Here is a 114460-nt window from a genome sequence, read left to right on the forward strand (position 1 = left end):
CAGCCCTGTCGACGGAGCCGGAAACTTACAGACGAGACGAAGCCTAGCAGCGCCGCTCGTCGGAACGAAGCCTTGGGTTCACGGAGAGCAATCCGCCCTGCCCTTGGCCACTCGCACCCGAACGCTGCCGCGTCCACCGCAAGCCCAGCTCGCGAACGTGACGACCACAAGATCGCCCCTCAAGAATGAGCCGGGATGGCCGACACATACGCCAATTCCGAATTTCGGTAAAGCGGAATATTTTTGCGCGAGCGGATTGACAGGGGGCGACACAGGGCTGGAGCGTTGCGAGACAGACCGTCGGTTCGACAGGCGAGAGTTGGCTAAAGGAACGGAAAAGCCCACCAATTTAACCTACCCGCTCGAACGACAAATCTGGCTTTCCATCGAAGCGCACCAGAACAGCTTGCGTCGCTGCCTCTCCACAAACCCATGAGTCTTGTAGCCGGCGGCTTACCGCGGGACTGATCCCAACGTCGCGACGATTCCGATCCCATTTCGATAGACAAGCTCGGCGCCTTTCCAGCCGGTAACGGCGAGCGGACCAATGGCCGCGACGAGCGCCAATGCGATCACCAGATGCGCTTTCTTGCCTTGAGCTGTCCTTCCGGCCTCCCACACTGCGATGAACCACCAGATCACGGCAGTCGCGATCGCCCATCGCCGGTGGTCGGTCATGAAGATCGTTTGAGACGCGTCATGAGCAACAGTGAAGAAGGCGTTGATTCCTGCAATGACGGTCAGGATCGACAGCGCAGCTCCTGTCCAGAGGTTTATCCGAGCCGCGACGACCACAACGCCTGCCCAGCTGCGTCCGCGCGCAATTTGACCGAGCCCATACAGTGCCGTCGCCACGACGTACAAGGCGATCGTGAAGTGCACAAAAACCGGATGCCAATTCGGAATGATCTCGGGCATCGCAATACTCCTATTTTCGCCTCTCGGCGCTGTCGGCTTGCGGCGTCTTCGCCTCCGCCGGCAAATTTTCGAGCGCCCTCACGAAAAACAAGAACATCTTCGAAGCGAGACTCGCGAGCTTGTTCGCGTGCAGACGGGCAATAGCTGACTGGAAACCAAGTCCCTGTATGATGCAGAAGTAGAGAATTGCCGCGTTGGAGACATTTGTGGTCTTCGGAAGTTGACCAAGCCGAACCGCCTCCTTGAGCAGATCGGTCACGTGCCGCTCGTATAGGATATGAAGCCGTTGAAACTGCTCGTTGAGCATTGGGTAGCGGTGCCGAAGATCGTCCGACATCACGACCTTTGCGAGCGCGGGAAACTTCTCAATCAGCCCGACGTGGCCGACAAGAATACTTTCCAGACGAGCGAGCGGCGGCTCGTCCCTGTGTTCGAGGAGAGCGCGGGTCCAAACACCCTCCAGGCTTCCCTGGAGCCACGCCAGCACCTCGGTCCAGAGCACCTCTTTGGTGGGGAAGTGTCGAAAGACCGCCCCTTGGGATCGACCGATCGTATCCGCAATTAGCTGCGTACTGACCGAGTCGGCGCCTCGTTCATGGACCAATCGCAAGACCGTCTGCACGATCTGCTCCTTGCGCTCATCGGCCTGCAATCGTTCGCGACTGAGAGACGAAGTTACTTCGACGGGCATCGCTGGCGTCCTTGATTAGATAGCGTGTACTTGCTATCTATGGGTCCTAGAACTTGCTGTCAACTCCGGAAGACCGACAGGAGGACGTGTTGGACCTCAAGCTGTTTCGTGTAATTGCGCCTCTGGCGACGTGCCAGGCGGCGCTCCTGACGAATAACATCATCGTCATCGGCCTTAACGGATTGGTGGGCTATGCCGTACTCGGCAGCGACAAGTCGCTGGCGACCCTTCCCGTCGCGACCTACATCGCCGGCACCGCGGCTGCGACCTTCCCTGCTTCGCTCTGGATGAGACGATTTGGACGCCGGCACGGATTCCTGGTTGGGACGATCATCGGGCTATTCGGTGCACTCGTCTGCGCGACCGCGCTGTTCATGAACAGTTTTGCAGTGCTGTGCTTTGGGACGCTGCTGATTGGAACCTATAATGCGTTCGGCCAATATTATCGGTTTGCCGCCGCGGAGATGAGCGGCCCCGAGCGCGCCGGAGGCGCCATTTCGCTCGTCCTTACTGGCGGGATCGTGGGGGCAATCGCGGGTCCCGAAATAGCGAAACTGACCAAAGATGTCTTTGCGGTCCAGTTCGCAGGGACATACTTGTTTCTCGCCTGCCTGGCGCTTGTCGCTTTGATGGTTCAGGCTCGTCTGAATTTTACTGCCATCCCACGATGAGTCGGAGCAAACCGAAAGCCGCCCGATTTCGCAGATCGCGCGCCAGCCGGGGTTCATCATGGCCGTTCTCAGCAGTGCCTTCGGAAATGCCGGCATGAATATGCTGATGACATCGGCTCCAATCGCGATGATCTCGCATCATCACACATATGCCGACGCTGCGTTCGTGATCCAATGGCATGCCTTGGGAATGTTCGCCCCATCCTTGGCGACGGGGTCATTGATCAAGCGCGCAGGCCCGACCACGATCATCCGGCTCGGCGCACTTTTGATGCTCGCTTGCGCTGCCGCGGCCGCACTTCTTGGAACTGGCGTGAGTGCATTCTGGGTTTCGATGGTGCTGCTGGGGGTTGGTTGGAATTTTCTCTATGTCGGCGGAAGCACGCTTCTGACCGGAAACTATCACGTTTCAGAGCGCGCCAAGGCTCAAGCGCTGCACGATCAAACAGTATTCCTATCAACCGCCATCAGCGCGCTTCTATCCGGTTGGCTGCTCCAGCAGGCGGGCTGGCAATTCTTGCTCGGCGTGACAGCGGCTTTGGCAGCGACCGTCTTGCTTGCGAGCATCTGGTTGGCAGAATCCGAGACCAAGGTGCCGCAGTTCGCCAAGGCATCTGAATAAGGCATATCCTCTTCACAATCCGGAGCCTGATGGCCTGCACAAGGGTCGAATGATATGGGCGCGCACAGCAAACAGTCGCTGCTGTAGATACCCGACGCCGGGGTGCCACCGAAGTGCCGCCTACCGCGCGGCCCACATCACAGCGCCTCGACAGAAGTTGAAGGCGAGGCGCCCATAGAGAAAACCGCTTCCCGGCTCTGACGCAGCGAGGCGGTACGAATTGCCGAGAGCACGGAGAATTTCGATCATCTCCATCAATTCATGATGCGTCAGCGTCAAATGAAGACTGGCATGCGACAGGAGCAGGGCTTGAATGCCAATGTTGATCATGACGGACCTGCTCCTGCGCACGGCAGCGGCATAATTTGCGCGAGATAAGCGCTTCTCCATTGATACGGCGTATCGCCGACAAAGCGCTTGAACACCGTGGTGAAATGCGCCTGGGTCTGGAAACCCACGGTCAGGGCGATGTCCACGAGCGCAATTTCGGCCTGCTTGAGCAGCTCCTGGGCGCGCTCGATGCGGCGCCTCAGCAGATATTCATGAGGTCGCACGCCGACGGCCGCACGGAACTGCCCGGCGAAATGCATCCTGCTCAGGCCGGCGACGGCGGCCATGTCCTGAAGCGTTATCTTTGCAGTCAGATTCTTGTCGACATATTGCAGGACGCGCCTGAGACGCCAATTCTGCAGCGACCGTACGGTCCTTCCAGCATCCCCCTCGCGAATGGCGTCGGCCTGATCGAGCTCGGCCCGTGCGCTGGGAGCCTGCCGACTGAACGTCCGGGTGAGGATCGCAAGCCGCAGGGCGTCGGCCATGATGGCGGAATGGGTATCGTGCGTGGCCTCGGTCGCCGCGAGCGCATCGGACAGGCGCCGCATCACCGGATCAGCGGCTTCTCCTCCTGCGAAGGCCCGTTCGCTCTCGGCAGGCGGCGGTGCAAGGAGTTTTGCGGAGAGCCTGAAGCGGGGCCCGCGAGCGGCAGAACGTCCGGCGTCCGCCGCATGCTCGACCGCCAGGGCCATGTCCAGATGGACGAAAGACAGCATTGTTCCGCCTTCGTCGAACCGGTCAGGGAGTTTCGATAGCCCGAGCCGATCGCGATCGATTGCCGAGATATCGATCGCGCGAACGTCATGATCCTTGATCGCCTGTGAGCGTGACATCTGCAGCGACATCGTCGAATCTCCTTGTCCCGTTTTCGATCCGGCCTGGCCTGACCGGCTTGCCCGAATGCCATGGGAGCAGAGTAATTCGGCGGTGTGCGCGATCCATTCTACCCGCGGGTGCGGCTATAGGTTCTCGGGTTGACCGCGTCATACCTAGGTATGATCACGACCTGTTCGTCGGGTGAGCGCACCGATGCGACGTCTCAGCGGGATCGCGGCTGCGGGCACAACTTGCGGCGCGACGCCTGCGGTAAGTTGACGCGCTTTCTGCGCACCATCCGCCGGCGGGACCACGCGAGCTCCCTGGTTTTTCCGGGGAATGCCGCTTGCCGGCGGTTTCACCGCATCGAGCGCGCGACAGGTCTTCCACGAGAGCACGAAAATCGCGCGGGTGGATGTTGTGAACGCGATCAAATCGCGGCATCAACGCGCTGATAGCTGATGTGAGAAGAACGACTGCAAGTGACGATGACGCGTCATGATCTGACCACGGGCTCATCCAAGAGCCGCACCGGCTTGCGGTCCTTGTCCGCCGTCCTCGCCTTTGCGGTTTTCCTGGTTGACGTCCTGACGCCGCTCGAGGGCGCCGTGGCGGTTCTCTATATCGTGGCGATCCTGCTCGCGGCGAAGACCAACCGGCGCGACGACACCATCGTTGCCGCGGCCGGCTGCGTCGTCCTGACGATAACAGCCTATCTCCTGTCGCACGATCTGCGGACCATCGCCTCACCCGCCCTTCGTGTGCTGGTGAGCCTCGCGGCAATCGGGATCACGACCTTGCTGGCGCTGCAAAATCACGCGGCAACGAAGCGCCTCGCCGCGCAGGCCCGCCTGCTCAACCTCTCGCACGACATGATCTTCGTCAGAGACCGCGGCGGCGTGATCACCTTCTGGAACAAGACGGCCGAGCAGGTCTACGGGTGGTCTGCCGACGAGGCGGTCGGGCAGCTCGCCGACGCGCTCCTGCAAACCAGATATCCCGACCGGCGCGAGGTCATCGAAGCGGGCCTGGTGGGCACCGGTCGATGGGAAGGCCGCGTGCAGCAACGAACGAAAGACGGCGCGGCGCTCACCGTCGATGCCCGATGGGCCTTGCAGCACGACCGTCTTGGCAAGCCGGTCGGAGTCCTTGAAACGCACACCGACGTCACCGACCGCGTGGCCGCACACAACGCGCTGGTGCGAAGCGAACAGCGATACCGCCGGATGTTCGACGCAAGCCGGATCGGCGTCGTCGAAGAGGATTGGAGCGAACTCCGAACCGCACTGCAATCGCTGGATACCGCGGGAGCCAGCCTGCGCGACCATCTGGCGCGGCATCCCGGTTTCGTCCGGCATGCCCGCCGGCTCGCTGCAATCACCGACGTCAATCCGGCCCTGCAAAAGATGGCAGGCGCAAACGGCGCCTCGACTTTTATCGAGAATGTGGACCTGCTTCTCGGCGAGAACGACCGCAGCTTCCTCGGCGCGTTGATCGCGTTCGCGGAAGGCGAGCCGTTCTACGAAGGCGAAACCGAGCTCGTCAGGCTCGACGGACGCAAGGTTCCGGTGCTGTTCACGATCACCTTCCCCTCCGGGCCTGACGGCGACCGCAACGTGCTCGCCTTCGTCGTCGACATCACCGAGCGCAAGCAGGCGCAGGATGCGTTGCTCGCGGCGCAGGCGGAGCTCGCCCATGCCGCGCGCGTTGCCACCCTCGGCGAGCTCAGCGCCTCCATCGCCCACGAGGTCAATCAGCCGCTGGCGGCGATCGTCACCAGCGGCGAGGCCGGCTTGCGATGGCTGCGGCGCGACGTGCCCGATCTGAAGGAGGTCGCGGCCACGATCGTTCACGTCGTCGCGCAGGGCCGCCGTGCCGGCGAGGTCGTGGCCCGCATCCGCACCTTCCTGAAGAAGGCGCCTGCCCAGCAGGACAGTCTCGATATCGCCGAGATCATCCAGGAAGCGGCCCTTCTGGTCGCGCGGGAGCTCGCGAATGACGACGTCGTCCTGACTGTCGAGACGACGCCTGGCCTGAAGCCAATTCGCGGCGACCGGATCCAGCTTCAGCAGGTGCTGGTCAACCTGCTGGTCAATGCCGCCCAGGCCATGTCGGACCAGCGCGGTTCCCGTACCGTCATGCTGCGCGCCAGCGCCGTCGACGGCGAGAGACTCGCCATCACGGTGCAGGACAGCGGCCCCGGCATCCGGCCGGACGACATGCCACGCCTGTTTGATCCGTTCTTCACGACGAAGCGCGCCGGAATGGGCATGGGACTTGCGATCTGCCGAACGACGGTGGAAGCTCACGGCGGCGAGTTGTCGGTCGAGAGCACCCCCGGCGCGGGAGCGACATTCCGCCTGTCACTGCCATACAGCCAAGAACACATCAGACCATGACACGACCAGACCACGCGCAATCGCCCGCCCAATCGCTCAACTCGGTCGTTATCATCGTTGATGACGACGCAGGGATCCGCGCCTCGCTCGACAGCCTGTTCCGATCGGTCGGCCTCGATACGCGCCTGTACGGCTCGCCGTCCGAACTGCTTGGAGGCTCGCTGCCCGACGGCCCCGGCTGCATCGTGCTGGACGTCCGCCTTCCCGGCGTGAGCGGGCTCGACCTGCAGGGCCAGCTCGTCCGGCAGGGCATCAGCTATCCGATCATCTTCATGACGGGCCATGGGGACATTCCGATGTCCGTGCGTGCCATGAAGGCCGGCGCGGTCGATTTCCTCTCCAAGCCTTTTCGCGACCAGGACATGCTCGATGCCGTGACCGCGGCGCTCGAACGCGATGCGCAGCACCGGGCCGAAGCCGCGACCAAGGAGGACATCCGCGCCCAATACGAGACCCTGACGGCGCGCGAGCGCGAGGTGATGGGCCATGTCACCGCCGGCCTGATGAACAAACAGGTCGCCGCCCTGATCGGCCTCAGCGAGATCACGGTCAAGATCCACCGCGGGAACGTCATGCGCAAGATGGGGGTCCGGTCGTTCGCCGACCTCGTTCGCAAGGCCGAGGCGCTCGGAGTTTCCCAGACCCGCAGGACTTCGGACCAAACCTGAGTATAATTCCGGCGGGACTGCCCCAGGTGCATAAAGCGCCATCGGCCGCGCCGAGGGAGATGCTCTTCCTTGCGGAACACCGCGGCCAGGATTAGGCGCCCCCATGGCCAAAAGCTTGGTGATTGCGATCGTAGACGACGACGAAGGCGTTCGGGCATCGCTGGCGAGCCTCGTGCGTTCGGTCGGCTACGAGGCCCAGGCCTACGAATCCGGCGTGGACTTCCTGCGGCAGGCGCAGGGAGACGATCCGGCATGCATGATCGCCGACGTCCAGATGCCGGTCATCACAGGCGATGAGCTGCAGGCCCAGCTGGTTGCCGCCGGCCGCCATTTTCCAATCATCTTCATGACGGCGTTTCCGAGTGAAACCGTGCGTCAGCGCGTCATGGCCGCAGGCGCGCATTGCTATCTTGGCAAGCCTTCCAGCGGTGACGAGATCATCCGCTGCCTCGAAGACGCGCTGGCAGGCAACGGGCCGCAATAGTCCGGCCCGCGGCTGGCGCGGACGAGCGCCGTTTTCCCTCAACCCGACGTGCAATCCGGCAACGAGGTTGGTGAACCGGAAATACCGGCGAGCCCCTCGCACCTCATATTCGCGCGCGTATCACGACATTGGCGGGGCTGGCTGTTCTGCCGAGGGAAATGGGGATCTCGCGCGATGCAAATCAATGCCGATGCTGCCGCCGCGGCGCGCCCATTGGTCTTCGCCGGGTTTCCGGCGAGCTCCTGGGCCTTTGCGCTGCGGGTGTGGCTCGCAATGCTTCTCGCCCTCTATGTGAGCTTCTGGCTCGAGCTTGAATCGCCCTCGTCGTCAGCCCTCACGGTGGCAATCCTGGCACTGCCCACGCGCGGTCAGGGCATGGAAAAGGCCGGCTACCGATTGCTTGCAACCGCCGTCGGCGTGGCGGCATCGATCGCGATCGCCGGCATGTTTTCCCAAACCGACGGTCTCCTGCTCGCGGTGCTCGGCATTTGGATCGGCCTTTGCGTCTACGCCGTCGGGATGCTCGACGGCAATCGCGCTTATGCAGCGTCTCTCTGCTGCACCACGGTCGCGCTGATTGCCATTCAGCAGATCGACAGCCCGCTGCAAGTATTCCCGACCGGCGTCGCGCGGGGCGCGGCCATCAGCGTCGGGGTCCTCGCGGTGGCGCTCGTAAATGAAGTTCTGGCCGCGCCGAACTATCATCCGGCCCTGGCAAGCCGCATCGAGGCGCTGCACCGGCGGGTCACGGATCTCGCGCAAAATGCCGAGCGCGGCCAAGCGCCATCCGCACCCGTTGCGGCGGACCTGTTGCATGATATCGCAGCGCTGCGCCCGGACATCGCGAGCCTAGCGGCGGAATCGAGCGTGGGCCCGACAAGAGCCGCGGCCGCGCGTTCCGCGCTGGTCGATCTCGTCAGCGCGTTCTCTCTCGGCCGCATGCTGGCAGCGCTCTCCGCCACGTCCGCTCCGGCGCAGAATGGTGACGATCCGGACCAGGATGCGGCCGGGCTGATCGCGATTTCCCGATCCTGGCTGCGGATCGAAATCAGCCGCAAGTACGCGCAAGTGCGCAGCAGCCTCGATGCGCTGCGTGCAGGGACGCGTCCCTATCGTGCATGGCACGCACCGCTCTATCGTTCGCGCCGCATTGCGGCCGAAGCCGGCGCACGGGCTGCGATCGCGTTCACGCTGATCGCAATCTTCTTCGTGCTGGCGGGCTGGCCGACAACAGAGCTCTGCCTTTCACTCGTCGCCGTGATCATAGGCCTCGGCTCAACCTCGCCCGCGCCACGCAGCTTCACGCTGGTGGCGGTGATGGCGATGCCGATCGCCTGCGTGCTGGCCTGCATCTTGAAGTATCTCGTCTTCAATGGGGTGTCCGAGTTTCAGCTGCTGGCGATCGGTCTTGCGCCTGTCGTCATCGGCCTCGCGCTGCTGGTCTCGCTGCCGAGCCCGATGCTGTCTTCCCTCGGCCGTCTCGTCCTGGTGTTCACGCTCGCGGTGCTCGCACCGACAAATCCGCAGAGCTACGACCCCGAGGTGTTTCTGCTGACGAGCTTCTTTGCCTGCCTTTCGTCCGTCCTCGTCTTTGCCGCGCAGTTGCTGCTGCCTCCCTTGTCATGCGGCCGGCGCATTCGGCTGCTGTTGGAAGAGGTCCGGCGCGAGCTGAGCCGCCGCGACAGCGGGCCAGCCCGGCATCTCGCGCCGGAGGAAGCCGCCTTTCGCGACGCGGCGCGGATTGAACAGATGGTGACCGCAAACGGCCCCTCCGCAATCAATGATCAGATCGCCGGCACGGCCATGCATTTTTTCGACAAGGCCGACGCCCTGCGACGTTGCCGTGCCGAACTGGACTGGGTCGGCCAGGGCCCGCTCGCCGGAGCGGCGCAGGCCGCGCGAGAGGCCCTCGTCCGGCGGGACGGCGGTGCGATCCTCGCTTCGGCCGGGGCGCTGCACCAGGCGGGAGCGCCAAGCAACCTGCCCACCAGTGCAGCCATCGCCGCGCTGATTGCGGCAAGTGCGGCGTTCATGCCGCCACAATCTCCGACCGGCTCCAGCCGAGGGACATCACCATGATGAACACCTATCGGGAACTCGTCATCGGTGGCGTGCTGATTGCCCCCATCGTCTCCTATGCGGCAACAGCGATGCTCGCGTTCCTGATGCTGCGCCCGCTGCTGCGCTTCGTCGGCTTCACGAGATTCTTCAGCAACCCTTCGCTGGCCGAACTCAGCCTCTACGTGGCGATGTTCGGCATGCTCGCACTGTTCTTCTAGGGAGAAAAGCCATGGAAGCCACCCTGCCCCGCAACGCCGCCCCGCTTCATGGCGAGCCAACGACCGACGCGCCGGTGGATGCCGCAGACACCGTGGACGGTTCGAACATGCCGGAGACCGTAGCGCGCGACACCGGCGATCACGCCGCGGCCGGCGTCAAACCTCCGGAACAGGCGGCTCCCTCCGCGAAGGTGCTGCGCGAGGGCGCCCGCCGCTTCATCCACGGCGCGGGCAAACATCTTGCGACCCTCGGCATTGCACTGGTCGCCGTCTTGATATCGCTCGCGACCTGGCAGCATTACGTCACCGCGCCCTGGACCCGGAACGGCAGCGTGCGTGTCCAGGTCGCCAACGTCGCGCCGCAGGTTTCGGGCGAGATCGTGGAACTGCGGGTGACCGACAATCAGTTCGTCCATAAGGGCGACGTGCTCTACGTCATCGACCCCTTCGACTTCGAGGTGGCCGCCCATGTCGGCAAGGCCGTCCTCGACCAGCGTGCGGCGGATCTCGAAGTGAAGCAGGCCCAGTTCAACCGGCGTCAGCGCTTGTCCAACCTCGCAACGACGCCGGAGGAACAGCAGATCTTCGCCGGCAATGCCTTGCAAGCGAAGGCTGCGTATGAGGCGGCGGCGCATCAGCTTGCTCAGGCCGAATTGAACCTGAAACGAACCAACGTGACGAGTCCGGTCGACGGCTACGTCACCAACCTCCTGCTGCGCGTCGGCGATTATGCTACCACCGGCGCCAGCAACGTCTCCATCATCGATGCCAACAGTTTCTGGATCGACGGCTATTTCGAAGAGACCAAGATGGCGGGCGTGTGCGTGGGCGATCGCGCAGAGGCACAGCTCGTCGGCTACTCCAAGCCGCTTCAGGGACATGTGAAAACCGTGACCCGCGGCGTCAGCGTGTCGAACGCCGCATCCGGCACCCAAGGCTTGCCCAACGTCGATCCCATCTACACCTGGGTTCGGCTTGCGCAGCGCGTGCCGGTTCGCGTCGCCATCGACACGGTGCCTCCGGGGGTGCCGCTGGTCTCCGGCATGACGGCGACGGTGACGATCCGGCAGCCCTCAAGCGAAACCCAAAGCCGGTTTGAGCGATTCCGCACGAACTTCGTGAATCCCGTCGCCGATCTGTTCGGCGCGGGACGTCCGCCTCGCGCGAACTGCCTTCAGGCCACATCCCAGCAGCCCCCCGAGGTGGAAGCGGTTCCGTATTCGCGCGAACCCGCCATTCCGCCAGCGGCTGCCATCGCACCGGGCCTCACACCCGGCCTCGACGCCTCGCCACGCCTGCCCTGAATCAGACGAAGACGGCCGGCCGGACATGACAGTACCGCATGCACCCTCGTTCGGTGTGTTCTCTCCACACATGCACTTGATCCCTTTGATTCCAATTGAATTTTTCGCGACACGCGGTCGCACCCGCTCGCACTTGCAAAATCTAATACCGCTTCAGCTTCCTTAACGAGCCTTCCGACGTGGTCGCACCTATCGTTCGAACATGGACCAATTGCATTCTGCTGCCGTCCCGACGGCAGCCGAATCCAGGAAATGGGGACGAACGATGCTTACTGATATGCAAGCGGCCGGCGCCCGGGTGACGTATCAACCCAGCCGCCGCGAATCGGCTTCCCCGCAAGAGTCTCGCGCATTTCCCCTCGAACGAAGGTGGCGCCAGCCCGGCCAACATGGCGGCACCGCGTCCGACGACATCACGATCTCGCGCTGGACCTCGACCCAAACAGGCATAAGGCACGAAGAAGCCGCGACGCCTTGCGACCGATACTTCCTGGCCATCGCCTTGAAAACAACACGGGTCAAACTGACCAGAACCCGCCACACCGTCTTCGACGGCGTCATGCCGGCAGGCACGCTGTATATCGGCGCACCGTCGCAGCGGCTCAGTGCGCAGTTCTACGCGCCGTGCGATTTCCTGCACTTCCACGTCTCTGCCGGCAGTTATTTTCCGCCTCTACGGCCTGGAGCAGGCCCCGCCGCGCCGGAAGGCCTCAACGACCTCGTCCTGCTCCGCGACCCGTTTGCCGAGCAGCTTGCGAAAGCACTGACCGAACGCGGCCATTCTGCCGACCGGGAATTCGCACGCTGCATTGGCCGGACGCTGGCAATGCACATTGCCCGGCGCGAGCTCCCTCACGCGAAAGTCAATGCGTTGCCGAAATGGCGGCTGCGGCGCGTCGAGGAGTATGTCGGGACGAACTTCGACCACGGCATCACCCTGTCCGACCTTGCCAGGGTGGCGGGACTGTCGCGGATGCACTTCGCGGCCCAGTTTCGTGCCGCGACGGGATACCGACCGCGGGAATACCTGCTGCATCAGCGCATCGAGCGTGCGAAATCACTGCTGTCGAATTCCGACACGGTCCTCGCCGAGGTGGCGCTGACCGTCGGCTTCTGCACCCAGGCGCATTTCTCGACCGTCTTCAAGCGGATCACAGGTGAAACCCCCGCGCGCTGGCGATGCGCCAGCCGGAACGCGTCGGCTTCGTCCAGGCTCGGCGATCCCGCTGCGACACGCATGACGGTGTCCCACGCGCTGCCCGCGGAAATCACGTGAATCATGCGAAATGAGAAATAACAGGGGTTCGTGAAATACTTTGGCCGCGCGATCGGCGATGCTGTGTGTGTTAGGTGACTGAGACCCCCAAGTCACGGCTCGAGCCTCTTTCTCCTCCCTGGGCATACGAGCATTTTGGGGCCGTCCTCCCCCAAGGATGGCCCCTTTTTTTCCACCGCGCAGCGCGATTGTCTCTTCGGAATTTATCGCGCTTGGGCGCTCAGGTGACGCGCAATCCAGGCGCGGACACCGTGAAGGCTCCTGAAATCGTCCAGCGAACGAGTCGGAAGCTCGGGCTCGATCTCGGCAACCATCCTGCTGAGCGCATATCCCGGCCCCAGCTCGAGAAACTCCGTCGCGCCCGCTTCGACACAGGCTTGCAGGCAATCTGCCCATTGCACGGTTTGCGAAATCTGCGCGGCAAGCTTGTCGAGACCGTTGTTGGCCGACACAACCGGAGTGGCATCTATTCCACTCAGAATGCGCGCACCGCTCCCCGGCGGGAACACCGCCGGTACCAGGCGCAGAGTCTCGCGAAATACGGCGGACGCCGCGGCGAGGCGTTTGGTGTGGGAGGCCACCTCAACCGGCAACGCGACGATCCTTGCGCCGCGCATCGCCCGCGCGTCTGCGGCAATTCCGCTCAGCGCCTCCCGGCCGCCGCCGATGACAAAGGCATCGCCGGGATTGACGATGGCGATCGCTGCACCGTGGCGCTCGCAAAGGCGACCGATCTCGTCTCGCGAAAGACCACGGACGAAGATCAGACCGTCGCCGGCGCGCGTGGCCGCATCCATGGCCTCTGCGCGGCGCGCCACGAGATCGAGCGTGGCAGTCGCATCGAACAGTCCGCCGACACCCCAGGCCGCGACTTCGCCGACACTATAGCCGGCAATGATGACGCCATGCGGCATGACATCTGCGAGCGCACGCGCCGCAGCGAGCGGCTGCAAGGTACAGAGAATCTGGCCGGCACGGTTGCGGTGCAGGGCCTCATCAGGTTCGCTCCGGACGAATTCGCGCGGATCCCTGCCACCCAGCAATGCAGCCCCATGCGCAAACAGCTGCGCGGCGTCCGGCGCGTCGCCCGTGAGGGCGAACATGTCCCGATGCTGGCCGCCTTGGCCCGAGCAGAGGATCGCAAGCGTCATCGCCGCGGCCTAATGGGGAAAGAGCAGCGCGATCGCAATCGCCAGGGTCACGACGCTGAATCCAGTGCTGGCGATGACCATCGACCCTGCCCTTGCGGAATCCAGCCGGTAGTTGACCGCGAACAAAATTCCGAAGAAGCCCGACGGCGTCGCGGCGAGCAGAATAGCCGTTTTCGCCGCGTCCTTCGTCATCGGAATGAGGCAAATGACCGCAACTGCCAGCAGCGGGCGCACGATGTCCGAAGCCACCGTTGCAGCGACGACCTTCCAGTCCAGCCGAAACGACTGCGCCGACAGAATGGCTCCGGTGAGGAACAGGGCGACGCCGGCAGCCGAACTTCCAATCAGCGCGAGGCTTGCACGGGCCAACGCGTCGAGGCTCACATCCGATAACGAGAACAGGATGCCAAGCGCGGGCGCGAGCACCACCGGCTTGGTGATCGCACGCCGAATTGCCGTCAGGACCTGCCGTGCCGCCATTTGCTCGCCGCGAGCCTTGGCGGCGCCCATTTCCGCCATGATCAGGGTCAGCGGACTGATGAGGATCGAGCCCGCCGCCAATGCGACGGCAACCGGCACAGTGCCGGCCGGCCCCACGACTGAGGTCATGATCGGAAGGCCCACGCCGGCGAGATTCGGAAAACCAATCGTCAACGCCTGTAACGATGCTTCCGACCGGGAAACCTTGGAGACCCCACGCGCGGTAAAATACCAGGCGAGATAGACCAGCAGCATCGTCACGCCGAGCACCAGGAAGAGCGGAACCTGCTCGATCATCTCACGGCGTGACGCCGAGGCTGTCGCCGCGAACAGAGAGGCCGGCAGCGCAAAATCCATCACGAGTGCGTTGAGGGCGTCGACGTGAAGATTGTCGACGATATGGAATTTTCCGGCGGCGTATCCCAGCAACAGAACGAAGAAGACCGGCACCAGCGCCATCAGGATCGCGTTGGACATCATGAAATCGGCCTTTCATGGGCGTCGACGAAGAGCGTCATTGCAAGCAGGTCGGCCGATCCACCCGGGCTGAGGCGACGGGCGACGAAGCTTTCGTGGATCGACTGCGCCCGCGCACGCCAGCCGGACACGCCGACGCCGCCTGAAGCGATGAAGCGACGCGCCGCGTCATGTGCAAAGCGAAGGCCGTCAAGCCCACCGCGATGCAGGAGGTTGGTGTCTTCGACGAATGCGATCAGCGCAAAGCACGCCTCGACCCGGGCGGCTTCCGTATCTTCCAGCGCAATCGGCGTCGCTTCGCGCAAGGCCGGCAAGCCGATCCGGTAGACGCTGGGAAATCCGTTTGCGGCCTCCATCCGTGCACCACCCGCACGAAAGCGGCGGCGGGCTGCGCTGCCATGGCTGTGCAGCAGCACCGGACCATCGAATATGCTGTCGCCCCACAGGCGCGCCACGACAGCGCCAAGCGGAAGTCCGGGATCGACCAACCCGCCGGCTCTCGCGCCGGCCGCCGCGCACAGCAGGCCGAGCCCGAAGATCGCGCCACGGTGCGTGTTGACCCCCGCGGTCGCCGCCAGCATGGCGCGCTCCGCTTCAAGGCCGATGATGCGCAGCCGCCCCATGCCGCAGCCAAGCGCGCCCGCATCGGCCAGGCGTTGCAGGTAGGGCGTGATGGCCGCAGCACTGCGACGAAACGTGCCCGCATCCATGTCGTCGTGGCTGCCGTTGTCGACATGGCTCACCAGCCCCGGCTTCGGCCAGGTTTCGAGCTCCTGGACGAGGCAATCGGCGGCGACGGCGCCGATGGCGGAGACATCGGGCGCTATCTGCGGTCGGCGCAGAACCGGCCGTTCCAGGCCTCTTGCGGCCGTGGTGATCATGATCCCATCGCTCCCGACATGAATTGATGCCTGCCGAGCAGGACCACGCGCGCGAGGCTCTTGACCAGAAGCTCGCTGGTGCCGCTGTGGAATTCGCGCCAGTTGACCGCAGCGCCGTCGGCGCCCATCAACTCGCCATCGAGCCGCATCGGCGCATCAGTCTCGATCGCAGCGACGTCGGCGACGAAGCGATCGATGTCGGTTTCGCGGTGAAACTCGAACAGGACATCGAGATCGGAACGGTCGGTCACGTAGTCGAGCCCGGTCAGCGACTGCCAGGCCAGGCTGCCGAACACGCGCACCTCCACCGCATGGCGAAGCGCCAGCCCGTCGAGCCGGTCGAGCGTCGGCCACCAGTTGCGCGGCGCGTAGGCCCGCGCCTGCCGCAGCGACGGCGGCCTCGCAACCGAGGCGACGTGGTCGATATCGACCACGAGAGAGACCCGTTTCTTGCCGGCAGAGGGCGGCAAGGGCAGGCCCAGCGCGAGGCCGGTTGCCTCGCATGGCAGAGCGCGTCGCCTGATCGTCGGCCATCGCATTTTTGGCCAGCGCGCGAGAAGGGAATCGGCTGCGAGATCGTCGCGCGCGTCCAGCATCGCGCGCCAGCCTTCGGGGCTGACGAAGACCAGGTCGTGACGACCCGGGGGACGCTCACCGTGCTTGCAGGGCGAGGTCATGAACGCGCTCCGCGATCTCCGTGGCCTTCAGCCGGCCGCCACGCTCCTTGCCGAGCGCATCCCGCCGATCCTGCACGGCCGGCATGCCGGCCAGCAGCGCCTCCAACTGGTCGGCGAGCGACGAGGTATCGCTCCACGTCATATGAACGGCGCCCATCTGTGCGAGATTGGACAGGCCCGGCGCGAACACCGGCGTCGACTTCGCCTTTTCTTGCAGGGCTTCCATCGACAGCTTGGTGACCTTCGCCATCGACGGCAGGTCCATCACCGCGGGATCGGCCCCGGGCAATCCGACCAGCACGCGCGTCGCAAGGCCCGTCGCGAGCAAGGCGCCAGCAGCCGAGTGACCGTAGAGAAGGCCGATAGTCGGGCGGCCATTCATATCCGCATGGATCAGCACTTTCGCCAGATGCGCGAGGAACTCGTTCAGCCCGAGCAGCTCGTCGCGCTTGCTCATGCGCTGGCTGTCGCTGTCGACGAGCACCAGGATCGGCCCGGAGTCCCGGTCGATCGACTCCAGGACGTGGCCCGATAGCCTGATCGCTTCGTCGACGCCTAGCGCCGTCCGGTCCGCAACACCAAGCACGAGCATCCGGCCGCCGGATCGCAGCGTCGCCGAGCCGAGGATGACGCCCTTGTCGTTCCTCACCTCATAGCCGTCGGGAAAGAGCGAAGCGATGATATCATCGAGCGTCACGGCTGGTCCTCCCGATCCGGTTGGCAAGAGCAATGAACTGATCGGCCGGCAGCTCTGGAACGGCCTCGGCATGCGCGATGCCTTCCGCCGTCCAGATGTCCACGGCATCGCCGCAGTCACCGAAGCTACGCAGCCGGTCGGCAAGCCGCCGCTGCTCGGTCCTCAGTCTGTCGAGACCGAAAGGTCCGACCAGGCCGAGCAGCTCCAGCGCGGCCTCGCGAAAATCCTGCACATTGTCGTCGGCGAAGACATCGGCGGCACCGAGCAGACGGCGATGCTTGCCTCCCATGGTCCGCCAGACCAAGGCGCGATCGCGGGAATCGAACTCCTCGACGCCGCGATTGGTCTCGATCACTTCGGGGCCCGACACTGCGATACGCCCCGGCTCCGAGACGGCGAGAGCGGAGCAACAGCCTGCGATCAGGCCGCCGCCGCCATAGCATCCGGACCTGCCGCCGATCAGGCCGATGACCTTCACGCCTGCGCTGCGGGCTTCCATCAAGGCGCGCATGATCTCGGCGATGGCCAGCTCGCCAGCATTCGCCTCCTGCAAGCGGACGCCGCCGGTATCGAACAGGATCAGGACGGGGATCGAGCCGATCTGACGCGCGGCGCGGAGGAGCCCCGTCAGCTTGGCGCCGTGCACCTCGCCAAACGCGCCACCCATGAAGCGGCCTTCCTGCGCAGCGACGAACACCGGCGAGCCATCAAGCCGTCCGTGACCGACGATGATGCCGTCGTCGAACTGCTCGGGAAGGTCGAATATCTTCAGATGCGGGCTGACTTCGCGCTGCTCCGGCCCAATGAACTCGACGAAGCTGCCGGCGTCGAGCAGCAGCTCCAGTCGCGTGCGGGCCGATGCCTCGTAGAAGCTGGTGCTGCGGGCCCGTTCGGCCGGGCTGATGTCCTTGAGCGGAGCGGTCATTGGCCGGCCTCCGCGATCAATCGCACCGCCTGCGCGAGCCGAAGCGACACCGTATCGGGACGCGCACCACCGTCATTGATTGAGAACTTCAGCCCGCCCGGCGAATAGCGCTCGACGAAATCGCCGATCACGGCGCTCCAGACAGCTCCGAAGCCTATGGCCGCGGTCTTGATGTCCACGACGCATTCCGCATCCGGCAAGCCCCGCTCGACCAGCACTTCCAGATTTCCGGAAGCGACCACGCCGACAATCGCGCGTTGCCGAGTGCCGCCGGCTCGCGCGCGAACCTGGTGTTGAAAGTTGAGATCTTCCATGGTCCGTCCCTCACCAATTCCTGAATTTTGAGGGCGGCGCGTAGAGTCCGCCCGACCAGCGCACGAGATCCTTGATCGAGCGCGCCGCCAGCAGGCTGCGATCCGCATCGAGCGGATTGATACCGAGATCTTCCGGCCTGCGGATCACGCCGCGCTCGCGCAGGCGCGAGACCATGCCGTGGTCCCGCCGTCGGCCGACGTCGGTGTAGCCGGCAACGCCACGAATGGCCTGTTCACGCTCCTGCGCGGTGCGGCACAGCAAGAGGTTTGCCACGCCCTCTTCGGTGATGATGTGCGTGACGTCGTCGCCGTAGATCATGACCGGCGCGAGATCGAGCTTCAGCTTTTCGGCGAGCTCGATCGCATCGAGCTTCTCGACGAACAGCGGCACGTTCTTGTCGCCGAACGTCTCGCCGATCTGCACGACCAGCTTGCGGCCGCGGCGCATCAGTGCCGAACCGTCGGGATCGGCCTCTGCTCCGGCCTTCAGCCAGGGCTCGCTCGGATGGCGTCGCCCGCGGGCATCCGCCCCCATGTTCGGGGCGCCGCCGAAGCCTGCAATGCGCGAGGTGGTTACGGTCGACGAGTTCCCTTGCAGATCGATTTGCAGCGTGGAGCCGATGAACATGTCGCAGGCATAGAGCCCGGCGGTCTGGCAGAAGGCGCGGTTGGAGCGCAACGAGCCGTCCGAACCGGTGAAGTAGACGTCGGATCTGGCCCGGATGTAGTCGTCCATGCCGACCTCCGACCCGAACGAGTGGATCTGCCGCACCCAGCCGGACTCGATCGCCGGAATGAGCGCGGGATGGGGATTCAGCGCGAAATGGGACGCGATCGTGCCCTTCAGCCCCAGCCTCTCGCCGAACGTCGGCAGCAGGAGCTCGATCGCGGCTGTGCTGAAGCCGATGCCGTGATTGAGCCGCTGTACGCCATAGGGCGCATAGACACCTTTGATCGCGAGCATCGCTGTCAGAATCTGGCCTTCCGTGATCGCCGCCGGATCGCGCGTGAACAGCGGCTCGACGAAGAACGGCTTGTCGGCCTTGACGATGAAATGGACACGGTCCGCCGGGATATCGACCCGCGGAACGGTGTCGACGATTTCGTTGACCTGTGCGATCACGACGCCGTCCTTGAACGCGGTCGCCTCGACCACGGTCGGGGTGTCCTCGGTATTCGGGCCGGTGTAGAGATTTCCCTCGCGGTCGGCGCTGACGGCGGCGATCAGCGCGACGTGCGGCGTAAGGTCGATGAAGTAGCGGGCGAACAATTCGAGATAGGTATGAACCGCGCCCAGCTCGATCTTGCCGCCGAACAGCATGCGCGCGATGCGCGCCGATTGCGGTCCTGAATAAGCATAGTCGAGCCGCTTTGCGACCCCGCGGTCGAATAGGTCCAGATGCTCGGGCAGAACCACACCCGACTGCACCATGTGCAGATCGTTGACCTTGGACAGATCGACCGCCAGCAGCGCGCGGCTCAAGAGATCCGCCTGCTTCTGGTTATCGCCCTCCAGGCAAACCCGGTCTCCCGATCGGACCACGGCCTCCAGCAGGCGCGTGACGTCGTGCGCTTCAACGACCTTGCCGCGGGCAAGGCCGGCTCCTGCCGCAATGCGCGCATCGCGCGCGGCTCGATGGTTCTGCCAGCTCGTCACGACCTCAGCTCCTTTGCGGCGTTGGCTCCGCTCCAGAGCGATCCCGGATTGGCACGGTCGGGATGGAGCTCGAGCATCGCCTCGTAAAGCTCGCGCGGCGATGTCGTCGCCTTATCGAGGCGGTTGAAATCGAGCAGGTATTGACGGGTCTCAGCGATGTTGCGCGGATCGTCGTCGTTGTCCGGCTTCTTGTGTCCGGCCACCACGAAGCGCGGCTTCAAGGCATCGAGCCGGCCGAGCGCGGCGATCCATTCCAGCCGGCTCTGCGTATCGGTTTCGACCAGATAGGGATGAATGCCGTTGTACACGGTGTCGCCGGCGACAATCAGGTCGAGAGAGGGGACATGAAGAGCAGTTGAGCGGGCCGTATCGGTTCGTCCCATGTCGACGACGACGAGCTTGTGTCCCTCGAGCGTAAGCTCGCCTTCGAGGGGCGTAGCCGCGGCCAGACGCTCTGCGATCTCGCCCGGAAAGCGCTTGCGCCAGAAGCCATCGAGCGCTTCAGGTGCAAGCTGCGCCTTCATCTCCTCGACGACCTCGGGAACTGCAACGGCCTTCGCATGCGGAAAGCGATCGAGCAGCGGCGCCAGGCCGAAGAAGTGATCTCCGTGCCCGTGCGTGACATAGATCGTGGTCAGATTTCGCTCGCACGAAACGACCCAGTCCAGCAACGTCTTCGACTGCCCGGCGGTGAGGAACGTGTCGACGAGAACCGCATCCCGCTCACCGTAGATCAGCGTCGACGAATTCGCGACCCACATCAAATCCGGATTGCCGGACGGCAAGTCGCGGCTGAGTCCGGCCCGCTTCACCGTCGTCACCTTCCAGTTCAGAGCGGAGCTGGTCGTCTCGATCATTTTCATGGGAATTCTCCGGATGGAATATTCGGGGCGGCGGGAGTGCTGTCACTCCCGCCGTCCTTCCTTCTGCCGGTCGTGCGTCGGGACCAGCAAAAGCACGGTCAGCGCGTGACCGGCGACTGAATGCTGCGCGCGGCGCGGGCGATGACCGCCGCCACTTCCTTCGGACGGGACTCGTAGACCGAGTGGCTCGCGCCGGGGATCACAGTGGTCTGGCTCTTGGCGCGCTCATAGTACCAGCGCTCCAGATCCGGACTGATGATCTGGTCGTTGCCGGCGACGATGCCCCAGCTCGGCTTGGTCTTCCACGCCGCTGCCGTCAGCGGCGTGCTGAAGACCTGTGTCGCGGCCGGGACCTGCGAGCGCGCGACGAACTCAGCCCGCTCGCGCGGCAGATCCGGCGCGAACAGTTTCGGGAATTGCACGGGATCGAGATAGGTGAATTTGTCGGGGGTCATCTTGATGACGCCTTCGGTCTTCCCGAGCACGCTCGGCGTCTTCTTGCCCAGCGCCGATTCGTCCTCGCCGACGTCGGGCGCATGTGCGGCGACGTAGACAAGACCGACGACGTTGGGATGTACGCCGGCCTCGGTGATGATCGAGCCACCGTAGCTGTGACCGACGAGAAGCGTCGGGCCATCCTGCAGATCGAGAATACGTTTGGCCGCAGTGACGTCGTCGGCGAACGAGGTCTCGGGCTCCTGCACCATGGTGACGCGGAAGCCTTCCTTGGTCAGGATCTCGTAGACCGGCTTCCAGCCGGACCCATCCACCCAGGCGCCGTGCACCAGGACGATGTTCTTCAGGGGCTCCGCGCGCGCAGGGGCGACGGCCGAGAACAAGGAGAGAGCGGCGGCAAAGGCGAGGCTGGCGCTGATGTGTTTCATGTCGGGATCACTCCGGGTTGGAATGACGCGATACTAATTTCAAGGCTTGCTTGCGTATTTCCGCAAACAACTATCCTTGCCACTTCGCACGCCTGGACACGCGAGCTGCGACGATCGCTGCTCGAACATCCTCCGGACGTAGCCCCGTTGAGCGAGGCATTTTTGGGGGCTCACGTTATGTACGCTGACATTCATGACATGACCTCTCGCAAGCGTGAACGGCCGGCGTTCGTACACGAAAGACGATCGATGCGCGCCCTGTCATTCAAGGCAACGTTCCTGACGTCACTCGAAATCCAAGCATAGGATCGAACAATGACATCCATCGCAAAGTGCAGCTTGGCCCTCTTCGCCCTGCTGTACGCAACAATGCCGGCTCGTGCCGGAACCTGCACGGATGACATCGCGCAAACCCAGGCCCAGCTCGATCTGGCCATAGAAAGAGACGCTGGCTCCCACGGCTGGAAGCCGGAGAGCCTCAGCGCGCTGCGCGGCCATCAACCCACGCCCCGCTCGCTCGCGGAAGCAGCTGGTGGCAATGGCATCGATTTCACCGAGGCGCTCGACTCGCTCGATCGCGCGCGCACCGCCAATCGCGGCGGCGACCTCGCCGCGTGCAGTCGGGAGATCGCACACGCCCGGGCCATCCTGAGATAGCGAAGGCTATCTCAGGCCAACGGCGAGGCGATGCGTCGAACGTGGTCGCGCAAGACAGAATGCGATGCACGACGCACCGGATTCGCCTCGTCGTCGTGCAGCCGGGCAGCAGGGCGTGCGTTCTGGAAATACCCGCGCCGGCGCAGCTTCCTATTGTTCGATCGCAGTCGGCCGGAGCTTTCATCCATGCGACAACAATATTCAACATACAACGGTGTGATGCTTGCGACCGCCATGCTGTGGCTGGTCCCGGCTGCGGCCATCGCTCAAACAACGGCGCCGGGAATGCAGCCTCCCGCCGGCATGCTTGCGACGTCGCCGCTCAACCCGCAATCCACGCGGCCAGTGGGCATTCCGTTGGGATCGACCGAAATCGTAACGCCCGGCATCTCGCCGATCAACCCTGCGCAAAGCACGAGCGCCTGCGCCGGGTCCGCCAACGCCGCATCGACCGGAGCATTGTTCGACGGCGGCGGGTTGTCCGGCACCTCATCGACCACTTGTGCCGGCAGCACCGCAGCGGTCCCGTCCCTGCCCTCGACATCGACGGTCGGCCGCGTCGGAATTCCGCTGGGCGCCACTGAAATCGGAGGCGCCGGAATCAGTCCGTCCGTGCCGGTGGCTGGCCCGACGCCCTTGAACGGCACAACGTCCTTGAACGGCACGACATCGATCGACGGCTCCGGCAATCCCTGAGATCAAGAAGGACCATCACCGTGAAACGGAACCTCACCATTGCGCTCCTCACTCTCGCTGCGATCATGCTCGGCGCGGGCTTCTGGTTCTTCGGCACCGACCGATCGCCGGCCGTGGCAGCCGCACCCGTGCCCGCTGCGGTGCCGGTGGTCGCCGCCACGGTCACGGGCAAGGACGTTCCGATCTATCTGCACGGCATCGGCACGGTGATCGCTTACAACACCGACATCGTGCGCAGCCAGATTCAAGGACAGATCGTCAAGATCGCCTTCACCGAGGGACAGGCCGTCAAGGCCGGCGACTTGCTCGCCCAGATCGATCCACGTCCTTACGAGGCCCAGATCGAGCAGTTGACGGCCAATCGCGACAGGGACCAAGCACAGCTCGCGAATGCCGAAGCCAATCTCTCCCGCTACAATCAACTCGGCGACAAGGGCTATGCGACCCCCCAACTGATCGAGACGCAGACGGCGCAGGTGGCGCAGCTCAAGGCCGCCGTGAAGGCGGACCAGGCCCAGATCGACGAGGCCAACGTCCAGCTGAGCTATACGCGCCTCTCGTCGGCCGTTCCCGGCATCACCGGCGTTCGCCAGATCGATGTCGGCAATGTCATTCATCCGACCGACGCCAATGGCCTCGTCGTCGTCACCCAGATCGAGCCGATCTCGCTGCTGTTCACCTTGCCGCAGGCAGACCTGCCGATGATCCAGGAGCACGCCGCAAAGGGCGCCCTGAAGGTCATCGCCTACAGCCAGGACAACAAGACAAAGCTCGACGAAGGCACGCTGCTGCTAGTCAACAACGAGATCGCGGGAACGACCGGCACCGTCCAGCTCAAGGCGGTGTTTCCGAACCATGAGCACCGGCTATGGCCGGGCCAGTTGGTGAATGCGCGCCTGCTGCTCGAGATTCAGAAGGATGCGCTCACTGTCGCCGGCTCGGCCGTGCAGCAGGGGCCGAACGGCAGCTATGTCTATGTCGTATCCGCTGACCAAACGGTTACCTTGCGTCCCGTTCACGTCGCCCAGATCACCGATGGCCAGGCCCTGATCGACCAGGGCCTGAAATCCGGTGACGTTGTCGTCGTCGACGGCCAGTATCGACTGACGGAAGGCAGCCGCGTTCTCGAGCTGCACGGCAAGGCCGCGCGCGAAGCCGACCTGCAGAGCGCCGTGCAGGATGCGATCCCATGAACATTTCCGCGACCTTCATCCTGCGGCCGATCGCAACCGCGCTGCTGATGGCGGGCCTGCTGCTGTGCGGCCTTGCGGCTTATCCCCTGTTGCCGGTCGGCGCGCTGCCGAACGTCAACTACCCGACCATCCAGATCTCGGCGCAACTGCCCGGCGCCGACCCGGGCACGATCGCCTCGTCGCTGGCCACTCCGCTCGAGCAGCAGCTCAGCCAGATTCCCGGTATCACTCAGCTCACCTCGTCCAGTGCGCTCGGCGTGGCCCAGCTCACGGTGCAATTCGAGCTGTCGCGCACGGTGGACAGCGCAGCGGTGGACGTGCTGGCCGCGATCAATGCCGCGAGCCCGTTCTTGCCGCCGAATATCCCCTACCCGCCGACGATCCGGAAGGTGAACCCGGCGGAGACGCCGATCATGCTGATCGCGCTGACGTCGGACTCGCTGCCGCTGACCACGGTCGATGCCTATGCGGAGAACATCCTGCTGCCGAAGATCTCGCAGGTGCCGGGCGTGGGCCTCGTCGGCATCGGCGGCCAGCAGAAACCCGCAATCCGCGTTCGCGTCAATCCGCAGGCGCTTGCCGCGCGCGGCATCGGCCTCGAAGACGTTCGCAACGTGATCGCCGGCGCCAATGTCGACCTGCCCAAGGGCACGCTCAACAGCCCGCGCGTTACCTATACACTGAACACCAACGATCAGTTGCTCAAGCCCGCCGCCTATGAAGACCTCATCATCGCCTATCGCAACGGCTCACCGGTGCGGATACGCGACATCGGTACGGCGGTCGACGGGCCCGAGAACGACCTCCTGGCCGGCTGGTACGGCAACGATCGCGCCATCATCCTGGCGGTGCAGCGCGTTCCCGGCGCCAACGTGATCCAAACCGTCGACCGCATCAAGAAGCTGCTGCCGCAACTGCAGGCCTCCGTTCCGCCCGCGATCAAGGTGACGATTGCCGCCGACCGGACCGCCACCATTCGCGCCGCCGTCTCCGACGTTCAATTCACGCTGATGCTGACGGTCGCACTCGTGGTGATGGTCATATTCCTGTTTCTGCGGAATTTCTGGGCCACGATCATCCCGGCGATCACGGTTCCCCTGTCGCTGGTCGGCACGTTCGCGGTGCTTTACGTGCTCGGCTACAGCCTGGACAACCTCTCGCTGATGGCACTGTCGATCGCGGTGGGCTTCGTGGTCGACGATGCCGTCGTCGTCATCGAGAACATCGTGCGCCATCTCGAGCAGGGTATGACGCCGATGGAGGCCGCGCTCAAAGGTTCCAGCGAAATCGGCTTCACGATCGTCTCCATCACCCTGTCGCTGATCGCGGTGTTCATCCCGCTGTTCCTGATGGGCGGCTATGTCGGCAAGCTGTTCCAGGAATTCGCGATCACGATTACCGCCGCGCTGCTGCTGTCGCTCCTCATCTCGCTGACGCTGACGCCAATGATGTGCGCGCGCCTGCTGAAGGACGACTCGCGGGCGAAGCACGGCCGGCTTTACCTCGCCTTCGAACGCGGCTTCGATGCCCTGCTCGCACTGTATGCGAGAGGCCTGCGAATCGTGTTGCGCCATCGCTTCGTGACGCTGCTGGTGATGCTCTCGACCATCGCGCTGACCGGCTACCTCTACGTCATCATACCGAAGGGTTTCTTCCCGCAGCAGGACACCGGGCAGATCGTCGGCATCACCGAAGCCGCACAGGACATCTCCTTCCCCGCGATGTCCGAGCGCCAGCAGGCGGTCGTCGATATCCTCTCGAAGGATCCAGCGGTCCAGTCGGTGGCGAGTTATATCGGCCCGGGCGGCCCGACCGCGACGCTCAACCAGGGACGCATCTTCATCGTCCTGAAGCCGAAGCCCGAGCGCAAGGCCAGCGCCGATCAGATCATCGAGCGGCTAGGGCCTCGGCTTGCCCATATTCAGGGCATCAGGCTTTACATGCAGGCCGCGCAGGACATCACCATCGGCGCACGGCTGTCGAAGACTCAGTATCAGTACACGCTGACGGACGCCGATTCCAACGAGCTCACCAACTGGTCGGCGATCTTTCTGGAGAAGCTCCGCGCGCTCGACCTCATCACCGACGTCGCGAGCGACCAGGCCAATGCCGGCCCGAGGCTGGAGGTCACCGTCAATCGCGAGGTCGCATCGAGCTTCGGCATCCTGCCCACGACGATCGACAACACGCTCGATGACGCATTCGGCCAGCGCATCGTCTCCACGATGTTCACCTCGCTGAACCAGTACCATGTCGTGATGGAGGTCGACCCACGTTTTCAGTACGGCCCCGAAGCGCTCAAGGACATCTACCTGAACTCGGCCACCGGCCAGCAGGTCCCCCTGAGCACGCTGGTTCACAGCGAAATCAAGCCCGCGCCGATCCTGATCAACCACCAGAGCCTGTTCCCCTCGGTGACAATCTCCTTCAACCTGAAGCCCGGCGTCGCACTGGGCGACGCGGTGGCGGCGATCCAGAACATCGAGAAGAGCACCGGCAAGCCCGCCTCGCTAACAGCTTCGTTCCAGGGCAATGCGCAGGCATTCCAGTCCTCCCTGTCGGGCACGCCGCTATTGATCGGCGCGGCGCTGATCGTGATCTACATTATCCTCGGTGTGCTCTATGAGAGCCTGATCCACCCCATTACGATCCTGTCGACGCTGCCGTCGGCGGGCATCGGCGCGCTGCTCTTGCTGCTGGCGGTCCACGTGGATCTCAGCGTCATCGCCATCATCGGCATCATCCTGCTGATCGGCATCGTCAAGAAGAACGGCATCATGCTGGTCGATTTCGCCCTCGAGGTGGAGCGCCAGCACGGGCTCAGCCCGGAAGAGGCGATCTACCAGGCCTGCACGCTGCGCTTCCGCCCCATCCTGATGACGACGATGGCGGCGCTGCTGGGCGGCGTACCGCTGATGATCGGCTCCGGCACCGGCGCCGAGCTGCGTCAGCCGCTCGGCTACACTATCGTCGGCGGTCTGATGTTATCGCAGATCCTGACGCTCTACACGACGCCCGTCGTCTATCTCTATCTGGACCGGCTCAGCAATTGGCTCACCGGACGCAAGCCGCGGTCGGCCGAGACATCCACTCCAGCCACGCGCGAAGCGGATACTGGATTGCGCCATGAATCCGCTTGAGTAGTTAACTGGCGGCATGATGCCAGCTCGACCACAGCTTCGTGCGTTTTGACAAAGCGCCGACGAAAAGGCAAAAGACCGGCCTCCGGCGGGGCGGTAAACCTTTTGCATGACGCTCGAATGCCTGGATGGCTCCGACCCCGTACAGCCTCGTCGATGGTGGCGCCGTTTGCTGCCGATCCACACAATACAGGATCGGATTCTGCTGTGGGCTTGGGGTAGCCTTGTTTTGACCTTGCTGTCCTTCGCCTGCTCGCTGCTCGGAGACAATTTCGCGGCGATTGCCTTCGCCGCTTTTCTGGCCGCTTCGCTGACGCTCGTCGGCGCGGTCATGGACATCACCGCGCAGAAGAAGGCCCATGCCGAGCTGGAGCGGAGCGAGCAGCGTTACCGCCATTTGTTCAGCCGGATGCCGATCGCGCTTCGGCAGCTCGACACCAGCAGGCTGATGGCGCTGTTCCGAAAGTTGCGCGCCGAGGGCGTTACCGATCTGGGCCTCTATCTCGATAGCCATCCCGATTTCCTCCGGACCTGCATGGACGCACTCTCGATTCAGGAGGCCAACGAACGGGCCATCCAGAGTTTCGGGGAAGGCTATGTCGGACGTTCCATGGCCGAGACCTGGAAGCAACGTCCAGATACGTTCCGCCGGGCTATCGAGTCCCGCTTCCGCGGAGAAACGAATTTCGAGGAAGAGACCCAGATGGTCACGTGGGACGGCCGCATCGTCGACGTTCTCTTTACGACGGCTCGCGTCGGCCCCATTGACAATCTCGAAGCAAGCCTGGTCGTTACCATCGACATTTCCGAACGCATTCGCGCCCAGCAGAAGCTCCAGCAGGTACAGGCCGAGTTCGCGCATGCCGCGCGCGTCTCGATGCTCGGCGAGCTCACCGCGTCGATCGCGCACGAGGTCAATCAGCCGCTGGCCGCCATCGCCACCAACGGCGCCGCCGGCCTACGGTGGCTGAACAGGCCCACGCCCGATATCCTCGAGATCCGCAAGACCATCGAGAACATCGTCGTGGATACCCAGCGCGCCGCGAACATCGTGGCGCGCGTTCACGGGATGGCCTCCCGGAAAGCCCCCGAGCAGGCATTGCTGTCCTTTGACGAGATCATCCGCGAAGCACTTCTTTTCCTTCAACACGAGATGGAATCCCGCAGCGTGACGATCCTGCACCGGCCCGATCCGGGCGCGCCGCTGGTTCTCGGAGATCGCACCCAACTCCAGCAGGTGATCGTCAATCTCGCTATCAACGCGGCGCAGGCAATAACGCAGGCCGGATATGACGATCGCAAGATCGTCATCAGCACGGTCACACAGGACGCCGCAACATTGTGCTGCTCGGTGGAGGACAACGGTCCCGGCATCGCCGCCCAGCATGCAAATCGTCTGTTTGACAGCTTCTTCACGACCAAGGACAGCGGCATGGGCATGGGATTGCCGATCTGCCGGTCAATCGTCGAAGCGCATGGCGGCCGGATCGGCGCTGAAAGCAATGGTACGAGTGGCGCCCGGTTCTGGTTTACGCTGCCCATCGCCATCCCCGTCGATCCGCCGCGCTGCGACCTTCACGCGGATATGTGACTCCGGCGGTGCCGCTATTCCCCTGCCGCGGCCGCACGCACCAGGCGGATCGGGACGCCCTTGTATGATGGCGTGAAGCTCAGGGGATCACGGGCATAGAGCGGCACCAGCGGATTGGTCTCCGGATAGTACGCCGCGCAACAGCCGGTCGGAAAGGCATAGGCTACCACGCGGAAGTTACGCACGATCCGCTCGGCGCCATCGGTCGAGGCGGTTATCAGGTCGACGCGGTCGCCGTCGGCAAGCCCGCGCTTGCTCATCTCGTATTCGTTGAGGAAGACCACGTCGCGCTGGCCGAACACGCCGCGATAGCGGTCGGACATCGAGTAGAGCGTCGTGTTGTACTGATCGTGGCTGCGTATGGTGGTGAGCCACAGGAAATCGGGATCGCTCTGCGGCGGGTCCTCGCCGCAACCCGGGAAGACCAAAAAGTTCGCCTTGCCCGACGGCGTCGCCCAGATGCGCTCGCGTGCCGTCGAGGTAAGATGGAAGCCGCCGGGGACGCGGATGCGGGCGTTGTAGCCCTGGAAGATCGGGAACACCGCCTCGATCGCATCGCGAATCCGGTCGTAATCAGCGACGAAGCCGTCCCAGTCGACCACCGTGCGCTCGCCCAGCGTCGCCTTGGCGACGCCGGCGACGATCGCGATCTCGCTGAGGAGATGCTCCGATGCCGGTTTGTTGCGGCCGGCGGACGCATGCACCATCGACATCGAATCCTCCACCGTGACCGACTGTGGCCCCGATTGCTGCACATCGATCTCGGTGCGCCCGAGGCACGGCAGGATCAGGGCGGCGTGGCCGTGGATCAGGTGACTGCGGTTGAGCTTGGTTGAGACGTGGACGGTCAGATCGAGCTTGCCAAGCGCAGCCCGCGTCGCCTGCCAGTCCGGAATGGCCGCGGCGAAATTGCCGCCCATCGCGAAAAAGGCCTTCACCTCGCCGCGGATCATGGCCTCCAACGCGGTCACCACGTTGTGTCCCGGCGCGGCCGGAGGCTTAAAGCCGAAGCGTTGCTCCAGGCGCTCGAGGAAGTCCGCCTTGGGAACTTCCGTGATTCCCACGGTCCGATCGCCCTGCACGTTGGAATGACCGCGAACCGGGCATACGCCGGCGCCATCGCGCCCGACATTGCCGCGCAACAGCGCGAGGTTGGCGATCTGCTGGACGTTGTTCGCACCGCGCCAGTGCTGGGTGATGCCCATTCCGTACACGAGGATGGCGCGCTCGGCCTTCATATAGGCGCCGGCCGCATATTCCATGTCCTCGCGCGTCAGGCCGGACTGACGTTCGATGTCCGGCCATTGCGTGCGCTTGAGATCATCGATCAGCGCTTCGATGCCGATGGTGTGGCCGCGAATGAAATCCCAGTCCAGGATCTCCGGCTGCTCGGCGGCACGAGCGGCCTCGTCGGCTTCCACCAGAATCTTCATGATCCCCTTGAGGACGGCGACGTCGCCGCCGACCCGCACCTGGAACAGTCTTGAGCTGATCGCCGTCGACGACAGCGTGATCATCTCGACCGGGCTCTGCGGCGCCTGGAAGCGCTCCAGCGCCCGCTCACGGAACGGGTTGAACGAGATGATGGACGCGCCGCGGCGTGCCGCATTGCGCAGGCTGGTCATCATCCGCGGGCTGTTGGTGCCCGGATTCTGGCCGAAGATGAAGATGCAATCGGTCTTGTCGAAATCCTCCAGCAGCACGGTGCCCTTGCCGACGCCCAGCGAGTACGGCAGGCCGACGCTGGTCGCCTCGTGGCACATGTTCGAGCAGTCGGGAAAGTTGTTGGTGCCGTATTCGCGCACGAAGAGCTGATAGAGGAAGGCGGCTTCGTTCGAAGTCCGCCCGGACGTGTAGAACTCCGCCATGTTCGGATCCGGCAAGGCCTTGAGCTCGCGACCGATCATGTCGAATGCATCGCTCCACGCCATCGGGAGATAGCGGTCGGATGCGGCGTCGTAGGCCACCGGATGAGTGAGCCGCCCGACCATTTCGAGATCGTAATCGTTCCAGCCCGCGAGCTCCGTGACGGTATGCTCGGCGAAGAATTCCGGCGTGCAGCGCTTCGATGTTGTCTCCCAGGCGATCGCCTTGCCGCCGTTCTCGCAAAATTCGAATGACGAGGTATGCTTCGGATCGGGCCAGGCACAGCCGGGGCAATCGAAACCCTCCGGTTGATTCATCCGGCTGAGCGTCGCTGCACCTTTCAGCGGCGCCCGCTGCACCAGAAGCGCCTCGCTGAGCGCCTTGAGTGCGCCCCAGCCGCCGGCGGGCTCGCGATAGGGACGAACCGATTTCGTGGTCATCTCGATATCTCTCGATATGGCAATTCTCCGGTTCAGTTAAGGATCGCGCAGGCAGAGCCGTCTTTTCAGAACGAAGCCGAATTTCGCAATTGCACACGTTCGATCCCGGGCGGCGGGCCGAAGCAGCCATGCATTCCGGCAAAAACAGCGCCGTTCGCGGAAGCAGAAGCGGCAAGCGGAAACTAGGTTTGTCGGCCGGAGCCCCGTCGCTACGGGAGGGCTTTCGACAGTTTTCAGGAGCGACCCAAGATGTTTTCACGACGTGATTTGCTGGCCATGTCCGCGGCAGGCGCCGCCATGGTCGGTTCCAGTGCGCAGGCCGCAACCTTCGGCAATCCGGACGAGCCGCCGCAAGGCGCCGTCAACGCCAAGAGCCCCGGAAGCCTGACTGATCCCGGTCCGCAGAATCCCGAACTGGGCAAGCAATTCCCCTCCGCACAAAGCCCGCCGGCGACCGACGTCGGTGGCTTGCCGATGGATTGGGCCTCGTTCAACAATGCGCCGAGGCGCATCCAGAATGGCGGCTGGGCACGGCAAGTCACCGTCGAGGACTTCGCCATCTCGAAGGAAATCTCCGGCGTCAATATGCGGCTGTCCGCCGGCGGCATCCGCGAGCTGCATTGGCATCAGGCGGCCGAATGGGCGATCATGACCTACGGCAGCTGCCGCATCACCGTGCTCGACACGCAGGGGCGCCCCTATGTCGGCGACCTCAAGGCCGGCGACCTCTGGTATTTCCCACCGGGCGCACCGCACTCGCTGCAAGGCCTGGGGCCTGATGGTTGCGAATTCGTGATCTGTTTCGACGACGGCCACGCCAATGAGTTCAACACGCTGCTGGTGACGGACTGGCTCGCCCATACGCCGCCCGAGATACTCGGGAAGAATTTCGGCGTCCCCGCCGACGCTTTCGCGAAGATCCCGCTGCACAATCGCTGGATCTTCCAGGGCACGCTGCCCAGCGATCTCGCCGCCGATCGTGCCGCAGTCGCCAAGCATGCCGAAGCACCGCCCTATCCGTTCATCCATTCGCTCGGCAGTTCGGCGCCGGTAAAGGAGAGCTCCGCCGGCAGCATCCGCGTCGCCGACAGCAGCAACTTCAAGGTGGCCACCACCGTCGCCGCGGCGCTGGTGACGATGCCGCCGGGAGCGGTCCGGGAGATGCACTGGCATCCGAACGCCGACGAGTGGCAGTACTACATCAAAGGCAAGGCGCGGATGACGGTGTTCGACACCGGCCCCAACGCGCTGACGACGGATTTCTCGGCCGGCGACATCGGCTATGTCCGGCGCAATCTCGGCCATTATGTCGAGAATGTCGGCGACACCGAATTGCAGTTCGTCGGCGTGTTCCGTGCGCCCCGCTACGAGGAGGTGTCGCTCTCCAACTGGCTGACACACACGCCGGCCACGCTGGTAGCCCAGCATTTCAACATCGACGAGAAGCTGATCGCCCAATGGCCGGACAGTAGCCCCGGTGTCATGCCCAAATCCTGAAGCAAAGCCACATAGGGACAAGAACGAGGAAGGCGCCGAAACCGGCGCCTTTCTTTTTGTTCGCCTTTCGAGCCGTGCAGCGGTCAGTAGTGATCGGCCGCTGGGGCCGCCTTGCCGCGGAAAACGCGATAACCGACGGCGACATAGAGCAGCATCAGCGGGAATACGACCAGGCCGGCGCCCCAGAACATGAAGGCGAGACTTGCATGAGGCGCCGCGGCCTCGTCGATCGTGATGACGAACGGGATCATGTAGGGCCAGAACGACAGAGCGAGCGTGGCGAAAGCCGCCACGAAGATCAGCGCGACCATATGGAACGGCCAATAATCGTCATGGACCAGGATGCTCTTGGCCAGCATCGCGGCCGCACCGGCGCCGATCGCGGGAAACACGAGCAGATAGGGCCGGTCGGTCCAGCGCTGCAGAATCGGAAGATGTTCGGCAAGCGCATATGCAAAGACGACGACCAGGAACACCAGGACGCCGGTCGCCAGCGGCGGGATCTGGCTCCGCGCGGCATCCCGAACGGGACCATCACTCTTCCTCACCAGCCAGCAGGCCCCGAGCAGCGAATAGCCGAAGCAGAGTCCAATCCCGCACAGGGCGGAAAAGGCGGTCAGCCAGCCGAGCGTTCCACCGGTATAATCGCCGTTGGAGAACTGAAGTCCTTCGACGAGAGCGCCGACCATCGCGCCCTGCATGAAGCTGGCGGCGAACGAACCCGCGACGAAACCGACGTCCCAGACCCAGCGCGAACGGAGGGCTTTGCCGCGAAACTCGAAGGCCACGCCGCGCAGGATCAATCCAAGCAGCATCACGACGACAGGGATATAGAGGGCCGACATCACCATGGCGTAGACCACGGGGAACGAGCCCCACATGATCACGCCCGTGACGATCAGCCAGGTCTCATTGCCGTCCCAGACCGGAGCGACCGTGCTCAGCATGGCATGCCGCTTCGCCTCGCTGCCGGCCACACCGAACAGCATGCCGACGCCGAGATCGAACCCGTCGAGGAGGAGATAGATCAGAATGCTGATGGCAAGAAGGGCAACCCAGTACATCACCATGGTTACTCTCCTGCCTCGAGATAGCTGCGGGCGGTCGGCACCTGATCGGCGAGCGACATCGGCCGATTGGGCACGGGAGCGTGGAGCGGCTTGCCGCCGAGTCCCGCCGGGCCGGCACGCAGCAGCCGATAGATGTAATACGTCCCGAACGAAAAGATGAAGGCGTAGACCGCGACGAACAGGATCAGGGAAGCCAACGCAGCCGACGCGGTCAGGAACGGCGTCACGGCGTCCGCAGTGCGGAGCACGCCGTAGATGGTCCATGGCTGGCGCCCCACTTCCGCGGTGTACCAGCCGGTGAGAATTGCGATCCACGGCAGCGGGAAGCTGAGGAAGATGCCCCACAGCAGCGGGCGGCTCCGATCGAGCCGATGCTTGAGGCCGAGCCAAGTCCCAAGCCAAGCCAGCCCCAGCATCACGAAACCGCAGCCGACCATGACGCGGAAGGCGAAGAAGGGTATCGTCACCGGCGGCCGGTCCTGCGGCGCAAAGCTGGTCAGGCCGACCTCTTTCGATGTCAGGCTCATGCTGCCGATGATACTGCCGAGCACGGGAATCGATATCGCGTATTTGTTCGATTCGGTGCTCGAATCGGGAATTGCGATCAGCACCTCCGAGGCCGGCTGCTCGTCATGCCAGCGTGCCTCGATCGCGGCGAACTTGGCCGGCTGGTAGTCGTGGACGTAATCACCGACGAGATGCCCGATGAAGAGCTGGACCGGCAGCAGCACTGCCGCGAGCGCGAGGCCCATCCGCAGCATCACATGTGCCTCGGCGCGATAGGTCCGCCGCAGCAGATACCACGCGCCGGTCGCCGCCACGCAGAACGCGCCGGTCAGATAGGACGCCAGCAGCATGTGCGGAAACCGGACCCAGACCACGCGATTGAAGATGATTTGCGCCCAGTCATCAGGCACAAACTGGCCGTTCTGCAGGACGTAGCCGGTCGGCACCTGCATCCAGCTGTTGTTGACCATGATCCAGAACGCCGACAGCGTGGTTCCGAGCGCAACCATCGCGGTCGAGAACAGGTAGAACCACGGCGACACCCGGGGCCGGCCGAAGATGAGGATGCCGAAGAAGCCCGCCTCCAGCATGAAGGCGGTGAATGTTTCGTAGGACAGAAGCGGGCCCTGGATCGGACCCGACATCTTCGAGAGCACGCTCCAGTTCGTTCCGAACTGAAACGCCATCACCACGCCCGATACGACGCCCATGCCGAATGCCACGCCGAAGATCTTCAGCCAGAACGCGAACAGGGTCCGGTAGACGGGCTTGCCACTGTACTGGTGCATCGCTTCGAGCACGGTGAGCCAGGCCGCAAGCCCGATCGTGAATGCCGGGAAGATGATGTGGAACGAGATGGTGAAGGCGAATTGCAGCCGCGACAGGAGGAGTGCCGTCGGATCCATCGGAGAGCCTCCCGTTCGCTCACGCCCGCTTCGCGGTCGCCCGCGCGCGAGCGGCCGATTGCGGAATGTTGTCGACCTTGAGCACCGCGGCCGCACCCCGGAGCTTATCCGCGGGACGGCGCATGCGCTTCCGCGAACGAACGTCCTCTTTCCGAATGGCATGGCGAGCGCCTCTACCTGCAACAAGCGAGCGCGACGTCAGTGCGAATGGCTTCGCCGGCGGCAGAGCCAGAGAACGTATATCGACGATGCAATCGGCAGAGCGAGGCTCCAGGTTCCCAACCATTTCGTCACGCAACCGCCGACGGCGGCCCCTAGCAGGAACGCCAAACAGAGCGTGAGCATGGTTCCGGCGCCGCGCGCCGCATCGCGATCAGGCGCCGCAACGAACTGATCCATGGCCCGGAGCATGTTGCCGGTGACCGTGACCGAGAGATATTTCCAGTGACCGACCTGTCTGAAGCTTGCCGACTGCAGCGCGACGCCAAAGGAGATGACGAGGATCGTGATCTCATCCGAAACGCGATGAAGCAACAGCATCGTCGCGGCGAGACAGACGATCTCTCCGATGAGGCAACATAACGCCGCCCGGGTGCGAACCGCCACCAACGCTCCCAGGACAAAGGCCACGAGTGGAAGAAGATGGTGAAGCGCGCGCTGCCATTGCCCTGATAGCGCGTAGACTCCGAGGAAGACGACATTGCCGGTTTGCGAGCTCGCGAAGACGCCGAGTGACAGCCAGGTAAACGCGTCGAGGAAACCGCCCGACATGCTCAGCACAGAGGCAACCAGCAGCGATCGTTCCGGGGCACATGCTTCGACGCTTGTCCCGGCCAGGGGCTCCAGTGCTGCAGTTTGCATGGCCATATTCGCGGGTCCGCCGAAGTCAGCAGCCGGCGCGCGGGGCGGCCTCGTCAGGCAGCAGAACACGGCGCGGATGCGTGAACACGCCGTATCCGTCATCGCGGGCGACGGCGAGTAGCGTGATTCCCGCCTCGTTCGCGGTCTGGATCGCGAGCGCGGTCGGCGCGGAAACGGCCACAACGACCGGCGCGCCGATCATCGCGGCCTTCTGCACCATCTCCACCGAAACCCGGCTCGTCAGCAGCACGGCGCTGTCGCAGGCTGACTTGCCGTCGCGGACGATGGCGCCGGCAAGCTTGTCGAGCGCATTGTGCCGGCCGACATCCTCCCTGATCAGAGCAATGCCGGTGCGAGGGCGCCACAAGGCTGCCGCGTGAACGGACCGCGTATGTTGGTTCAATATCTGGAGGGGAGACAGCGCATGCATGGCGTTCAGCAGGTCCCGCGCATGAAAGGCAATGCCACGCCCTTCAACGCGTGACGGCGCGCGACGCGCCTGTTCAAGGCTTTCGATGCCGCATAATCCGCATCCGACCGGACCGCTGATGGCGCGGCGGCGTGCGGCCAGGGTCGTCGCGCGGTCGCCGTCAAGCCACATCCGCACCTCCATGCCGAGTTCGTTCGAGATCAGCTCGATGCTCCTGATCTCGCTTGCGCGGTCGATGATCGCCTCGGTCAGGCTGAAGCCGAGACCAAAATCCTCCAGATCGGCCGGCGTTCCCATCATCACGGCATGGGTCGATCCGTTGTAAGTGAGCGCAATGGCGCTCTCCTCGGCAACCAGCCGCGACGTCGATGTCGTGCGGCCACCGCGCCAGGCGATCTCCCGGTGCCGCGTGAATGTCGAACCTGTCATCATGGCTCAGACCGTCGCCGGCTCGGCCGAATGCCGCGAGGCCCGGCTTCTGAGCGCGAGCCCGAATGCAGTAAAGCCCCAACCCTGGAAGACCAGATCCACGACCAGCATCGCACCGAGCAGCCACAGGCCGACGGCAGGCAAGACCGCAATCAGCATCGCGCCGACGCAGAACGTCACAACGCCGGCCGCCACGATCCAGCGCCAGCCCGCGGCCGGCCGCAGATGGAAACCCGTCCAGATCCGTGTCGCACCGGCAACGACCAGGAGAGCACACACCACGAGCGACAGCGTGAACGAAGCCAGCAGCGGATCGTAGAGGACGACGGCTCCGGCAGCGGCATAGACGATCCCGGCGAACAGCCAGAACAGGAAGCCGCGCAGGCCGTGCACCGAAAAAGCATGCACGATCTGGAAGATCCCGGCGACTGCCATGCTGACGCCGATGACGAGCACGGAGGCGAGGCTCGCCGCCATCAGATTGACCGATGCAATGCCGCCGAGGATCAGTTCACCGACCCCCAGCGCAACGAACCAGCCCCATTTTCCGCTGATCGCGTGAACGGCCCTTCCGAGCGACGCCTTCGAGTTCGACATATCCGTCATGGCTTGACCCTTGTACGTATGACCGGCGTGCCGGTCGTGGACGTGGTCAAGCCTATAGAGATCCGCGTCCAGTCATCTTTCGAGGATGCAGCGCCGTTGTTTCATCCGCACGATGCGGAGCGCTGCTGCGGGATTCACGACCGACGGGTACGTGGCGTGCGCGTGGTCGACCAATGCGAAGACGATCAGCCAGCAATACGCGGACGCGAGGATCTCCGTCGCTTCCGCGTCGTCGCAGCGCGCGGCACGCTCGCTTTGCGGCCGCATCCCATGCCAGGTGCTTACGAGTTCGGGCCGCCCCGGCCGGTCTCGTACAAGAACCAGATCCGCCGTTCCGTCTCGTCGATCCAGTTTTCCAGCAGGCTTGCGGTCGCGACATCGCCGTATTCGTCGCAGAGCTCGTGGACCCGGCGCATTTCCCGCGTCAGCTGCTGATTGTCGCCGCGCAACTCGGCCAGCATGTCCTGCGGGTCGACATAATCGGCGTCGTTGTCGAGAATGCGCTGCTCGCGCGCGATCTGGCCGATCGAGCGCAACGTCGTTCCGCCGATCTTGCGCGCCCGCTCGGCAATGTCGTCGGTCATGGCAAAGATCTGCTCGGCCTGCTCGTCGAGCATGAGGTGGTAGTCGCGAAAGTGCCTACCCGACACGTGCCAGTGGAAGTTCTTGGTCTTCAGGTACAGCGCGAAGACATCAGCCAGCAGCGCTCTCAGCGCGGCTGGAACGTCCCGGTTCGCATTGGCCCCGAGATCCGTCGGGCTTTGGAGATCTGCTTTGGTCATTGTCGTCATCCTTGCTGGAGGTTTAGAAATTTGAGGTGCGGATTTCGCCGGCACGCGAAGCACTCATTCCGCCGGCGTCGTCCTGTTCCGCAGTCGAAAGGGTGCGATCGTCCCGAACACGCGGTCGCGGCGAACCAAAGCGTGGAACAGCGCCGCCGCCAGATGCAGCAGCACGAGGGCAAAGAACGCGAAGCCCAGGTAAAAATGAGCATTCCATAGCAATGTGTGCACGCGGTCGCTCTGCGGCAGCAACGCCGGAATTCGAATCCCGCCATACAGGACGACTGGATAAGCCGCAGCCCAAAGCATGCCGAGACCCAGCAACGGCATGACGATCATGAAGCCATAGAGGAGCCGATGCGACAATCTTGCTCCCAGCTTGATCGCCGGCGGAAGATCTGCCGGCAACGGCGGCGCGCCGTAATGGAGCCGCAGCGCCAGCCTGATCACAACGAGGACCAGAAGCGTGACGCCGAGCGTCTTGTGGATCAGGATGAGCGGCAAGTACTTCGGCGCCACGGTGGACACCATGCCGACGCCGATGAAGAACATGGCAACGATACAGGCTGCCATCAGCCAGTGCAGCAGCCGCTGGATCAGGGCGAAACGATGCGGAGCGTTGCTCATGGCCTCGCCGACTCGGTTCGCGGATAGTCGCCGGCTTCGGCCGCACGCAAATCGTAGGACTTGCGGTAGACCGACGAGCGCGCGGCCGGGAAAGGATCGTCCGACAGCCGGATTCCCCGCGGCAGCACGGTCGGATCGAAGTTGATGTCGCGGCAGGGTCCATCCCGCTCGGGTTCGATCCGCTGCACGGCAAGCGTTCCGAGCTGCACCGTACGGCGCCCCTCGGGCCAGGGCCTGCTCGGGTCCGCGATCGGATCGCCGGGATCTGCGACCGTCGTAACCATGGTCCAGCGCTGCGGGCCGGCGGTCCTGATTCGCTCCACTATCTCTTGCTCGAGAAAATCCGGACCGCGCTTTTCCAGCTCGGCTTGCGAAACCGGAACGGGCTGCACAGTGGGCAGCAGCGACCATCGCACCGCGTGCTCCCCGCCCTTCGCGTTCGTGAAGATGAAACTGTTGAGCCCGTGGTAAGGCTCCTCCGCATAGCTGGTGGTCCAGGGCGCCGTCTTCGCCCAGGTCGCGAAGGCGGCAAATTCCGGATTTGCGTGGATGAAAATCTTCATCGCCTCCGGCTCCTTCTCCGCGGATGCGATCAGCAGGTCGTGAAACGCCTGCGGCGTGGACACTGCAAAGAACGGCGGGTTGATCAGGGCCATCCGCCACTCTTCGCCATCCGCTGCGGCGATCTGCAATCCCAAACCGCGCACACGGACAGTTGCATCCACGGCGTTCGGATCCGCAGTGCCGAGATTGAAGCGACCCACCGCCGGATACGTGCCGCGTTCGAAGACCTTGGCCCGCGAAAGTTCTACGCCGTTTCCGTTGGCCTCGAAGATGCCGGTGAAGCAGATCCCCTTCGCATGATTTCGCCGGTGCCCGAGCGGTGCGCCGCTCGGAGGCGTCAGCGCCGCAATCATCTGCTCCGGCGTCAGGCGCCCGGGCGAGAGCCAGCCCGCAGTGTACGCGAACGCCGCAGCCCCGCCTCCGAGGATGGCCGCTATCAACACGAGCGGTCCGAGTCCCGAACGCGGCAGTTTGCCTGATTGATTCATCGCTTCTCCTCGTAACGAGCGAGCTGACACAGACGCGTCACACGGCCCGTTCTGTCGAGCGGCTCTTGTAGCCGGCGGCCACAGCCGCGATCTTCTGAAAGCCAACGCCAATTTCGCGAAGGCACGTTCGAGCCTGCCGGGTCCGCGGGAGACCCGTCCTCATCCGCTTTCGGGCTTTCTCGAAATATTTCGTGCGATCTGGAAATCAGCCGCCGGGCTCGAAAGACCCGTCTTGCGCCCGGCTGTATTTCAGGAACTCTTCGCACAAGGGCGGCGATCAATCGCCAAACGACGAACGTGTCGCGATGGCGCTGGTGTCTTTGCGGAAGGTGGAATGCGATTGGGATTCGAATGGGCAAAGTGATCATCGTCACAGGAGCTGCGAACAGCATCGGACGAAGCACCTGCAGGAAATTGGCACAGGCCGGCCACACGGTCTACGTTTCAATGCCGGAAGTGGATGAGCACGGCGGCGCGGATGGCGGAGCCGAGGACGGCAAGCGTGGCGCGGACCTCCGAACCATCGCGTTCGACGTCTCCTCGGAAGCCTCCGTCAACTCGGCTATCGACGCCATCGTCGCTGAGAACAACCGCCTCGACGTGATCGTGCACAATGCCCGCCAGGTCCTCTACGGGCCGGCGGAGGCCTTTACACCGGCCCAGCTTGCCGAACTCTACGACACCAACGTGCTGAGTGCGCAACGGCTCAATCGGGCCGCGTTGCCACAGTTGCGCAAGCAGGGCCATGGCCTGCTGATATGGGTCTCGTCGAGCAGCGCGCGAGGCGGCTCGGTTCCTTTCCTGGGCGCCTATGCTTCCTCAAAGGCTGCCCTGGATGCGCTAGCGCTCGGCTATGCCGGCGAGCTCGCGCGTTGGGGTGTCGAGACAACCATCGTCGTTCCCAGCGCGCTCGGGCCCGGCCACTACATTCGCTCCGGCCGGCCGCTGGACACCGTTCGGGCAGAGGAATACGCGGATGGTCCGACGGCCGATTTGAGCGAGATCGCGCTGTCGGCACTTGGGCAGCTTCCGGCGAAGGATCGAACTCCGCAAGACGTCGCGACCGCCATAGCCGATATCGTCGATATGCCATTCGGACAGCGTCCGCTACGCGTTCATTTCGGTCCGGACGACGACGGGGCTGCAGCCGTCGACACCGTCGCCGACAGCGTCCGCGCGGAACTGCTCCGCCGGATCGGACTGGAAGACATTCTCAAGCCGACATTGATCGGATAAGGCGCGCATCGTGGCGCCGCACATCCAAGCCTCAGACGAAAGTGATAGAGCCCGATGCTTTACCCCGAAACTACCGGATGTTACCGTTTAAGGGCCACTGCGTTCACACGTCTTGGTGTGCTTCCAAGTCATAGAACGTGACGAGTCGTGCGCCGGGTTGATATCCGAAAATGGTCCCCCGCTGGCAAAGCAACGACATGATGGCCCAAGCCGGCCGCTCCGCTCAAGACGAGTCCGCCCATGAGATCTTTCTCTTCGGGCCGTTTCGCCTCGACCTCTCGCAGCGGCGGATTGAACGAAACGGGAGCCCGCTCCGATTATCGGATCGTGCGTTCAACATCCTGCTCGCGCTGGTCCGGCAGGCCGGCAACGTCGTCAGCAAGACGGATCTGATAGCCACGACATGGCCGGGCGCCAACGTCGAGGAAAACAGCCTGCGTGTCCATATCGCCGCACTCCGCAAAGCACTCGGAGACGGCGATGCCGGCGCCAGATATCTGAGCACGGTCTCCGGCCAGGGCTACTGCTTCGTCGCCGCGGTCTCACGCCCCAAACAGAGGCAAGCTGCGTCGACCAATCCGACTTATGTCCACAATTTGCCGGCGCATCCCCGGCAGATGGTGGGGCGTGAGCATACCATTCAGGACATCTCGGAAAGTCTGAGAGCCCACCGCTTCGTCACGGTTGTCGGCCCCGGCGGCATCGGCAAGACCACGGTCGTCATTTCCGCGGGCCACGCCCTGCTCGCGGAATTCGCCGGACATGTCCACTTCATCGGTCTCGGCGAAACCGGCAACGCCGCTCCGGTGCCGGCGATCGTCGCATCGTCACTTGGACTGCCGGCGCGATCGAATGATCCGGCGAGCAGCCTGGCGGCATTCCTGCGCGACAGGCGCATGCTGCTCATTCTGGACTGCTGCGAGCATGTCATCGAAGCAACGGCGGCGCTGGCCGAGCGGCTCTACCAGGCCGCCCCGGAGCTGCACATCCTGACCACGAGCCGGGAGTTGCTGCGCGTCGAAGGCGAGTTCACATACCGTCTCCCGCCGCTCCCGAGCCCGCCGGAGAAGGCCGTTCTGACGGCCGCGAACGCCCTCGCTTACCCATCCGTGAAACTCTTCGTGGAGCGTGCGACTGCAGGAGGCGGCGAGTTCACGCTGACGGATGCGAACGCCCCGGACGTCGGCAACCTCTGCCGTCGGCTCGACGGCATCCCGCTTGCCATCGAACTCACCGCCGGCCATGTGGGCGCATACGGCGCGAGGGCGATGGTCCAGCTCCTCGATCAGCACCTCAATTTGCTGTGGGAGGGGCGACGCACGGCACTGCCCCGACACCGGACGCTGCGCGCAACCATCGAATGGAGCTACAATCTTCTATCCGAACCGGAGCGCGTGATTCTCGGCCGGCTGTCGGTGTTCGTCGGCGGCATGACCCTGGACGCCGCCCGATCGATTGCCGCGGCCACGGAGGACGACGACACGATCCTGGCGATCATCGACGGCCTCGTTGCCAAGTCGATGCTTACACTGAACACCGGCTCGCAACCAACCCGCTACCGCCTTGCCGACTCGACCCGGGCGTACGCGCAAGAGAAACTTGTCGCCAGCGGGGACGCTGGCGCGATCTCGCGACGTCACGCCTGCTACTTTCGCGGTCTCCTTGAAAGGATCGGGAGCGAAGCGAACCGAGACCTTTCGGCGGTTGCCGAGGAGCTCGGTAACGTCCGCGCCGCGCTGACGTGGTGCTTCTCCGATCAGGGAGACCGCAAAATCGGCGTGGCGCTCGCTGCGGCATCGATTCCGCTGTTTTTCAAGCTGTCGCTCCTGGCGGAATGCGAACTCTGGGTCACTCGCGCCATCGAAGCACTGGATGAAACCAATGGAAGCATCAGGCAGGGTCTCGTCCTTCACACTGCGCTGGGCGCCGCCCGCATGCTCACGGGACGGCTCGACGGAGTGGGCGTTAATCATCTCAACCGGGCGCTTGAACTGACCGAGAAGATCGGCGACGTGCAAGGGCAGATCCGTTTGATCGACCAGTTGCACCTGCTGCAATTGTTCGTCGGCAGATATGATGAGGTACTGGCCACCGCCAAACGCGGCGAAGCCGTTGCGCTGACCAGCAACGATCCCATTGCCGTCGCGCGCATGCGCGTGTTGCTCAGCATCTCCTACCAATATCTCGGCAGGTTCGTTGAGTCCCGCTCATACATCGAAGCGGCGTTGCGTCATCCGGGCATGGATGGGGACATCCTTAGCGGCCTCACCCTCGAATACCCTAAACGCGCTCAAATCACCCTTGCGCGCGTCCTCTGGCTTCAGGGATATCCGGATCAAGCAGCGCAAATGGTGCGCCGGGCGATCTCCGACGTGATCGCGACGAACCATCCGATCATGTTCTGCCGAGCGTTAGCATGGGCATTCGACGTCTTCTTCTGGAATGGCGATCTGGCGGATTGCGAAGAACACATCGACAGGCTCGTCGTGGAGGCTCGAAGGCACAACCTCGCCATTCTCCAGATGGTCGGCGAGGCGATGAAGGGGATTACGCTGCTGGCCCGAAGCGAGACCGGCATCGGGCTCGCTATGCTGAAAGGCTCGATCGACAAGCTACAGAGCCAGAGCTTCGGTGCGGTCGCAGGGTTGCGCATGTCCCTCGCCGATGCCTTGTCGGCTACAGGTCACGGTGACGAAGCCCTCGACACCATTGATCAGGCGATTGTCCAGGCCCGGCACTGCAACTTCATGATGGAGATGCCCGACATGCTGCGCGCAAGGGCTGAAGCGCTGATGCACAAGAGCAATCCGGATCTTTCGCAGGCGGAGATGAGCTTCGTGCAGGCGCTCGACCTCGCTCGTCATCAAGGAGCGCTGGGCTATGAGCTTCGCGCGGCGATCGGGTTTGCGAGACTATGGCAGCGAGGCGGTCGCTGCCAGGAGGCGCACGATATGCTTGCGTCCGTCTATCTGCGATTTACCGAGGGCTTCGATACGCGCAGCCTCAAGATGGCGAGAGCGTTGCTTGCCGAGCTGAATCCGGCGCGCCCGTACGCGTCTGCGGCCAAATGACCCTCTCCTGATCCATAAGCGCCCTTTGCCCCGACCGATGCGGTGCTCGCCGAGGCTGCACCGGCATCCGATTGGTTGAATCGGATGCCGCTCCCGGGGCATCTAGGACCTACGATCCGAGCTTCGCCAGCATTGCACGCGCGTCGCGGAGGTCCGCCGTCTCGAAACCTTCAGTGAACTTGCCGTATGCGGACGCGAGAACACGGCGTGCATCGGCCGGATGCCCCTCGCTCACTTTCAATCGTGCCACACTGATCGCCGTTCTCAGCTCCCAAGCCAAGGCGCCCTGGCTCCGCGCCACCTCGAATGCCCTGTCGAAGGCCTGCGCGGCGGCGATCGCCGAGCGGTGCTCGCCGGGAAGCAGCAGCAATTCGCCCTTGATGCGCCAGAGTTCGGCGACGTACCACCCCTCGTCCCTGGCCTCGCATCGCGCGAGCGCCTCGTCGGCGGTCGCAAGGCCTTGCGATACCTCGCCGGCGTCGCCGAGACATACCGCGAGTTCACCGAGGGGAAGCAGAAAGCGCGGCAGGTGGCGCGCCTCGCCCGCGAGCTCAAACGTCTTGCGCAGCAGGGGCAATCCGGTCGCGAGGTCACCCCGGCGCGAGATCAGCATTCCTCTGAAGGCGCGCGCCCACAGATTCCACAGGCGGATCGGATGTCGCTCGGTGTGTTCGAGCAGCATCGTACAATAGCGCTCGGCGGCGTCGAGATCGCCGGCCAGGAACGCAATCGGGCAGGCACCCTGGCCGAGGACGCTGCAAAACGTGAGTGCGTGACCACTGGTCCGGCCTTCCTCGACGTTGTGCTCGACGACGCTCAAGGCCTGATCCGCGAGGCCGAGCAACCACAGGATCCGCGCCTGGAAATAGCGCGTCGAGACCCGCAGGTCGAACCGGAAACGAATGACCTGCGGCTTTGCCGCAAGTTCCGAGAGCCGCGACAGGGTTCGGCCGATATGATGATAGGCGAGCCGCTGGTCGCCGCGATAATGCAGCGTGGTTGCGAGAAGGCGGTCGGCCATCATGCGATCGACGGGATTGCCGGAATCGGCCACGACCTCCGCGAAGCGATTGGCAAATTCAAGCGCCTTGTGGAATTCGCCGTTATTGAACTGATCGATGCAGAGCCCCCACAGCGCGCGCAGCAGGTAATCCCTGTCACCGAGCTGCTCGGCGAGCTGTAGGGTCGCAGCCCAGGCGGGACCGGCCTCCCGGGCCCTGCCAACACCGTACATCAGTGACCAGCCGCGCGCGGCCGACAGCTGCATCCGAAGTCGCGGCGCGTTTGCAGCCGACGGATCGAGGCGCGCCAAAGCGAGTTCGGTCCGCTCGCGGCATTCGGCGAGCAGCGACAATTGCACCCAGAGCGGGACCGCGGCCGCCGTCAGGGCGGCCCCGACTTGCGAGTCCCCGCCGGGGGAGAAGGCCCAATCGAGACTCGTTCGCACGTTGTCGATGTGTCGGCCATAGAGGGTGAGCCACTCCGCCTGCGGCCTCACTTCGCTGTCGGCTTCGGCGCTGGCAAAGAATCCGCAGTAGTATTTCGCCTGGCGGTAGGCTGCGCCGGGATGTTCTCCGCCGGCACGCAGCTTCTCCAATGCATAGGCACGCGTCGTATCCAGCAGACGATAATGCGGGCTGTCGCCGCAAATATCCGCGAGAACGAGCGACTTTGCCACCAGCCTGGCAAGCTGGCCGGTCACATCGCCGATGTTCTCGCCAGCAACAGCAATCACTGCATCGAGCTGGAACTCGCCGGCGAATATGCCGAGCTGCCGGAGCAGCCACGCCTCGTCGTCCGGCAAGAGGTCGTAGCTCCAGTCGAGCGTTGCGCGTAACGTTTGCTGCCGCGGCAACGCCGTGCGCCGGCCGGTCGTCAGGAATTTGAACCTGTCATCGAGAAGTGACGCGATCTTCGGCGGGCTAAGCATGACTGCGCGCGCCGCCGCAAACTCGATCGCCAGCGGAATGCCGTCGAGCCGGCGGCAGATGGATGCGATGGCGCCGATGTTCTCCTCGTCGGGTACAAAACTCGAACCCAGCGCCTTCGCTCTGCTCGTGAACAATTCCACTGCGCTATACGCAGAAGCGTCAGTGGGCTCGTGCCAGGTTTCAGGCGGTACGCCCAGAGGAGGTACGCGGTAGACATGTTCCCCCTCGATACGCAGCGCCTCCCGGCTTGTCGCAACAATGACCGTCCCCGCACAGTGGCTGACAACCAACTCGGCCACCTGCGCCACGGCGTCGATGACATGTTCGCAATTGTCGAGAATGAGCAGCAATGGCCGAGAGCCGATCGCGCGCGCGATGGCATCAGGTGAGATCTCCTCGCCCTCGAGCTTGGTGCCGAGGACACTGGCGATGACCGAGCAGACGAGCTTCGGATCGGACAGTGGGGCCAGCTCGACCAGCAACCGGTCAGCCACAAAGCCGGGCGGCGGCGTTCTGGCGACCTCTAGCGCGAGCGACGTCTTTCCGATGCCGCCAGGCCCGACCAGGCTCACGATGCGATAGGCCGACAGAAGCCGCCACAAATGTGCGATCGCAGCCGTTCGGCCGATGAGATTGAATGATGCGCTGGGAATGTTGATCGACGGCAGCAGGCCGGTTGCGGCAGATTGTAGCGGGGTGTCCGTATGCTGAACCCGCCATGCTCCCAGCAAACGATAACCGCGGCCAACGCTGGTTGACAACATGTCGCGGTCGGAACCGAGCGCCTTTCGGATCGCAGCGATATGCACGCGAAGTGCACTCTCCTCGACAAAGACGCCCCGCCAGACCCGCTCCTTCAGGTCGTCCCTGGTGACGAGCTGGCCCTGCGCCTGAACCAATTCCGCAAGAATCTCAAAGGCACGCCCCCCCAACGGAACGAGTTCGCCGTTCGAGCGCAATTCGCGTCTGGCAAGATCGATTTCCCATTCCGCGCAAATGTAGACGGGACGCTGGCCCGGCTCAGCCATCATTGGGACAGCCCCAAGCGGTTTCGTCATTTTCAGTCCAGCTTAGCACCAACCCTGTCGAAAGACACAGGTAGCCGGGCGGCGCGGCCGCCGGCCCCTGTCTCGCAATGCGCGCCGTTCAGCAGCCGCGGCAGATCGATCCTTCCAGCATCTTCTCAAGCCGGGCATCTTCCTTGTCGATGGTCTGGTCTGTGCCAAGCAACGGCCCCTTCATTGCGTGACCACCGCCGTCGGACGACGAAAGCGCAGTGCCCAGCGAGTTCGTGCCCGGCGCGGCGGCGCTCGTCCCGAGCGCACCGCCGCTCTCCATCGACATATGCGATCCCATGCCGCCGCGGGCGGACGCGGTGCCCGAAAGCGCAACGCAGGCGAGGACGCAAACAACAGCAAATAATTTCATTGCTCACACTCCAGGTATTCAAACTATCCGCCTCCCAGAAACGGACACCGGACGCGTTTGACTACGCACAAACGCGCGAGAATCCTGACAAGCGTGACAGACTCTTCCCGCAGGAGTGATGCAGATCCACCGGGACTTTCCGCTCCGACGACCTAGATCATTTTCATCAAAAAAACTTCGGAAACGCCACCAGCCGAGCAGCGATCATCGCCAAGCGACTCTCCGCACGGAGCAAACAATGGAGAATCGCTATGAGTGTATTCAAGATTCTAATCGCAGCGGCGCTACTCTCAACGGCAACGATATCGTCGGCGTCCGCAGCCTGGTCTTTCGCTGATCAGGAGCCGGCAGCCTTTGCATCGATGTACCCCGATCGCGACGTGCTGAATGGCGGCGCACTGACGCCCGCCGGGCGAATGGGTCTCGAACGGCCGGGCGGTGCCGCGCCCGTCTTCGGCATAGGCCAATTTCGCGACCACAACTGGCATCGATGACGAGATACCACAATCCAGTATTCTGCTTCCTGCAGGTGCGGATGATGCTGCCCGTAATCCGGGAGTGCGACCGCGCCATGCGGCGCACCCTGCCGGCTTCGCGGCAGGGCCGATTGCATCGATTCGGATAGCCGACCCAAAAACTGCGAAACTTAACAGTTCTTCAGCATCCGCAACCGGGCGCGCAGCGCCGTCCGCGCTATAGTCGCTACGCCGACTGCTGCACGCGCTCGTCCGCCGCCTCGAGCGGGCGCGGCCGAGCCACGCCTCGTCAGGGTTGGCATGTGCAAAGACCGGCAGCGCCATGGAGGCATCGCTTGATCGCAGGCAGGACTGGTTATTCGATTTCGGGCAACGCGTGGCGCCTGGGAAAGCTCTTCATCTCCTGCGCTGCGCTTGCAGTCGGCAGCGCTTCCGCGGAGCCACGATATGATCCCGGCGCAAGCGACACCGAGATCCGGATCGGCAACATCATGCCCTACAGTGGCCCGGCATCTGCTTACGGCATCATCGGCAGGACGATGAGCGCGTATTTCCGCATGGTCAACGACAATGGCGGGATCAACGGCCGGAAGATCAATTTCATTTCATACGACGACGCCTACAGTCCATCCAAAGCGGTCGAGCAAGCGCGACGGCTCGTCGAGGACGACGAGGTGCTTGCGATCTTCGCTCCGTTCGGCACGGTCAGCAACGCAGCGATCCAGAAATACATGAATAGCCGGCATGTGCCGCAATTGTTCGTTATCACCGGAGCATCGCGCTGGGCGGATCCCGAGCACTTTCCGTGGACCATCGGCTGGCAACCGAGCTACCGAACCGAAGCACGCATCTATGCGGACTACATTCTGCGGCACCATCCGGGGGCAAGGATCGGTATCCTGTACCAGAACGACGACTTTGGACGCGACTATCTGCTCGGCCTGAAGGACGTGCTGCAGGACCAGTACGCGCAAATGGTGATTGCCAGCCAATCATATGAGGTCAGCACCCCGACGATCGACTCCGAGGTCGCCGCGATCAAGGCCGCTGCGCCCGACATATTCATCGACATCGCAACACCCAAATTCGCCGCGCAGGCGATCAGGACGCTCGCCGAACTGGACTGGCATCCCATCCACATCGTGACGAACGTCTCGGTCTCGGTCGGCGCGGTGCTGAAGCCCGCCGGACTGGACAATGCGAAAGGAATTCTCAGCGCGGGGTATCAGATGGACGTGACTGATCCGCAGTGGGACAGCCATCCGGGCATGCAGCATTTTCGCGCGTTCATGGCGAAATACTATCCGGAGGCAGATCGATCGGAGAGCGGGCCGCTGGTGGCCTTCAACATGTCGAGTGCACTCGTGGAGGTGATCAGGCGTTGCGGCGACGATCTCACGCACGAAAGGATCATGCGCGTGGCCACCGATCTCGATCTCGACCTCGAAGCCTACATTCCCGGTGTTCGCATAAAGACATCACCGAGGGACTTTCGTCCGATCGAGCAGCTCCGGATGATGCGCTTCACCGGCGAAAGATGGGAATGGTTTGGCCCACTGCTGGATGGACGCACTGACCAGGCGACGTCCTCACCAAACTAGCGCGCGAACCTCCTGTCGGATGAGCCGTCGATGTATGAATTCAACGCACCGCGACGGCTTCGTGCAAAGAGGAAAATGTTCGTTCGATCGACACTGCGGATCCGGCGCACGCATGCACATGTCTCAGGTGCGGGCCGAGGCGTTCTTGGCGTCGCTTTCTCAAGGAGATGTTCGATGACGACACTGAAGTTCTTGTCGGCCGGATTCGTTGTCGCGGCCATGATCGCCTCCCCCGCGATGGCCCGCGAAGGCAACGCGAAGCGTACCAATGTCGAGGCTTATGCGTCGGCTCAGCGCGTGCCGGCCTCCGCCAAGCGCGGCTGCGCCCGTGCTCCCGACGTCGGTGCGTACGCGACCGCCCCCTGGCGCCGGCCGCCCTGCGAGCCCACCTCGGGCTATTGAGTTCGCGAACCGGAGCAAGTCCGGTTGACGCCGACCGGAAGTTGATCGCCTCAACGTTCCGGATTTTGACCTCTCGGCGGAAGGAAGGACGGCGGCTCACGACCAGGCCGCCGTTCTTGCGACTGGTGCACGTCGCCTGGAAGCATTTGGGCTCCGGAGTTCTTGCGCTGACGATTCTCGGCGATGCCGAGTAAATGATGCTTCCTTTGATGGCATCAGGTTCCCTCCGAGGGACCCTTTCCATTCTGACACGCGCCCGAACGTCGTCACGAATTCGTGTATCGATCACCAACGTGTCGGGTGTCAGCATTGATAATGAACGAAGCCCCGGCGACTGAGCGGGCCTTCTTGACACGCTGACGATCTCCCCTGTAGGAGACCCAACCGCATTGACGCTTTCAAATCCATGCCAGGGATCGGTGACCTCAAGGGGCGGGCTCGTGATTTCCCCCGGATCACGGCGGCGGAATTGAATCACGGGCCCCCTTATGTCGGTTGATCGCACCTACTCTTTCGGACAATGGCATATCGATTGCCAACGAAGAGAGTTGAGGCACAACGACGTCACGGTGCCGATCGGAAGCCGTGCGTTCGAGGTTCTCGAGAAGCTGGTCGGCTCCGCGGGTCTCCTGGTCACCAAAGATGATTTGATCGGAAGCGTCTGGTCGGGCCTGACCGTCGAAGACAACACGCTTCAGGTCCATATCTCGGCCGTCCGCAAGGCACTCGGCGAGGATCGCAATCTCCTCAAGACCGTTTCGGGCCGCGGCTATACGCTCGCCGGGAGTTGGCGAAGCGGGCATCTGGAGCACCCTGCGGCCGCGCCGGTAACGATTGCGGCCGACGCACCCTTTACCAACAACCTGCCGAGCATCCGCGCGCCTCTCATCGGCCGCGAGGATTGCATGAGCCAATTGGTCGATGTGCTTTCGGCCTATCGGGCCGTGACCCTGGTCGGACCCGGCGGCATCGGAAAGACGAAGCTGGCTATCGAGTTGGCGCGCAGCGTCGCACCCGCATTCAACGATTCCGTGGCGCTGGTCGAACTCGCGACCCTGCAGGATGCGGCACTTGCGGCATCCGCATGCGCCCGTGCACTCAAGCTCGCCTCGAACGACAAGGAAGTCTCGGCCGCGAGCATTGCGCAGGCCATCGGAACCCGCCGTCTGCTTCTTGTCCTGGACAATTGCGAGCATGTGATCGAAGTCGCCGCGCAGATTGCCAGTGCCGTGCTTCGCTATTGTCCGAACGTCACCGTGCTCGCGACCAGCCGCGAAGGTCTCCGCATCGACGGCGAATATGTTGCGGCCATTCCGGCGCTGTCGGTTCCCGATCCCGATATGCACGATCCCGACTTGCTGCTGCGGGCAAGCGCAGTGCAGCTGTTCGTCGCGCGAACGCGGGCCCTACGTGCGACCTTCGTTGCGGGCGCGGAGGAGCTCCGGAAGATCGCCGCCATCTCTCGCCGCCTCGACGGCATTCCGCTCGCGTTGGAGTTTGCCGCGGCCCGGGCCGCCAATCTCGGGGTCGACACCGTACTGCTCCGTCTCGATAAGCGCTTCGAGCTCCTGAATGGCGGCCGCCGCGACCAGTTGCCGCGACACCAGACCCTGCGGGCGACCCTGGACTGGAGCTACGACCTTTTGACCCCGGCAGAGCAGCACCTGCTTTGCCAGCTCGCGGTGTTTCCGGCCGGCTTCACGCTCGATGCGGCCAGTGCAATGATGGACGACACTCTGTCGCGGTCGGACGTCATTGAAACCCTGTTCAATCTGGTCGGGAAATCGCTGGTGTCGCTAGACCCCTCATTCGAGGGACGATGGCGGCTCCTGGAGAGCACCCGCGCTTATGCGCTGGAGAAGCTCGCAGAGGCAGGCCTCGTCGAGCGGGCGGCAAGGCGGCAGGCCGGCTTTCTCAGGCAGATCATCGCACCGCTCGGCGATGCCTCTCCCGCTCCCGACGACATCTCCCGTTTCGCTCAGGAGATCGGCAACGTGCACGCCGCGCTCGACTGGGCGTTCTCGCCCGGTGGAGAGACCGCGCTTGGAATCGAACTGACGGCCGGATTCGTTCCGGTATGGATGCAGTTGCTGTCCTTCGTGGAATGCTCGACGCGGATCGAGCACGCGCTTGCGCATTTCAGTCCCGAGTTCACCTGCGTTCCGAAGCTCAAGGCGCAGCTCTATGTCGCGTTGGGTTTCGCGCTTCTCAACACGGCGGGAACAGCGGATCGCATGAAGGCGGCGCTGAGCATCGGTCTCGCGCTCGCTGAGGAATTGTCCGACCTCGAGCTTCAGCTCAAGGCGGTCTGGACGTTGTGGAGCTATAACCTAAACTCGGGCCAATATGCCGCGGCCAGGGAGGTCGGCGAGCGCTACCTCGAGATCGCGCTGCGCACCGGAAATCCCGCCAACGAGGCGGTAGGTCGTCGCCTGATCGGCGCTGCCACCCATTTCTATGGAATGCAGGAGGATGCTCGACGCGAGCTGACGCTGTCGCTGGACCGTTCGGCTCACGGATTGAACGGCGGTGCGAACCAGATGTGGTTTCTGCTGAACCAGAGCGTTCTCGCCAAGGCGATGTTGGCGCGCGTCCTGCTGCTGCAGGGAAAGATCGCCCAGAGCAGATCTCTGGCCGCCGAGTGCCTCGAGGAGGCCCAGCGCGAGAAGGACAAGCTTGCGATCGCCTATGCACTCCGCAATGCCGTCTGCCCGATCGCGCTGATGACGCATGATCTTGCCGCCGCCGATCAGGCGATATCCTCCCTTCTCGAACTCGTCACGCGCGAGGGAATAGCTTTCTGGACCAGCTGGACGTCCTGCCTGAAGGGACAATTGCTGGTTCTGCAAGGCAAGCATCACGACGGAATAGCGCTGCTGCGCAGCGGCCTGAAGGCGCGGACCGAGAACGGCTGGCTGATGCGCAATCCCGAGTTTCTCGGATCGCTCGCCGAAGGCCTGCTCGCGATCGGTGAGGCTGCGCAGGCCCTGGCCGCGGTGGAAGAGGCCTTGTCGATGTCGCGGCAAGGCCGGCAATTGTGGTGCCTTGCGGACCTATTGCGGATCAAGGCCGAGATTCTCCTGGCCAACGGACCATCCGATCTTTCGCGAGCCGAGGTGCTGTTCGCCGAGGGACTGTCCATCGCCAGGGACCAGCAATGCCGCTTCTACGAGTTGAAAGTTGCGGCTGCGTGGGCAGGGATCATGGCGAAATCGAACCGTCAGCAGACGGCCCTTGATCTTGTGGGCCCGGTGAGCGCGCTGTTCGATCAGGAGATTGACCTTCCCGCACTCGCCTTTGCCCGCACTCTGGCTGAAATACCGGGCATCTCGCTTTCGACATCCGACGGCGACCGGCTCCCATCCTGCACCTGCCATTAGGTTGCGATGCCTTTCGGCCGACACTGCCCTTCACTCCATCTTCCGGACCTTGCGTGATGAACATCTCTCGACGACAGATTTTGGGCGGCATCGGCGCTTCGGTGTTTTCGCCCGGCATCATCCGTGCGCAGGGCACGCGACCGATCAGGATCGGCGAGATCAACTCCTATAGCAGCGCCCCCGCGTTCACCCTGCCCTATCGTCGCGGCTGGCAGTTGGCGGTCGAGCAGGTCAACGCCAAAGGCGGCCTTCTCGGTCGCGAGCTGCAGGTCGTCAGCCGGGACGACGAAGGCAAACCCAGCGTCGCGATCCGCGCGGCAGAGGAACTCGTGCGCAGGAACGACGTCGATCTGCTGGCAGGCGCATATCTGTCGAATGTCGGCCTCGCGATCAGCGACTTCGCCCGGCAGAACCGGGTCTTGTTCGTGGCGAGCGAGCCGCTCACGGATGCCCTCGTCTGGGAGCGGGGACATCGATATTGCTACAGGCTCCGCCCCTCGACCTACATGCTGGCAGCGATGCTGGTTGAGGAGGCCGCTCAACTCAAGGCGACACGATGGGCGACAATCGCTCCGAACTACGAGTACGGGCAGTCGGCCGTAAGGTGGTTCATGCAGCTTCTCCGCCAACGTCGCCCCGATGTCGCGTTCGTTGGCAGTCAATGGCCGCCGCTGGCTGCCATCGATGCCGGCGTGGTCGTGAACGCGCTCGCACAGCAGAATCCCGAGGCGATCCTCAATATCACCTTCGGGCCCGATCTCACCAAATTCGTCCGGCAGGGAAAGGATCGCGGCCTGTTCGAAGGACGAGATGTCGTGTCGTTCACGACAGGCGAACCCGAATATCTCCATCCGCTCGGAGAGGACGCGCCGACAGGATGGATCGTGACCGGCTATCCCGTGACCGAGATCCTGGACCAGGCCAACAGTTCATTCGCGTCGGCCTATTCCGCGCGCTACGGCGAGGCTCCCACCATGGGCTCCGTGGTCGGTCACGCCATGATCAGCTCCATCGTGGCTCCGATCGAGCGGCTCGGGAGCCTCGATACCGAAACGATGGCGGATGGGTTTGGCAATGTCAGCTTCGATACACCGTTTGGACCGGCAATTTGGCGTTCGATCGATCATCAAAGCACGATGGGAACATTCGTCGGTCGCACCGCGGTCAGGGGCAACAAGGCCGTCATGGTAGACTGGAAATATAGGGATGGTGGAAGCGTCCTTCCCCCGGATGCCGAAGTCCGCAAGTTGCGCCCGGCAATATGACTGGCGAATGCCGTGTGATGCGATAACACGGAAGCCCTGCAAGTCCACCTCAGCATCCCGGCGGCAGGATCGGCGATACGCCCGGCGTCGGCGCAGCGCCTGAGGCGTTCGCCGGCACCACCGTCGCGGGCTCCGCCAGGTTCATAGAGACCCCTTCCGCGCAAGCCGAGCTGTTAGGGCTCGGCACGACGGTGGCGTTCGGGTCGATGCCCGTGCCGCCGGCGTTGCTGGCGTCCGCCGGGATCGTGCCGGGCGCGGGGCTTGCAGGCACTTGCGAAATCGAAAGCGGCAGAGACGCAGCGCTGGTCACCTGTCCTCCCGGCGTTGAACTGCAGGCCACTGTTGCACCTGTTCCCGCCGGAGCGGCCGCGGGAATCGTCCCGATGGAGCTACCGCTCTGTCCCGTGAGCGGCAGGATCGGAGCCGCGATGCCCGGAGGCGAAAGACCCGTGGGCGATACAGCTGGAGTCGCCGGCACCGGCGACAGCGATGACGATGGCGGCGCGCAGATGACCACTGTCCCCGGCGTCACCGGATCCGACGCCAGCGGAACGGGCGCCAGCGTCGTATCCGGAGCACCCGGCACAGTCGTTGCGGAAAACGGCCCCGGACTGTTGAGCGGCGAGATCACGATCGCGCCCGGCACCGTCGGCAGATCCATTGCGGTGCTGCCGGTCGTTGCGATTTGTGCCTGGCCCGGAGAGAAGCCGAGCAGGAAAGCGACCATCATTGCAAACGCGAACCGTATCATCTCTCGTGTCCCTAGCTCGTCTCAAGCTTGCGAACGGTGACCTTGCTGCCTTCTGCCAGCGTGACCGCAGGATTGAGCACGACCTGATCGCCGGGCTGCACGCCGTCGCGCACTTCCACCGTGGTGCCGAAATCCCTGGAGATCGAGACCTGCTGTAAGTGGACCGTGCCGTTCCGCACGACCGCGACGTGGAGGCCATTCTGATCGAAGACGAGCGCGTCGGACGGGACCGTCATTGATGGCGTCCTGCGCGGTATCGATAATTCGACGGTGCAATAGATGCCGGGACTGAGCAGACCATCTGGATTGGGCACGTCGATCTCGGTCAGCAGCGTTCGGCTCCCCGGCTGCAGCGCGGTTGCGATGCGCGTGACCTTGCCCGCAAACGTCCGCCCCGGAATTTCGGGAACGCGGATGTCCGCATCGACGCCCGGGGCAACTCCGAAAGCCTCGTCCTGCGGTACGAAGACCTGAGTTCGGACCACATCGGAATGCATCATCGTGAACAAGAAGGTGGAGCCGGCTTGCACCAGGCTGCCATTGTCCACGTTCCGCTGCGTGACCACGCCATCGAACGGCGCCACCACACGCTGGTAGGACTTCTCTTGCTGGAGAACGCGAATCTGCGCCTCCTGCGCCGTGATGTTCGACTGGGCGACGCCCACAGCCCCCTGCTGCGCGCGCAGGGTGAGACGGTCGTTGTCGCCCTGCTGTGCCGTTAACCAGCCTTGCTTGACAAGATTGCTGTCGCGCGAGTTGGTGACGTCGGCCAGCTCCCGGCTGGCTTGCGCCTGCTGAAGCGCAGCCTGGTCCTGGGCGAGCGTCGCCTGCGCCTGCGCGATCTGCTGATCCAGCTCGGGAGCGGTGATTTCCGCGAGGAGATCGCCCTTCTTCACGCGATCGCCGATATCGACGTGGCGCTTCTCGATGTAGCCGCTGGTCCGCGCGAAGATGTTGGCCGCCTCGAATGCAGTCGTCGTCGCTGGCAGGCTGACCTTCATGATGTCGCCGCTGGGCTTGACCGTCGCCACCCGAATTTCCGGAATGTTGGTCCGAACCTGTTCGGCCACGGCGGCCACCTGACGCGCAACCTCGTAGTGCCGCCAGCCGCCGATGCCGAGACCGCCCGCAAGCAGCAGGAGCAGGCCTCCGCCCAGCAGCGCCCCACCATAAGGGCGTCCGGATCGTGCGCCCTTGCTCGGCAGCTCCACAACCCGGAGGTTTTCCGCCCCGGGGCGATCTCTCGCACCGTCGTCATCGGTTCTTGCGCGAACGTCGCTCATTCCGGTTGCTCCTCAAATACGCCGTGCCGAGGCTTGCCATCGTTGCTCTTGCGCAGCATGGCGAAGAGATACGGCACGATCAGCAGGGTGGTCGGGGTTGCGAACAGCAGCCCGCCGATGACCGCCCGCGCGAGCGCCGCGTTCTGCTCCTCGCCCGGACCGCCGATCGCCATCGGGATCATGCCTACGATCATCGCGGCCGCGGTCATCAAGACGGGCCGGATCCTCGTTCGGCCCGCGCTCAGCGCCGCCTGGAACGCGGAATGCCCCTTCAGCTGCTCGTCACGCGCGAAGGTCACAAGCAGGATGGAATTGGCCGAGGCAACGCCGATCGCCATGATGGCTCCCATCAACGAGGGCACGTTCAGCGTCGTCCCGGTGATGAACAGCATCGTCACGATGCCGCAAAACGTCGCCGGCAGCGCCAGGATGACGACGAAGGGATCGCCAAAATTCTGATAGTTCACGACCATCAGCAGGTAGACCAGGATAGCGGCGAACAGCAGTCCCATCCCGAGATCGCGGAACGACTGATGCATGCTCTGGATCTGTCCCAGAACCTGGATCGAATTGCCTGGCTGGAGCTGCTTCTGCAGGGCTGACGTCACCTTCTCGATATCGGCCGCTACGCTGCCGAGATCGCGGCCCTGGACACTCGCATAGACGTCGAACACCGGCTGGACATTGGCCTGGTTCGAATTGGTGGGAACGGTCCCCCGCTTGAACGTCGCGACATTGCTGAGCAAGCCCGGCACCGTCTGACCGCTTGCGGCAGCCGAGGCCGACACTGGCGTGTTGCCCAAGGCGTTCAGCGAATCAGCCCTGTATTCGGGTGTCTGCACCGCAAGGTAATAGGGGATGCCTGACGTCGGGTCCGTCCAGAAATTCGGCGAGACCTGCGCGGACGAGCTGAGGCTGACATTGATATTGGTCGCCACCGTGCTCGCATTGAGGCCGAGCTGTGCGGCGCGGGTGCGGTCGATGTCGGCGTAGAACGCGGGAGCATCGACCTCCTGCTGCAGATGCGCATCGACCACGCCGGGGATCGCCGCGAGGCTCTTCTGCAGCTCCTTGGCCACGGCCAGATTGTTGCTGCCGTAACCGACCGTGCGGACATCGATCTGCGCGGGAAGCCCGAAGTTCAGGATCTGCGTGACGATATCGGCCGCCTGGAAATAAAAGGTGTCCTCCGGGAACGCCGCTGGCAGCACCTGCCGCAACTTCCTGACGTAATCCGCCGTCGGCTTGTGCCCATCCTTCAGCGATACCAGAATGGTGCCGTCATTCACTCCGATCGTCGAGCCGTCGGTGAATGCGAGATTGTAGGCCCGCGCCGGAAGACCGATATTGTCGACGATCAACGCCCGGTCGCCTTCCGGAATGACCTCGCGGACCTTGTCCTCGACCGCCTGGAAGATCGCTTCCGTACGCTCGATCCGCGTACCCGCTGGCGCGCGAACATGGAGCTGGATCTGGCCGCCGTCGATGACGGGATAAAAATCCCTGCCGACATAGGCGAACATGGTGGCTCCGAGCGCCAGCACAAGCACGGCGACGACGGGCACGACGGCACGACGCCGCAACAACTTTTGCAGGAGATCGGAATAGCCCTCGCGCAGGTGCTCGAACCCGCGCTCGAACGCAGCGGAGGCGCGCGCAAAGATGCCTGACGGGCGCGCGCTCTCGCCATGACGCCGTTCGCCCTTCAGCAGCAGGCCGATGGTGATCGGCGTGAGCGTTCGCGACAGCCCGTAGGACGCCAACATCGCGAACACCACCGCCAGGCCGAGCGGCGTGAACAGGTATTTGGCCGGGCCCTCCAGGAACACGACCGAGGTGAACACGCAACTGATCGCGAGCGTCGAGACCAGCGTCGGGATGGCGATTTCAGCGGCTCCGTGCAGGGTCGCCTCGGGCAACGGCATGCCTTCCTCGGTCCAGAGCCGGTGCGTGTTCTCGATCGTCACCGTCGAATCGTCGACGAGGATACCGACCGCGAGGGCGAGCCCGCCGAGCGTCATCGTGTTGAGGGTCTCGCCGAGGAAATACAGCACGATCAGCGAAGACAGCATCGCCAGCGGGATCGAGATCAGGACGACCAGCGTCGACCGCCACGATCCCAGAAACACCAAGATCATCAGCGCGGTCAGGCCGGCGGCGATCGCACCTTCGCGCAGCACGCCATTGACCGAATGGGTCACGAATATCGACTGGTCGAACAGCTCGTTGATCTTCAGCCCCGCCGGAGCCGCCGCGCGGATAGACGTCAACGCCGCCTTGACGCCGTTGACGACAGCGAGCGTGGAGGCATTTCCGTTCTTGATGATGCTGAGCAGGACGGCGCGGTGGCCGTCCTCGCGCACGATGTTCTGCTGGACCTGGGCCCCGTCGCGAACCTGGGCGACGTCCTTCAGGAAGATCGTGGCCCCGTTCACGAACTTGACGGGGATCATGTTGAGATCCTGGATCGTGGCCGGCGTCGCATTGGTTCGAACGGTGTACTGGGTGTCGCCGATCTTGGTCGTGCCGGTCGGCAGCGTCAGGTTCTGGGTGTTCACCGCATTGACGATGTCGAGCGGCGTCAATCCGCGCGACAGGAGCTTGTTCGGATCGATGTCGACCATGATCTGGCGGTATTTGCCGCCGGCAGGCGTGGGCAGGGTCACGCCCGGAACGGGAGCCAGCTGCTGGCGGACGCGGTAAATGCCGAAATCGTAGAGCTGCTGCTCGTTCAGGCTGTTCGACTGGAGACTGAGCTGGAGCACCGGGACGCTCGAGGCATTGAACTGCACGATGATCGGCGGCTGGATCCCCGGCGGCATCAGGGCGCGGATGGCATTGGTCCCCGAGACGATCTGCGAGATCGCGAGATCGAGATTGACGTCCGGCTGGAAGTAGATTTTCTGAATCGAGAGGCCGTTGAGGGTCTGCGCTTCGATATTCTTGATGCCACTGACATTGGCGCTGATCGAATACTGGCTGTAGGTGCTGACGCGCTGCTCCATCTCCGGCGTGGACAGGCCGGTGTAGCTCCAGATCACGGTGACCACGGGGATCCGGATCTCCGGGAAAATATCCGTCGGCATCGACCGGATTGCGATCCCGCCGAGGAACAGGATCAGCGCAGCAAGCACATAGAATGTGTGCGGAAGCCGTAGCGCGAAGCGAACAATTCCCATGGGGGTCTGCCTGGAGGGAGTTACGCGGGATCGTCGGACAGATGAGAGCGGCCGGACCTGCGTTCAAATGAAAACGAATTCAGACGCTGCATGCGGTGCCCCGTGGCGCATCCTGCACGGCAAGCATCACGGCGCGCTTGACCTTGGCAAAGGCGCGCATCTCGATCTGCCTGACACGTTCGCTGGATATGGAGAGTTCGTGGGCCAGCCGATCGAGCGTGACGGGGCATTCCGTCAGCCGCCGCGCCTCGAAGACGCGACGTTCCCGCGCCGCGAGCCCGCTGAGCGCAACACGCAAGGCGCTGGCACGCCGCTCGGTCTGCTCGTGATCGACCAGCACCGTCTCGGCGTCGACCGCCCCGTCGACCAGCAAGGCTTCCAGCTCGGTTCCGCTGTCCTCGCCACCGATGCGCACGTTCAGCGACATGTCGCCATGCAGCCGCGCGTCCATCTCGATCACCTCACGCGCGGTGACCTCGAGCCTCCCGGCGATCAGTTCGGCAACGTCAGGCGTGAGCCCCGACATCGCGCTGCCGGTGGCTTTCCTGATCTCGCCGCGGAGCTTGAAAAACAGCTTCTTCTGCGCGGCCGTCGTGCCGATCTTGACGAGGGACCAGGACCGCAGGATGTATTCGTGAATGGCGGCCTTGATCCACCAGACCGCATAGGTGGAGAAGCGCGCGCCGCGGCCGGGTTCGAAGCGTGACGCTGCGATTACGAGGCCCAGATTAGCCTCGGCAATCAGATCGACCATCGGAAGGCCGTATCCCTTGTAGCCTCGCGCCAGCCTGGCCGCGAGCCGGAGATGGCTGGTGACGAGCGCGTCTGCTGCGCTTCGGTCCCTCGTCTGCTGCCAGCGGCGTGCAAGCTGCTGCTCCTGACCGGGCTCAAGGAAGTCGTAGCGCCCGATGGCCGCGGAATATGCGCTGAGGAACGGCGCCGACACCGGTGCGACCGGCGTCGCAGGGGGATTGATCCTCATCACTTCGTGGCTAGTCTGCATCTGTCGCTCCCGCACTCCAGGCCGGCTGATCAATCTCGAAAGCATCGTGGACCATGTGGCTCATCCCATCTGGTCTGCGTCTGCGCGCAGCAATGTCCGCGACCGGCGCGTGGCGGCCTTGCCCATCCGTCCGGTCCAGGCAAGGATCTCGATCCGTCCACCAGGGGCGGGACCGACGATCAGCCGAAAGTCGTGCAGCTTGACGATGGCGGCGACCAGGCTCAGTCCGAGGCCGACGCCCGGCGTATGGCGCATCTTGTCGGAGCGATAGAACCGCCGCAGCACCGCCTCGCGTTCCTGCTCGCTGATGCCGGGCCCGGTATCGCTGACGCGCACCAGCGCAGTGTCGTCGTCCGCTTCCAGGGCGAGCTCGACCCGACCGCCTGACGGCGTGAACTTGACGGCATTGTCGACGAGATTGGCGACCGCCTCGAACAGCAGGTCCCGGTCGCCCCACACAAGCACATCGCGCTCGATGACGACACCGAGCCCCACGCGCTTGTCTTCGGCGATGGGTTCGTAGACATCGCACACCTCCCGCAGAATCTCGTCGAGCGCGACCTCGCCAAAGCCGGCCATGCGGCGGTTGTTCTCGATCTCGGTCAGGCGCAGCAGGGCGGTGACGATCGCGAGCGACTGGTCGATGCCGGCAATGGCTTTGTCGATGGTCTCCTGCAGCTCCTCCAGAGTGGCCGCATGGGAGCGCCCGCGCTCCAGCGCCAGGCGGACGCGCGTGAGCGGCGTCCTGAGATCATGGGCGATGTCGTTGCCGACGCCGGCGAGCGCATTGATCATCGCCTCCATCTCGTCGAGCATGCCGTTGACGATCCCGGCCAGCCGCGCGAACGGATCGTCCGTCCCGTCCTGCGGAAGCCGCTCGCGCAGCTCGCCGGCCACGATGCGCTGGACCCGCTGGTTCACCTCCTCGACGCGCCTCTGGGCGCGCAGGCTGAGCCAGGCACCGGCCAGCAGGCAGAGGCTGAAGGCCGGCAGCAGGCCCAGGGCCAGCGCCTGCCCCACCACGCTCGAGATCTCGCGTGTCTCATCGACATTCCGTCCGACCACCAGGACATCGCCGCCGTCGAGGCGCTTGCCAACCACCCTGACGACAGGATTGTGCACCGTCGGCGACTTGATGAGATCGAGGCGCACGCCCTGCACCGCTCCATCGAGCCCGAGCTCGCGCGGCACGTGGTCGATGTTGCCGGCAAGGCGGGTGCCCGCGGCATCGAACAGTCCCGCGTATTGCACGCCCCTGGAATCCTGATCGAGATGATCCGCGATCGCGCTGATGCGATGGGCCGGCGACAGGTCTGAGATGAAGTGAATCTGGGTGGTAATCATGCGATCGGATCGCGCGACCAGATAGTTGTCGAGCTTCCAGTAGATGAATGCGAACAGGCCGACCACGAACAGCGCGAAGCCGGCCGCCATGGCCAGGGCCGAAAGGAACGTGCTGGAGCGGATCAGCTGGATCTGACGCATCGCCGGCCCCTATTGCCGCGAACGCAGGACGAAGCCGGAGCCTCGGACGTTGTGGATGAGCGGCACCTCTCCGGGGCCGTCGACCTTGTGACGGAGCCGGCCCATATGCACGTCGATCAGGTTCGTGGTTGCCGGAACGAACTTGTAGTTCCAGACCTCCTCCAGCAGCATCGCACGCGTCAGCACCTGGTCGTTCCGGCGCATCATGTATTCGAGCAGGCGGAATTCGCGCGGCAGCAACTCGAGCCGGCGTTCGCCGCGCCGCGCGGTCCGCTCGATCAGATCGAGCTCGAGCGGTCCGACATGCAGGATGGTTTCGCGGCTGTCGATCGGACGGCGCAGCAACGCCTCTATCCGCGCGACCAGCTCGATGATCGCGAACGGTTTTGTGAGGTAATCATCTCCGCCCATTCGCAATCCGCGCACCCGGTCGTCCACCGCGCCGAGCGCGCTCAGGACCAGAACGGGCGTCCTGACCTGGTCGTTGCGAAGTGCCTCGATGACGGTCAGCCCATCCATGCCCGGCAGCATGCGATCGACGATCATGGCATCGGGGCTCGACACGCGCGCGCGGTCGAGGCCATCGACGCCGTCGGCGGACCAATGCACCTCGAACCCGCGGTCGGCAAGCTCGGCGACAATCGCCTCGGCGGTCTCGGCATCGTCCTCGATCAGGAGAATCCGGTTCATGACCCTCGCTCCACGTTCCACGCGGCGTCTCGGCGCGCGGTAGGGGCGCGTGGGCTCGGCGACGCGTTGGGTCATGTGCGATGCCCGTGCTCGTCGAACGCGCGGCCCTGATGTCGCCTGTTGCCGGCCACTCGCTGAGGTAGGAGATAGGCTTGCGGCGCATGGGGCGCCATTGAATTGCAGTTCATGATGTCGGCTGCGCGCCTGAGGAGCAGCACCAGTGCAAGAGCGACGCGTGTTGCCAATGTCGTGATCATCTTGTGGGCTCCGCTCCGAACTGCGCTGCATCGAACATATGAGCTCGACGCGCTCGCAGTCGTCCGGGGGACAACGGATGTTATGGATTCGCACGATCGTGGTTGCGACGTCAGATCGGCTCACGGGCCGTTGAATTGCGGTGAGCAAATCGTGCATTTGAATCGGGCCCGATCGCGCACACCTCGACGACCAGCCGGCTTGGTCGGCCTGATGTCATCAAAGGAGAGAGCGAATGACCACGTCCAAACTGTTGTCGATGGGACTGATTGCGGCCGCCATGCTCGGCGGCCCCGCCATGGCGCGCGAGCATCACCGCCTCGTGCGGCAGCCCGCGATGGAGGCCGACACGGTCGCAACGAGCGCGCCGGTCTATCAGGGCGAACGTGGCTGCGTGCCGGCGCCGCGCGTCGGCGCCTTCGCCACCGCGCCGTGGACCGGCAACAACGTGCCTTGCGAGCCCGGCACCGGCAGCTTCTTCTGATCGCGCCAACGCATCCGGCCGGGTGACTTCGCCGGCCGGACGCGTATCGAATGACAGGGAGCGGACTGATCTCGTCAGCCCGCTCCTTTGCGTGCGTCGCGGCTACGCGCGGCGCAATCACCTTCGTGCGCGGCGAGCCCGATGTCTGACCCCAATGTCTGACGTCGAATTCAGTTGGATTGCCGCGCAGCGCTCCTACCTCTCCAGCGTCACACGCCCAGCCATCAAGCGGCCTCGCGCGCACCGCGCGACGCGGAAGCGGGCTTCAGGGATGACCGGGCTCAACACGAGAGGAGTTTTCCATGAAACGAGTGATCATGATTCTGGCAACAGCGGCGCTCGCCTCGACGCTCGCCATCGGCACGGCCGACGCGCACGGCGGCGGTGGTGGTGGCGGCGGCCACGGCGGATTTGGCGGTGGCGGATTCGGCGGCGGACATGCGGGCTTTGGCGGCGGCGCGCATTTCGGCGGCATGGGGCACGAGGGCGGCTTCGGCGGCGGCGCCCGGTTCGGCGGCGAGCACCTAGGCTTCGGCGATCATGCCGCAACCCGCGGCTTCGGCCAGCACGCGTTTCACCGCGATGGCCGCTTCCGCCCCGGATATGGATTCTACGGCGCCGGTCCGGATTGCTATGATTGGTACGAGCTGCATCCCGGCCAGCCGGTGCCGCTGAGCTGCAGCTAGCCAGTCACGCACTTGTAGCAGCGCTGGTAAGATGGGTAGAGCGAAGCGAAATCCATCATGTTTCATCCGCGCGGAAGCATGATGGGTTTCGCAAGTGCTCTACCCATCCTACGGCCTAACAGGCATAGCTTCGCATCCTCGCGGCGCATTTCGCCCGAGCTTTGCTTCGTCACTCCACCCTCTAAGCCAAGAGGGCGCAGGAAAGGCCGGGTGCTGACCTCGCACCCGCGGTCCGCTGCGCGAAAATGGTGCGCAAGGAAACCGCACAGCAGCATACAGGTGGTGCCAATCACTCGGCCTTCCCTGCGCGATGGTTGGACGGCTTATGCCGTGCTCTCCCGGGAGCCGAGTTCCTTTTGGCCTCCCTCGCCTTCGCGAAATTCACCGGCACCGCGCCGGTTGACGCGGATGCCGCATTCGCCAGGGCTTGACCGTAGCAACGACGGCCAGGACCACACGGTTTTGCCGTACGCACGGCCCGCCATTTCGCCGCAGTTTTTCCAGCCCTGTCGACGGAGCCGGAAACTTACAGACGAGACGAAGCCTAGCAGCGCCGCTCGTCGGAACGAAGCCTTGGGCTCACGGAGAGCAATCCGCCCTGCCCTTGGCCACTCGCACCCGAACGCTGCCGCGTCCACCGCAAGCCCGGCTCGCGAACGTGACGACCACAAGATCGCCCCTCAAGGATGAGCCGGGATGAGCGACACATACGCCAAAACCGAATTTCGGTAAAGTGGAATATTTTTGTGGGGAGGGGTTGACGGAGTGGCGGGTGTTTTGCCCGACGGGTAGTCCTCCCATAGGTCAAAGCCGCACATGCGAAGCTCGGGGAAATCGTAGCGGGAGACCGCTACGGTGCCAAACCCACTACTGTGGAGGCGCTGTTCGCTTACCGGAGGGCAGCTTAACCCCCGACCTCGTGCCTTGATAGCCCGCCAGAAGCCGCCGTTCTTACGCGGTCCACGCACGCCCGCGCATCGATGCAAAAATTCACGATTCCGACCGTATCATTCGGTGCACCTCTCCCCCGCGGAGAGAGGTGATCCGAGTCCTCGCCTTGTACCGATTCAAGCGCGTTCATCCGGTCTAGCTCGGAACAGGGGCTTCCGATTCCAGCAGGGACGCGGCCTTGAGATCGCTCCAGAGCGCGGCTGGCACCGTGGTGGTCAGCGCTGCCACGTTGCGCTCGACCTCCTGCGCATTATGCGCCCCGAGGACCACGCTCGCGACCGCGGGATGACCGAGCGCAAAATGTAGAGCGGCCGTCGGCAGCGCTACGTCATGAGTTGCGCAGATACGCTGGATTTCGGCAACCTTCGAAAGGATATGCGGCGGTGCGTCCTGATAATTGTACTTGGCGCCCTTGGTGGCGCCCGTCGCCAGAATTCCCGAATTGAACACGCCGCCGAGCAGCACCGCGATGCCCTGCTTCAGCGCCAGCGGCATGAACTCTTCGAGTGCTGGCTGCTCCAGCAGCGAATAGCGCCCCGCGAGCAGCATCACCTCGAAGGATCCGGCCTGCGCGAAGCGCACGCACATCTCGGCCTCGTTGACGCCGATCCCGATGCCCGCGACCACACCTTCGGAACGAAGTTTGTCCAGCGCTACATAGGCCCCGGACATCGCTTCGCGAAACCGGTCCTCGATCGCGTCCTTGCCGTGGGTCCACACATCGACATCGTGGATTAGCAGCAGGTCGATCCGGTCGGTGCCAAGCCGCAACAGCGACTGCTCGACCGAGCGCATGGTGCCGTCATAGGAATAGTCGACGACGGCCCGGTGCGGCTGTCCGCCAACAAATCCGGACCGAGTCTCCGGCTGGTGAAACGGATCCATCCAGCGACCCGTCTTGGTGCAAAGCACCACATCCTTGCGGGGCACGCGCCGGAGCGCCGTTCCGCAGCGATGCTCCGACAGGCCGTTGCCATAGTGCGGTGATGTATCGAGCAGATTGATGCCGAGCTCGAAGGCGCGGCTCGCGGCGGCGATCGCAGTGTGGTCGTCGAGCTCGAGAAAGAGATCGCCGAGCGGTGCGGTTCCGAACCCGAGGATGGAGACTTCGAGACCGGTCCGGCCAAGTGTGCGGCGCGGCAAAGCTGATTGCGAAATCATGGTGGATTGCTCTTCCTTCTTCGCGCCTTGATCGCGCGCTCGTCTCATTGCAGCGACGCGCAGCGTATGTATTTGCCGTCGGGTGTCAACGCGAGGATTGCGGGTCTCGTACAAGACTATTCCGCTCATACATTCGGGTTGCTAAGAAAAGCGGAACCGGCACGCGGGCACTTCACGACCTGCGGCAACGAAGGAGGAACGATGCTCCCCTATGTCACGCACGATCCACGCTTTGCCCGCCTGGTCTTTGGTCACGCCAATCTCGAAAAACTCACCAGCGGCTGCCGCTGGGCCGAAGGACCCGCTTACTTTCCGGCCGGCCGCTATTTGATCTGGTCCGACATTCCGAGCAACCGGATGATGCGCTTCGACGAGACGGATTCATCGGTGTCGGTGTTCCGCTCGCCGAGCTTCAACTCGAACGGCAACACGACCGATCGCGAGGGGCGGCTGGTCACTTGCGAGCACTTCATGCGCCGCATCACCCGGACCGAGCACGACGGCTCCATCACGGTGCTTGCCGAGCAGTTCGAAGGGCGTCGGCTGAACTCGCCCAACGATGTCGTGGTGAAATCGGACGGCTCGATCTGGTTTTCGGATCCGACCTACGGCATCGACAGCGATTACGAGGGCCGGCAGGCCAAATCCGAGATTGGCGCCTCCAACGTGTACCGGATCGGTCCAGCGGGCGGCGAGATCAGCCTGGTCGTCTCTGACCGCGTGCAGCCGAACGGGCTGGCGTTCTCGCCAGACGAGAAGCTGCTTTATGTCGCCGATACCGGCGCGACCCACGTCGACGGGCTGCCCGCGACGATCTGGTCCTACAAGGTGCAGGGAAACGAGGTCGCTGAGCCCTCACTGTTTTCCACCTGCCCCGACGGGCTCTATGACGGATTTCGCTGCGACATCCATGGCAACATCTGGACGTCGGCGGGACGGAGCGTGTTCTGCTACGGGACCGACGGGACGCATATCGGCACGATCCCGATCGGTGAGATCGTGGCGAATGTCTGTTTCGGCGGTCCACGGCGCAACCGCCTGTACATTTGCGGACAGACCTCGTTGTATTCGATCTTCCTCAATACGCGCGCGGCCGTGTAAGCTTAGGCCGGCCATCTAGCTCGTGACGCGTTCGCCCCGCCCGTAGACGAGCAGCATGAAGATGATAACGAGACCATAGATCACCTGGCGGCCCGCCTCCGGCATCTCCATGATCGACAATACGCTGTTCAGGAGCACGATCAGGACGACGCCGATCAGCGTGCCGAGATAGCGGCCGCGGCCGCCGAGGATGTTGGTGCCTCCAATCACGACGGCGGCGATCGAGGGCAGCAGATAGGCGTCTCCCATGCCTTGGTAGGCCTTGGTGGAATAGCCGGCGAGCAGCACGCCCGCGAGCGCGGCAGCAAGGCCGCAGAGCACGAAGCAGACCACCGTGACGCGGCGCGTGTTGACGCCGGCCAGATAGGCCGCCGCCTCCTTGTTGCCGATGGCGTAGATGTAGCGGCCGAGCGACATGCGCTGCAGGATGACGACCACCAGCACGGACACCGCGGCCCAGACGAACAGCGCGTTGGGAATGCCGAGCGTACGATCGCCCGCCAGCATCCGCATCAGGTCGGTCGCCCCGGTCTGCGGTGCGTAGCCGCCAGTATGCGCGACCATCAGGCCGCGCATCACGGCGTTCACGCCCAACGTAAAGATCATCGAGGGGACCCGCAGATACGCGACCCCGACGCCGTTGACGAGCCCGACCAGAACGCCGACCCCGAGCCCGACCGGAATTGCGAGAGGACCGCCGACCGAGGTCGCCATCATGGCCGCGGCGGCGAGCGTCCAGGGCACCGACAGATCGATCTGCGCGATCAGGATCACGATCATCATGCCGGCCGAGACGATCCCGAGGAACGCACCGATCTGCAATTGCTGCAGAAGATAGGCCGGAGACAACAGGGGAGCGCTGCCGAAACGGGCGAATGTGTAAACCGTACCCGCGACGAGAATGACGACGATGAACGCCGCCGCAATCAGGATCGGGCGGTCGTCGCGCGAGAGACTGAATGAGGCCGCCGTCATCGAAACAGCTCCAGCGTGTTCTTGACGCGTAGCATGCCCAACGCGCCGATGCTGACGGCGGCGAGCAGGATCACGCCCTCGAACAGCGGCTGCAGAAGAGGGGCAATGTCGAAGATGCGGAAGAAGAAGGAAATCACGCGCAAGACCATGGCGCCGAAGATCGACCCGATCGCACTGCCGGTTCCGCCAAGCAGCGACGTGCCGCCGATCACCACGGAGGCTATCGAGTTGAGCGTATAGGCGCCGGCCTGCGGAATGTCCGCATTCCCAGACGAAGTTTGGATAGCAAGGAAGAGACCGCCGCAGCCGGCGAAGAAGCCCGCGAGCGTGAAGGCGGCGATCTTGGCGCGCTCGATCGGAAGGCCGGACATATAAGCCGCGCCCTCGGCCGAGCCGATCGCATAGACGGCGCGGCCGAGAACGGAGCGGCGGAACGGCACCCACACCAGCAGCGGAATGAGAACGAGAAGCACAAAGGGCACAGGGATCCAGGCGAACGGCGCAAACCAGGCAGCCGCGCCATCGTCGAAGATGTGCACGGTCGAGGCGAAATCGCCGAGCGAGTTAGTCAGCGCCCAGTTCAGATCAACATCGATCTTGCCGCCCGGGGTCGGACGCAGGAAAAGCGCGATGCCGATGTAGACCGCGCCGGTCGCAAGCGTCGCGATGATCGGCTGGATGCGCCCATAGACGACGACGCAACCATTGATAAAGCCGGCAGCCGCGCCGATCGCAAGGCACACGGCGATCCCGAGCAGAATGCCGCTCACGCCGCCCGGAAAGGTGCCGAGGCCGAGATGCACGCCGAACATGTCGAGATGCAGCGGCGCACCACCTGCCGCGCCGGTCAGGAGGTAGCTCGCAAAGCAGCCCACCATGGTCATGACCGCTCCGACGGAGAGATCAAGGCCCGACATCAAGACCGGCACTGTCTGCGCCATCGCCAGCATGGCGAGCGCAAAGATTTCGTCGCCATTCTGCACCAGCACGGCGGAGGAGAAACCGCGGGGATGCGCGGCGTTGTAGAAAATGTAGAGGGCACAGAACAACAGGATGGCGGTGACCAGACCGATGTTCTGGCGGATCCTGATCGCGATATCGTCAAGCATGCGCCGCCCCCGCTGCGGTATCGGTGTCGACATTCAGGGAGCTTGCGACAATGTTGGTCTCGGTGAGGTCGTCGCCCTCGAGCTCGCGCACGATGCGGCCGTCATACATGATGACGACGCGGTCGCAGCAGCCGATCAGCTCGTCATAGTCGGTCGAGTAGAACAGGATTGCGGCGCCCTGGTCGGCGAGTTCGCGCATCAGCCGGTAGAGCTCCTGCTTGGTGCCTACGTCGATTCCGCGCGTGGGATCGTTGAGCAGGATGATGCGCGGATCGGTCATCAGCCATTTTGCGAGCACGACCTTCTGCTGGTTTCCGCCCGACAGCGTCGAGACCGCATCACTCGCTGCGTCCAACTTGATCTGTAGCCTCGCGATGGCTCGCTGGATCGCGGTGCGTTCCCGGCCGGTATCGATGAATGGGCCAGTGGAAAGCGCGTCGAGCGATGCGATCGCAAGATTGTCCGCGATCGACATCGGCAGCATCAGCCCTTCGGTCTTGCGGTCCTCAGGGACGAGCGCGATGCCGACCGATTTTGCCGCCGCCGGGGAGCCGGGACGTACTTCGCGATCTGCCACCGTGAGGCGACCAGTGACGCCGCGTAAAACACCGAACAGAGCAAGCAACAGGGATTTCTGGCCCTGCCCGTCGAGACCGCCGAGCCCGACGATCTCGCCGGCGCCGATGCTCAGTGAAATGCGATCGAGCTGCCTCTCCCAGCACAGGTTCTCGAGCGCCAGCACCGGCTTCGCGGCATTTCGCGCAGGCTTGGGCGGATACTGGGCCGCGATGTCACGCCCGATCATGAGCTGGATGATATCGGCGGTCGAACGCCTCCCCTTGTCGAAGGTCTCGATATGGCGGCCGTTGCGAAACACCGAGGCGCGGTCGGCGAGCGCCTCGACCTCGTGCATGCGGTGCGAGATGTACAGGATTGCGACGCCCGCGGCCTTGAGCCGAGCCAGCATCGCATAAACCTTCTCCACATCGGCGCTCGTCAGTGCCGATGTCGCCTCGTCGAGGATAAGCAACTGCGGCCGCTTGCCGAGCGCCTTCGCGATCTCGACCACCTGGCGCCTCGATAGGGGCAGATCGCGCACGCGCCTCAGGGGGTTGACGTCCTCACAGCCGATCTCGGACAACAGTTCTTCGGCGCGGCGGCGCTGGGCCTTCGCATCGATCAGGCCGAACCGCCGCGGCGGGGATGCAATGGAGATGTTGTCCGCGACCGAGAGGTCGGGCATCAGCGATAGCTCCTGAAAGATGCAGACGACACCGGCTGCATTCGCCGCCGACGGCGTGGCGAAGCTGACCTCGCTCCCCGCGAGGCGCATGCGGCCGCTGTCGGGCTGCACCACACCGGCAATGATCTTGATCAGGGTCGACTTGCCGGCGCCGTTCTCGCCCAGCACGGCGTGGATCTTGCCGCGCTCGCAGGCGAAATCGACCCCTTCCAGCGCCCGAACGCCGGCATAGCGCTTGGAGATGCCGGCAAGCTCCAGGAAGGCGGATTGCGTCGGGTCGGCAACCGGCATGCCCGGGCCTTCACGCGACGGCGGCCCGGCGAATGCCGGGCCGTGACAGAGACATCGCTGGAGCCGTCACTGGGTGTTCTTCTCGCTCTGCGACATGATCTCCGGCGCAGTGAAGTTCACGCCGCACGGCGTGAACTGATTCGGCGCGAAGAAGTTGGCATTGAGCTCAGGCCAGTAATTCGTGCCGGGCTTGAGATCCTTGTAGGTCGCCACTGGAATCGGGATCGAGATCAGCTGCGGCATAATGTTGCCCTGCAGCGCCGAGATCGCCGCCTTGGTCGCGATCGCCACCAGCGCCGGCGATTGGCCGTAGGACATTCCCTTCAGTCCGTCCTTGGCGTGATCGGCGATCTGCTTGCGGTACTCGTTCTCGCCCTCACCCGACATCGGCACAAAGGGATGCTTGGCAGCCATCAGCGCCTGCACGGTGCCGTCGGATCCGCCCTGGGTGAATACTCCATCGAAATGGCCATGCACTGCTAGCGCATCCGCAGTCACCTTTTGCGAGGTGCCGGTGTCCCAATTACCCACCACCTCGGTGATTTTGAAGCTGTTGCCGGGCGATTCTATTACCTCGCGGAAACCGAGATGACGGTCGCGGTCGACGGAATTTCCCGGCAGGCCGCGGACTTCAAGGATGTCGCCGGATTTCTTGCCGCTCTCGTCGATCAGCCATTTGGCCGACATCCGGCCCATTTCCTTCTGGTCCTCGTTGACCATCATCACCTTGTCGGTGTCGAGGACGTTGTCGAACGGCACCACCACGACGTTGTTCTTGTCGGCAAGACGGATGATGCGATCAAAACCGTCGGGAGCGACCGCAATGGTAACGATTGCGTCGAAGCCTTGGTTGATGAAGTCCTCCATCGCGCCAAGTTGCGCCGCCACATCGGTCCCGGTGGAAACGACCTTGAACTCCTTGATGTTCTCTTTGATACCCGGCTGATCGGCGAAAGCCTTGGCAGTCTTCACCATCTGGATGCGCCAGGTGTTGCCGACAAAACCGTTGACCAGCGCGATCCTGTAGGGGCCCGCCTTCTTGGGCCACTGAAAGAATTTGGTCTCGGACGACCATGGCTTGAAGCAGGCGGGGTCGGCGCCCGGGCCGGAGACGACCTTAGGACCTGCCAGAGCACTCACCGATGACAACAGCAAGCCGGCGCAAGCCAGCCCCGTCAGACGAAGCGTCCACACCATGTCGTGTCTCCCTGAGCGTTTGTGTTCCACCCTAACGCGGCGCGTAGCCATGCCGGGAATTGACCTTCCCGTGCGCGTGTTGCGTTAGGATGGCACGCAACTTGCGATGCTGACAAGCCGAGGGCGGACGCTCCGGCGCGAGACACGATCTGCACGCACGGCCAACCGACGACAATTGCGGGAAGCAGAAAACGTAACAATGACAGTCGGATGTTCGTGGGCGGCAAGGGATTGTGCAACGGCGAAGCTGGCCGTGGCCGGCCTTTCATGGTGGCATCCACGCGCGTGACGAAAAAAATGACACTCAGGGAAAAGTGTGAATCGCGACGCGAAGCCGAACGAAGCCCGCTTGCTGAAGCTGGGTTGAAGCCAGAAGCCCGGACTACTTGCTTTCGTCCGGCAGGGTCGCGTAGCGCTCCTTCGCTGAGATGATCGCTGTAGGAACGCCGATCGCTCGCAGCTCCTCACTCAGCAGCTCGAAGACGCGATCAGGTATCGCACTGCGACGTGGCTGGCGAACATCTCGCTTGCTTGACACGTTCTGGAGTGCCGGTCTCTAATCTCCCTCAAGGTCCTGCGGTTGGACAGGCAACTCTTTCTGCCCCCAAGCAAGAACAGGCTCGACTGCCCCCACCCATCGACTGTCAGATCGAGGGTGCGGAATCCAAGATAGTTTCCTGGGAGGGAACAATGGACAGACGTCAGACGCTCAAGCTGATCGGTGGTACGGCCGCGTTTGCCGGTGCCGGTTTTCCGGGCCTTGCCTTTGCGCAAGCCCAAAAGGAAATGGTCACGGTCGTGAAGATCGCGGGAATTCCGTGGTTCAACGCACTTGAAAAGGGAATCCAGAAGGGTGCGAAGGACTTCAGCATTAATGCCACTATGGTTGGCCCGGCGAACGTCGATCCGGCACAGCAAGTAAAGCTCCTTGAGGATCTGATTGCCAAGAAAGTCAACGTGATCGGCTTGGTCCCGCTTGATGTAAAAGTCTGCGAGCCCGTGCTGAAGCGCGCCCAGGCCGCCGGAATCAAGGTCATCACGCATGAGGGTCCGGAACAGGAAGGTCGTGACTGGAATGTGGAATTGATCGACTCCGTTCGCTTCGGCGAGGTGCAGATGGAACGTCTCGCCAAGGACATGGGCGGCGAAGGTGATTATGTGGTCTATGTCGGGACTCTTACGACGCCGCTTCACAACAAATGGGCCGATGCCGCGATTGCCTACCAGCAGAAGAATTTTCCGAAAATGAAGCTCGTCGCCGACCGCTTCCCCGGCGCCGACGAGATCGACACCAGCCAACGCACGACGCTCGACGTGATCAAGGCCTATCCGAACCTGCGTGGTATTCTCGGCTTCGGTTCGAATGGACCTATCGGGGCCGGAAATGCTGTGCGTCAGCAACGCCTTGGCAAGAAGATCGCCGTGGTCGGCACCGTGCTGCCGAGCCAGGCGAAGTCGCTTATCGCGGACGATACGATCCGCGAAGGTTTTCTGTGGAATCCCACCGATGCGGGTTACGCGATGGTCGCGGTGGCCAAACTCGTGCTCGATGGCAAACCGATCACGGATGGCGTCGATGTACCCGGCCTTGGCAAGGCAGCCGTCGACGTTGCAGGAAAGCAGATCAAGGTGGACAAGATCATGCGCATCAACAAGGAAACCATCGACGGGTTGATCGCCGGAGGGCTCTAGGCCGACACCCGTTTAGTCGCCTCATCGCGCTGCATTCCCGGCCCTTCCGGTCGGGAATGCAGTACCACTCGAGTGATCGCACGATCGAACGTCCATTGCAGGCGAACCTTTGGCGACTTTCCTGGAGATGTCCGACATATCGAAGCGCTTCGGCGGCGTGCACGCGCTCCGCGGCGTCGATTTCACTCTGGAAGTCGGCGAGGTGCATTGCCTGGTCGGTGAAAACGGCTCCGGAAAATCCACACTGATCAAGATCATTTCGGGCGTCGAGGCAGCGGAGCCTGGCGGCCGTATCGCAATTTCCGGCAAGGAATATCCCAAACTAAACCCGGTCTACTCCACGCATTGCGGCATTCAGGTCATCTACCAGGATCTTTCGCTATTCCCCAACCTCACCGTCGCCGAGAATATCGCGATGGCGCACCATCTTGGCGGCCTCCATTCGGTGAACTGGGCCTCAATGCGCGCCACCGCGAGGACCACAATGGCAAGGATCGGCGTCGAGTTCGACCCGGACGCGAAAGTCTCAGAGCTCAGCATTGCCGGACGCCAGCTGATCGCGATCTGCCGCGCCTTGGCTGCGGATGCCAAACTCCTGATTATGGATGAGCCGACGGCATCGTTGACCCGCCACGAGGTGAACGCCCTGATCGCGCTCGTAAGGGAGCTGAAGCGTGCTGGCATCTGCGTCGTTTTCGTCAGTCACCGTCTCGACGAGGTGCTTGAAATCGCCGAACGCGTAACGGTACTGCGGGATGGCGCCAAAGTCGGTACTTTTGCTGCAGACACAATCGACGGTGGGAAACTCAGCCATCTGATGACCGGTAAGTCCTTCGAGTATCAGGTACAGGCGCCTGAGCTTGCCGCTGGCCCGGTCGTGCTGGAAGTGAAGGGCCTTGGCCGCCAGGGTGAGTATGAGGATGTAAGCTTGCAGTTGCGCGCAGGGGAAGTGGTGGGTCTCACCGGTCTGCTCGGCTCGGGTCGAACCGAACTCGCGCTATCGCTGTTCGGCATGAAGCCGCCCGACCGCGGCACCATCGCGCTTGACGGGCAGCCGATCGCGCTCCGGACAAATGCAGAGGCGATCGATCGAGGGATCGCCTATGTATCCGAGGATAGGCTTACGCTTGGTCTCATCCTGAATCAGTCCGTCACGGCGAACGTCACGCTCACGGTGCTGGAACGTCTGGCTGGCGCATTCGGCCTGATTGCCGCAGGCGCGCGACAGAGCCATGTGGCTCGGTGGGTTGCCGAACTCGGGATTAAGGTCTCCAACCCGGCCAACGCGGTGAAGACCCTCTCCGGGGGCAATCAGCAGCGGGTCGTGCTCGCCAAATGGATGGCGACCAGCCCGCGGGTGCTTATCCTCGATAGTCCTACGGTGGGCGTCGACATCAGCGCCAAGGACGGAATCTATGAAATCATCCGGCGGCTGGCCCGCGACGGCGTTGCGGTGCTGATGATATCAGACGAAATCCCGGAGGTCCTTTATCATAGTCATCGCGTGCTGGTGATGCGGGAAGGACGTTTGACAACCGATGTGGCTGCCGCAGCCACTTCCGAAGATGCGCTTCGGCAGGCCGTCAATGCCTGAATCGCGCATTGCATCATTTGGGAGGTTTCGTCGCAGCCATGAGTTCTGGCTGCTGATGGTAATCCTCGGGCTCTGCGCCAGCTTGGGCTTCGCGAATGCCCAATTCCTGACCGTGCAGAATCTGTTTGATCTGCTGACCTCCTACGCCTTCGTCGGCATCCTGGCGCTCGGACTATTGGTCGTGCTGATCGCCGGGGGTATCGACATCTCGTTCACCGCCACCGCGTCCGTGGCGCAATATGTCACACTCTCGCTTGCCAATGCTTACGGCGCGAACTGGATCAGCGTCTTTGCGATCGCGATTGGGATTGGCGGTGCGCTGGGTGCCCTCAACGCGATCTTCATCCAGAAACTTCGAATACCATCGATCATCGTTTCGGTCGCAACTCTGAACATTTTCTATGGACTTCTGATCTTCTTCACCGGCGGCAAATACATCTATTCGTTGCCCGACTGGTTTGCGACCGGAATATTCTGGTTCGAATTCGAATGGGGCAAGGATAGCTCGTACGGCATCAACCTGCAGATCCTTGCGCTCGCGCTGGCGTTTCTCGTCACCTGGCTCCTGCTTAATCGAACTAATATCGGCCGGCAAATCTATGCCATGGGAGGCAATGCCGACGCTGCACAGCGGCTCGGCTTCCACATTTTCGGTCTCAACATACTGGTCTATTGCTACATGGGTGTCATGGCCGGAATCGCCTCCCTGATCCAGGCACAACTCGCGCAATCCGTTGCCCCGACAGTGCTGGTAGGCAAGGAACTCGATGTGGTCGCCGCCGTCGTGCTGGGCGGCGCCAGCTTGATGGGCGGCGTCGGCACAGTCCTCGGCACGTTTTTGGGCCTGACACTGCTCGCGGTGCTCCAAAACGGAATCATTTTGTTGGGCGTTTCGTCCTACTGGTCGCCGTTCTTCGTCGGTTTGGTTATTCTCATTTCGGTCTCAGCGACCGCCTGGTCCCAGCGAGAGCGGCGAACCCGGAGCGCGCGCCGATGAGCAATGCGCCCGCCCTCTCGCTTCGCCGGCGTATGGTCGGCCTCGCCGGCAGCGGCACGGTCACCACCCTCACCCTGCTGTTGTTCGCGCTCTGGGTGGCGTTCGCGATCACGATCGGCGACCGGTTCTTCTCGGTCAACACGCTGCAATCCATGGCTTTCCAGATGCCCGAACTCGGCATCCTCTCACTTGCGATGATGCTGGCCTTGCTATCCGGCGGACTCAACCTTTCGATCATCGCGACCGCCAATCTGTCCGGACTGACCATCGCCTTCCTGCTGACGCACTACATCCCGGGGAGTCAGGGCCTTGCCTGGGTCGGCATTCAGGTGCTGGCGATCGCTGCAGGATTCGCAGTGGCCGCATTGGTCGGCCTCCTCAACGGTTTTGTCATCGCCTATCTCGGCGTTTCGCCGATCCTGGCCACGCTCGGCACGATGACGCTCTGCAAGGGCATCGCGATCGGCCTGTCGCGCGGTAACGTCATCTCCGGATTTCCGGAGCCCATTGTATTTATCGGCAATGGAACGGTTTTCGGGGTACCCTTTGCTTTGATCGTACTTGTGTTCTGCGCCTTGCCCGTCGCGCTCATGCTGAACGCGACGCCGTTCGGGGCAAAGGTTTACGTGATCGGCTCGAATGAGAAGGCGACCCGCTACTCCGGCGTCGATACCCGCGCCGTCCTCCTCAAACTCTATGTGTTTTCCAGCTTGCTCGCGGGCGTGGCAGCGGTGGTCATGTTGGCACGTTTCAATTCGGCCAACGCAGCATACGGCGAGAGCTATCTGTTGGTCACCATTCTCGCGGCCGTCCTCGGCGGCATCGATCCGTTTGGTGGCTTCGGCAAAGTCGGCGGGCTATTGCTTGCGCTGATCATCCTTCAGGTGATCTCATCGGCATTCAACCTTCTGAACCTCAGCCAATTCCTCACGCTGGCGATCTGGGGTGGAATCTTGATTGCCGTCGCGGCGGTTCCTCATTTCGCCGGCAAAGCGCCGCGGTAGCCAGCGATGATGCGCTCGATCGCCTCGCCCCGTATCGCAGTTCTCGACATTGGCAAGACCAATCTCAAACTGCTAGTGGCGAGCGAGGACGGCTGGCCGCTCGAAACACATGCGCTTCCAAATGTGCCGATGACTCAGGGCTCGTACCTCGCCTATGACCTTGCCGGGTTAGAAGAGTGGTTTCTCGATACCCTTGCCGTCGTGTCTCAACGCCATGCCATTGGAGCCGTGATCGTGGCTGCGCATGGATGCGGTGCGGTTCTCGTCGACGGTGATACGCCAGTGCTGCCGATGATGGACTATGATGCCGTCTCTCCACCGGCAATCGATGAAGCATATGCGCGAATCGCGCCCGGTTGCGATGAAGTGTTTTGCGGAATCGGAGGGGCGATGCGGCTAGGAAAACAGCTGCTGTGGCAGGAAAGCGCGTATCCCCTCGAATTCGCCCGCGCAAAAACCTATCTGACCACCGCGCAGTTTTTTGCCTTGCGGCTTGGCGGACGTGCGGCCAGTGAAATCTCACAGCTCGCGGCTCAGAGCCATATCTGGGACCTCATCCACCAGCAGCCTTCTTCTCTTATGCGCAAGCGCGGCTGGAGCCATCTGCTGCCCGAATGCGTACCCGCCGGCGAGGTGCTAGGGACGGTTTCGGAATCCGTAGCCAGGCGCTCCGGCCTGGCGCAATCGACCGAGATCCTCTGTGGCGTCCATGATTCCAACGCCAACCTGTTCCGCTACAAGGCCGCCGGCATGGCCGATGCCACGATCCTATCGACCGGTACCTGGATGATCGGCTTTCAGCGCGGCCTCCCCCTGGACAAACTCGATTGCACGCGCGCGATGGTTCTCAATATCGATGTCGATGGCGAGAATGCACCTTCGACATTGATCGCGACCGGCCGCGAATACGACCTGATCCGCGGGAACAATTGTGCTTCCGATGCAGCCGTCCTTGCCGCATTGCCCACCCTGCTGTCGAGGGGAACCCTGGCGCTCCCCTCATTCGTCGGCGATGATGGACTGTTTCCGGGCGCGGCTCGCCGCGGACGGGTCATCGGACCGCCCCCCGAAACGCCTGCCGAATGGCAGGCACTAGCGGTGCTCTACGCAGCATTCAGCGCAAACCGCTGTCTTGATGCGCTCGAGAGCTCACAACGCATAGTCATCGATGGTGGCTTTGCCGCAAACCTGCCCTTCGCCCGTTGCCTTGCGACTTTGCGATCCTCGCAGAGCGTCTGGGTGAGTCGGTCTCCGGACGGAACGGCGCTTGGCGCTGCGCTGCTGTGGCGGCGGTTCTCGCGTACGCTGCCGGTTTCGAGTGTGATCCTTGAAGCCGTCACATCACTCAGCAACGATGGGTTCGAACCGCGCGACCTTTCCGCCGCCTACCAGTCCTGGATCGCTTTCTCGGAGCCGTCTTCATGACAGACCATAATCATGCCGATCTCCGCCAAGGCATTGTCGATACCTGCAGGGAGATGAATCGAAACGGCCTCAATCAGGGCACATCCGGCAATCTTTCGCACCGGATTCCAAACGGCATGCTGATCACGCCTACCAGTCTGCCCTATGATCGGATGCGGCCAGACGACGTTGTCGCGATGGATTTTGCCGCGAACTACCAGGGCAACCATCGGCCTTCATCCGAATGGCGCTTTCATCGCGATATTCTGCGAGCACGCGAAGACGTCAACGTCGTGCTGCATACGCATTCCACCTTCAGCACGATTCTCGCCGTTCATGAGCGTGGCATTCCCTGCTTCCACTATATGGTTGCAGTTGCGGGTGGCAACGATGTGCACTGTACGCCATATGCTTGTTTCGGCACTCAGGCACTATCGGACTACGCCCTCAAGGCCCTCGAAGATCGCAACGCTTGCCTCCTTGGCCATCATGGCTTGATCGTAACGGCCCAAACGTTCGAAAAGGCGCTTTGGCTCGCCGTGGAGGTGGAGACGCTGGCGAAGATGTATGTCCATGCGTTGGCTATCGGCGAGCCGCCGCGCCTCAGCGACGCTGAAATGGCGCAGGTACATCAGCAGATGAAACGCATGGGATACGGCCAGGCGCCTGACCTTGACGATGTCGGCGATGTTCCGCGCGCCCTCCCTGAGTCGAAACGGACGGCACATTGATGGTGGATTTTCGCGGACAGCTGCCACCAAGTTCGCTCAGCACCGGCCACGCAGAACGAAGGCCGAGGCCGGATGTACGGGTTTGACCGTCACAGCCCTTGGGCAGAAGACGTGCGCGAACAATCAGGCTTGCCCGCTTCACCGCTCAAGAGATCAACGACTTAGCTTGTCGATCGGCTCCGCGCAATTGCGGCAGGATACGCCGCCCTCACCGGGAGAAGAACCTCGTCATCGACGCAGACCTGATCCCGGGCGCCGATGGCGCGTCGCCTTTTTCGCGCGTGCGGGGCAGACAAACAATCACCTGCATGGAGCGAAACTATCAAAGTTTAATGCGTTCTGTCGTTCTCATCGATCAAATTGGGGACGGGTTCTGAGTTATTAGGCGACCAATGCAGGCAGGATTTGCGTTCTCCAAGCTCGCCGACCGGTTGGCGAGCCTCACTCCCGTAACGGCTGACGATCTCCACCTGCTCGCGGACATGGCAAGCACAATCGCGCATCTCAGTTCGCGTCAGGCCGTTTTGCGGCATGGCGATGATACCACCCAGTGCTGCCTGCTGCTTCAGGGATATCTGTCCTGGCAGGATGCAGAGAGTGCGGACGGGCAGATCACGTCAATCCATGTTCCCGGTGACATCGCCGATCTACACACGCTTTATCGTCCGCGCGTTGACGGCAACCTGATCGCACTCGGCCCGGCCATCGTCGCTCTCGTGCCACACCGCTTCTTTCACGATTTGTCCGCGCGTTCGCCCGCGATGTCTCGCGCATTGCTGCTGATGCTGCTCACCAGCCACGCCATTCAGCGCAACTGGACGGTGAACCTGGGCAGCCGTGATGCATTGACGCGTGTTGCGCATCTGCTGTGCGAGATCACTACCCGCCTGCAAAGCGTCGGCTTGGCGAGAGATCTCAGGTTGCCATCACCCTTTACCCAATCGGACCTTGCGGCAGCGTGCAGCATTTCCCCAGTGCACGCCAACCGCACAATTCAGGAACTGCGACGATGCAACCTCCTGCAATGGCAGGGTAAGACGGTAACGATCACGGACTGGCCGGGACTCGTGCGGCTCGCAAGATTCGATCCGACTTATCTGGGGATTCCGTCCAGCCGCGACGATGCGTCGTCCTCGCGTCTCAGGCCACTTACGGCGGACCTTGCGCTCGCTTGAGCCCGTTTCGGACGACACCTTGACGGATTGCGGAGCGTGCAATCAGGGCCTGCCGCGCTTCTCCAATGACATCATCCCAATTATCTGGCGTCCTCTGATGAAACAGCCGCAGGCTCGGATACCAAAGGGAGTGGGACTCGGATGACGGCCAGCGCCAGTCGCAATCCGCATGCAACAAGACCCACGCATCACAGCCGAGTGCTCCCGCGAGATGGGCCACCATGGTATCGACGCAAATGAGCAGATCGAGCCGCTGGAGGAGATGACCGAGAACCGTAATGTCAGGCGTGCTGACGTCCCTCGCGCCGATCTCGGCCAGTTCGCGCGCTCGGGCCCCGCGTTGCAGCGAGCAGAGCGTCACGCCGGGAACGTCAAGTTGCCCCAACAGGGACGGCGGGATGGTCCTTCGTTTGTCCCAGTTGCCGACTTCCCAAACCAGACCGACGGCAAGCCTTCGCAGTCCAAGACCTGGAACTTCAAGACCTGGAACTTCGAGACCTCGAAGTTCAAGACCTCGCACTTGCGCAAGTGCTGGCGCGACCGCCGGCGGCAGCGATACGTAAGGTGCCCGCATCTCGACGTGCTCCCGCCCCGCCCTTATGGCATGCGGCACCTCCATGATTTCGACATCGACTTCGAAGTCGACCTCAGGCGTACCATCATGGAGCGCAAAGGCCCGATCGACGCCAGCCGTTCGCTCGACCAGCGGCAGAAGCTCGCCCTGGCACCAGACCGTGACCCGGCGCGCGACGTCACGAAGCGGCCGCATGAAGCGCAGGAACTGGATGGTGTCGCCGAGCCCGTGGTAGCAGCGGACCAGCACATCCTTGCCCGTCAGCTCCTCGCCGCGCCAGATACGCTGCAGGTGACGAGGCCCGGTGTGCTTGGGTGGATACGCAAGCATCGCCAGATCGCGGTCGCTGATCGCCCAGGCACGTTCGAAGTCGCCTGCTCGCATCGCTTCCGTCCAACTAACCGACACTCGCGGTGATCCGATCAACGCCGCACGAATTTGTGAAAACGGCTCATCTTGCCATCCTTGGTGCGGTCCTGGTGAAGGAACGCGATGCCGGTCTCGTCGAACTTCGCGAAGAATTCGTCCCAGCTGATCCGGTCGAGACCTTCGTCGGGCGGATCGAAATCGATGCGCAGGATACCGGCGTGTCCGTCCTCCTCGGTAGCCTTGACCGTCGCGGGCTTTCCGCCGCGTTCCTCCGCCCATTTCCTGATCACGTCATGGCTGGTGGTCTGCTGGGCTTCGCTGGTTTGTGATTTGGTTGACATGTCACACCTCGACTGCTGACAAAGAGCGAGCGACGAATAGGTCGTCGCGTCAGACTGTTCGCCGTGAACGCCGGACGGAAGGATTTGTTCTTTCGTGGTGTCGGGCTCTCTCAGAGCATCATCTTCTCCATCTTCATCATGGAAGCTTTTAGTTCCCGCCAAACTGCTCGGGATTCTATCCCAGGTTAAGGGCGCGAAATTTTTTTGGCCGGAATCTGACGTAGTGCCGTGAGTTCAGGAACGAACATACGTTCCTCACGTTCGCCGACGTACTTACGTCAACACTGCAAGTCTTCAACACTGCAAGTCTTTAACACAGTACGTCTTCAACACTGCATGCCTTAACGCTGCACGTCTTCCGGAGGGCCTAGATCCATGCATTCTCGTCTTCAGGACAGGCGGCGCGTGCGCGTCGGCATCGTCGGTGTCGGCAATTGTGCGAGCTCCTTCGTTCAGGGGCTCTCCTATTACCGGGACGCCAAATCGAATGAGCCGGTGCCTGGGCTGATGAACGCCGATCTCGGCGGCTACCACATCAGCGACATTCAGGTCGCGTCGGCCTTCGACGTCCATGCCGGCAAGGTCGGACGCGACGTGGCCGAGGCAATCTTCGCAGCGCCGAATAACACGCACCGCTTCTCCGACGTCGCGCCCACCGGCGTCATGGTCCAACGTGGCCCTGTCATGGACGGCGTCGGCCAATATCTCAAGGACGACGTTCCGATTGCGGATGTTCCGGAAGCCGACGTCTCCGAGGTGCTCGCGACGTCGCGCACGGACGTGCTTGTGTCCTATCTTCCCGTCGGTTCGCAGCGCGCGAGCGAATTTTACGCCGCGCGCGCGATCGAGGCCGGCTGCGGCTACGTCAATTGCATCCCGGTCTTCATTGCCTCGAATCCCGACTGGCGGCGGCGATTCGAGGATGCAGGCCTGCCGATCGTCGGCGACGACATCAAGAGCCAGGTCGGCGCCACCATTCTGCACCGTGTGCTCGCCAATCTCTTCCGCGAACGCGGCGTGCGGTTGGACAGAACCTACCAGCTCAACGTCGGCGGCAACACCGACTTCAAGAACATGCTCGAGCGCGAGCGGCTGACGTCCAAGAAGATCTCCAAAACCCAGGCCGTGACCAGCCAGTTCGATGTGCCCATGGATGCCGATAATATCCATGTCGGCCCGAGCGACCATGTGCCGTGGCTGACCGACCGCAAGCTGGCTTTTATCCGCCTGGAAGGCACGACGTTCGGCGGTGTTCCCTTGAGCGCGGAGGTCAAGCTCGAGGTCTGGGACTCCCCGAACTCGGCGGGCGTCGTGATCGACGCGGTCCGCTGCGCCAAGCTCGCCATGGACCGCGGGCAGGCCGGCGCGCTGACGGGGCCGTCGAGCTATTTCATGAAGTCGCCGCCTCAGCAGTTCACGGACGAGGAGGCCGGACGGCGAACGCGCGCCTTCATCGACGACAAGGCGTACGCCTGATGGCGGAGATCATTCATCTGATCCGCCATGGGCATCATGCCCTGCTCGGCCGCACGCTCTGTGGCCGGATGAAGGGCGTAGAGCTCGATGATCTCGGCTGCGAGGAAATCGCGCGATGCGCCGATACCTTCACGCCGCCGCCGAGCATGGTCCAGTCGAGCCCGCAGCGGCGCTGCATGCAGTCGGCCTGCATCCTGGCGGCGCGCTTCGGCTTGCCAGTCGAGATCGTGCCGGCACTCGACGAGCTCGACTACGGCGAATGGACCGGACTGTCATTCGAGGCGCTCGCCGGGGACCCCCGATGGTCGCGCTGGAACGAACAACGCGGAACGAACCGCCCGCCAGGCGGCGAAAGCATGCGGTCGCTCCAGAAGCGCGTCGTCGCCCATCTGGAACAGGTGCGCAATGATCATGGCAGCGGCACCGTCGTCGTCGCCGTCAGCCATGCCGAACCGATCCGCGCGGCGCTGCTGCACTATTCCCGGAAACAGATCGACGACTTCCTCTCGATCGAGATCGACCCCGGCAGCGTCAGCACCCTCAGCGTGGACAATCGCGGACTCAAGATCACCGGGATCAATCAACGGGTGCCAGCGTGAAGATCGTCATTTTCGGCCTGACAATTTCCTCGTCCTGGGGCAACGGTCACGCCACCTTGTGGCGAGGGCTTTGCAAGCATCTCGCGCGAGCCGGCCACAGCGTCGTCTTTTTCGAGCGCGACGTGCCCTACTACGCCGGCGCGCGGGATTTGCACGAACTGCCCGGCGGCCAATTGCGACTGTTCCCGAACTGGGACGATGTGCTTCCTTTGGCGCGCAGCGACATTCGTGATGCCGATGTCGCGATCGTGACCTCCTATTGTCCCGACGCGATCACCGCGACGGAGCTCGTCCTGTCCGAGGGTCGGGCGGTGCCCGTGTTCTACGATCTCGATACGCCGGTCACGCTGGCGAAGCTGATGGCTGGCGAGACCGTTCCCTACATCGGGCCGTGCGGCCTGCGGGATTTCGCCCTGGTCCTGAGCTTCACCGGCGGTCCACGCATCTGCAACGAATTTCGCGACAGGCTTGGCGCTGGCAATGTCCGTCCGCTCTACGGCCATGTCGATACGGACATTCATCGGCCGGTGCCGTCGCAGCCGCATTACCGTGCGGATCTGTCTTATCTCGGCACATATTCGCAGGATCGCCAGCGCGCTCTCGAGGCTCTCTTCGTCGAACCCGCACGTAGCAGGCAGGATCGGCGCTTCCTGATCGGGGGTGCACAATACCCGGAAGATTTTCCCTGGTCGCCAAACATTTACTTCGTGCAGCACTTGCCGCCGTCTGAGCACGCGTCGTTCTTTGCGTCGTCCCGGCTGACACTCAACGTCACGCGCCAGGCCATGGCGGAGATGGGCTGGTGCCCCTCCGGCCGCCTGTTCGAAGCCGCTGCCTGCAAGACCCCGCTGCTCAGCGACGACTGGCCGGGACTCGATGAATTCTTTGTACCCGGGCAGGAGATCCTGATCGCACGCGATGCGAAGGACACGCTCGCCGCGTTGACGATGACCGACGCCGAGCTTCAGCACATCGCCGGGCGCGCATATGAACGGACCATGGATCAGCACACATCCGACAAGCGCGCAGCCGAACTGATTTGGCTGTTCGAGCAGACGGCATCCCTTGGCGCGCGCCGACAGCAACCCGAGGAGGCCTGATCATGTGGGGCATCGTTCCGGCCGCGGGCCGCGGCAGCCGCATCCAGCCGCTTGCCTTCTCCAAGGAGTTGCTTCCGGTCGGAAGCCAACGGGACGACGGCATCGACCGTCCGTGCGCGGTCTCCGAATATCTGCTGGAGCGGCTGATCCTTGGGGGCGCCGACAAGATCTGCTTCGTGATCTCCCCCGGAAAATCGGACATCCTCGAATATTTCGGCGATCATTACGGCAGCGCCCAGCTCGCCTATGTCGTGCAGCCCGATGCGTCGGGGCTGTGCGATGCCGTGTTCAGGGCGGGCACGGTGGTTGGCCACGACGAAGACATCCTGGTCGGACTTCCGGATACCGTCTGGTTCCCAAAGGCGGCCCTGCAGGCATTGCCGGCCGCTGACCTGTCGTTTCTGCTGTTTCCGGTTGAACACCCCGAGTTCTTCGATGCCGTCGTGCTCGACGGCGACCGCGTCACGGAGATCCAGGTCAAGCAGCCGGATGCGGCGTCGAAATGGATATGGGGCGCCTTCAAGATGTCCGGCAACGGATTTCGCGAACTCCAGTCGTTGTGGACGAAACGCGAGCGCCGGGATGAATATTTCGGGACGCTCGTCAATGCCTACATCGCGGCCGGCGGCCAGGGTCTCGGCGTCAAGGCCGGCGAATCCTATGTCGACGTCGGCACCATCGACGGCTACCGGACAGCAATGGCGTTGCTTGCGGAAAGCTCCGCCGGGAACGGACGCTCTCGACTGCTGGCCGGCGGTTCGCCGGAGGCAGCCCGCCCGGCCCCCGCAATGAACAATGGAGTGACCGCATGAGCAGTGGCGCCCTCTCCCGCGAGGAAATCCGCGAGCGCGTCGATGCGCTCGGGCCATGGTTTCACAATCTGGACCTTAACGGCGTGCCGACAGCGCCTTCACACTTTCTCGGCGACTATCCCAACGTGAAATGGCGCCGCTTTTCCGGGATCATTCCGGACCGCCTCGAAGGCAAGACCGTGCTCGACATCGGCTGCAATGCCGGTTTCTACGCTATGGAGATGAAGCGGCGCGGCGCCGAGCGCGTCCTCGGCCTGGACTCCGACGACGAATATCTCGCGCAAGCCCGCTTCGCGGCTGAGGTGAACGGGCTCAGGATCGAATTCCGCAAGATGTCAGCCTATGATGTCGGACAGCTGCGCGAAAAATTCGATCTCGTGATCTTCATGGGCGTCCTCTACCACCTGCGGCACCCTCTGCTGGCGCTCGACCTGATCCACGAGCACGTGGCCGGCGATCTCCTGCTGTTCCAGTCGATGCAGCGCGGCGACAGCCGCGTGGATTCCCTCGACAAGAACTACGACTTCTGGACCACCGATCAGTTCGATTCCCCGGGCTATCCAAAGCTGCACTTCATCGAGAACAAATATGCCGACGACCCCACCAATTGGTGGGTGCCGAACCGCGCCTGCGCCGAAGCCATGCTGCGCAGCGCCGGCTTTGCGATCGCGGCGCATCCGGAAGAGGAAGTCTATCTCTGCAAGCGGGTGACAAGGCCGCAGGCGGAAGGTCCGGTTTATCCGTCGCGGGAGACCGGCCGATGATCGAAGCCGCCAAGATCTGGAACGAGCCCAACAACAAATCGCACTGGGACATCCTGATCGATCCGGATTGGACCATGTTCGCCAGCCTGGCGCTCGCTGCCGGAAAGGCGATCCGCAGCGCGCATCCCACACTCCCGCGTGTGCTTGGCGGCATGTCGCCGATCGATCCGTCCTTCATGCGCAACATGCAGGCGCGCGGCGTGCTCGATCATGTCGATGCCGTGGCCGTGCACGGCTTTCCGCTGGACTGGAACCTGTGGCAGATCGCGGAATGGCCCGCCAAGATCGAGGAGATCAAGGCGGTCACCTCGCTACCGGTCTGGGTGACGGAGGTGGGAGTCTCGTCCTTCGGTGCCGAGGAGGTGCAGGCTTGGGGACTGACGCGGACCGCTGAGCTATTGACTGGCCGGGCGCCGCGGATTCACTGGTACAGCCTGTACGATCTGCCTTCGAGCTGGGAGGCGACCACGCGGCACAAGGAAGCTGAAGGCTCCTCCTACTACCGGCATTTCCACATGGGGCTGCTGCGCGAGGACGGCACGCCGAAAGCTGCCGCAGGCCTGTTCAGCCAATGTGCACCTGCGATGGGCCTGTGCCAGTGGTTTCACTTCGAGGACCACCGCCTCGATGACGCCGTGCGCTGGATGCGCCGGCTCGGCGTGCAGCATCTCAGGACCGGCCTGTCCTGGGCCGACAGCTTCCGTCCCAATGCGCTCGCCTGGTTCGATCGGCAGATGGACGCGCTGGCCGAGTTTCAGGTCACCGTGACCTTCTGCTTCACCCCGGAACATCGGGGTATCGAGCCTCATCACACCAGCCCCCCGCTCGACGTGAACGAGTTCGCGGATTTCTGCGCACAGATGGTCGAACGCTATTGCGCGAAAACCGGGCTCGTGCCGTCCGCAGCGTCTTCGCGCCCGGACATCTCGGAGCCGACATGCGTGCCCTGATCCTGGTGATGGACTCCGTCGGCATCGGCGCCGCGCCCGATGCCATCAATTACGGCGACGAGGGTGCCGATACCGTCGGCCACATTGCTGACATGTGCATGGCCGGCAATGCCGACGGACCACGCCGGGAGGGGCCGCTTCGGCTTCCCAATCTGGTCGCGCTCGGCCTTGGCCAGGCTTGCCGTCTCGCCACCGGGCGCGTACCGCCGGGGCTCGATGGCCGTCCTGAGCATGCGCGATTTGGCTGCGCGAGCGAGATCTCCAAAGGCAAGGACACGCCATCCGGCCATTGGGAGATTGCCGGCGTGCCGGTGCCGTTCGACTGGGGCTATTTTCCAAGAACCAAGCCGTGCTTCCCGCGCGACCTGATGGAGCGCCTGTGCAAACAGGCTCGATTGCCCGGCATCCTCGGGAACTGTCACGCGTCCGGCACCGAGATCATCGCCGAATTCGGCGAGCGTCACATCAGAACGGGCGAACCGATCTGCTATACATCGGCCGACAGCGTGTTTCAGATCGCAGCGCACGAGGAGACGTTCGGACTCGAACGCCTCTATGAGATCTGCCGCATTGCGCGCCGACTGATCGATCCCCTCAACATCGGGCGCGTCATCGCACGTCCCTTCATGGGCACGTCGGCAGGTGACTTCAAGCGAACAGCGCACAGGAAGGACTTTTCCGTTCCGCCGCCGGAGCGGACGATCCTCGATCTCGCCGAAAGCGCAGGCCGTGACATCGTCACGATCGGCAAGATCGACGACATCTTCGCCCATCGCGGCACCGGGAGGAACCTGCGCGGCGACGGCAACCAAGCGCTGTTCGATGCCACGCTCGATGGGCTGGCCTCTCTTGCAGAGGGCGGGACCTTGTTCGCAAATTTTATCGATTTCGATACGCTGTACGGCCATCGCCGAGATGTCGGGGGCTATGCAGCGGCACTCGAAACCTTCGATGCACGCGTTCCGGATCTGCTGAACCGCCTGCGCGACGACGATTTCCTGATCATCACGGCCGATCATGGTTGCGACCCAACCTGGAGCGGTACCGATCATACGCGGGAACAAGTGCCGATTTTGGCGTGGAGCACGCGGTCAACTTCTCCGATCGGCAAGCGCGACGGATTTGCGGACATCGGCGCGACGGTCGCGAGGCATCTTGAGCTACCGACGCCGGTTCACGGCGTGTATTTTTAGCCCGCTGCACCGGACAGATTCACCTGGGTTATTGATCCAGGTTAGAGAAATATTCGTTTGTAGGTTTCGCAGGAACGAACATTCCTTGCATCGCTTCTTATTCCAAATGTGACTGGCGCGCCGGTCGCCCGACCAGAACAGCAGCGCGCTTTCATTCTCATCACGGATTGATCCCGCAGGATCGATCTCACGGCGGCACGGAGCGGTGAATGACGCGAGTATTGATCACTGGAGGTGCGGGATTCATCGGATCGCATGCAGCCGACGCGCTGCTGGCGGCCGGCTATGAAGTCCGCCTGCTCGACAACCTCTCGCCGCAGGTCCACGGAGGCAACCGCCAGCGTCCCGCGTATCTTGCCAAAGACGCGGAGCTCGTCGTCGGTGACGTCACCGACGCTCTCGCGGTCGATCATGCGTTGCGCGGCACCGACATGGTCCTGCATCTCGCATCAGCAGTCGGCGTCGGCCAGAGCATGTACGACATCGAACCCTACGTCAGAACCAACGAGCTCGGTACCGCCGTGCTGTTGCAGACACTGTCCAAGCGCCCGGTCGCGCGGCTCGTGGTGGCCTCGTCCATGAGCATCTACGGCGAGGGCCTTTACCGGAGCGCCGATCAGAGCGTGGTCGCCTGCGAGGAGCGGGCGGTCGAGCAGCTTCGCCGCGGCGATTGGGAGCTGCGCGATGCCGCAGGCAACCCGCTCGATCCTGTCCCTACGCCGGAGACAAAGCAGCCTTCGCTGAGCTCGATCTATGCGCTCAACAAATATGCGCAGGAGCGCATGTGCCTGATCACGGGCAAGGCTTATGGCATCCCGACCGTGGCGCTACGCTTCTTCAATGCGTTCGGGCCACGTCAAGCCCTGTCCAATCCGTATACCGGCGTGCTGGCCATCTTTGCCGCCCGGCTGCTCAACGGCCGTCCTCCCCTCGTCTTCGAGGACGGCCGGCAGCGCCGCGATTTCGTCCATGTCCATGACGTTGCCCGCGCCTGCCGGTTGGCGCTGGAGGCGGAGCACGCGCAGGACGTCTTCAACGTCGGCTCGGGCCAGAGTCGCACCATTCTGTCGGTCGCGGAGGATCTGGCCGAAGTCATGGGGCGCCGCGACATTGCGCCCGAGCTGACGCGGAAATATCGCGCCGGAGATATCCGGCACTGCTTCGCCGACATGGGAAAATCCCGCGACGTGCTCGGCTTCGAGCCTCGCGTCGCATTCAAGAACGGGCTCGAAGAGCTGGCGGAATATCTCGCCGACCAGATCGCTGACGATCAGGCCGAGCGAGCCACCAAGGAACTGCAGCAACGAGGATTGGTCGCGTGATGAGTGAACGAGACAACAGACCCGTCCTGATCACCGGCGGCTGCGGGTTTATCGGTTGCAACCTCGCCGATCGCCTCGCGGAGCGTGGCGAGCCGGTGCTGATCCTGGACAACCTCGCCCGCGCCGGCGTGCGGGAGAATGCGCAGTGGCTGAAGTCTCGGCATGGCGACCGGGTCACAATCACCGTCGCCGACATTCGCGAGCCGATCCCGGTGATCGACACGGTACGCGAAGCCCGCGCCGTGCTGCACTTGGCCGCCCAGGTCGCCGTCACCGACAGCGTGAGCGATCCGGCCGCCGATTTCGAGATCAACGCGCGGGGCACATTGAACGTGCTCGAAGCCGTGCGGCTCCACAACAACGCCGCGCCGATCGTGTTCGCCTCGACCAACAAGGTCTACGGACGCCTGATCGACGATGGCGACATCGCGCTCACCGGCCGCCGCTACACGCCGACAAGCGGCCTGCTCACCGCCGGCATCTCGGAAAATGCGCCGCTCGACTTCTACAGTCCCTATGGATGCTCCAAGGGAACGGCGGATCAATACGTCCACGACTATGCGCGGGTCTATGGCCTCCAGACCGTCGTGATGCGGATGAGCTGCATCTATGGGCCCCGTCAATTCGGCACGGAGGATCAGGGCTGGATCGCGCATTTCCTGCTGAGCGCCATCCGCAACAAAGAGCTGACGATCTATGGCGACGGCCATCAGGTCCGCGATGCGCTTCACGTCTCCGACGCGGCCTCGGCCTGGCTCGCCGTGCTCGATGGCATCGCGCTCGCCGGTGGACGCGTCTTCAATCTCGGCGGCGGTCCGGCCAACGCAATCAGTCTGCTGGAATTGATCGACCGCATCACCGATCTGACCGGCCGCAAGGTGGCCTATCGCTTTGCTGATTGGAGGCCGGGGGATCAGCCCTGGTACGTCACCGACACGCGCGCGCTCTCCAGCGCGCTCGGCTGGGCGCCTCAGGTTTCGTTCGCAGACGGCCTCCGATCCCTTCACACCTGGCTGGACGGCCGGTTCGGATCGTCACAAGGCAACCGCGAGGCGCTGGCATGACGCGTGTTGCCCTCATCAATCCAAACTGGGATTTTGGCGGCAGCATCTATTTCGGCTGCCGATCCCCTCACCTTCCGCTCGAACTCGGGATCTCCGAGCATTACCTGAAGGCGGCCGGGCACAAGACGCTGCTGCTCGACGCCCACATGTTCGATCTTTCCCTCGCCGATATCGAAGCCGAGCTGCGCGCGTTCGGCCCCGACCAGATCGTCATCACGACGGCACCGACCTATCTGTTCTGGCGCTGTGCCCCTCCCGAGCTCCGCGTTCCGCAGGAGCTCGCGATGGCGGTGCGCGATTTGGCTCCGATCCTCATCGCGGTGGGCCCGCATGGCTCGACTGTGCCAAGGACCGCGCTTCGAAAGCTCGGCACCGACATCGTCGTGATGGGCGAGTGCGAGGCGTCCTTGCTGCGTCTCGCCAATGGCGAGCGGGACTTTCCGGGCCTGTGCTTCGCCGATGGCGCATCGCTCCGTGTCAATGGCGGCCCGCAGGCCGTCGCGTTCAAGGATCAGCCGCCGCTCGACTGGCCGGAGGAGATGATCCGGCGGCACCATCATCACCATCATCGTTTCGAAGCCGAGCCGCAGGCGCCGGGAGCCGAGGTCGAGTCGTCCAGGGGATGTCCGTACAACTGCACCTTCTGCGCCAAGGAGAATTTCCGCAACGCTTACCGCAAGCGGCCTGCCTCCATCGTTCTCGAAGAGATCGACGGCCTGCGTCATCAGGGCATCGAATACGTCTATTTCATCGACGAGATTTTCCTTCCGAACGCGGAACTGCTGGAAGGGCTGACCACACGCGGGCTGAAGTTCGGAGTGCAGACCCGCATCGACCTCTGGAGGCCGGATATGCTGGCTCTGCTCGGCCGCGCCGGCTGCGTCTCGATTGAAGCCGGCATCGAGAGCCTGACCGTCGAAGGACGCGCCGCGCTCGCCAAGAACTGCAAGATGACGACCGACCAGCTTGCCGAACGGCTGGTCGAAGCGCGCCGTCACGTTCCTTTCGTGCAGGCCAATTTGATCGAAGTCCCCGAGGATGATGATCCCGTCGTGCAGCGCTGGCGCCGCACCATGCAGGATGCCGGCATCTGGGCCAACGATCCGGTCCCGCTGTATCCCTATCCGGGCTCGCCGGATTATCGAAAGCTGTGGGGCGAGCCCGACGATTTCGCCTGGGAGCGCGCACACCGGCACTATCTTGCGATGTTCGACCAGTTCAGCGACGTGCAGAACGATCGCCCGGTCCCGCTCGAGGCTCTCGAACTGCAGGTGACATCATGAGCCGCAGCTCGCAGCTCAGGATCCTGATGACGACCGATACCATCGGGGGCGTCTGGACCTACTCGTCCTCTCTTGCTTCGTCCCTTGCTGCGAAGGGCGCCGACGTCACCCTGGTGATGATGGGCCCCCGCGCACGGGCCGGCCAGCTTGAGATGCTGCGTGGCTCGCGGGTCCGCCTGATCGAAACGGACCTTGCACTCGAATGGCAGGACCCGGACGGACAAGATCTGGCCCAGGCCAGGCGCGTCCTTGCGAAGCTCGAAGCCGGAATCCGGCCTGACGTCGTTCACCTCAACAGTTTTCGCGAGGCGACCTTCGCCTGGCGCGCGCCGGTGGTGGTCGTCGCGCATTCCTGCGTCAACTCCTGGGGGCTCGCCTGCCGCGATACGAGCTGGCTCGGCGAACCGAAATGGCGCGGCTACACCGAACGGGTGACCGCCGCACTCGACACCGCACAGGCCTGGGTTTGTCCCAGCCAGTCCTTCCACGACGACATTGCGGAAATCTATCGGCCTCGCTCGCGCGGCATCGTGATCTGGAATGGAATTGGCCCTCAGGGTCTCGCGGGACGGAAGCAAGACATGATCTTTGCGGCGGGCCGGCTCTGGGACCGCGCCAAGAACATCGAGGTCCTGGCGACTGCCGCGCCTGGGCTGGACTGGCCCGTTCAGGTGGCCGGGCCGGTGAACGAGTGCCCTTCGGCTTCCGTCACATGGCTCGGGCATTTGCCTCACGAAGCCATGCGCGCGCACTTGCAGCACGCCGCTATCTTTGCCAGCCCCGCGCTCTATGAGCCGTTCGGCCTCTCCGTTCTGGAAGCCGCGGCGGCGGGATGCGCTCTCGTCCTGTCCGACATTCCCACTTTCAGGGAATTGTGGAGCGGGGCCGCGCTGTTCGTCGACCCCACCGACAGCAAGGCGCTGCATCGAGCACTCGCGGATCTGTGCACCGACGATCGCGAGCGAGTGCGGCTGCAACGTGCCGCCTTTGAGCATTCCCTGACCTACTCGCTGGCCCGAACCACGAGCGCCTATCTCAGCCTCTACGAGGAGCTGCTTGCTGACCATCACGCGCCTGCCCCCATGGAGGTACGCGCATGAAATGCGTTCTGTTCTACCACGCGTTCACCTCCTGCTGGAACAACGGCAATGCCCATTTCCTGCGCGGCTATGCCCGCGAACTTCACGCGCTCGGTCATGAGGTCGTCGTGTTCGAGCCGATCGACGGCTGGAGCCGATTGAATGCGATCCGCGAGGGTGGCAGTCAAACGATGGAGGATATTCCAACGCTATTTCCCGGCATCGGCATCCGCCGCTACGATGCCTCCCTTGATCTTGATGAAGCCTTGCACGGCGCCGATCTCGTCGTCGTCCACGAATGGAATTCGCCTGATCTAATCGCAGACATCGGATCGAGACGGGCTCACGGCGCTCCGTTCACGCTGCTGTTCCACGACACCCATCATCGCGCCGTTAGCGCACCGGACGAACTTGCGCAGTTCGACCTCGACGGCTTCGACGGTGTGCTCGCCTTCGGCGAGGTCCTTCGTCAAATCTATCTGAAGCTCGGCTGGGCGGACCGGGCCTTCACTTGGCACGAGGCGGCCGACATCGCCCTGTACCATCCGCTGCCGCATGTCGAGCGCACCGACGATGTCGTCTGGATCGGAAATTGGGGCGACGGCGAACGCAGCACCGAGCTCAACGAATTTCTGGTCGAACCCGTGGCCGAGCTGAAGCTGCGCGCGGGGGTCTATGGCGTCCGCTATTCGGACGGGGCGCTCGACACCATTCAGGCGGCAGGCATTCGGTATGGCGGCTGGCTGCCCGCACACTGGGCTCCCATCGCTTTCGCCGGCGCACGCGCGACTGTCCACGTTCCCCGCGGCCCCTATGTCCGCTTGCTTCCGGGCATTCCAACCATTCGCGTCTTCGAGGCGATGGCCTGCGGCATTCCACTGGTCTCGGCCCCCTGGTCGGATGCGGAAGGCCTGTTCCCGGAAGGTGCCTATCTCGGCGCCTCCGACGGCACCGAAATGAAGCGGGCGCTTCGTGCGCTGCTCGATAACCGGGAGTTATGGTCCTCCACCGTGGAGACCGGACTCCGGACAATCAAGGAACGTCACACCTGCCGTCACCGGGCGGAGCAGCTTGTCGGCATCGTGCAGGACCTCCGGGCCACAGGCCACTCCAAAAAGCCCCTGCGATACATCGGAGCCTCCGCATGAAGATCTGCTTCTTCGGGTCCAGCCTCGTCTCATCCTACTGGAACGGTGCTGCCACCTATTACCGCGGCATGCTGAAGGAGATTGTGGCCCTCGGCCACGACGTCACATTCTTCGAGCCCGATGCCTTCGAGCGCCAGGCCCATCGCGACATCGACGATCCGGACTGGGCGAAGGTGGTGGTCTACGCCGCGACGCCCGACGGCTGGCGAAGCTCGCTTGAGGAAGCGGCCCGCTCGGCCGACATGCTGGTCAAGGCCAGCGGCGTCGGCGTCTTCGATCGGGAGCTGGAGAACGCGGTCGCCGAAATTCCGTCGAATGCGATGCGCATCTACTGGGACGTCGATGCCCCCGCGACGCTGGAGTCGGTGGCGGACAATCCAGACCATCATCTGCGCCATGCGATCCGGTCCTACGACATGGTTTTGACCTATGGCGGCGGCGATGCTGTCGTATCCGCTTATCGCGGCATCGGCGCGCGAGACTGCGTGCCGATCTACAATGCGCTCGACCCCGCCACGCACTTTCCGGCGCCGCCCAATGCGCACTTCACCTGCGATCTGAGCTTGCTGGCAAACCGCCTCCCTGATCGCGAGCAGCGCGTCGAGCGGTTCTTTATCGATGTCGCCTGCCGATTGCCGGACAAGACGTTCGTGCTCGGTGGATCGGGGTGGGACTCGAAAGACACGCCAGCCAATCTGCACAAGGTCGGGCATGTCGGGACCGGCGACCACAACACGTTTTTCGGCTCCGCTCTGGCTACGCTGAACGTCAATCGCGATAGCATGGCCCGCTACGGCTTCTCGCCGCCAACGCGCGTGTTCGAAGCCATCGGTGCCGGAGCCTGCCTGATCACCGACCAGTGGGACGGCATCGATCATTTTCTCGAACCAGATCGCGAGGTGCTGGTGGCCGCGAGCGGGGCCGAGGTCGCAGAGCATCTTGCCGCACTGCACCTCGACCGGGCTCAGGCGATCGCAGCGCGCGCTCGTGCGCGCATTCTGAGCCATCACACCTACCGGCAGCGCGCGCGCCAGTTCAACGATCTCTTTGCCGCAAGCAGTTCGCGAATCGAGGCAGCAGAATGAACCTCACCATCGTCGTCGTCGGTCTTTCGGTTACTTCGTCCTGGGGCAACGGCCATGCCACGACCTACCGCGCCCTGATCGAAGCCCTCGCACGACGAGGTCACCACGTCACATTTCTCGAACGCGACGTCCCCTGGTATCGCGAGCATCGCGATCTTGCCAAGCCTTCCGCTTGGACCGTCGAGCTTTATCAATCCTTGAAGGACATCCCGCAGCGTTTCGGCAAGATAATCCGCGATGCCGATCTGGTGGTCATTGGCTCCTACGTGCCCGACGGCATCGCGATCTCCGAATGGATCACGACCCACGCCCGGGGGATTACCGCCTTCTACGACATCGACACGCCGGTCACGCTTGCCAAGCTCGAGCAGGGCCTGGACTATCTTTCCGCGGCGATGATCCCGCGCTTCGACCTTTATTTGTCCTTTGCCGGCGGCCCGGTGCCCGGCATGATTGAGGAGAACTATGGCAGTCCGCTGGCGCGGGTGCTGTATTGCAGTGCCGACACCGACATCTACGCGCCACAACGCGTGGAGAAGAAGTGGGCATTAGGCTATCTCGGAACCTATAGCGAGGACCGGCAACCGGTTCTGGAGCAGTTGCTGCTCGCCCCCGCTCGCACTCTGTCACGCGAGCAATTCGTCGTCGCCGGCGCGCAATATCCCGATGAGGTGGTCTGGCCCGCCAATGTCGCCCGGATCGAGCACCTCACGCCGAGACATCATCCGGGCTTTTACGCAGAGCAACGCTTTACGCTAAACGCCACCCGCGCCGACATGCGCGCGCTCGGCTTCTCGCCCAGCGTTCGTCTGTTCGAAGCGGCCGCGTGCGGCACGCCCGTCATCTCGGACCGGTGGCCTGGAATCGAGACCGTCTTCGAGCCTTTCCGGGAAATCCTGCTCGCATCGAGCCCCCGCGACGTCGTGGAGATCCTGCGCGACATGCCCGAGGAGCGGAGGCGCACGATCGCGGAAAACGCACGGCGGCGCGTTCTGGCCGACCACACCTCCGACCATCGCGCCCGGCAAGTGGAGACCTACTACGCCGAGGCATCGGTCCGTCGCCGTCGGAAAGCCCCGCAACTTCCCGCCTCGCGTCCCATGCAGGTCGCTCAAATCTGAAAGGCACCACCATGACACTTCAGACCCGCATCAACGCGTCCCGCCGCTCCCCCACCGTTCTGGTGGCCGGCGGCGCCGGCTTCATCGGATCCCACCTCTGCGACTCGCTTCTGCAGCGCGGCCACACCGTGATCTGTCTCGACAACCTGTTTACGGGAAGGATCGACAACATCCGGCCGCTGCTCAATCATCCGAATTTTCGCTTCATCGAACATGACGTGCGCGATCCCGTCGAGATCGACGGCGACATCGACCGGATCTACAGCCTCGCCTGCCCGGCGTCGCCCCGTCACTATCAGAAGGATCCGGTCGGCACGATGAAGACGTGCGTGCTCGGCACCATCAACATGCTGGAGCTCGCGCAGCGGAAAGGCGCGCGGGTGCTGCAGGCATCAACCAGCGAGGTCTACGGCGATCCGGAGGTCCATCCCCAGCCGGAAACCTATCTCGGCAACGTCAATCCGATCGGGCCCCGGGCCTGCTACGACGAGGGCAAGCGGGCCGCGGAAACGCTGATGTTCGATTACCATCGCATGTACGGGGTCGAAATCAAGGTCGCGCGCATCTTCAACACGTACGGACCCCGGATGCTGGAGAATGACGGACGCGTGGTCTCCAACTTCATCGTGCAGGCACTTCGCGGAGAGCCGATCACGATCTATGGAGGTGGTACGCAGACCAGGAGCTTCTGCTTCGTCGACGATCTCGTGCACGGCCTCCAGCTGCTCATGGAGAGTTCGTCTTCGATTACCGGTCCGTGCAATCTGGGAAATCCCCACGAGGTCACCATCGAGGCCATTGCGCGCGACGTGCTGGCGTACACGGAATCAATTTCCCCGCTCCGGTTCGAGGAGTTGCCCAAGGACGATCCAAAGCGCCGCAAACCGGTGATCGACACAGCCGTTCGAGCGCTGGGATGGCGCCCGCGCGTGGCGCTCAAAGACGGTCTCAAGGCGACGATCGCCTATTTCGCCATGCGCATGGCCGGGGAAGCGCCGGCACTCGTTCCGGCCATTGCACCGCGCAGGAGCGGACGTACCGGGGCACGCGGCAAGCTGACGATCGCCGATCGGCAGTGATCAGCGGAACTCCTCGCGAGCCCTCAAGCCCGTGAAGCAGCCGCGCCGCGGACCGACTTGCAGAGGTTCTCGAGATGGTACTGGTATTCGGAGATCGCGCGGTTCGCCATCCGGATCCGATTTTCCTGGCCTTCCTGGACCATCATGGTGATGCGTTGGGCTAGAAATACGCACGCATCGAATTCATCGTGGATCGCTCCACTACGGGCGAGAAAGTCCCATGCGATCTCATAGGCCTGTTCGGCAGCAGGATTGCGGTAGTCGCTAAAGATGATGTGCGTCATGACAGCAAAACGCGGATGAGAGGGTTTCGGTCCTGCGAGCCCATATGACAGCGCAGGCAGCCTCGGCGGCCGATACATGCCCGTAGGAACGAACGATTCCTGCCCGTGTTGACCCCGCAGTTCCTACCGACGGCTTTTTGTTCATGGTCAAGGATCTATCGCGTGAAACGGAGAAGGACGGCACCCGGAAGCTGATGATGGCGGGATCGGGAGTGGCCGCGGTCCTGTTTGTGGGTTTCATCGTCTGGTTCGCCGTCCCGCAGATGTTCGGGGCAACGGACTATCTGGGCCGCCCCTCCACAGGAGCCGGCTGCCTCAACGATCAGCAGCGCGAACAGCTCCGCTCCATCCTCTCATCAGCGCATGACCCCGCGATGGATCGCCCGAATTTCGAGATGATGATCGGTACTTCCGTGCCGCGCCAGTACGCTGATCGCGTGCCGCCGCATCGACGGATTGTAGAGAGGACAGCTTATGCCGAAAGCAAAAGAACCTGAAAACGATCCGAGAGAAACCCCGGTCGACGATCCGCGACAGCAGACCGATTTGCCAACCCACCGGCAGACGGACCAGCCTTGGCAGGGGAATCCCGAGAAGGAGCAGATCGACCCAAAGCGTCCCCCGATTGATCTGGAGCGGTGGCAAAAATCGAATACCCACTAGCTGCGACGCACGTACCTCGTTCACGCGTCGAGCTCATGGATGGTGGGCCGCAGGTCGCCCTCATCCAGATCGAGCGTTGCCAGCGTGATCGGCAGCTTGAAGCGCCTCGGACCGGCGCTCCCGGGATTCAGGAAAAGCACTCCGTTGATCGTGTTGACCTGCACCCGATGCGAATGTCCTGCTATCACCACGTTCACACCGGTTGCCGCAGGGTCGATGGCCAGCGTCTTGAGATCGTGCAGAAGATAGAAGCAACGAGCGCCGAGGTGCACCGTTTCGGTTTCGGGATAGCGCCTCGCCCAGCTGCCGACGTCGACGTTTCCCCTGACGGCGGTGACGGGTGCTATTCGGCAAAGCCGCTCCAGAACCTCCGGCGCGCCGATATCACCGGCGTGGAGGATATGCGACACTCCCGCAAGACAGCGCTCGGCCTCCGGCCGGAGAAGGCCGTGCGTATCCGAGATCACTCCGATTCTCGTCAACATGTCAGGCCGGGATTTCAGTGCAGGACATCCATTGGCACTTTCCCGATCTCCTCACCCTCCTGGTTCGTGACCGGGATGGAAAAATGACGATTCCTGAGTTCGGGACGCTCCGCGAGGCTTTTTCTCGGACAACGCAGTCCCGCAAGCGGGGCTCCGACCGCTACGGGTCAGGAGTACAAAATCGCAGGAGATAGTAATTAGGGATGCAAAATCGCGGAATTTGGTAGCGGGAGAGGGACTCGAACCCCCGACCCCAGGATTATGATTCCCGTGCTCTAACCAGCTGAGCTACCCCGCCACAGGGTCGCGAGGGCCTGACAAGGCCGATCTCGCGAACGCGCGGCATATAAGGAAGGGGGCGGCGGGCTGTCAATCCGCCTTCGCTTCCGCTTAGCGAAAGCTTCGGCGGACATGGCCGCGGGTGGAGACGAATTGGCTTGTTTTGAGCTTAATTTCCGGCCGCACCGTCATGGCCGGGCTTGTCCCAGCCATCCACGGACTTCTTCGCTGCCGCCGAGAACGTGGATGCCCGGGCCGCGCCCGGGCCTGACGCCGAGATTGGGGGTGCGGAACAGGGCCTATTTCGGCCGTTCTGTCGGCTCCCCGCCGGGGCTGCCGGGGGGCGGGATCACGGGCATGGCGCCGTTCGTGCTGGGCGCCGGGGCGTGCATCTCGGGATCGACGCCGGAGGGCGGGCAGAGCACGCCGTCCGATTTGGCCAGCTTGTCGCCGAGCGGTTCCCGGGACTGGCCGGTGGTGGTGCCGTCGGCTGAGCGGTTCGGGCGGTCCTGCGGCGTGCAATTGGTGGCGTGCTGCGGGGATGGCGGCGCGGTTTGTTGCGGCGGCGTCGCCGGGGCGGGCGGGGCCTGCGCGATCGCGCTGCCGGAGGCGGCGATCAGGAGGCTGGCCAGAATGATGTTCGATGTGGTGCGCATGGGAGGGAAACGCGCGGGGCGCGCGCCCTGTTCCCACCCCCGAACATTACGATTTGAGGTAGCGGATCAACGAAAAGTGCCCCATCGGCGGCATCGGGCGGCGCTCCGCCAACGTAACGCCGCCATGTTTCGCGGCCCAGTCGACCAGGCGGGCCCACGGAAACTCCGGGCGCCAGCCGAGGCGGCGGGCCAAGGGCGCAAACGCGAGTTCGGAGAGTTTGCGAACACCCTTTTCGGCGCCGATGTGGTTGACCAGGATCAGCTCGCCGCCGGGCTTGAGCACGCGCACGAACTCGTCGAGCGTGCCCTCCGGATCCGGCACGGCGGTGATGACGTATTGCGCGACCACCGCGTCGAAGAAGTTTCCGGGGAAGGCGAGATTCTTCGCGTCCATCACCGAGAGCACCTCGACATTGCTCAAGCGCAGCGCACGCACGCGCGATTGCGCCTTGCGCAGCATCGGCTCGGAGATGTCGACCCCGCAGATTTTTGTGGTGCGCGCATAATCCGACAGCGAAAGCCCGGTGCCGACGCCGACGTCGAGGATGCGGCCGCCGACGCGGTCGGCCTCCGCGATGGTCGACTGCCGGCCGGCGTCGAACACCTTGCCGAACACGAGATCGTAGACCGGCGCCCAGCGGCCATAGGCCTTCTCGACCCCGGCCCGCGAGATGTCTGCTGCCATGCCCCCTGCCCTATATATTTTTTTAGCCGCGGACCGCTTCTGCGAGCGGCCTCGTCGTGCTGCTTGCGGCCTTCGCGGCGGCGCTTTGAATGAAGCCGCCGCCGAGCACGCGGGCCTGGCCGCCAGGTGCGTCGTAAAACACGCAGGCCTGTCCCGGCGAAACGCCCTCTTCGCCGGCGACGAGCTCGACTTCGTAATGGCCGTTCGCACCGCGCAGCCACGCCGGCTGGGGCGCGCGGGTCGAGCGCACGCGCACGAACATTTCGAGGCCATTGCCGATGGCGCGGTCGATGTCGCCATCGCCGATCCAGTTGACGTCGCGCAAGCTGATGCGGTGCATCTTCAGCGCCTCGCGCGGGCCGACGACGACGCGGCGGTTGGCGGCCTCCAGCCGCACCACGAACAGCGGTGCGGCGGCTGCGATGCCGAGGCCGCGGCGCTGGCCGATGGTGAAATTGGCGATGCCGTTGTGACGGCCGAGCACGCGGCCGTCGAGATCGACGATGTCACCGGGGTCCATCGCGTTCGGCCGCAGGCGGGTGATGATGTCGGTGTAGCGCCCGGTGGGCACGAAGCAGATGTCTTGGCTGTCGTGCTTGTCGGCAACCGCGAGGCCAAAGCGCCGCGCCAGCTCGCGGGTCTCGGGCTTGGTCATGTCGCCGAGGGGAAAGCGCAGATAATCGAGCTGCTCCTGCGTGGTCGCGAACAGGAAGTAGCTCTGGTCGCGATCGGCGTCGGCGGCACACACCAGCGCGCGCGAGCCGTCGTCGCGGCGGCGCGAGGCGACGTAATGGCCGGTGGCAAGCGCGGTGGCGCCCAATTCGCGCGCGGTCTTCAAGAGGTCGCGGAACTTGACCGAGCGGTTGCACTCGATGCACGGCACCGGCGTCTCGCCGAGCGCGTAGCTGTCGGCGAAATTGTCGATGACGGATTCGCGAAAGCGGTCCTCGTAGTCGAGCACGTAATGGGGAATGCCGAGCTTGGCCGCGACATCGCGGGCGTCGTGGATGTCCTGGCCGGCACAGCAGGCGCCCTTGCGATGGGTCGCAGCACCATGGTCGTAGAGCTGCAGCGTGATGCCGACGACGTCGTAGCCTTCCGCCTTCAAAAGCGCAGCCGTCGTCGATGAATCGACGCCGCCCGACATGGCAACGACGACCCTGGTATCCTCAGGACGGCCTTCGAGATCCAGACTGTTGAGCATGGGCCTTAAAGCGTTGTGGACGGCGGCGTTGGGCGATCCGCTGGGTGCTTCCGGCGGGACATCGGCGATCCCCGGGAACTGAGAGTTCCCGAAGGGCACGGCCTGCCCGGTCGAAAGCGGTTGAGAGCTGTCTCTTTAATATAGGCGGCCTTCCGGTGAAGCAATCACGGACCCCGCAAGGTTTACGGCAATTCTTGCCGAGGAGGCAGAAATGGCGGGCCTTCGAGAGGCCCTGGGGCGGGGACGCCAAATCATCAAATCATTGATTTCATTAAATAAAATTACTCAGCGCGAGGATGGCCCGCTCCTTGCTCCCTCTCATGGCGAAGATGTTTCCAAGGGGTTGCCTGTGGTCGGTCGTACGTCAGATGTCGTGGCAAGCGTGCAAGTCCCAAGCGCGCAGCAAAAGCCTGCCCGGTCGCAAGCGCCGAAAGAGAACTCCGCCAACGACTCGTTCGGCTCGCTGGTGGACAGCAACACCCAGGCGATCAGCGACAGCGCGGCGTCCTCCGCGCAGGACTCCCCGCGCCGGACCGATTCATCCTCCTCCGCCTCGGACAGGAGCCCGCGCGATCGCTCGGCGACCGACAAGCCCTTGCAGAGCAAGGCCAGCGACGACGCTGACAATTCCGCGTCCGCCAAAAGCGACATCAAGAACGACGCCAAGAGCGACGCCAAGAACGATACGACGGCTGATGCGGCCAAGGCTGATAGCAAGACCAAGGACAAGCCGGAGGCGTCCGACGCCAAATCGGCCGACAAGTCTGCGGACAAGTCCGACGAGACCAAGGGGGACAAGGCCGACGGCAGCCTTGCCGCCGTTGACGCCGTCGCAGCCGCGCAGATTGACGCGACGCAGGCCGCCGCTGTGCCCGATCCAAACGCACTCGTCGTGGCCGTGCCGGCCGATCCGAACGCGGCTACGAACCAGGCCGCCGGCTCCGCCTCCTCGCCGCTGACGATTGCCGCCGCCGGCATCGCCGCCAGCGCGTCCATCGCGGCGCAGATCGCCGGCCCCAAGACCGATACCGCGACGCCGGGCGACAAGAGCGCCAAGACCGCAAGTGCCAAGGTCGATGCCGACACTTCGGCGACGCTGGCCGATGCCGCGACCGGGACGACCGATTCGACCGCGACCGATGCCAAGACCAATGGCGGCCTGATCGCCGCGGTCGACCAGGGCACGCCAAAAACCTCGTTCAAGGCCGCAGCGATCGCGCAGGGCGCGAGCGACGTCTCCAATATCGGCCAGGACACCGGCAAGGCGAACGCCGCGCAGACCTCGGCGACAGCAGCGTCCGCCACCACGGCGCATCCGCAACCGGACAAGCCGTCCATCGATGCGAACGCGGCCGACGCCAAGGCTGGGACTTCCGACCGCACCGCCGATGCGGCACCGGCGACGACAACCAATCATGCCCATGCCGGCACGCAGGTCGCTGTCCCCACCACCGACACCAGCGCGCAGGCGGCCTCGGCCGTGCAGGCGTCGCTGACCAATACCACTTCGGCCGCGACCGCTTCGACAGCGACGCTCACGGCGACCGCGGCCACCAATACGGCCATTCCGATCAGCGGCGTGCCGATCGAAATTGCCGCCGCTGCGCGCGCGGGCAAGACCCGGTTCGACATCAGCCTCGATCCGCTCGACCTCGGCCGCATCGACGTCCGCATCAATGTCGACCGCAACGGCCAGGTCACCTCGCATCTCACCGTCGAGAAGCCGGAGACGCTGCAGATGCTGCGGCAGGACGCGCCGCAATTGCAGCGCGCGCTCGACGATGCCGGCCTCAAGACCGGCAGCAACGGGCTGTCCTTCAGCCTGCGCGACCAGAACTCGTCGGGGCAGAACTCCGGCCAAAACAACGACAATGGCGGCAATGCCCGCCGGTTGATCGTCAGCGACGACGACGCAGTTCCCGCAGCCCCGGTCGGGCGCAGCTACGGCCGCATGCTCGGATCGAGCAGCGGCGTCGATATCAGAGTGTGAGGAGTATTCGATCATGACTACCACGAATGCCGCCACCGCCCCGTCCGTCGTCTCCGGCACGACCGACCTGCCGAAATCCTCGTCGAACCCAAGCCTGGGCTCGAGCACCGGCGCGACGCTGGCCGGCAACTTCCAGACCTTCCTGACGCTGCTGACGACGCAGCTGCAGAATCAGAATCCGCTCGATCCGCTGGACACCAACCAGTTCACACAGCAGCTGGTGCAGTTCGCCGGCGTCGAGCAGCAGCTCAAGACCAACGACTCGCTGTCCCAGCTCGTCACCCTGCAACAGACCACGCAGGCGACCCAGGCGCTCGGCTTCGTCGGCAAGACCGCCTTGGTCGACGGCACGACCGCAAGCATGACCAACTCGTCGGCAACCTGGCATCTCAACGTGCCCAGCGACGCCACCGTCGACATCACCGTCGCCAATGCCAGCGGCCAGACCGTGTTCACCGGCAAATACACCGCCGGCGCGGGCACCGACGTTCCGTTCACCTGGAACGGAATGGGCAATGACGGCACGCAATGGCCCGACGGTAAGTACACGATCTCGGCCACGGGCAAGGACGTCGCCAACAACAATGTCGGCATCGCCGCGCAGGTGCAGGGCACGGTGTCATCCGTGGACCTGACCCAGTCGCCGCCGCTGCTGACCATCGATGGCGCCAGCTACACGATGAGCCAGGTCAAGAGCATCATCGCGACGGCCAGCAATTAAAGGCGGAATGCCGCTGTGTCGTCCTGGCGAAAGCCAGGACCCATCGCCACCGAAAGTCGTTTTGGCGCGAGGAAGTAACTCCGAGTCTTCGCCAAACTTCGCGCTGGGGTAATGGGTCCTGGCGTTCGCCAGGACGACGTTGAGGGCCGTGCGACACCCCCGCAGGCCTCTTTCGTTAGTAAAGTATTTACGAACACCCCCCTCGGCCCGCCCGGACGCACCGTCCCGCCGGTCGAGACGGCTGCGTTCCAGCCATTTTCAACGAGAATTGTATTGAAGCCTTAGGCTTAGCGGATTTTTAAGTCGGCGGGCGTAGGGTTCCTGAGTGAGTTCAGTGGTTGAGAGTTTGTGAGTACGCCATGACAGAACCCCATCGCCCGAGGGTAAAATACGTCATCGGGCCGGACGGTAGTCCGTTGACGATTGCGGATCTGCCTGCACCCGGCACCAAACGCTGGGTCATCCGCCGCAAGGCCGAGGTCGTCGCCGCAGTCCGTGGCGGTCTTCTCTCCCTTGAGGAGGCCTGCAGCCGTTATACCCTGACGGTTGACGAATTCCTCTCCTGGCAGTTTTCGATCGACCAGCATGGTCTGGCGGGACTTCGCACCACCCGTATCCAACAATATCGCCAGTAGGCAATCCGGAAATCTGCGGCTTTTGACAAAAATCGGCCTCGCCTTGCGAGGCCGATTTTTTTCATGTTTCGTTTTGGCGCTACTTTTGTCGCAGCTCTTAACCTTCGTTAACCATATCGAAACCATCACCTAGGCAATAATTGCCCAGTCGGCCTTTCCTGTGAAAGCAGCCGAATCTGTCGGGGCGGTTGCTTGCAAGGTCTTGCGGACTTTCTGAAGGGTATCGGAGCCGCCCGGTTCGGGGCGATGATCGCGGTCACCGCCGCGCTCGTCGGCTTCTTTGCGTTCGTCATCATGCGCGTCACCACGCCGCAGATGACGACGCTGTTCACCGATCTCAGCGTCGAGGACTCCTCGGGCATCATCAAGGACCTGGAGCGCCAGGGCATCCAGTTCGAGCTGCGCAACGAGGGCACCATCATCATGGTGCCCAAGGACAAGGTCACCCGCCTGCGGATGAAGCTCGCCGAGGGCGGCCTGCCCAAGGGCGGCGGCGTCGGCTACGAGGTGTTCGACAAGTCGGATGCGCTCGGCACCACTTCTTTCGTCCAGAACATCAACCATCTCCGCGCGCTGGAAGGCGAGCTAGCCCGCACCATCCGGGCCATCGACCGCATCCAGGCCGCCCGCGTCCATCTGGTGCTGCCCGAGCGCCCGCTGTTCTCGCGCGAGGCGCCGGAGCCGTCGGCCTCGATCGTGGTGCGGGTCCGCGGCGCGCTGGAAGCCCAGCAGATCCGCGCCATCCGCCACCTCGTCGCCTCTGCCGTGAACGGGCTGAAGCCGCAGCGGGTCTCGATCGTCGACGAGACCGGGCAGCTGCTCGCCGACGGCGCCCAGACCGATCCGGAGCAGGCGATGGGCGACGAGCGCCGCACCGCCTTCGAGAAGCGGATGCGCAAGCAAGTCGAGGACATCGTCTCCTCCGTGGTGGGGACGGGGCGCGCCCGGGTCCAGCTCTCCGCCGATTTCGACTTCAACAAGATCACCCAGACCTCGGACAAGTACGATCCCGAAGGCCGCGTGCTGCGCTCGACCCAGACCCGCGAAGAGCAGAGCATGACCGCCGACAACAACGGCCAGGTCACCGTCAACAACGAGTTGCCGGGCAACCAGCAGAACGGCGGCGTCGCGGCCAAGGACCAGAGCAAGAAAAGCGAAGAGACCAACAATTACGAGATCTCCCGCACCACCAAGACCGAGGTGACCGAGGCCGGCCGGGTCAACCGCATCTCGGTCGCGGTGCTGGTCGACGGTATCTACTCCAAGAACGACAAGGGCGATCTGGCCTACCAGGACCGCACCAAGGAGCAGCTGGACCGCATCGCCACGCTGGTGCGCTCGGCGATCGGCTTCGACCAGAAGCGCGGCGACCAGGTCGAGGTCGTCAATCTGCGCTTTGCCGACGCCCCCTCCACCACCCCGATCGCGGAGCCGAGCGGCTTGCTCGGCATGCTCCAGTTCACCAAGGACGACGTCATGTACTTCGTCGAGCTCGGCGTGATGATGCTGCTCGGCCTGGTCGTGCTGTTCCTGGTGATCCGGCCGCTGGTCAAGCGCATCCTGGCATCGGACGAAGTCGCGGCCGCCATCTCCGGCGTCCTCACCGGTCCGGCGAGCGACGAGGCCGCGCCCGCCAGCCAGCCGCTCCTGCCGAGCGGCGCCGCGAGCGCGATCGACGTCGCCACCGTCCAGGGCCAGGTCCATGCCCAATCCGTCCATCGCGTCGGCGAACTCGCCGAGCGCAATCCCAACGAGACCGTCGCCATCATCCGCCAATGGCTGACCGAACCCACGAAATAATCGAGAAGTGATCTGACATGGCCGCTGCCCTGCAAAACGCCAATTCCAACGACATCACCAGCGTGATCTCCACGCTCGGTCAGCGTGCCGGCAGCCGCGGAGGCGCGAAGGTCGACGCGGTGGCGGGGCCGAAGCGCGCCGCGATCCTGATGCTGGCGCTCGGCGAGCAATATGGCGGCAAGATCTGGTCGCTGCTCGACGACGACGAGGTGCGCCAGCTCTCGCTGGAAATGTCGACGCTCGGCACCGTCGAGGTCGACACCGTGGAGGACATGCTGCTCGAATTCGTCTCGCGGATGTCGGCCTCAGGCGCGCTGATGGGCAATTTCGACGCCACCGAGCGGCTGCTCCAGCAATATCTGGCCCCCGAGCGCGTCAACGGCATCATGGACGAAATCCGCGGCCCCGCCGGCCGTAACATGTGGGAGAAGCTCTCTAACGTGCAGGAAGAGGTGCTCGCCAATTATCTCAAGAACGAATATCCGCAGACCATCGCGGTCGTGCTGTCGAAGCTGAAGCCGGAACACGCCGCGCGCGTGCTTGGCATCTTCCCCGAGGATCTGGCGCTCGACGTCGTCAACCGCATGCTGAAGATGGAGGCGGTGCAGAAGGAGGTGATCGAGAGCGTGGAGAAGACGCTGCGCACCGAATTCATGTCCAATTTGTCACAGACCCGCCGACGCGACGCCCACGAGGTGATGGCGGAAATCTTCAACAATTTCGACCGCCAGACCGAAACCCGCTTCATCACCTCGCTGGAAGAGGACAACCGCGAATCGGCCGAGCGCATCAAGGCGCTGATGTTCACCTTCGATGACCTCGTGAAGCTGGATTCCGGCTCCGCCCAGACCCTGATGCGCAACGTCGACAAGGACAAGCTCGGCGTCGCGCTCAAGAGCGCCAACGAGGACGTCCGCAATTTCTTCTTCGGCAACATGTCGTCGCGTGCGGCAAAAATGCTCCAGGATGACATGGCGGCGATGGGTCCGGTCCGCCTGCGCGACGTCGACGAGGCCCAGGCGCTGCTGGTCAACCTCGCCAAGGATCTCGCCGCCAAGGGCGAGATCATGCTGACCAAGAACCGCGCCGACGACGAGCTGGTGTATTGATGGCCGCTCCGGCAAAATTCCTGTTCGACAACGACTTCGCAGCGCCCGACCGGACGCGCGAGAAGGCCGCAACCGCGGCCGAGATCGCCCAGAAGGTCGCGGAAGCCGAGGCGCGCGCCTATCAGGACGGCTTCGCCGCCGGCCAGCGCGAGGCCAAGGCCGAGAGCGACCGCCGTGTCGCGCTCGCCATGGAAGAGATCAACATCGCCATCCGGGGCATCGCCTCGGGCATCGGCAACATCGAATCCAAGATGGAGACCGAGGCGGTCGACGTCGCGGTCGCGGTGGCGCGCAAGCTGTGCGCCGATCTGGTCGCCGCCGAGCCGCTCGGCGAGATCGTCGCGCTGGTCAAGGACTGCTTCTCGCATCTGGTCGCGACGCCGCATCTCGTCGTCCGCATCAACGACGCGCTCTACGATTCCGCGCGCGAGAACATCGAGCGGCTGGCCAGGCAGAACGGCTTCGAAGGCCGGCTGGTGATTCTGGCCGAGCCGGAGATTGCCACCGGCGACTGCCGGATCGAATGGGCCGATGGCGGCGTCGTGCTGGAGCGCGCCGCCATCGCGGCCAAGATCGACGAAATGGTGGGACGCTATGTTGCGTCCCGCAGGGGGAGTTAAATCATGAGCGACACTGACGGACAGGTCCCGCTGCCCGACCTCAACGGCCCGATGCCGCCTACCGGCACCGACGTCGGCTACAACGAGGACGAATATGCGACGCGCGCCGCCGCCGACCTCGAGGCCGTGTTCGACGTGCCGGTGCAGGTTTCGGCGGTGCTGGGCCGCTCCAAGATGGACGTCAGCGAGCTGTTGAAGCTCGGACCCGGGACCGTGCTCGAGCTCGACCGACGCGTCGGCGAGGCCATCGACATCTACGTCAACAACAAGCTGGTCGCCCGCGGCGAAGTCGTCCTGGTGGAGGACAAGCTCGGCGTGACCATGACCGAAATCATCAAGACTGAACGCGCCTAAAGCGACGACGCGCGGCAGCGCGACCACAGGAGACTGACATGCGGCTTCTCATCGTTGGCACATTGAAGGGCCAGCTCACCACCGCCACCAAGATCGCGATGGCGAACGGCGCCACCGTGACCCACGCCGAGGATAACGAACAGGCGATGCGCGTGCTGCGCAGCGGCAAGGGCGCCGACCTGCTGCTGGTCGACGTCGCCCTCGACATCCGCGACCTCGTGATGCGGCTCGAGGCCGAACACATCCACGCGCCGATCGTCGCCTGCGGCATCACCAACGACGCCCGCGCCGCGGTCGCCGCGATCCATGCCGGCGCCAAGGAATACATCCCGCTGCCGCCGGACCCGGAGCTGATCGCAGCGGTGCTGGCTGCCGTCGCCAACGATTCCCGCGAGCTGGTCTATCGCGACGAGGCGATGGCCAAGGTGATCAAGCTCGCCCAGCAGATCGCAGGCTCGGACGCTTCGGTGATGATCACCGGCGAATCCGGGACAGGCAAGGAAGTGCTGGCTCGATACGTCCACACCCGCTCGGCCCGTGCCAAGCGCCCGTTCATCTCGATCAACTGCGCCGCGATCCCCGAGCATCTGCTGGAGTCCGAGCTATTCGGCCACGAGAAGGGCGCCTTTACCGGCGCGATCGCCCGTCGTATCGGCAAGTTCGAGGAGGCAACCGGCGGCACGCTGCTGCTCGACGAAATCTCGGAGATGGACGTCCGCCTGCAATCGAAACTGCTCCGCGCCATCCAGGAGCGCGTGATCGACCGTGTCGGCGGCACCAAGCCCGTCCCGGTGGACATCCGCATCATCGCGACCTCGAACCGCAACCTGGTCGAGGCCGTGCGCGAAGGCACGTTCCGCGAGGACCTCTTGTTCCGGCTCAACGTCGTGAATTTGAAGATCCCGCCGCTGCGCGAGCGTCCCCTCGACATTCTCGAGCTCGCCCAGCACTTCGTGAAGAAATACGCCGAAGCCAACGGCGTGCCGATGCGCCCGATCTCGGGGGAAGCGCGGCGCGTGCTCTCCACCAACCGCTGGCAAGGCAACGTCCGCGAACTCGAAAACACCATGCACCGTTCGGTCCTGATGGCGCAGGGCGACGAGATCGGTGCCGATGCGATCCTCACGCCCGACGGCGACCGCCTCGACCTCGCCAAGACCGCACCGGCCGTGGCGCATGCCACCATGGCCGCCGAGCAGGTGACGCGGGCGCTGGTCGGCCGCACCGTCGCTGACGTCGAGCGCGACCTGATCCTGGAGACGCTGAAGCACTGCCTCGGCAACCGGACCCATGCCGCCAACATCCTGGGCATCTCGATCCGCACCTTGCGCAACAAGCTCAACGAATATTCCGACGGCGGCATTCCGATCACGCCAGCCGGCACCCCGGGTGAATATCCGCGCATGCCGATGGTGGGGGCGTAGGCGCTCCTGCCGAACATTGAGACTGCGAATGCCCGGGGCTGGTCCTCGGGCATTTTTGTTGGTGAAGTGCAGACAGCCTCCAGACTCTCAATGTCGTCCTGGCGAAAGCCAGGACCCAATGCCCCAAGGGGGAGTTTGGCGAAGATTCGTCGTTCGGTACTCCTACCACCCTCCGTCGACAGATTCCGCGGTATGGGTCCTGGCTTTCGCCAGGACGACGTTGGGGAGGCAGCGTGCATCAAACCCGCAGACTGCGACATGGCCGCACCGCATTCTCCGACTAGGTCAAGCCCCCGCAAAGCCCTATAAGCGCCACCGAGAACCACGCGAGGGTGAACATGTCTCAAGCTCAAATCACGGATTGGCTGGCGTCGCAGCGGCAGGCGATGATCGACCTGCTGCGCGATGTCGTGAACATCGATTCCGGATCCTATGACAAGGAAGGCGTCGATGCGGTCGGGGCGCGGTTCGAGCAGCATTTCGCCGAGCACGGCATTCCGTTCCGGCGCGAAAGCCACGCCACATTCGGCGATGCCATCCACGCCGAAGTCGCAAAGCCCGGCAGCAACGAGAAGCCGGTGCTGTTGATGGGGCATCGCGACACCGTGTTCGGCAAGGGCGAGGCCGGACGGCGTCCGTTCACGATCCAGGGTACGCGCGCCTATGGTCCTGGTGTTGCCGACATGAAGTCCGGCGTCGTCATGAACATGTTCGTGGCAACCGCCTTTCACAAATTCGGCGGCAACCCGCACCCGATCAAGCTGCTGATCACCTCGGACGAGGAAATCGGTTCACCCTCCTCGCGGCCCGTGATCGAGCGCGAAGGGCGCACCGCGCGCGCCGTGTTCAATTCCGAGCCGGGCCGCCCGACCGGCAATATCGTCACGGGACGCAAGGGCGGCATCTTCATGCATGTCGCCATTACCGGCAAAGCCGCGCATTCCGGCGCCAATTTCGCCGCCGGCGTCAGCGCGATCGGCGAGCTCGCGCACAAGATCGTGCATATCCACGCGCTGACCGATCTCGACAAGGGCATCACGCTCAATGTCGGCCTCGTCTCGGGCGGGCAGTCCGTCAACACGACGGCGCCTTACGCGGAAGGGCAGATCGACCTGCGCTACGTCGATCCGGCGGACCGCGCGAGGGTGATGGCGGCGATCGAGACCATCATCGCGACACCTTACGTGCCCGGCACCAGCGCGACGCTCACAATCAAGGGCGAGTTCGTGCCGGTGGTGCAGAGCGCCGATTCAAAGGCGCTGTTCGAGAACTATCAGGCCGCCGCAAAGCAGGCCGGCCTCACGACGCTTCAGGGCGAATTCTCCGGCGGCTGCGCCGATTCCGGCTTCACCGCCGCGGTCGGAACGCCGACCATCTGCGGCCTCGGCCCGGTCGGCGGGCTTGCGCACACGCCAGAGGAATATCTCGAGCTCGACAGCATCGTGCCGCGCGCACAGGCGCTGGCGCTGGCGATTTTGCGGGGATGACTTTGTAGGGTGGGTTAGCCGCAGGCGTAACCCACCTCTGTTGGCTTCGGCGGAGACAGACAGTGGTGGGTTAGGCTTCGCTAACCCACCCTACAAATCTCCTCACGAATAGCTCGGCGCATCCGGCCTGCGGAAGATCTGGATGGGGTCGCCCGGCACGATCGGATGACCGCTGAACATCGCATAGGCGTAGAGCGCGAGATAGGCGATCGCGAGCGCGCCGACCGCGTAGAAGGCCCAGGTCGCGACGCGTTTCATCATTGCGCTCCATTGCTGTCCCGGCGGGAGGCTCAGGCAGCGCTTCTAGAGCGATGACGGGGAAAAGGCCAGCCTGCACGGCCCATCGCCGGCGGCGATCAAATGCCGCGGCGGACGTGGGTGGGAACGCTGACGTCCGCGAGCCTGACCGCGTCTTCGTCCTGATCCACCGCCACGTACTGACCGTGCCAATAGGCCAGCGCAGCATTGCGGGTCGAATTCTTGACGTCTCGCACTCGCCCGATGACGATGCCGTGCGAATGGCGCTCGATGAGCTCCTCGACCTCGCAATCGACGGCGGACAATGCGCCGACCAGCAGCGGAACACCGGAGACCGCGGTCACCCATCTGGCGCCCGCGAAACGATCGGCACCCTTGAGCCCGCCCTTGCCGGCAAAGCGCTCGGCGATTTCGAGCTGATCGGCCGCGAGGATGTTCACGCCGAAGGCACCGTAGCGCCGGATCAGCGGGAAGGACGAGGCGTCGCGATTGATGCTGACGATCAGCGTCGGCGGATCGACCGAGAACGAGCTGACCGAGGTGACCGTCATGCCGGTGATGTCCTTGCCCCGTCCGGCGGTGATGACGCTGACGCCGCCGGTGAGATGGCGCATGGCGCCGCGGAAATCGGCGGAGGAGACGACAGTTTGGGTCATGAGATCGCGGGGCACTACATTCATGGCATCGTCCCCGAGCCGGGGTCCCTGTCTATCTAGGTACGATCGTCCGCCGACAAAAGGTGGCTCAGGATCGAGCCTTCGAGACCCGCGAGCTCGGCCGAGCCGCGTTGGCGGGGCCGGGCCGTGTTAACCACGACGTCGTGGGCGATCCGCCCTTCCTCGATCACCAGCACCCGGTCGGCCAGCGCGACCGCCTCGGCGACATCGTGGGTCACCAGGATCGCGGTAAAGCCCTGGTCGCGCCAGACGCGCTCCAGCAACCGCTGCATCGAGATACGGGTCAGCGCATCCAGCGCGCCAAGCGGCTCGTCGAAGGCGAGCACACGGGGGCGCGAGACCAGCGCACGGGCAAGGGCTACACGCTGCTTCTGGCCGCCCGACAGTATCGATGGCCACTGGTCGCGCTTGTCGGTCAGCCCGACCTCAGTGAGCGCCTTCTCCGCGCGCGAATGCGCGTCTGACGAGGCGCGATCGCGACCGAGGCCGACCTCGACATTGGAGAGAACGCGGGCCCAGGGCAACAGCCGAGGCTCCTGGAACATCACGCGGATATCCTCGGGCTTCACGGCGTCGCCGAGCGAGATGCTGCCGGCGTCGAACTTCTCCAGGCCAGCGATAAGGCGCAGCAGCGTGCTCTTGCCGCAGCCGCTCTTGCCCACGATGGCGACGAACTGGCCGGCGGGGATGTGCAGGTCGATGCCGCGCAGCACCTCGTTATCG

103 protein-coding genes, 1 tRNA gene and 1 pseudogene (1 of these 105 cut by a window edge) are annotated in these 114460 nt (G+C 63.6%); 57 read left to right on the forward strand and 48 right to left on the reverse strand.

All coding sequences use genetic code 11. From position 1 onward, the window contains the following. Positions 1 to 453 precede the first annotated feature (453 nt). Complete coding sequence (locus AC0L3K_RS17140; protein WP_473366457.1) at positions 454 to 918, reverse strand: DUF2231 domain-containing protein; 465 nt, start codon at positions 916 to 918, stop codon at positions 454 to 456. Positions 919 to 928: 10 nt separating this feature from the next. Beyond that, the gene (locus AC0L3K_RS17145; RefSeq protein ID WP_354160378.1) at positions 929 to 1609 is read right to left on the reverse strand and encodes a TetR/AcrR family transcriptional regulator; all 681 of its coding nucleotides are present in this window, start codon (positions 1607 to 1609) and stop codon (positions 929 to 931) included. A gap of 89 nt (positions 1610 to 1698) precedes the next feature. On the opposite strand from AC0L3K_RS17145, the gene AC0L3K_RS17150 reads away from it, so the two are divergent. Both AC0L3K_RS17150 and AC0L3K_RS17155 read left to right on the forward strand, forming a co-directional pair. Continuing rightward, positions 1699 to 2280, forward strand: coding sequence for an MFS transporter (locus AC0L3K_RS17150; protein ID WP_473366458.1), 582 nt, complete (start codon positions 1699 to 1701; stop codon positions 2278 to 2280). A gap of 58 nt (positions 2281 to 2338) precedes the next feature. Continuing rightward, a complete protein-coding gene (locus AC0L3K_RS17155; RefSeq protein WP_473366459.1) occupies positions 2339 to 2902 on the forward strand; it encodes an MFS transporter in 564 nt (187 codons plus the stop codon). Between the two features lie 120 nt (positions 2903 to 3022). On the opposite strand, the gene AC0L3K_RS17160 is transcribed toward AC0L3K_RS17155, so the two are convergent. Together AC0L3K_RS17160 and AC0L3K_RS17165 are read right to left on the reverse strand one after the other, a co-directional pair. Further along, positions 3023 to 3232, reverse strand: coding sequence for a hypothetical protein (locus AC0L3K_RS17160; RefSeq protein WP_007596015.1), 210 nt, complete (start codon positions 3230 to 3232; stop codon positions 3023 to 3025). Beyond that, entirely contained in the window at positions 3229 to 4080 is an 852-nt protein-coding gene (locus AC0L3K_RS17165) for an AraC family transcriptional regulator (RefSeq protein WP_007596017.1), read from the reverse strand. Before AC0L3K_RS17165 ends, AC0L3K_RS17160 begins: the two co-directional genes overlap by 4 nt. A gap of 459 nt (positions 4081 to 4539) precedes the next feature. On the opposite strand from AC0L3K_RS17165, the gene AC0L3K_RS17170 reads away from it, so the two are divergent. The 7 genes from AC0L3K_RS17170 to AC0L3K_RS17200 all read left to right on the forward strand — a co-directional run bounded on the left by AC0L3K_RS17170 (position 4540) and on the right by AC0L3K_RS17200 (position 12461). After that, positions 4540 to 6450, forward strand: a complete 1911-nt coding sequence (locus AC0L3K_RS17170) for a PAS domain-containing sensor histidine kinase (RefSeq protein WP_473366460.1) — start codon at positions 4540 to 4542, stop codon at positions 6448 to 6450. Next, positions 6447 to 7118, forward strand: coding sequence for a response regulator transcription factor (locus tag AC0L3K_RS17175; RefSeq protein ID WP_007596020.1), 672 nt, complete (start codon positions 6447 to 6449; stop codon positions 7116 to 7118). The genes AC0L3K_RS17170 and AC0L3K_RS17175 overlap by 4 nt, the downstream gene beginning before the upstream one ends. Before the next feature lie 103 nt (positions 7119 to 7221). Continuing rightward, positions 7222 to 7602 (forward strand): response regulator transcription factor, encoded by a 381-nt coding sequence (locus tag AC0L3K_RS17180; protein WP_007596023.1) that lies wholly within the window; start codon positions 7222 to 7224, stop codon positions 7600 to 7602. A gap of 174 nt (positions 7603 to 7776) precedes the next feature. Continuing rightward, positions 7777 to 9681 (forward strand): FUSC family protein, encoded by a 1905-nt coding sequence (locus AC0L3K_RS17185; protein WP_473366461.1) that lies wholly within the window; start codon positions 7777 to 7779, stop codon positions 9679 to 9681. Next, positions 9678 to 9881 (forward strand): DUF1656 domain-containing protein, encoded by a 204-nt coding sequence (locus tag AC0L3K_RS17190; protein WP_007596028.1) that lies wholly within the window; start codon positions 9678 to 9680, stop codon positions 9879 to 9881. Before AC0L3K_RS17185 ends, AC0L3K_RS17190 begins: the two co-directional genes overlap by 4 nt. Before the next feature lie 11 nt (positions 9882 to 9892). After that, complete coding sequence (locus AC0L3K_RS17195; protein WP_473366462.1) at positions 9893 to 11185, forward strand: HlyD family secretion protein; 1293 nt, start codon at positions 9893 to 9895, stop codon at positions 11183 to 11185. Between the two features lie 265 nt (positions 11186 to 11450). Then, entirely contained in the window at positions 11451 to 12461 is a 1011-nt protein-coding gene (locus tag AC0L3K_RS17200) for a helix-turn-helix domain-containing protein (protein WP_473366548.1), read from the forward strand. Positions 12462 to 12664: 203 nt separating this feature from the next. Here the strand turns inward: AC0L3K_RS17200 and AC0L3K_RS17205 are convergent, their stop codons facing one another. From AC0L3K_RS17205 to AC0L3K_RS17250, 10 genes are all read right to left on the reverse strand, one after another. Continuing rightward, positions 12665 to 13612, reverse strand: a complete 948-nt coding sequence (locus AC0L3K_RS17205; RefSeq protein ID WP_473366463.1) for an ACP S-malonyltransferase — start codon at positions 13610 to 13612, stop codon at positions 12665 to 12667. 9 nt (positions 13613 to 13621) lie between these two features. Next, the gene (locus AC0L3K_RS17210) at positions 13622 to 14572 is read right to left on the reverse strand and encodes an AEC family transporter (protein WP_007596033.1); all 951 of its coding nucleotides are present in this window, start codon (positions 14570 to 14572) and stop codon (positions 13622 to 13624) included. Continuing rightward, positions 14569 to 15450, reverse strand: coding sequence for a triphosphoribosyl-dephospho-CoA synthase MdcB (gene mdcB, locus AC0L3K_RS17215; RefSeq protein WP_473366464.1), 882 nt, complete (start codon positions 15448 to 15450; stop codon positions 14569 to 14571). Before mdcB ends, AC0L3K_RS17210 begins: the two co-directional genes overlap by 4 nt. Continuing rightward, on the reverse strand, positions 15447 to 16127 hold the full coding sequence (mdcG, locus tag AC0L3K_RS17220) for a malonate decarboxylase holo-[acyl-carrier-protein] synthase (protein ID WP_354160358.1): 681 nt from the start codon (positions 16125 to 16127) through the stop codon (positions 15447 to 15449). Before mdcG ends, mdcB begins: the two co-directional genes overlap by 4 nt. Beyond that, positions 16102 to 16824 carry a biotin-independent malonate decarboxylase subunit gamma gene (gene mdcE / locus AC0L3K_RS17225; protein ID WP_473366465.1) on the reverse strand — a complete coding sequence of 241 codons (723 nt, stop codon included), beginning with the start codon at positions 16822 to 16824 and terminating at the stop codon, positions 16102 to 16104. Before mdcE ends, mdcG begins: the two co-directional genes overlap by 26 nt. Then, positions 16811 to 17749, reverse strand: a complete 939-nt coding sequence (locus tag AC0L3K_RS17230; protein WP_473366466.1) for a biotin-independent malonate decarboxylase subunit beta — start codon at positions 17747 to 17749, stop codon at positions 16811 to 16813. The genes mdcE and AC0L3K_RS17230 overlap by 14 nt, the downstream gene beginning before the upstream one ends. Beyond that, positions 17746 to 18063, reverse strand: a complete 318-nt coding sequence (gene mdcC, locus AC0L3K_RS17235; RefSeq protein ID WP_473366467.1) for a malonate decarboxylase acyl carrier protein — start codon at positions 18061 to 18063, stop codon at positions 17746 to 17748. The genes AC0L3K_RS17230 and mdcC overlap by 4 nt, the downstream gene beginning before the upstream one ends. A gap of 10 nt (positions 18064 to 18073) precedes the next feature. Continuing rightward, a complete protein-coding gene (gene mdcA / locus AC0L3K_RS17240) occupies positions 18074 to 19720 on the reverse strand; it encodes a malonate decarboxylase subunit alpha (RefSeq protein ID WP_473366468.1) in 1647 nt (548 codons plus the stop codon). After that, complete coding sequence (locus AC0L3K_RS17245) at positions 19717 to 20583, reverse strand: MBL fold metallo-hydrolase (protein ID WP_473366469.1); 867 nt, start codon at positions 20581 to 20583, stop codon at positions 19717 to 19719. Before AC0L3K_RS17245 ends, mdcA begins: the two co-directional genes overlap by 4 nt. Positions 20584 to 20681: 98 nt before the next feature. Then, complete coding sequence (locus AC0L3K_RS17250) at positions 20682 to 21467, reverse strand: alpha/beta hydrolase (RefSeq protein ID WP_007596047.1); 786 nt, start codon at positions 21465 to 21467, stop codon at positions 20682 to 20684. A gap of 315 nt (positions 21468 to 21782) precedes the next feature. On the opposite strand from AC0L3K_RS17250, the gene AC0L3K_RS17255 reads away from it, so the two are divergent. Further along, positions 21783 to 22124 carry a hypothetical protein gene (locus AC0L3K_RS17255; RefSeq protein WP_007596049.1) on the forward strand — a complete coding sequence of 114 codons (342 nt, stop codon included), beginning with the start codon at positions 21783 to 21785 and terminating at the stop codon, positions 22122 to 22124. A gap of 266 nt (positions 22125 to 22390) precedes the next feature. Here AC0L3K_RS17255 and AC0L3K_RS17260 read toward each other — a convergent pair whose 3' ends face one another. Next, a complete protein-coding gene (locus AC0L3K_RS17260; protein ID WP_473255423.1) occupies positions 22391 to 22813 on the reverse strand; it encodes a hypothetical protein in 423 nt (140 codons plus the stop codon). Positions 22814 to 22840: 27 nt separating this feature from the next. Here AC0L3K_RS17260 and AC0L3K_RS17265 point away from each other — a divergent pair, with 27 nt between their 5' ends. The 3 genes from AC0L3K_RS17265 to AC0L3K_RS17275 all read left to right on the forward strand — a co-directional run bounded on the left by AC0L3K_RS17265 (position 22841) and on the right by AC0L3K_RS17275 (position 28744). Next, complete coding sequence (locus AC0L3K_RS17265) at positions 22841 to 24013, forward strand: efflux RND transporter periplasmic adaptor subunit (RefSeq protein WP_473366470.1); 1173 nt, start codon at positions 22841 to 22843, stop codon at positions 24011 to 24013. Next, positions 24010 to 27153: an efflux RND transporter permease subunit gene (locus tag AC0L3K_RS17270; RefSeq protein WP_473366471.1), complete on the forward strand. Its 3144-nt coding sequence runs from the start codon at positions 24010 to 24012 to the stop codon at positions 27151 to 27153. The genes AC0L3K_RS17265 and AC0L3K_RS17270 overlap by 4 nt, the downstream gene beginning before the upstream one ends. A gap of 229 nt (positions 27154 to 27382) precedes the next feature. Next, complete coding sequence (locus tag AC0L3K_RS17275) at positions 27383 to 28744, forward strand: PAS domain-containing sensor histidine kinase (RefSeq protein WP_473366472.1); 1362 nt, start codon at positions 27383 to 27385, stop codon at positions 28742 to 28744. A 14-nt stretch (positions 28745 to 28758) separates the two neighbouring features. Here the strand turns inward: AC0L3K_RS17275 and AC0L3K_RS17280 are convergent, their stop codons facing one another. After that, on the reverse strand, positions 28759 to 31050 hold the full coding sequence (locus tag AC0L3K_RS17280; protein ID WP_007596060.1) for an FdhF/YdeP family oxidoreductase: 2292 nt from the start codon (positions 31048 to 31050) through the stop codon (positions 28759 to 28761). A gap of 249 nt (positions 31051 to 31299) precedes the next feature. Between AC0L3K_RS17280 and AC0L3K_RS17285 the strand changes: the two genes are divergently transcribed. Further along, on the forward strand, positions 31300 to 32547 hold the full coding sequence (locus AC0L3K_RS17285) for an oxalate decarboxylase family bicupin (RefSeq protein WP_219681598.1): 1248 nt from the start codon (positions 31300 to 31302) through the stop codon (positions 32545 to 32547). An 83-nt stretch (positions 32548 to 32630) separates the two neighbouring features. On the opposite strand, the gene cydB is transcribed toward AC0L3K_RS17285, so the two are convergent. From cydB to AC0L3K_RS17330, 9 genes are all read right to left on the reverse strand, one after another. Continuing rightward, a complete protein-coding gene (gene cydB, locus AC0L3K_RS17290; RefSeq protein ID WP_219681600.1) occupies positions 32631 to 33617 on the reverse strand; it encodes a cytochrome d ubiquinol oxidase subunit II in 987 nt (328 codons plus the stop codon). A 2-nt stretch (positions 33618 to 33619) separates the two neighbouring features. Next, positions 33620 to 35029, reverse strand: a complete 1410-nt coding sequence (locus tag AC0L3K_RS17295) for a cytochrome ubiquinol oxidase subunit I (protein WP_354127201.1) — start codon at positions 35027 to 35029, stop codon at positions 33620 to 33622. A 198-nt stretch (positions 35030 to 35227) separates the two neighbouring features. Next, complete coding sequence (locus tag AC0L3K_RS17300; RefSeq protein WP_473366473.1) at positions 35228 to 35959, reverse strand: YoaK family protein; 732 nt, start codon at positions 35957 to 35959, stop codon at positions 35228 to 35230. After that, a complete protein-coding gene (gene fdhD, locus AC0L3K_RS17305) occupies positions 35916 to 36752 on the reverse strand; it encodes a formate dehydrogenase accessory sulfurtransferase FdhD (protein ID WP_473366474.1) in 837 nt (278 codons plus the stop codon). Before fdhD ends, AC0L3K_RS17300 begins: the two co-directional genes overlap by 44 nt. A 3-nt stretch (positions 36753 to 36755) precedes the next feature. After that, positions 36756 to 37355, reverse strand: a complete 600-nt coding sequence (locus AC0L3K_RS17310) for an HdeD family acid-resistance protein (RefSeq protein ID WP_473366475.1) — start codon at positions 37353 to 37355, stop codon at positions 36756 to 36758. A 72-nt stretch (positions 37356 to 37427) separates the two neighbouring features. Then, complete coding sequence (locus tag AC0L3K_RS17315; RefSeq protein ID WP_473366476.1) at positions 37428 to 37622, reverse strand: hypothetical protein; 195 nt, start codon at positions 37620 to 37622, stop codon at positions 37428 to 37430. A 14-nt stretch (positions 37623 to 37636) separates the two neighbouring features. Continuing rightward, on the reverse strand, positions 37637 to 38137 hold the full coding sequence (locus AC0L3K_RS17320; RefSeq protein ID WP_473366477.1) for a Dps family protein: 501 nt from the start codon (positions 38135 to 38137) through the stop codon (positions 37637 to 37639). A gap of 63 nt (positions 38138 to 38200) precedes the next feature. Further along, positions 38201 to 38764 carry a cytochrome b gene (locus AC0L3K_RS17325; protein ID WP_473366478.1) on the reverse strand — a complete coding sequence of 188 codons (564 nt, stop codon included), beginning with the start codon at positions 38762 to 38764 and terminating at the stop codon, positions 38201 to 38203. Continuing rightward, on the reverse strand, positions 38761 to 39816 hold the full coding sequence (locus AC0L3K_RS17330; RefSeq protein WP_473366479.1) for a catalase family peroxidase: 1056 nt from the start codon (positions 39814 to 39816) through the stop codon (positions 38761 to 38763). Before AC0L3K_RS17330 ends, AC0L3K_RS17325 begins: the two co-directional genes overlap by 4 nt. Positions 39817 to 40167: 351 nt before the next feature. Here AC0L3K_RS17330 and AC0L3K_RS17335 point away from each other — a divergent pair, with 351 nt between their 5' ends. Both AC0L3K_RS17335 and AC0L3K_RS17340 read left to right on the forward strand, forming a co-directional pair. Continuing rightward, positions 40168 to 41052: an SDR family NAD(P)-dependent oxidoreductase gene (locus AC0L3K_RS17335; RefSeq protein ID WP_473366480.1), complete on the forward strand. Its 885-nt coding sequence runs from the start codon at positions 40168 to 40170 to the stop codon at positions 41050 to 41052. Between the two features lie 197 nt (positions 41053 to 41249). Further along, positions 41250 to 44123, forward strand: coding sequence for an ATP-binding protein (locus AC0L3K_RS17340; protein WP_473366481.1), 2874 nt, complete (start codon positions 41250 to 41252; stop codon positions 44121 to 44123). 109 nt (positions 44124 to 44232) lie between these two features. On the opposite strand, the gene AC0L3K_RS17345 is transcribed toward AC0L3K_RS17340, so the two are convergent. Beyond that, the gene (locus AC0L3K_RS17345; RefSeq protein WP_473366482.1) at positions 44233 to 47085 is read right to left on the reverse strand and encodes an ATP-binding protein; all 2853 of its coding nucleotides are present in this window, start codon (positions 47083 to 47085) and stop codon (positions 44233 to 44235) included. A 115-nt stretch (positions 47086 to 47200) separates the two neighbouring features. Beyond that, a complete protein-coding gene (locus AC0L3K_RS17350; RefSeq protein ID WP_473366483.1) occupies positions 47201 to 47482 on the reverse strand; it encodes a hypothetical protein in 282 nt (93 codons plus the stop codon). Between the two features lie 811 nt (positions 47483 to 48293). Between AC0L3K_RS17350 and AC0L3K_RS17355 the strand changes: the two genes are divergently transcribed. The 4 genes and pseudogenes from AC0L3K_RS17355 to AC0L3K_RS17370 all read left to right on the forward strand — a co-directional run bounded on the left by AC0L3K_RS17355 (position 48294) and on the right by AC0L3K_RS17370 (position 54606). Then, positions 48294 to 49559, forward strand: coding sequence for an ABC transporter substrate-binding protein (locus tag AC0L3K_RS17355; protein ID WP_007596093.1), 1266 nt, complete (start codon positions 48294 to 48296; stop codon positions 49557 to 49559). Positions 49560 to 49733: 174 nt separating this feature from the next. Then, positions 49734 to 49961, forward strand: coding sequence for a hypothetical protein (locus tag AC0L3K_RS17360; protein ID WP_219681611.1), 228 nt, complete (start codon positions 49734 to 49736; stop codon positions 49959 to 49961). Between the two features lie 488 nt (positions 49962 to 50449). Beyond that, positions 50450 to 51817 (forward strand): annotated as a pseudogene (locus AC0L3K_RS17365) (ATP-binding protein); the annotation flags it as partial. Positions 51818 to 53397: 1580 nt separating this feature from the next. Beyond that, complete coding sequence (locus AC0L3K_RS17370; protein ID WP_473366484.1) at positions 53398 to 54606, forward strand: ABC transporter substrate-binding protein; 1209 nt, start codon at positions 53398 to 53400, stop codon at positions 54604 to 54606. Between the two features lie 49 nt (positions 54607 to 54655). Here the strand turns inward: AC0L3K_RS17370 and AC0L3K_RS17375 are convergent, their stop codons facing one another. The 6 genes from AC0L3K_RS17375 to AC0L3K_RS17400 form a co-directional block, all read right to left on the reverse strand. Further along, the gene (locus AC0L3K_RS17375) at positions 54656 to 55357 is read right to left on the reverse strand and encodes a hypothetical protein (RefSeq protein WP_007596098.1); all 702 of its coding nucleotides are present in this window, start codon (positions 55355 to 55357) and stop codon (positions 54656 to 54658) included. 11 nt (positions 55358 to 55368) lie between these two features. After that, positions 55369 to 56640: an efflux RND transporter periplasmic adaptor subunit gene (locus AC0L3K_RS17380; protein WP_473366485.1), complete on the reverse strand. Its 1272-nt coding sequence runs from the start codon at positions 56638 to 56640 to the stop codon at positions 55369 to 55371. After that, positions 56637 to 59819 carry an efflux RND transporter permease subunit gene (locus tag AC0L3K_RS17385; RefSeq protein ID WP_007596100.1) on the reverse strand — a complete coding sequence of 1061 codons (3183 nt, stop codon included), beginning with the start codon at positions 59817 to 59819 and terminating at the stop codon, positions 56637 to 56639. The genes AC0L3K_RS17380 and AC0L3K_RS17385 overlap by 4 nt, the downstream gene beginning before the upstream one ends. Before the next feature lie 79 nt (positions 59820 to 59898). Continuing rightward, entirely contained in the window at positions 59899 to 60822 is a 924-nt protein-coding gene (gene rpoH, locus AC0L3K_RS17390; RefSeq protein ID WP_473366486.1) for an RNA polymerase sigma factor RpoH, read from the reverse strand. A 60-nt stretch (positions 60823 to 60882) separates the two neighbouring features. After that, complete coding sequence (locus AC0L3K_RS17395) at positions 60883 to 62307, reverse strand: sensor histidine kinase (protein WP_007596103.1); 1425 nt, start codon at positions 62305 to 62307, stop codon at positions 60883 to 60885. Positions 62308 to 62316: 9 nt separating this feature from the next. Continuing rightward, positions 62317 to 62997, reverse strand: a complete 681-nt coding sequence (locus AC0L3K_RS17400; RefSeq protein ID WP_035993491.1) for a response regulator transcription factor — start codon at positions 62995 to 62997, stop codon at positions 62317 to 62319. A gap of 490 nt (positions 62998 to 63487) precedes the next feature. Here AC0L3K_RS17400 and AC0L3K_RS17405 point away from each other — a divergent pair, with 490 nt between their 5' ends. After that, positions 63488 to 63736 carry a hypothetical protein gene (locus AC0L3K_RS17405; RefSeq protein WP_007596106.1) on the forward strand — a complete coding sequence of 83 codons (249 nt, stop codon included), beginning with the start codon at positions 63488 to 63490 and terminating at the stop codon, positions 63734 to 63736. A 302-nt stretch (positions 63737 to 64038) separates the two neighbouring features. After that, on the forward strand, positions 64039 to 64422 hold the full coding sequence (locus AC0L3K_RS17410; RefSeq protein ID WP_007596113.1) for a hypothetical protein: 384 nt from the start codon (positions 64039 to 64041) through the stop codon (positions 64420 to 64422). Positions 64423 to 65508: 1086 nt separating this feature from the next. Here the strand turns inward: AC0L3K_RS17410 and AC0L3K_RS17415 are convergent. Further along, complete coding sequence (locus AC0L3K_RS17415; protein ID WP_473366487.1) at positions 65509 to 66534, reverse strand: aldo/keto reductase; 1026 nt, start codon at positions 66532 to 66534, stop codon at positions 65509 to 65511. Positions 66535 to 66735: 201 nt separating this feature from the next. Here AC0L3K_RS17415 and AC0L3K_RS17420 point away from each other — a divergent pair, with 201 nt between their 5' ends. Next, positions 66736 to 67635, forward strand: a complete 900-nt coding sequence (locus tag AC0L3K_RS17420) for an SMP-30/gluconolactonase/LRE family protein (RefSeq protein ID WP_473366488.1) — start codon at positions 66736 to 66738, stop codon at positions 67633 to 67635. A 15-nt stretch (positions 67636 to 67650) separates the two neighbouring features. Here AC0L3K_RS17420 and AC0L3K_RS17425 read toward each other — a convergent pair whose 3' ends face one another. The 4 genes from AC0L3K_RS17425 to AC0L3K_RS17440 form a co-directional block, all read right to left on the reverse strand. Further along, positions 67651 to 68610 (reverse strand): ABC transporter permease, encoded by a 960-nt coding sequence (locus AC0L3K_RS17425; RefSeq protein ID WP_007596117.1) that lies wholly within the window; start codon positions 68608 to 68610, stop codon positions 67651 to 67653. After that, positions 68607 to 69719, reverse strand: a complete 1113-nt coding sequence (locus AC0L3K_RS17430) for an ABC transporter permease (RefSeq protein ID WP_007596118.1) — start codon at positions 69717 to 69719, stop codon at positions 68607 to 68609. The genes AC0L3K_RS17425 and AC0L3K_RS17430 overlap by 4 nt, the downstream gene beginning before the upstream one ends. Then, positions 69712 to 71253: a sugar ABC transporter ATP-binding protein gene (locus tag AC0L3K_RS17435; RefSeq protein WP_219681621.1), complete on the reverse strand. Its 1542-nt coding sequence runs from the start codon at positions 71251 to 71253 to the stop codon at positions 69712 to 69714. The genes AC0L3K_RS17430 and AC0L3K_RS17435 overlap by 8 nt, the downstream gene beginning before the upstream one ends. A gap of 66 nt (positions 71254 to 71319) precedes the next feature. After that, positions 71320 to 72450 carry a sugar ABC transporter substrate-binding protein gene (locus AC0L3K_RS17440; RefSeq protein WP_473366489.1) on the reverse strand — a complete coding sequence of 377 codons (1131 nt, stop codon included), beginning with the start codon at positions 72448 to 72450 and terminating at the stop codon, positions 71320 to 71322. Between the two features lie 690 nt (positions 72451 to 73140). On the opposite strand from AC0L3K_RS17440, the gene AC0L3K_RS17445 reads away from it, so the two are divergent. The 8 genes from AC0L3K_RS17445 (at position 73141) to AC0L3K_RS17480 (ending at position 82038) form a co-directional block, all read left to right on the forward strand. Continuing rightward, positions 73141 to 74142: an autoinducer 2 ABC transporter substrate-binding protein gene (locus AC0L3K_RS17445; protein WP_219681623.1), complete on the forward strand. Its 1002-nt coding sequence runs from the start codon at positions 73141 to 73143 to the stop codon at positions 74140 to 74142. A 109-nt stretch (positions 74143 to 74251) separates the two neighbouring features. Continuing rightward, a complete protein-coding gene (locus AC0L3K_RS17450; protein WP_473366490.1) occupies positions 74252 to 75736 on the forward strand; it encodes a sugar ABC transporter ATP-binding protein in 1485 nt (494 codons plus the stop codon). Next, positions 75729 to 76733, forward strand: coding sequence for an ABC transporter permease (locus AC0L3K_RS17455; RefSeq protein ID WP_007596125.1), 1005 nt, complete (start codon positions 75729 to 75731; stop codon positions 76731 to 76733). The genes AC0L3K_RS17450 and AC0L3K_RS17455 overlap by 8 nt, the downstream gene beginning before the upstream one ends. Continuing rightward, positions 76730 to 77737 carry an ABC transporter permease gene (locus tag AC0L3K_RS17460; protein WP_473366491.1) on the forward strand — a complete coding sequence of 336 codons (1008 nt, stop codon included), beginning with the start codon at positions 76730 to 76732 and terminating at the stop codon, positions 77735 to 77737. The genes AC0L3K_RS17455 and AC0L3K_RS17460 overlap by 4 nt, the downstream gene beginning before the upstream one ends. A 6-nt stretch (positions 77738 to 77743) precedes the next feature. Continuing rightward, a complete protein-coding gene (locus tag AC0L3K_RS17465) occupies positions 77744 to 79162 on the forward strand; it encodes an FGGY-family carbohydrate kinase (protein WP_007596127.1) in 1419 nt (472 codons plus the stop codon). Then, on the forward strand, positions 79159 to 79872 hold the full coding sequence (locus AC0L3K_RS17470; protein WP_473366492.1) for a class II aldolase/adducin family protein: 714 nt from the start codon (positions 79159 to 79161) through the stop codon (positions 79870 to 79872). The genes AC0L3K_RS17465 and AC0L3K_RS17470 overlap by 4 nt, the downstream gene beginning before the upstream one ends. Before the next feature lie 392 nt (positions 79873 to 80264). Continuing rightward, complete coding sequence (locus AC0L3K_RS17475) at positions 80265 to 81047, forward strand: Crp/Fnr family transcriptional regulator (RefSeq protein ID WP_007596129.1); 783 nt, start codon at positions 80265 to 80267, stop codon at positions 81045 to 81047. Positions 81048 to 81309: 262 nt separating this feature from the next. Continuing rightward, positions 81310 to 82038 carry a hypothetical protein gene (locus AC0L3K_RS17480; RefSeq protein ID WP_354127187.1) on the forward strand — a complete coding sequence of 243 codons (729 nt, stop codon included), beginning with the start codon at positions 81310 to 81312 and terminating at the stop codon, positions 82036 to 82038. 5 nt (positions 82039 to 82043) lie between these two features. On the opposite strand, the gene AC0L3K_RS17485 is transcribed toward AC0L3K_RS17480, so the two are convergent. Further along, positions 82044 to 82331: a hypothetical protein gene (locus AC0L3K_RS17485; protein ID WP_007596131.1), complete on the reverse strand. Its 288-nt coding sequence runs from the start codon at positions 82329 to 82331 to the stop codon at positions 82044 to 82046. Positions 82332 to 82706: 375 nt separating this feature from the next. Here AC0L3K_RS17485 and AC0L3K_RS17490 point away from each other — a divergent pair, with 375 nt between their 5' ends. The 15 genes from AC0L3K_RS17490 (at position 82707) to AC0L3K_RS17560 (ending at position 98406) form a co-directional block, all read left to right on the forward strand. Continuing rightward, a complete protein-coding gene (locus AC0L3K_RS17490; RefSeq protein WP_007596132.1) occupies positions 82707 to 83807 on the forward strand; it encodes an inositol-3-phosphate synthase in 1101 nt (366 codons plus the stop codon). Then, the gene (locus tag AC0L3K_RS17495; protein ID WP_473255903.1) at positions 83807 to 84406 is read left to right on the forward strand and encodes a histidine phosphatase family protein; all 600 of its coding nucleotides are present in this window, start codon (positions 83807 to 83809) and stop codon (positions 84404 to 84406) included. The genes AC0L3K_RS17490 and AC0L3K_RS17495 overlap by 1 nt, the downstream gene beginning before the upstream one ends. Next, positions 84403 to 85506, forward strand: a complete 1104-nt coding sequence (locus AC0L3K_RS17500) for a CgeB family protein (RefSeq protein WP_354127185.1) — start codon at positions 84403 to 84405, stop codon at positions 85504 to 85506. The genes AC0L3K_RS17495 and AC0L3K_RS17500 overlap by 4 nt, the downstream gene beginning before the upstream one ends. 2 nt (positions 85507 to 85508) lie before the next feature. Further along, complete coding sequence (locus AC0L3K_RS17505; RefSeq protein ID WP_473366493.1) at positions 85509 to 86318, forward strand: nucleotidyltransferase family protein; 810 nt, start codon at positions 85509 to 85511, stop codon at positions 86316 to 86318. Beyond that, a complete protein-coding gene (locus AC0L3K_RS17510) occupies positions 86315 to 87082 on the forward strand; it encodes a TIGR04290 family methyltransferase (protein ID WP_473366494.1) in 768 nt (255 codons plus the stop codon). Before AC0L3K_RS17505 ends, AC0L3K_RS17510 begins: the two co-directional genes overlap by 4 nt. Further along, entirely contained in the window at positions 87079 to 88032 is a 954-nt protein-coding gene (locus AC0L3K_RS17515; protein WP_473366495.1) for a glycoside hydrolase 5 family protein, read from the forward strand. Before AC0L3K_RS17510 ends, AC0L3K_RS17515 begins: the two co-directional genes overlap by 4 nt. After that, positions 88020 to 89225, forward strand: coding sequence for a phosphopentomutase (locus tag AC0L3K_RS17520; RefSeq protein WP_473366496.1), 1206 nt, complete (start codon positions 88020 to 88022; stop codon positions 89223 to 89225). The genes AC0L3K_RS17515 and AC0L3K_RS17520 overlap by 13 nt, the downstream gene beginning before the upstream one ends. Before the next feature lie 209 nt (positions 89226 to 89434). After that, positions 89435 to 90547, forward strand: coding sequence for an NAD-dependent epimerase/dehydratase family protein (locus AC0L3K_RS17525; RefSeq protein WP_473366497.1), 1113 nt, complete (start codon positions 89435 to 89437; stop codon positions 90545 to 90547). Then, complete coding sequence (locus AC0L3K_RS17530; protein ID WP_473366498.1) at positions 90547 to 91611, forward strand: GDP-mannose 4,6-dehydratase; 1065 nt, start codon at positions 90547 to 90549, stop codon at positions 91609 to 91611. Before AC0L3K_RS17525 ends, AC0L3K_RS17530 begins: the two co-directional genes overlap by 1 nt. Continuing rightward, a complete protein-coding gene (locus AC0L3K_RS17535; RefSeq protein ID WP_473366499.1) occupies positions 91608 to 92894 on the forward strand; it encodes a TIGR04295 family B12-binding domain-containing radical SAM protein in 1287 nt (428 codons plus the stop codon). The genes AC0L3K_RS17530 and AC0L3K_RS17535 overlap by 4 nt, the downstream gene beginning before the upstream one ends. Next, a complete protein-coding gene (locus AC0L3K_RS17540; protein ID WP_473366500.1) occupies positions 92891 to 93994 on the forward strand; it encodes a glycosyltransferase family 4 protein in 1104 nt (367 codons plus the stop codon). The genes AC0L3K_RS17535 and AC0L3K_RS17540 overlap by 4 nt, the downstream gene beginning before the upstream one ends. Next, entirely contained in the window at positions 93991 to 95121 is a 1131-nt protein-coding gene (locus tag AC0L3K_RS17545) for a CgeB family protein (protein WP_473366501.1), read from the forward strand. The genes AC0L3K_RS17540 and AC0L3K_RS17545 overlap by 4 nt, the downstream gene beginning before the upstream one ends. Further along, entirely contained in the window at positions 95118 to 96206 is a 1089-nt protein-coding gene (locus AC0L3K_RS17550; protein ID WP_473366502.1) for a CgeB family protein, read from the forward strand. The genes AC0L3K_RS17545 and AC0L3K_RS17550 overlap by 4 nt, the downstream gene beginning before the upstream one ends. Continuing rightward, on the forward strand, positions 96203 to 97327 hold the full coding sequence (locus AC0L3K_RS17555; protein ID WP_007596145.1) for a CgeB family protein: 1125 nt from the start codon (positions 96203 to 96205) through the stop codon (positions 97325 to 97327). The genes AC0L3K_RS17550 and AC0L3K_RS17555 overlap by 4 nt, the downstream gene beginning before the upstream one ends. A gap of 11 nt (positions 97328 to 97338) precedes the next feature. Continuing rightward, entirely contained in the window at positions 97339 to 98406 is a 1068-nt protein-coding gene (locus AC0L3K_RS17560) for a UDP-glucuronic acid decarboxylase family protein (protein WP_007596146.1), read from the forward strand. A gap of 23 nt (positions 98407 to 98429) precedes the next feature. On the opposite strand, the gene AC0L3K_RS17565 is transcribed toward AC0L3K_RS17560, so the two are convergent. Beyond that, positions 98430 to 98690 (reverse strand): hypothetical protein, encoded by a 261-nt coding sequence (locus AC0L3K_RS17565; RefSeq protein WP_007596147.1) that lies wholly within the window; start codon positions 98688 to 98690, stop codon positions 98430 to 98432. A 143-nt stretch (positions 98691 to 98833) separates the two neighbouring features. On the opposite strand from AC0L3K_RS17565, the gene AC0L3K_RS17570 reads away from it, so the two are divergent. Together AC0L3K_RS17570 and AC0L3K_RS17575 are read left to right on the forward strand one after the other, a co-directional pair. Beyond that, positions 98834 to 99187 carry a hypothetical protein gene (locus AC0L3K_RS17570; RefSeq protein WP_007596148.1) on the forward strand — a complete coding sequence of 118 codons (354 nt, stop codon included), beginning with the start codon at positions 98834 to 98836 and terminating at the stop codon, positions 99185 to 99187. Next, positions 99165 to 99353: a hypothetical protein gene (locus AC0L3K_RS17575; protein ID WP_007596149.1), complete on the forward strand. Its 189-nt coding sequence runs from the start codon at positions 99165 to 99167 to the stop codon at positions 99351 to 99353. The genes AC0L3K_RS17570 and AC0L3K_RS17575 overlap by 23 nt, the downstream gene beginning before the upstream one ends. A 20-nt stretch (positions 99354 to 99373) precedes the next feature. Here the strand turns inward: AC0L3K_RS17575 and AC0L3K_RS17580 are convergent, their stop codons facing one another. The 5 genes from AC0L3K_RS17580 to mnmA all read right to left on the reverse strand — a co-directional run bounded on the left by AC0L3K_RS17580 (position 99374) and on the right by mnmA (position 102662). Continuing rightward, entirely contained in the window at positions 99374 to 99838 is a 465-nt protein-coding gene (locus AC0L3K_RS17580) for a metallophosphoesterase family protein (RefSeq protein ID WP_473366503.1), read from the reverse strand. A 221-nt stretch (positions 99839 to 100059) separates the two neighbouring features. Then, positions 100060 to 100136: transfer RNA gene (locus tag AC0L3K_RS17585), tRNA-Met, on the reverse strand. A gap of 280 nt (positions 100137 to 100416) precedes the next feature. Then, positions 100417 to 100773, reverse strand: a complete 357-nt coding sequence (locus AC0L3K_RS17590) for a hypothetical protein (protein WP_473366504.1) — start codon at positions 100771 to 100773, stop codon at positions 100417 to 100419. Positions 100774 to 100819: 46 nt separating this feature from the next. Beyond that, positions 100820 to 101458, reverse strand: a complete 639-nt coding sequence (locus AC0L3K_RS17595; RefSeq protein ID WP_473366505.1) for a class I SAM-dependent methyltransferase — start codon at positions 101456 to 101458, stop codon at positions 100820 to 100822. A 22-nt stretch (positions 101459 to 101480) separates the two neighbouring features. Further along, positions 101481 to 102662 carry a tRNA 2-thiouridine(34) synthase MnmA gene (gene mnmA, locus AC0L3K_RS17600; RefSeq protein WP_354200747.1) on the reverse strand — a complete coding sequence of 394 codons (1182 nt, stop codon included), beginning with the start codon at positions 102660 to 102662 and terminating at the stop codon, positions 101481 to 101483. Between the two features lie 349 nt (positions 102663 to 103011). Here mnmA and AC0L3K_RS17605 point away from each other — a divergent pair, with 349 nt between their 5' ends. From AC0L3K_RS17605 to AC0L3K_RS17645, 9 genes are all read left to right on the forward strand, one after another. Continuing rightward, positions 103012 to 104652, forward strand: a complete 1641-nt coding sequence (locus AC0L3K_RS17605; RefSeq protein WP_473366506.1) for a flagellar hook-length control protein FliK — start codon at positions 103012 to 103014, stop codon at positions 104650 to 104652. Between the two features lie 13 nt (positions 104653 to 104665). After that, positions 104666 to 105373 (forward strand): flagellar hook assembly protein FlgD, encoded by a 708-nt coding sequence (locus AC0L3K_RS17610; protein WP_007596155.1) that lies wholly within the window; start codon positions 104666 to 104668, stop codon positions 105371 to 105373. 359 nt (positions 105374 to 105732) lie between these two features. Then, positions 105733 to 106008, forward strand: coding sequence for a CtrA inhibitor SciP (gene sciP / locus AC0L3K_RS17615; RefSeq protein ID WP_002714638.1), 276 nt, complete (start codon positions 105733 to 105735; stop codon positions 106006 to 106008). 192 nt (positions 106009 to 106200) lie between these two features. Beyond that, positions 106201 to 107808: a flagellar basal-body MS-ring/collar protein FliF gene (gene fliF / locus AC0L3K_RS17620; protein ID WP_219681647.1), complete on the forward strand. Its 1608-nt coding sequence runs from the start codon at positions 106201 to 106203 to the stop codon at positions 107806 to 107808. A 17-nt stretch (positions 107809 to 107825) separates the two neighbouring features. Continuing rightward, positions 107826 to 108917 (forward strand): flagellar motor switch protein FliG, encoded by a 1092-nt coding sequence (gene fliG / locus AC0L3K_RS17625; RefSeq protein WP_219681648.1) that lies wholly within the window; start codon positions 107826 to 107828, stop codon positions 108915 to 108917. Beyond that, complete coding sequence (locus AC0L3K_RS17630) at positions 108917 to 109537, forward strand: FliH/SctL family protein (protein WP_219681649.1); 621 nt, start codon at positions 108917 to 108919, stop codon at positions 109535 to 109537. Before fliG ends, AC0L3K_RS17630 begins: the two co-directional genes overlap by 1 nt. 3 nt (positions 109538 to 109540) lie before the next feature. Further along, positions 109541 to 109891 carry a flagellar motor switch protein FliN gene (gene fliN / locus AC0L3K_RS17635; protein WP_007596160.1) on the forward strand — a complete coding sequence of 117 codons (351 nt, stop codon included), beginning with the start codon at positions 109541 to 109543 and terminating at the stop codon, positions 109889 to 109891. A gap of 38 nt (positions 109892 to 109929) precedes the next feature. Continuing rightward, entirely contained in the window at positions 109930 to 111315 is a 1386-nt protein-coding gene (gene flbD / locus AC0L3K_RS17640; protein WP_473366507.1) for a sigma-54-dependent transcriptional regulator FlbD, read from the forward strand. A 338-nt stretch (positions 111316 to 111653) separates the two neighbouring features. Then, positions 111654 to 112802, forward strand: a complete 1149-nt coding sequence (locus tag AC0L3K_RS17645) for a M20 family metallopeptidase (RefSeq protein WP_473366508.1) — start codon at positions 111654 to 111656, stop codon at positions 112800 to 112802. Between the two features lie 102 nt (positions 112803 to 112904). Here AC0L3K_RS17645 and AC0L3K_RS17650 read toward each other — a convergent pair whose 3' ends face one another. The 3 genes from AC0L3K_RS17650 to AC0L3K_RS17660 form a co-directional block, all read right to left on the reverse strand. Continuing rightward, positions 112905 to 113063 (reverse strand): hypothetical protein, encoded by a 159-nt coding sequence (locus AC0L3K_RS17650; RefSeq protein ID WP_018453881.1) that lies wholly within the window; start codon positions 113061 to 113063, stop codon positions 112905 to 112907. 95 nt (positions 113064 to 113158) lie between these two features. Continuing rightward, a complete protein-coding gene (locus tag AC0L3K_RS17655) occupies positions 113159 to 113740 on the reverse strand; it encodes a flavin reductase family protein (RefSeq protein WP_473366509.1) in 582 nt (193 codons plus the stop codon). Between the two features lie 32 nt (positions 113741 to 113772). Next, positions 113773 to 114460, reverse strand: the 3' portion of a protein-coding gene (locus tag AC0L3K_RS17660) for an ATP-binding cassette domain-containing protein (protein WP_473366510.1). Its footprint extends 149 nt past the window's final position; the window shows 688 of its 837 coding nt (coding positions 150–837); its start codon lies beyond the right edge, outside the window; its stop codon occupies positions 113773 to 113775.

The sequence above is a fragment of the Bradyrhizobium sp. MI1.10 genome, assembly GCF_055811035.1.

What these genes read in the sequence shown, in the direction of transcription:
- AC0L3K_RS17385 (WP_007596100.1), bottom strand. Translation starts at nt 59,819, where the DNA reads ATGGGAATTGTTCGCTTCGCGCTACGGCTTCCGCACACATTCTATGTG.
- sciP (WP_002714638.1), top strand. Translation starts at nt 105,733, where the DNA reads ATGACAGAACCCCATCGCCCGAGGGTAAAATACGTCATCGGGCCGGAC.
- AC0L3K_RS17425 (WP_007596117.1), bottom strand. Translation starts at nt 68,610, where the DNA reads ATGACGGCGGCCTCATTCAGTCTCTCGCGCGACGACCGCCCGATCCTG.
- AC0L3K_RS17595 (WP_473366505.1), bottom strand. Translation starts at nt 101,458, where the DNA reads ATGGCAGCAGACATCTCGCGGGCCGGGGTCGAGAAGGCCTATGGCCGC.
- AC0L3K_RS17550 (WP_473366502.1), top strand. Translation starts at nt 95,118, where the DNA reads ATGAAGATCTGCTTCTTCGGGTCCAGCCTCGTCTCATCCTACTGGAAC.
- AC0L3K_RS17465 (WP_007596127.1), top strand. Translation starts at nt 77,744, where the DNA reads ATGATGCGCTCGATCGCCTCGCCCCGTATCGCAGTTCTCGACATTGGC.
- AC0L3K_RS17420 (WP_473366488.1), top strand. Translation starts at nt 66,736, where the DNA reads ATGCTCCCCTATGTCACGCACGATCCACGCTTTGCCCGCCTGGTCTTT.
- AC0L3K_RS17145 (WP_354160378.1), bottom strand. Translation starts at nt 1,609, where the DNA reads ATGCCCGTCGAAGTAACTTCGTCTCTCAGTCGCGAACGATTGCAGGCC.
- AC0L3K_RS17325 (WP_473366478.1), bottom strand. Translation starts at nt 38,764, where the DNA reads ATGAGCAACGCTCCGCATCGTTTCGCCCTGATCCAGCGGCTGCTGCAC.
- AC0L3K_RS17460 (WP_473366491.1), top strand. Translation starts at nt 76,730, where the DNA reads ATGAGCAATGCGCCCGCCCTCTCGCTTCGCCGGCGTATGGTCGGCCTC.
- AC0L3K_RS17655 (WP_473366509.1), bottom strand. Translation starts at nt 113,740, where the DNA reads ATGAATGTAGTGCCCCGCGATCTCATGACCCAAACTGTCGTCTCCTCC.
- AC0L3K_RS17645 (WP_473366508.1), top strand. Translation starts at nt 111,654, where the DNA reads ATGTCTCAAGCTCAAATCACGGATTGGCTGGCGTCGCAGCGGCAGGCG.
- AC0L3K_RS17540 (WP_473366500.1), top strand. Translation starts at nt 92,891, where the DNA reads ATGAGCCGCAGCTCGCAGCTCAGGATCCTGATGACGACCGATACCATC.
- AC0L3K_RS17155 (WP_473366459.1), top strand. Translation starts at nt 2,339, where the DNA reads ATGGCCGTTCTCAGCAGTGCCTTCGGAAATGCCGGCATGAATATGCTG.
- AC0L3K_RS17400 (WP_035993491.1), bottom strand. Translation starts at nt 62,997, where the DNA reads ATGAACCGGATTCTCCTGATCGAGGACGATGCCGAGACCGCCGAGGCG.
- AC0L3K_RS17310 (WP_473366475.1), bottom strand. Translation starts at nt 37,355, where the DNA reads ATGACGGATATGTCGAACTCGAAGGCGTCGCTCGGAAGGGCCGTTCAC.
- AC0L3K_RS17210 (WP_007596033.1), bottom strand. Translation starts at nt 14,572, where the DNA reads ATGATGTCCAACGCGATCCTGATGGCGCTGGTGCCGGTCTTCTTCGTT.
- AC0L3K_RS17405 (WP_007596106.1), top strand. Translation starts at nt 63,488, where the DNA reads ATGACCACGTCCAAACTGTTGTCGATGGGACTGATTGCGGCCGCCATG.
- AC0L3K_RS17175 (WP_007596020.1), top strand. Translation starts at nt 6,447, where the DNA reads ATGACACGACCAGACCACGCGCAATCGCCCGCCCAATCGCTCAACTCG.
- AC0L3K_RS17560 (WP_007596146.1), top strand. Translation starts at nt 97,339, where the DNA reads ATGACACTTCAGACCCGCATCAACGCGTCCCGCCGCTCCCCCACCGTT.
- AC0L3K_RS17650 (WP_018453881.1), bottom strand. Translation starts at nt 113,063, where the DNA reads ATGATGAAACGCGTCGCGACCTGGGCCTTCTACGCGGTCGGCGCGCTC.
- AC0L3K_RS17250 (WP_007596047.1), bottom strand. Translation starts at nt 21,467, where the DNA reads ATGAAACACATCAGCGCCAGCCTCGCCTTTGCCGCCGCTCTCTCCTTG.
- AC0L3K_RS17440 (WP_473366489.1), bottom strand. Translation starts at nt 72,450, where the DNA reads ATGGTGTGGACGCTTCGTCTGACGGGGCTGGCTTGCGCCGGCTTGCTG.
- AC0L3K_RS17470 (WP_473366492.1), top strand. Translation starts at nt 79,159, where the DNA reads ATGACAGACCATAATCATGCCGATCTCCGCCAAGGCATTGTCGATACC.
- AC0L3K_RS17360 (WP_219681611.1), top strand. Translation starts at nt 49,734, where the DNA reads ATGACGACACTGAAGTTCTTGTCGGCCGGATTCGTTGTCGCGGCCATG.
- AC0L3K_RS17435 (WP_219681621.1), bottom strand. Translation starts at nt 71,253, where the DNA reads ATGCCGGTTGCCGACCCGACGCAATCCGCCTTCCTGGAGCTTGCCGGC.
- AC0L3K_RS17315 (WP_473366476.1), bottom strand. Translation starts at nt 37,622, where the DNA reads ATGCGGCCGCAAAGCGAGCGTGCCGCGCGCTGCGACGACGCGGAAGCG.
- AC0L3K_RS17570 (WP_007596148.1), top strand. Translation starts at nt 98,834, where the DNA reads ATGGTCAAGGATCTATCGCGTGAAACGGAGAAGGACGGCACCCGGAAG.
- AC0L3K_RS17285 (WP_219681598.1), top strand. Translation starts at nt 31,300, where the DNA reads ATGTTTTCACGACGTGATTTGCTGGCCATGTCCGCGGCAGGCGCCGCC.
- cydB (WP_219681600.1), bottom strand. Translation starts at nt 33,617, where the DNA reads ATGGTGATGTACTGGGTTGCCCTTCTTGCCATCAGCATTCTGATCTAT.
- flbD (WP_473366507.1), top strand. Translation starts at nt 109,930, where the DNA reads ATGCGGCTTCTCATCGTTGGCACATTGAAGGGCCAGCTCACCACCGCC.
- fliG (WP_219681648.1), top strand. Translation starts at nt 107,826, where the DNA reads ATGGCCGCTGCCCTGCAAAACGCCAATTCCAACGACATCACCAGCGTG.
- AC0L3K_RS17380 (WP_473366485.1), bottom strand. Translation starts at nt 56,640, where the DNA reads ATGAGCGACGTTCGCGCAAGAACCGATGACGACGGTGCGAGAGATCGC.
- AC0L3K_RS17505 (WP_473366493.1), top strand. Translation starts at nt 85,509, where the DNA reads ATGTGGGGCATCGTTCCGGCCGCGGGCCGCGGCAGCCGCATCCAGCCG.
- AC0L3K_RS17340 (WP_473366481.1), top strand. Translation starts at nt 41,250, where the DNA reads ATGATGGCCCAAGCCGGCCGCTCCGCTCAAGACGAGTCCGCCCATGAG.
- AC0L3K_RS17195 (WP_473366462.1), top strand. Translation starts at nt 9,893, where the DNA reads ATGGAAGCCACCCTGCCCCGCAACGCCGCCCCGCTTCATGGCGAGCCA.
- AC0L3K_RS17515 (WP_473366495.1), top strand. Translation starts at nt 87,079, where the DNA reads ATGATCGAAGCCGCCAAGATCTGGAACGAGCCCAACAACAAATCGCAC.
- mdcG (WP_354160358.1), bottom strand. Translation starts at nt 16,127, where the DNA reads ATGACCTCGCCCTGCAAGCACGGTGAGCGTCCCCCGGGTCGTCACGAC.
- AC0L3K_RS17545 (WP_473366501.1), top strand. Translation starts at nt 93,991, where the DNA reads ATGAAATGCGTTCTGTTCTACCACGCGTTCACCTCCTGCTGGAACAAC.
- AC0L3K_RS17510 (WP_473366494.1), top strand. Translation starts at nt 86,315, where the DNA reads ATGAGCAGTGGCGCCCTCTCCCGCGAGGAAATCCGCGAGCGCGTCGAT.
- mdcC (WP_473366467.1), bottom strand. Translation starts at nt 18,063, where the DNA reads ATGGAAGATCTCAACTTTCAACACCAGGTTCGCGCGCGAGCCGGCGGC.
- AC0L3K_RS17495 (WP_473255903.1), top strand. Translation starts at nt 83,807, where the DNA reads ATGGCGGAGATCATTCATCTGATCCGCCATGGGCATCATGCCCTGCTC.
- AC0L3K_RS17530 (WP_473366498.1), top strand. Translation starts at nt 90,547, where the DNA reads ATGAGTGAACGAGACAACAGACCCGTCCTGATCACCGGCGGCTGCGGG.
- AC0L3K_RS17370 (WP_473366484.1), top strand. Translation starts at nt 53,398, where the DNA reads ATGAACATCTCTCGACGACAGATTTTGGGCGGCATCGGCGCTTCGGTG.
- AC0L3K_RS17475 (WP_007596129.1), top strand. Translation starts at nt 80,265, where the DNA reads ATGCAGGCAGGATTTGCGTTCTCCAAGCTCGCCGACCGGTTGGCGAGC.
- AC0L3K_RS17395 (WP_007596103.1), bottom strand. Translation starts at nt 62,307, where the DNA reads ATGCGTCAGATCCAGCTGATCCGCTCCAGCACGTTCCTTTCGGCCCTG.
- AC0L3K_RS17170 (WP_473366460.1), top strand. Translation starts at nt 4,540, where the DNA reads ATGACGCGTCATGATCTGACCACGGGCTCATCCAAGAGCCGCACCGGC.
- AC0L3K_RS17165 (WP_007596017.1), bottom strand. Translation starts at nt 4,080, where the DNA reads ATGTCGCTGCAGATGTCACGCTCACAGGCGATCAAGGATCATGACGTT.
- AC0L3K_RS17345 (WP_473366482.1), bottom strand. Translation starts at nt 47,085, where the DNA reads ATGATGGCTGAGCCGGGCCAGCGTCCCGTCTACATTTGCGCGGAATGG.
- AC0L3K_RS17330 (WP_473366479.1), bottom strand. Translation starts at nt 39,816, where the DNA reads ATGAATCAATCAGGCAAACTGCCGCGTTCGGGACTCGGACCGCTCGTG.
- mnmA (WP_354200747.1), bottom strand. Translation starts at nt 102,662, where the DNA reads ATGCTCAACAGTCTGGATCTCGAAGGCCGTCCTGAGGATACCAGGGTC.
- mdcB (WP_473366464.1), bottom strand. Translation starts at nt 15,450, where the DNA reads ATGATCACCACGGCCGCAAGAGGCCTGGAACGGCCGGTTCTGCGCCGA.
- AC0L3K_RS17415 (WP_473366487.1), bottom strand. Translation starts at nt 66,534, where the DNA reads ATGATTTCGCAATCAGCTTTGCCGCGCCGCACACTTGGCCGGACCGGT.
- AC0L3K_RS17410 (WP_007596113.1), top strand. Translation starts at nt 64,039, where the DNA reads ATGAAACGAGTGATCATGATTCTGGCAACAGCGGCGCTCGCCTCGACG.
- AC0L3K_RS17280 (WP_007596060.1), bottom strand. Translation starts at nt 31,050, where the DNA reads ATGACCACGAAATCGGTTCGTCCCTATCGCGAGCCCGCCGGCGGCTGG.
- AC0L3K_RS17520 (WP_473366496.1), top strand. Translation starts at nt 88,020, where the DNA reads ATGCGTGCCCTGATCCTGGTGATGGACTCCGTCGGCATCGGCGCCGCG.
- AC0L3K_RS17575 (WP_007596149.1), top strand. Translation starts at nt 99,165, where the DNA reads ATGCCGAAAGCAAAAGAACCTGAAAACGATCCGAGAGAAACCCCGGTC.
- AC0L3K_RS17610 (WP_007596155.1), top strand. Translation starts at nt 104,666, where the DNA reads ATGACTACCACGAATGCCGCCACCGCCCCGTCCGTCGTCTCCGGCACG.
- AC0L3K_RS17555 (WP_007596145.1), top strand. Translation starts at nt 96,203, where the DNA reads ATGAACCTCACCATCGTCGTCGTCGGTCTTTCGGTTACTTCGTCCTGG.
- AC0L3K_RS17185 (WP_473366461.1), top strand. Translation starts at nt 7,777, where the DNA reads ATGCAAATCAATGCCGATGCTGCCGCCGCGGCGCGCCCATTGGTCTTC.
- AC0L3K_RS17590 (WP_473366504.1), bottom strand. Translation starts at nt 100,773, where the DNA reads ATGCGCACCACATCGAACATCATTCTGGCCAGCCTCCTGATCGCCGCC.
- AC0L3K_RS17630 (WP_219681649.1), top strand. Translation starts at nt 108,917, where the DNA reads ATGGCCGCTCCGGCAAAATTCCTGTTCGACAACGACTTCGCAGCGCCC.
- AC0L3K_RS17245 (WP_473366469.1), bottom strand. Translation starts at nt 20,583, where the DNA reads ATGAAAATGATCGAGACGACCAGCTCCGCTCTGAACTGGAAGGTGACG.
- AC0L3K_RS17430 (WP_007596118.1), bottom strand. Translation starts at nt 69,719, where the DNA reads ATGCTTGACGATATCGCGATCAGGATCCGCCAGAACATCGGTCTGGTC.
- rpoH (WP_473366486.1), bottom strand. Translation starts at nt 60,822, where the DNA reads ATGCAGACTAGCCACGAAGTGATGAGGATCAATCCCCCTGCGACGCCG.
- AC0L3K_RS17180 (WP_007596023.1), top strand. Translation starts at nt 7,222, where the DNA reads ATGGCCAAAAGCTTGGTGATTGCGATCGTAGACGACGACGAAGGCGTT.
- AC0L3K_RS17565 (WP_007596147.1), bottom strand. Translation starts at nt 98,690, where the DNA reads ATGACGCACATCATCTTTAGCGACTACCGCAATCCTGCTGCCGAACAG.
- AC0L3K_RS17320 (WP_473366477.1), bottom strand. Translation starts at nt 38,137, where the DNA reads ATGACCAAAGCAGATCTCCAAAGCCCGACGGATCTCGGGGCCAATGCG.
- AC0L3K_RS17140 (WP_473366457.1), bottom strand. Translation starts at nt 918, where the DNA reads ATGCCCGAGATCATTCCGAATTGGCATCCGGTTTTTGTGCACTTCACG.
- AC0L3K_RS17375 (WP_007596098.1), bottom strand. Translation starts at nt 55,357, where the DNA reads ATGATACGGTTCGCGTTTGCAATGATGGTCGCTTTCCTGCTCGGCTTC.
- AC0L3K_RS17525 (WP_473366497.1), top strand. Translation starts at nt 89,435, where the DNA reads ATGACGCGAGTATTGATCACTGGAGGTGCGGGATTCATCGGATCGCAT.
- AC0L3K_RS17255 (WP_007596049.1), top strand. Translation starts at nt 21,783, where the DNA reads ATGACATCCATCGCAAAGTGCAGCTTGGCCCTCTTCGCCCTGCTGTAC.
- AC0L3K_RS17295 (WP_354127201.1), bottom strand. Translation starts at nt 35,029, where the DNA reads ATGGATCCGACGGCACTCCTCCTGTCGCGGCTGCAATTCGCCTTCACC.
- AC0L3K_RS17580 (WP_473366503.1), bottom strand. Translation starts at nt 99,838, where the DNA reads ATGTTGACGAGAATCGGAGTGATCTCGGATACGCACGGCCTTCTCCGG.
- fdhD (WP_473366474.1), bottom strand. Translation starts at nt 36,752, where the DNA reads ATGATGACAGGTTCGACATTCACGCGGCACCGGGAGATCGCCTGGCGC.
- AC0L3K_RS17485 (WP_007596131.1), bottom strand. Translation starts at nt 82,331, where the DNA reads ATGTCAACCAAATCACAAACCAGCGAAGCCCAGCAGACCACCAGCCAT.
- AC0L3K_RS17350 (WP_473366483.1), bottom strand. Translation starts at nt 47,482, where the DNA reads ATGAAATTATTTGCTGTTGTTTGCGTCCTCGCCTGCGTTGCGCTTTCG.
- AC0L3K_RS17230 (WP_473366466.1), bottom strand. Translation starts at nt 17,749, where the DNA reads ATGACCGCTCCGCTCAAGGACATCAGCCCGGCCGAACGGGCCCGCAGC.
- AC0L3K_RS17490 (WP_007596132.1), top strand. Translation starts at nt 82,707, where the DNA reads ATGCATTCTCGTCTTCAGGACAGGCGGCGCGTGCGCGTCGGCATCGTC.
- AC0L3K_RS17455 (WP_007596125.1), top strand. Translation starts at nt 75,729, where the DNA reads ATGCCTGAATCGCGCATTGCATCATTTGGGAGGTTTCGTCGCAGCCAT.
- AC0L3K_RS17205 (WP_473366463.1), bottom strand. Translation starts at nt 13,612, where the DNA reads ATGACGCTTGCGATCCTCTGCTCGGGCCAAGGCGGCCAGCATCGGGAC.
- AC0L3K_RS17270 (WP_473366471.1), top strand. Translation starts at nt 24,010, where the DNA reads ATGAACATTTCCGCGACCTTCATCCTGCGGCCGATCGCAACCGCGCTG.
- fliN (WP_007596160.1), top strand. Translation starts at nt 109,541, where the DNA reads ATGAGCGACACTGACGGACAGGTCCCGCTGCCCGACCTCAACGGCCCG.
- AC0L3K_RS17335 (WP_473366480.1), top strand. Translation starts at nt 40,168, where the DNA reads ATGGGCAAAGTGATCATCGTCACAGGAGCTGCGAACAGCATCGGACGA.
- AC0L3K_RS17480 (WP_354127187.1), top strand. Translation starts at nt 81,310, where the DNA reads ATGACCGAGAACCGTAATGTCAGGCGTGCTGACGTCCCTCGCGCCGAT.
- AC0L3K_RS17535 (WP_473366499.1), top strand. Translation starts at nt 91,608, where the DNA reads ATGACGCGTGTTGCCCTCATCAATCCAAACTGGGATTTTGGCGGCAGC.
- AC0L3K_RS17160 (WP_007596015.1), bottom strand. Translation starts at nt 3,232, where the DNA reads ATGATCAACATTGGCATTCAAGCCCTGCTCCTGTCGCATGCCAGTCTT.
- AC0L3K_RS17200 (WP_473366548.1), top strand. Translation starts at nt 11,451, where the DNA reads ATGCTTACTGATATGCAAGCGGCCGGCGCCCGGGTGACGTATCAACCC.
- AC0L3K_RS17190 (WP_007596028.1), top strand. Translation starts at nt 9,678, where the DNA reads ATGATGAACACCTATCGGGAACTCGTCATCGGTGGCGTGCTGATTGCC.
- AC0L3K_RS17445 (WP_219681623.1), top strand. Translation starts at nt 73,141, where the DNA reads ATGGACAGACGTCAGACGCTCAAGCTGATCGGTGGTACGGCCGCGTTT.